Origin of the sequence: Streptomyces spinoverrucosus, from assembly GCF_015712165.1 — a bacterium.
Lineage (GTDB): Bacteria > Actinomycetota > Actinomycetes > Streptomycetales > Streptomycetaceae > Streptomyces > Streptomyces spinoverrucosus_A.
In genome coordinates this window covers 2,172,263-2,287,605 of sequence record NZ_JADPZX010000001.1, presented here as the reverse complement: position 1 = coordinate 2,287,605, position 115,343 = coordinate 2,172,263, and the positions used below count along the sequence as shown (strand labels likewise).

The following is a 115,343-nucleotide window of genomic DNA, read 5'->3' as shown; positions in this document are numbered from 1 at the left end:
CGATCGCCGTGCTGGTCGGCGGGCTCGCCGCGGTGGCGCTGACCCGGCGGGACGCGGGGCGGTTCGTGCGTGGGTTCGACGCGCTGCTGATGCTGCCGCTGGGCGTGTCCGCGGTGACGGTCGGGTTCGGGTTCCTGATCGCGCTCGACGAGCCGCCGCTGGATCTGCGTGCCTCGTGGATCCTGGTGCCGCTCGCGCAGGCGCTGGTCGGGGTGCCGTTCGTCGTACGGACCATGCTGCCGGTGCTGCGGGCGGTGGACGTACGGCTGCGTGAGGCGGCGGCGGTGCTCGGGGCGTCGCCGTGGCGGGCGTGGCGGGAGGTGGATCTGCCGATGGTGCGGCGGGCGCTGCTGGTCGCGGCCGGGTTCGCCTTCGCGGTGTCGCTGGGGGAGTTCGGGGCGACCGTGTTCATCGCGCGGCCGGACAGTCCGACGCTGCCGGTCGCCGTGGCGCGACTGCTGGGGCGGCCCGGCGATCTCAACTACGGGCAGGCGATGGCCCTTTCGACGATTCTGATGGTGGTGTGCGCGGCGGCGCTGCTGGTACTGGAGCGGCTGCGGACCGACCGGACGGGGGAGTTCTGATGCTGCTCGGCCTGGAGAACGCGACCGTACGGTTCGGTGGGCGCGCCGCGCTGGACGGGGTGGATCTGTCCGTCGCCGAGCACGAGGTGGTGTGTGTGCTCGGGCCGAGCGGCAGCGGCAAGTCGACGCTGCTGCGGGCGGTCGCCGGGCTGCAACCGCTGGACTCCGGGCGGGTGTTGCTCGACGGACGGGACCAGGCCGGGGTGCCCGCGCATCGGCGGGGGGTCGGGCTGATGTTCCAGGACCATCAGCTGTTCCCGCAGCGGGACGTCGGCGGCAATGTGGCGTTCGGGCTGCGCATGCGCGGTGCGTCCCGCAGCGAACAGCAGTCGCGGGTACGGGAGTTGCTGTACCTGGTCGGCCTGCCCGGTGCCGCGCGCCGGGCGGTCGCCGCGCTGTCCGGCGGTGAGCAGCAGCGGGTGGCGCTGGCCCGGGCGCTGGCGCCGCGGCCGCGGCTGCTGATGCTGGACGAGCCGCTCGGGCAGCTGGACCGGTCGCTCCGGGAACGGCTGGTCGTGGAACTGCGGGAGCTGTTCGGCCGGTTGGGGACGACCGTGCTCGCGGTGACGCACGACCAGGGGGAGGCCTTCGCGCTGGCCGACCGGGTCGTGGTGATGCGGGACGGGCGGATCGCGCAGTCCGGTACGCCGCTTCAGGTGTGGCAGCGGCCGGCGGACGAGTTCGTGGCGCGCTTCCTCGGCTTCGACAACGTGGTCGGCGCGACGGTGAGCGGGCAGGTCGCGGACACGGCGTGGGGGAAGCTGCCGGTGCCGGAAGGCGTGGCGCAGGGGCGGGGGACGGTGCTGGTACGGCCCGCCGGTGTGCGTCTCGTGGCCGCGGATGCCGGGCTGCGGTGCACGGTGGCCGCGCGGACGTTCAAGGGAACCCATGTCGCCGTACATCTGCAACCGGTGGACGGGGCGCCCCGGTTGGAGGCGGCGTGCGCGTTGCGGGAGGCGCCGGAGGTGGGGGAGACGGTGGGCGTCGAGTTCGACGGGGCCGAAATCGTGGTGCTCGGCTGAACGGGCGATCGTAGGGTGCGGGCATGACCCGACTCGCACATGACCGTTACTGCGACGAAATGGCCCATCAGGTGGGGCTGCTGAGGTCTGTCGTGACCTCGGGGGCCGATCTGTCGGCCACCGTGCCGACCTGCCCCGACTGGTCCCTGGAGCAGCTCGTGCGGCATGTGGGCGGCGCCCTGCGCTGGGTCGACCTGCTGGTGCGCACCCGGGCACAGGAGATGGTCCCGACGGACCAGGTGCCGGGCGGGAGCGGGCCGCAGGCCCGTGGGGACGCGGCGGCGCTGGACGCCTGGCTGGCCGACTCCGGTGACCTGGCCGTCAGCGCGCTGCGGGAGGCGGGACCGGCCGCCAGTGTGTGGAGCTGGGCCGGGGTGCCGGACTCCGGCTTCTGGGCGCGCCGGATGACTCACGAGATCACCGTTCACCGGGCCGACGCCGCGCTGGCCGCCGGACTGCCGTACGAGGTCGCGGGGGATGTGGCCGCGGACGCGGTCGACGAGTGGCTGGAGATCGTCCAGTTCATCCAGCGGGTGGCGCCGCACGAGGCGGCGAAGGAGTTGCGCGGGCCGGGCAAGAGCATCCATCTGCACGCCACCGACGCCGGGCCGGAGCTGAACGCCGAGTGGCTGGTCGAGCTGACCGACGAGGGCGTGATCTGGCGGCGCGGGCACGAGAAGGCGACGGTGGCGCTGCGCGGGCCGCTCACCTCGGTGCTGCTGGCGTTCTACCGGCGGCTGCCGCTGGACAGTGCGGAGGTGGAGGTGCTGGGGGAGCGGGAGTTGCTGGAGTTCTGGCTGGAGCGTGCGACGTTCGGCTGAGCGACCGGGAGGACGGCGACGGCCCTCCATACGGCGACGGCCCTCCAGGGCGACGGTTGCCGTGTGGCGAGCCGACGTACGGCGGTTGGCTGGCGTGCGGCGATGAGGCCGGGGTGCGGCGGTTGGCTGGCGTGCGGCGATGAGGCCGGGGTGCGGCGGTTGGCTGGCGTGCGGCGATGAGGCCGGGGTGCGGCGGTTGGCTGCGATGCGGCGGGTGGCTGTCGGATGGCGGTTGGCTGGCGTGCGGCGATGAGGCCGGGGTGCGGCGGTTGGCTGCGATGCGGCGGGTGGCTGTCGGATGGCGGATGGCTGGCGTGCGGCGATGAGGCCGGGGTGCGGCGGTTGGCTGCGATGCGGCGGGTGGCTGTCGGATGGCGGATGGCTGGCGTGCGGCGAAGAGCCACGTACGGCAGGTGGTTGACGTGCTGCGGGCGGGTGTCGTACGGCGGATGGCCCGCCCCCGGTGAGGGGACGGGCCATCGTTGTTCGTGCCGTGCGCCGGGAGTCAGCGGTTGTTGTTCGCGCCACGGCGGCGCATGCCGAAGAACACGGCGCCGCCACCCACGACGACCAGCGCCGCCGCGATGCCGGCGATCAGGCCGGTGTTGGAGCTCGCTCCGGTCTCGGCGAGGTTGGAGTCACCGGCCGCGGGCGACGGGGCGTTGCTCGCGGTGTCCGCGGGCGGGGTGCTGTCGTCCTCGGAGGGCGCCGGGGTCGGCGTACCGGACTCGGCCGGGGTCGAGGGGGTGACCGACGGTTCCGGCGTCGTCTCGGTCGGGGTGGGGGTCGGCGTCGGGGTGTCCTTGGCCGTGCAGGCGGTGGCCGGGGTGACCAGGTTGGGCTCGATGTCCGCGTCCACGTAGGGCGCGGCCTTGACGTGGATGCGGTACGTGGCCTCCGGCTTCCAGTCCTCGGCGAAGGTGATCGTGGTGCCCTCGCGCGAGCCCTTGACCTCCTGCTCGCCGACCTTCTTGATGTCGGCGTTGTTGTTCTGCAGATACACCGTGACGGTCGCCGGGACACCGGCCGGGTCGACGTCCGTGACAGTGATGACGCCCTTGTTGCCGTCGCACTTGGCTTCGGCCGAGAAATCACCGATGTTGCAGGCGAGCGCGTTGCCCGCGGCGCCGAGCGCGAGCGCGGCGGAGGCGGCGGTGACACCGAGGATACGCACGGAACGACGTGCGTTACGGCGAGTTATGGACACGTTTGTCCTTCATGAGTTGCGCAATTGCGGGGGGCTGAGGGGGAGATGAGACGACAGCGACGGCCGGGGCTCATCGCCCCCAGGAGGCTCACAGGTTTATAAGCGCTCCATAAGCAGTGTCAATCCATCTGCGCGTCCTGCGCATTGGCTTTGCCCGCTTATTAACCGCCGAGACGTTTCAACGCTGCCGGAGCGTCCTCGATCCGGTCGACCAGGGCGATCCGCGCCTCCATCGACCGCTCCCGGGCGAGGGACCGCAGCAACGGCCAGGTGGGCAGCCGGTCCGTCCAGTGCTCGCGGTTCACCAGGACCATGGGGGTGGGTTCGCCGCGCGACTCGTAGTAGTTCGGGGTCGCGTTGTCGAAGATCTCCTGTACGGTGCCGGCGGCGCCCGGCAGGAACACCACTCCGGAGGTGCAGCGGGCCAGCAGCCCGTCCTCGCGGGTGGCGTTGGCGAAGTACTTGGCGATGTGCGCGGCGAAGGCGTTCGGCGGCTCGTGGCCGTAGAACCAGGTCGGGATGCCCACCGACGGGCCGCCGTCCGGCCAGCGGTCGCGCACCTCGAAGGCGGTGCGGGCCCAGTCGGTGATGGACGGTACGAACGTCGGGGTCTTCGCCAGCAGCTGGAGCGCCTGGTCGAGCATGTCGTCGGTGTGCGGGGCCGCGTAGGCGCCGAGGTTCGCCGCCTCCATCGCGCCGGGGCCGCCGCCGGTCGCGACGGTGAACCCGGCGCGCGCCAGCTCACGGCCGAGGCGCGCGGCACCGGCGTACGCCTCCGTGCCGCGTGCCATCGCGTGCCCGCCCATGACGCCCACCACCCGGGCGCCGACGAGGAGTTCGTCCAGCGCGTCGGAGATGGCGTCGTCGTGGACGGCGCGCAGCATCGACGCGAAGACGTCGCCGTCGGCCTTGGTCTGCTGGAACCAGGCGTAGGACAGGGCGTCCGGTGTGCCCTCGTACCCCTTCTCCAGACCGTCGAACAGCTCGTCGGGGGTGTGGACGAAGCCGCGGTACGGGTCGAAGGGCAGGTCCGGTATGGGTGGGAAGACCAGGGCGCCGGCGGCGGCGACCCGGGTGGCGGCCGCGTCGGTCATGGGGCAGCCGAGGAAGACGGCGCCGGTGACGTCGACGGCGAGCAGGGCGTCCGTACGGGCCGTCAGGTCGACGGCCTGGACGCGGAATCGGGCGAGGGTGCCCTGGGCGGCGACGACCTCGTCGAACTCGGCGAGTGACTCGATCTCGCGGTCGTGGGAGGCGGTGTGGGTGGCGTGGGCGGGTGGTGTGGAGTGCACCCGCCCATGCTAGGCGCGCGCCTCGCTCAGCCCTCGACGGCCGCCGGGTCCATCCACACGACCTCCCAGGTGTGGCCGTCCAGGTCGTCGAAGGCGCGGCCGTACATGAACCCCTGGTCCTGCACCTTCTCCGACGCGGTGCCGCCGGCGGCGACCGCCTTCTCGACCAGTTCGTCGACCTTCTCGCGGCTCTCCGCGCTCAGGCACAGCAGTACCTCGCTGGTCTTCGTGGCGTCCGCGATCTCCTTCTGCGTGAACGTCGCGTAGAACGGCTTGGTGAGCAGCATCGCGACGATGGTGTCGCTGATCACGACGGACGCCGCGTTCTCGTCGCTGAACTGCTGGTTGATCGAGTAGCCGAGCTCCGTGAAGAACTTCTTCGCGGCGTCGAGATCGTTCACGGGCAGGTTCACGAAGATCATCTGCTGGTACATCTGCGGTCTCTCCCATCGGTGTGGTGCCGTTCGGTGGGGTAGACCCGGGAGCGGTGCGGAACTCATCGCCGGGCGGGCACTTTTTTCGTGCGGGCGTTCAGTGGCTCAGCGGCTGTGCGGCGAGGGCCGCGACGAGCAGGGTCAGCGGGGCGAACAGCGCGACCAGGGCGGCGGCGCGCAGGGTGGCGGCGGCGCGCAGCATGGTCGCGGGGGCGCCGAGGCGGAGCAGGGCGGCGGTGGTGTCGGCGCGGGCGTGCTTGGCCTCGACGGCGGCGGTGAGCAGGGTGGCGAGGGTGCAGCCGGCGACGAGGAGCGCGCCGAGGGTGGTGAGAGGGCCGAAGGTGGGGCCGTCGGGGTTCTGCAGGGCGGCCATGGCGTAGGCGGCGGACGCGACCGCGCAGACGATGCCGAGGGGGCGGCCGATGCGGGAGGACTCCTCCATCAGGACGCGGCCCGCCAGCAGGCGCAGGGCGCCGGGGCGGGCGGTCTGGAGGAGGCGGCCGCACAGGTGGGTGAGGCCGGGACCGGCGACGGCGAGACCGATGGCGGTGAGGAGCCAGCCGAGGAGGACGCCGACGGGGCCGCTGGTGAGGCCGCCGGGCATGTCGGTGGTGGCGGTGGTGTGGCCGGCGTAGGCCTCCACGGAGAGGCCGGCGGCGGCGATGGTGATGCCCCAAGGGAGGGCGGCCGTGGGGTTGGGGCGCTTGCCGGGGGTTTCGGGGGTGTCGGGTGTCGGGGCGTCCGCGGCAGGCCGGGCGGGGTCCTGCTCGGGGGCGGCCGCCGGGGTTGGCTGCGGGTCGTTCCTCACCCCCTGCCTCAGGTGCGCGCCGAAACGCCCGTACGCCCCGAACGTCTCCCGAGTCCCTGTGCGCCCCCGCGCCCCGAAACGGCCGAACGCCCGCCGCGCGCCGTGCGTGCGTGCCGGGCTCGTCTCGCGCGGGCGCAGCACGACGGCCACCGACAGGGACGCGGCTGCCGGGACCAGCGACAGCAGGGTCAGGGCTGCCGGAACCGGGAGGGGCTGTTCCGCCGCGAGGAACTGGGCCGCCGCCCTGTCGAAGGGCATGCCCGTGAGGTCCCCGCGCAGGTGGAGGAAGAAGAGGAGGGCCAGCATCGAGCCGAGGGTCGTCGACAGGGCTGTCGTCGTGGCCGAGACGGCCATGAGGCGGGCCGGACCCAGGCCGATCGCCGACAGGCCGGGGCGTGGGCTGGTGCCGGGGTCGGTGCGTGCGACGGCGACGGCGAAGTGGACCGTGGCGGCCAGGGGGACCGCGCACCAGGCGAGGCGCAGCACGGCGGCGGGGGGATCGTCCGGGTGGCCCAGCGCGTAGCCGAGGGTGCACAGCAGCAGGAAACCCGTGCCGGCCGAGGCCGCCGCGACGAGCAGGCGGCGCAGCTGGACGGCCGGGTGGGCGCCGCGGGTCAGACGGAGAGCGAGCACGCGGCCCGGCCTTCCGCCTCGGCGACCGGCGGCAGGTGCACGGTGGTGACGCACCGCCCGTCCAGGAGGGAGACCGTACGGTCGGCGAGAGCCGCGGTCTGCGGGTCGTGGGTGGCCAGGACCACCGTGAGCCGGTGCGAGCGGGCCGCCGTGGTGAGCGTGCGCAGCACGTGCCCTCGGTCGGCATGGTGCAGCGGGGCGGTGGGCTCGTCGGCGAAGAGGACCGTCGGCGCGGGGGCCAGCGCGCGGGCGATGCACACCCGCTGCCGCTCCGCCTGCCGCAGTTCGTTGGGGCGCCGGCCGGCGCAGTCGCCGACGTCGAGGCGGTCTAGCCACTCCAGGGCGACCTTCTTGGCGCGCCGCCGGCTGGTGCCGCGCAGCATCAGGGGGAGCGCGGCGTTCTCCCAGGCGTTCAGCTCCGGTACGAGGACGGGGGCGGGGTCGATCCAGCCGAACCGGTCGCGGCGCAGCCGCTCGCGGGCGACGGGGCCCATGGTGTGCACGGGGACGCTGTTGAACCAGACCTCGCCGTCGCGGGGGCGCAGCAGGCCGGACAGGCAGGCCAGCAGCGTGCTCTTGCCGCTGCCGCGCGGGCCGGTGACGGCGAGGATCTCGGCCTCCTGGACGGCCAGCGAGACGCCGCTGAGCGCCGGGGAGCCGTCGTGGTGCGCAAAGTGCAGGGCGCGTGCCCAGAGGACGTCGTTGTCCGGCGGAGCCACCATCGGCGTACACCTCAGTTCTGATCCGTATGTGCCGTGCCAGGTCCCTCGTGCGGGGGAACGAAGGCTGGGCCGATCGGTCACTGGGCACGCTAGGCAGCGGCCACCGGGCTCCCGGACAGCACACGGCCCCGGGCCGCCGTTCTCACTCGAACGGACGGCACCGGGGCCGGTGTTGATCATCCAGGACGACGATCAGAGCTTGGTCCACGCCTCCGTCAGGGTGGCCCGCAGGATCTGCTCGATCTCGTCGAACGTCTCCTGGTTGGAGATCAGCGGCGGCGCGAGCTGGACGACCGGGTCGCCGCGGTCGTCGGCACGGCAGTACAGGCCGTTGTCGTACAGCGCCTTGGACAGGAAGCCGTACAGGACGCGCTCGGTCTCCTCGTCGTTGAAGGTCTCCTTCGTGGCCTTGTCCTTGACCAGCTCGATTCCGTAGAAGAAGCCGTTGCCGCGGACGTCGCCGACGATCGGCAGGTCGTGCAGCTTCTGCAGGGTGGAGAGGAAGGCGCCCTCGTTGTCCAGCACGTGCTGGGTGAGGTTCTCGCGCTCGAACAGGTCGAGGTTGGCCAGGCCCACCGCGGCCGACACCGGGTGGCCGCCGAAGGTGTAGCCGTGCAGGAAGGTGTTGTCGCCCTTGTAGAACGGCTCCGCGATGCGGTCGGAGACGATGCACGCGCCGATCGGGGAGTAGCCCGAGGTCATGCCCTTGGCGCAGGTGATCATGTCCGGGACGTAGCCGAACTTGTCGCAGGCGAAGATCGTGCCGAGGCGGCCGAAGGCGCAGATGACCTCGTCCGACACGAGCAGCACGTCGTACTGGTCGCAGATCTCGCGCACCCGCTGGAAGTAGCCGGGCGGCGGCGGGAAGCAGCCGCCGGCGTTCTGCACCGGCTCCAGGAAGACGGCGGCGACGGTCTCCGGGCCCTCGAAGAGGATCTGCTGCTCGATCTGGTCGGCGGCCCAGCGGCCGAAGGCCTCGGGGTCGTCGCCGTGGATCGGGGCGCGGTAGATGTTGGTGTTCGGCACCTTGTGCGCGCCCGGGACCAGCGGCTCGAAGGGGGCCTTCAGGGCGGGCAGGCCGGTGATGGACAGGGCGCCCTGCGGGGTGCCGTGGTAGGCGACCGCGCGGGAGATGACCTTGTACTTGGTCGGCTGGCCCTTGAGCTTGTAGTACTGCTTGGCGAGCTTCCAGGCGGTCTCGACCGCCTCGCCGCCACCGGTGGTGAAGAAGACCTTGTTCAGGTCGCCGGGGGCGTGGTGCGCGAGGCGCTCGGCCAGCTCGACGGCCTTCGGGTGGGCGTAGGACCACACCGGGAAGAACGCCAGCTCCTGCGCCTGCTTGGCGGCGGCCTCGGCGAGTTCGACGCGGCCGTGACCGGCCTGGACCACGAACAGACCCGCCAGACCGTCGAGGTAGCGCTTGCCCTTGTCGTCGTAGATGTAGGTGCCCTCACCGCGCACGATCGTCGGCACGGGGGAGTTCTCGTACGAGGACATGCGGGTGAAGTGCATCCACAGGTGGTCGTACGCGGATTTGCTGAGGTCCTTGGTACTCACGGTTATCGGGTTCCCCACATGTAGGTCTGCTTCTTGAGCTTGAGGTAGACGAAGCTCTCGGTGGAGCGCACCCCGGGCAGGGCCCGGATGCGTTTGTTGATGACGTCCAGCAGGTGGTCGTCGTCCTCGCAGACGATCTCGGCGAGGATGTCGAACGAGCCCGCGGTCATCACCACGTACTCGACTTCCGACATGCCGGTCAGCGCGTCGGCCACGGACTCCGTGTCGCCCTCGACGTTGATACCGACCATCGCCTGACGGCGGAAACCCACGGTGAGCGGGTCAGTGACGGCGACGATCTGCATCACGCCCTGGTCGAGCAGCTTCTGCACGCGCTGGCGCACGGCCGCCTCGGACAGGCCCACGGCCTTGCCGATGGCGGCGTACGGCCGGCGGCCGTCCTCCTGGAGCTGCTCGATGATCGCGAGGGAGACGGCGTCCAGCTGGGGGCTGCCGTTCCTGGACTCGCGGGAGGACTCACGGAAGGACTCGCGGAGATCCCGCGAGTTCCTCTGCTCTGCGCTTCGACTGGCCACGGCCACACTGTGCACGACGTTCCGACAGTTTCGCAAGGCCGAAGCGATGAAATCCGTTGTTTACGAGTTCCTAGCTTGCGGATATCGCAGATCTGGCGCATCGGGGGGTGTTGAAATCGTGGGACTACCGATTAGGGTGGGTGTCTCAGTGATTGGACACCCGACTTTGGAGGGCCGGCAGTGAGCACCGAGCTGCGTCGTCTGCGCAACTACATCGACGGAGAGTTCCGGGACGCCGCCGACGGACGGACCACCGAGGTGGTGAACCCGGCCACCGGCGAGGCGTACGCCACCGCCCCGCTGTCCGGGCAGGCCGACGTCGACGCCGCGATGGCGGCCGCCGAGGCCGCGTTCCCGGCGTGGCGGGACACGACCCCGGCGGAGCGGCAGAAGGCCCTGCTGAAGATCGCGGACGCGTTCGAGGAGCGCGCCGAGGAGCTGATCGCGGCCGAGGTGGAGAACACGGGCAAGCCGGTCGGGCTGACCCGCTCCGAGGAGATCCCGCCGATGGTCGACCAGATCCGCTTCTTCGCGGGCGCGGCCCGGATGCTGGAGGGCCGCTCCGCCGGTGAGTACATGGACGGACTGACCTCGATCATCCGCCGTGAGCCGGTCGGCGTCTGCGCGCAGGTCGCGCCGTGGAACTACCCGATGATGATGGCCGTGTGGAAGTTCGCCCCGGCGATCGCCGCGGGCAACACGGTCGTGCTGAAGCCGTCGGACACGACCCCCGCCTCCACGGTCCTGATCGCCGACATCATCGGCTCCGTCCTGCCCAAGGGCGTCTTCAACGTCATCTGCGGTGACCGCGAGACCGGCCGCATGATGGTCGAGCACCCGACCCCGGCGATGGCATCCATCACCGGCTCGGTGCGCGCCGGCATGTCGGTCGCCGAGTCCGCGGCCAAGGACGTCAAGCGCGTCCACCTGGAGCTGGGCGGCAAGGCACCGGTCGTCGTCTTCGAGGACACCGACATCGCCAAGGCCGTCGAGGACATCTCCGTGGCGGGCTTCTTCAACGCCGGTCAGGACTGTACGGCGGCCTGCCGCGTCCTGGTGCACGAGGCCATCCACGACGAGTTCGTCGCCGCCCTCGCCAAGGCGGCGGCCGACACCAAGACCGGTCAGCCGGACGACGAGGACGTGCTGTACGGGCCGCTCAACAACCCCAACCAGCTCAAGCAGGTCGAGGGCTTCATCGAGCGGCTGCCCGCGCATGCGCGCGTGGAGGCCGGCGGCAAGCGCGTCGGCGACAAGGGCTACTTCTTCGCGCCCACCGTCGTCTCGGGCGTCAAGCAGGACGACGAGATCATCCAGAACGAGGTCTTCGGCCCGGTCATCACCGTCCAGTCCTTCCGGGACGAGGACCAGGCGGTCGAGTACGCCAACGGCGTCGAGTACGCCCTCGCGTCCTCCGTCTGGACCAAGGACCACGGCCGCGCCATGCGGATGTCGAAGAAGCTCGACTTCGGCTGCGTGTGGATCAACACCCACATCCCGCTGGTCGCCGAGATGCCGCACGGCGGCTTCAAGAAGTCCGGCTACGGCAAGGACCTGTCGGCGTACGGCTTCGACGACTACACGCGGATCAAGCACGTGATGACGTCGCTGGAGGCGTAGCGCTCTGCGCACAGGGCCCGCCCTGTCGAAAACTCGGCCCCGGACGGAGGACGGACCGTCCGGGGCCGTGGTGTGTCCGGGCGGTGTAGTCGAGGCATCGACAGGGTGTCTGCGCTGCGCGGGTGGGCTCGACGCAGCGTCCATTGTCCCTCCCCCGGCATCGGCGGCATGCTGCAAGAATGGCCCTCCCACCTCGGAACACACCCGCGCTGTCCCGCCGCACCCTGCTGCGCGCCCTCGGCGGCGGTGCCGCGCTCGGCGCGCTCGCCGGCTGCGGGGTGCCCGCCGCGTACGTGGCACCCGGCGACCGGGCGGCCGCCGACCTCTCCGCCCGCGACCGGCGGCTGACATGGGCCAACTGGCCGCTGTACATCGACACCGACGACTCCGGCCGCAAGCGGCCCACGCTGGAGGCCTTCGAGCGGCGCACCGGCATCGCCGTGGACTACGTCGAGGAGATCAACGACAACGACGAGTTCTTCGGCAAGATCAGCCCGGCACTGATGAACCACCAGTCCACCGACCGCGATCTGATCGTCATCAGCGACTGGATGTGCGCCCGGTTCGTCCGGCTGGGCTGGGTGCAGGAGATGGACCGCGCCCGCCAGCCGAACGTCACGCGGTACCTGGACCCGCTGCTGCGCTCACCGGCCTTCGACCCCGGCCGCAAGTTCACCGTGCCGTGGCAGTCCGGCATCACCGGCATCGCCTACAACCGCCGGGCGCTGGGCCGGGAGATCCGCCATGTCTCCGACCTGTGGGCGAACGACCTCAAGGGCCGGGTCACGCTGCTGTCCGGGCTGGACGAGGCGTTCGCGCTGCTGATGCAGGGCGACGGCGTCGACATCACGCGGTGGACGGCGGACGACTTCCACCGGATGTGCGACCAGGTCGAGAAACGGGTCAAGGGCGGTCACATCCGCCGCTTCACCGGCAACGACTACATCAAGGACCTGTCCAGCGGCGATGTCCTGGCCTGCCAGGCCTACTCCGGCGATGTGATCCAGCTCCAGGCGGACGATCCGGACATCGAGTTCGTCGTCCCGGAGGAAGGCGCCGAACTCTGGTCCGAGTCCCTGATGATCCCCAACCTCGCCGCCCACAAGACCAACGCCGAGCGGCTCGTCGACCACTACTACGATCCGGAGGTCGCGGCGGAGCTGGCGGCCTGGGTCAACTACGTCTGCCCCGTCCCGGCCGCCCAGGACGTCCTGGCCTCCGCCAAGGACGAGGAGACCGCCGCACTGGCCGAGGACCCCCTGATCTTCCCGGACACCGCGATGCGGGCACGCCTGGCGATCGCGCGGGACATCGAGGCGGAGGAGCGGGTGGAGTTCGCGCGGCGGTGGAACGGGATTGTGGGGTTGTGAGGGGGGCGCACAGGCCGCGTGACGAGGATTTCCCGCGGGCCGGCGCCTTCGGGGCTCAACTTCCCGGCTGACTTGTAACGTTCGGCGGGCCGGTCGCACTGAGGAGTATGAGCCATGACGACCTGCGTGCACTGTTCCTCAACTGCACGCTGAAGAAGAGCCCGGAGCGCAGCCACACGCAGGGCCTGATCGACCTCAGCTCGCGGATCATGGAGAAGCAGGGCGTGCGGGTCGAGCACCTGCGGCCGATCGACCATGAGATCGCCACCGGCGTCTGGCCGGACATGACCGAGCACGGCTGGGAACGCGACGCGTGGCCGTCGATCTACCAGCAGGTGATGGCCGCCGACATCCTCGTCGTCGCCGGGCCGATCTGGCTCGGCGACAACAGCTCGGTCGCCAAGCTGGTCATCGAGCGGCTCTACGCCTGCTCGGGCCTGCTCAACGACGCCGGTCAGTACGCCTACTACGGGCAGGTCGGCGGCTGTCTGATCACCGGCAACGAGGACGGCGCCAAGCACTGCGCCATGAACATCCTGTACAGCCTGCAGCACCTGGGGTACGTCATCCCGCCGCAGGCCGACGCGGGCTGGATCGGGGAGGCTGGGCCAGGACCCTCGTATCTCGATCCGGGCTCCGGCGGTCCCGCCAACGACTTCACCAACCGGAACACCACGTTCATGACGTGGAACCTGCTGCATCTGGCACGGCTGCTCAAGGACGCCGGGGGCATTCCGGCGCACGGGAACCAGCGGTCGCAGTGGGACGCGGGGTGCCGGTTCGACTTCGAGAACCCGGAATACCGCTGAGTCGGCGCCAGGTCGGCAACCAGTCAGCGTCCAAGTCATCGCCCAAGCCATCGCCCAAGCCATCGCCCAGTCAGCAACGAAAGGCCGAGAAATGACCGCCGAGAACACCGTCGAGACCGTTCCGACCTGCGCCTACCCGGGGTGCACCAATCCGCCCGAGCCCGCCGCCCCCGACGCGCAGGGGCCGGCGTCCCGCTACTGCGGGCACCCCGAGCACAACGCGCTCGGCGCGTTCCGCAAGTTCCGCGCCAAGCGGCAGCAGCGCAAGGAGGACAAGCGCGCGGCGGCCGAGGCCAAGAAGGCGGCCAAGGAGGAGGCGATGGCGGCCCAGGCGCCGGTCGACGGGCACGCCTGGCCCACCATCGAAGCCGTACCCCAGGCGTCCGGGCAGGTCCCCGGCGCCGAAGTGGTGCCGCACCAGCATGGGCAGGCCCCCGCCGACGGGGCGTCCGAGCCCGCGCCGATGGAAGCCGTGCACAGCGAGATGGAGGCGATGGCGGCCATGGCGGCGATGCCGGTGGTCGACAACGACCGTGCCGCCCAGTCACGCGACGACCTCGTCGCGCTCATCAAGCAGCTCGCCACCGAACTGCCCTCCTACATAGAGGAGTTGGCGATCATCACCGACTCCGCGGCGGCCGAGGCCCGGATCGAGACGGTCACCCGCGCCTCCGCGCAGCGCATCCTGGCCGCCGAGGAGCGTGCCACGCTCGCCGAGGAGGCGGCCGACCTGGCCATCGCCGAACTCGACGCCGGGCAGCAGAAGTTCGCCGAGGAGACCGCCGCGATCCGCGAGGAGACGGCCCGCCAGGTGGCGGACGCCGAATTCGTCCGGGCCGAGCTGGAGCGCTACCGCGAACGTGTCGGCATGCTCGAGGTCCGGCTCGACGCCGTCCGCGACGAGGCCGACGAGCTGCGCCGCGCGCGGGCCGCGCACGCCGTCGAGGCTGAGCGGCCGCGCCCCGCTGAGAACTGCTGACGAAGACGTCGCAGAGCGGCGGGCGTTCATCTGTAACGTTCGCCGCTCTTTCCGTCTCTGAATGCCAACACCCGAACGAGAAACGGAAACGGAAACCCTCATGCGCCGAAACAAGCGTCCCGTCCTCTGGATCACCACCGCCGTGGTCGTCGTCGCGGCAGCTGTCGGGCTCTACCTCTTCGAGCCCTGGCGGCTGTTCACCACCAACCGCGTGGATGAGGCGCCGCCCGCGGCCGCCGCCCAGCAGGGGGGCACGGCCAAGGAGTTGGCGAGCGGTACGTTCATCTCCCACGAGCACGAGACCAGCGGATCGGTGGAGATCCACAAGCTCGCGGACGGCAAGGCGACGCTGCGTCTGACGGACCTGCGCACGTCCGACGGCCCGGCCCTGCACGTGTGGCTCAGCGACCAGCCGGTCAGGCAGGACGGCGGCGGCAACCTCGACGACGGCCAGTACGTCGACCTCGGCGACCTCAAGGGCAACGAGGGCAACCAGAACTACGCCATCCCGGCCGGCACCGACCTGAACAAGTTCTCCACGGTGACGATCTGGTGTGAGCGCTTCAGCGTGTCGTTCGGCGCGGCCGAGCTGAAGCAGCCTGCCTGACGGACCAGTTCGCGCTGGAAAGCCGTGGGGCGGGTGGCATTGCCACCCGCCCCACGGCTTTCCAGGTTCTGTCTAGGAAACCAGGATGGGAATGAGCAGGGCCACGCACGTGATCAGGCTCCACAACGCCGGCGCCGCGCTCAGCGTCTGCTCGTGCCGCGCGGCCGCCCGGACCGCGGTCGCCTCACTGCGGGGCAGGTGCCACGGGCCGACCCGCTCCTCCAGCCGCTGGTACACCAGGCCCAGGACGGCGCCGTAGGCGAGGTGGCCGACGAGGGAGGGGAAGGACACGGCCAGCGCGGCGGCGCTCCACCGGGGCTCCGAGCCGAGCAGCAGGGGCAGCAGCGTCAGATTGCCCAGGACCCACCACAGGAAGCCGTACGACACACCCCAGCCGATCCCCGACGCCGGGTCGAAGCTGCGCCGGCGGAAGAAGACCGCGTACGTCACGCCGACGACCTGGGAGATCAGCAGGTGGATGACGAGGCCCACGAACGGCGACTGCGAGCCGACCAAGGCGGCGACGACCGGCAGATAGCCCACGGCGACCATGACACCGGTGAAGATCACCCCGCCCGCCAGTCCGGCGACGACCCCGTGCCAGATCGAGATGACCCGCCCACCGGCGAGGCGCCCCTCCAGGGAGTGCCGTACGTCGTCGGAGAACACCGCCCGCGACAGGCCGCCCAGCCAGCCGGTGAGCAGGGCCGTACCGGCACCGAGCAACACGTAGCCGGGCAGCGACTCGACGGCGGTGCGCACCGCGGCCGGCGTCCACTCCAGCCCCCGGCCGTCCAGCAGCGGCGAGACCGTCACCGCCCACAGCACCCACCACGCGAAGCCGAAGGCGGCACCGCGGATCAGGGCGGGGCCACCACCGTCGCCGGGGTCGCCGAAGACCACGGCGTAGGACGCGCCGACCAGCACGCCGACGAGCAGCCCCTGCCAGCCCGGCCCGAGCACCGGGGCGACCACCAGCCCGGACGCCGACGCCCGCACCAGGAGACCGGGACGGAACCGCCGTTCCCCGCGCGACAGCAGGGCGAGGACGGCGGCCGTGACCGCTCCGTAGGCCAGGTGGCCGAGCAGGCTGGGGATCAGCGCCTGCGCCGTCGCCACGTCCCAGGCCACCGACCTGCCCAGCAGGAACGGCAGCAGCGTCAACGGCCCCAGGAACCACCACAGCACGCCGTACGCGAGTCCCCAGAACAGCAGCTCGTGCCGACCCGACACGAGCGCGCCGAAGACGGCCCCGATGATCGCCGCGATCAGCAGGTGGACGGTGAAGCCCACGACGGGCGAGTCGGCTCTGACGATGGCCGCGACGGTGGGCAGGTACCCGATGAGCACCATCACCTCGCCGAAGACCAGTCCTCCCGCGAGCCCGGCGAAGGCTCCGAATCCGGCGTTACGCATGACGGTCATCCTTGCTGGAGAGGGCGATGTCCCTGGGGAACACCAGGTCGAGGGTCCAGTCGGCGAGTACGCGCAGCCGTTTCTCCGTGCTGGGCAGCTTGCTCAGGTAGACCGAGCGCCACAGGACCCAGGCGAGGAATCCGGAGACCCGCCGCCCGCCGATCTCGCCGGCCGCCGTGCGGTGCCCGAGCGAGACCAGTACGCCGAGCCCGCCGAAGCGGAACGGCTCGGGACGGCGACCGCGCAGGACCGCGGCGATGTTGCGCGCCACCGCCCTGCCCTCGCGGATCGCGTGCTGTGCGGTCGGTGGGTGGAACCCTCCCGCCGCGTCGGGGATCCGCGCGCAGTCGCCCAGCGCCCACAGGCCGGATGCGCCGGGAATCCGCATGGTCGGCTCCACCACGAGCGGTCCCCGCATCACCTGCTGGGCCAGCGGGTTGGGCCGGTTGCCGGCCGTCCAGGCCAGCGTGCGGGTGGGGATGCTCTCACCGGAGTCGAGCGTGATGTCCTCAGCGGTGGCCTTGCTCACGCGCGTGCCGAGGCGGAACTCGATGCCGCGGCCGCCGAGTTTGCGCTGCGCGTACAGGCCGAGCCGCGGCGACAGCTCCGGCAGCAGCCGCTCGCCCGAGTGCACGAGCACGAACCTGGGCCGCAGCCCGTGCAGCCGTGGATAGAAGTGGAGCACGTCGTGCACCAGGTCGAACAGTTCGGCCACCAGTTCCGTCCCGGCGAATCCGCCGCCGGCCACCACGAACGTCAGCAGCCTGGCCTGCTCGGCCGGGTCCGGCTCCAGGTCGGCCCGCTCCAGCGCGCTCAGCACCTGGTTGCGCAGCCTGGTGGCGTCCTCGACGGACTTCATCGGGAAGGCGTGCTCGCCCACGCCCGGCAGGTCGAAGAAGTGCGGCACCCCGCCGACCGCCAGGACCAGATGGTCGTACGGCACACGCAGCATGCCCTCCTTGCCGGCGGAGACGTACGCGTTGCGCGTCCGCGTGTCGATCCGGACCACCCGCCCGTGCAGGAAGGAGGCATGGTCGAGCCCGGCACGCACCGGCGCGCTCACGTGCCTGGCCTCCACCGTGCTGGAGGCGACGCCGACCAGCAGCGGCGTGAACAGCAGGAAGTTCGAGTCGCTGATCAGCGTCACATGAGCGTCGAGCCCGCGGCCGATCCGCCGGTCCAGTTCGCGCGCGGCCCCCACCCCGCCGAAACCGCCACCGGTGATCACCACGTGGGGTTTGGCCCGTTGGGGCGCGGGGCGAGGCGGGCGCCAGGTCGACAGGGCGTGGAAGGTGAGCCCGGCGGTCGCGCCGAACAGGGCGGCGCCGACGAGTTCGGGGAAGCGCGACACGGCCACCGCGATCGCCCATGACGGCCGCTGCCCCTCGAAAACGGGAACGAGGGTGAGGGTCCAGGTCACCCAGTCGAGCAGGCCGATGAGCAGGCCGACGGCGAACGCCGAGCCGTTGCTCTGCCGGTGCGCGCCGAAGAGGAGGCCGAGCACGGCGCCCAGTACCACCGCGTGCGCGGCCCAGGGAAGCCACGGCGGGTTGGTGACGAGCGCGACGATCGCGCCGCCGGGCAGTCCGGCGACGACGCCGAACAACAGTCTTCTGAGCAGAGTCATGGACGTTCAGAGCGGGCGCGCCGCACGAGCGTTACAAGACCCCTGCCGGAGCTACTCGCGCTGCCAGTCCCGGAACGCGCTGAGCAACTGCTGCCTGGCGTCCGCCGAGATGCCGTCCGGGGTCAGCTCGCCCGTCGTGGCGATCGTCTGACGGAACTGGTCGAGGTACGTCTCGCACCCGGAGCACTCCGCCAAGTGCTCGATGAAGCGCCGCTCGTCGTCCTCGGGCAGGGCGCCGTCGAGGAACTCGGTCACCAGCTCCACGAACTCGTTGCAGTTCACGCTCGTCCCCTCCCACCAGCGACGTCATGAGCACCGGACAAGTACTTCTCCAGTTTACGGCGCAACAAAGCCCTCGCCCGATGCAGGAGGACGCGCTGGTTTCCCGGCGAGATCTCCAGCAGGTCGCACACCTCCTCCGAGCCGTACCCCGCGACATCGCGCAGTGTGATCACCGTGCGGAGGCGGGGCGGGAGTTCGTCGATCGCCTCCGCGATCACCTCGCGGACCTCGCCGCGCAGCACGTGGTCCTCGGGAATGTGCCAGGGCTGCGGTTTCTGCCCGACGGCCCAGTGCCCGGCGTAGGGCTCGCCGGGGGCGCGGAACCGGTCGGCGTCCACCGTCGGCCCTTCCTCCTCCGGGAGCAGGCTGGTGAAGGGAACCGTCCTGCTCTCCTTGGTGCCGCGCGCCTTGGCCGTGTTGACCAGGATCCGGTACACCCAGGTCTTCAGGGACGAACGGCCCTCGAAGTCGCCGATCCCCTTGATGACCGCCAGCCAGGTGTCCTGGACGGCCTCCTGGGCGGAGTCCCTGGTGGACACGAACGACATGGCCAGCCGGAGCATGCTGCCCGACCAGGTGTCCAGCACGAGGGCGAACGTCTCCTCGTCGCCGTCACGCAGCCGCTGGACCAGCACCTCGTCCGGGGGCAGTTCGCGTGCGCCCGCCATGCGTCTCTCTCCTTGCCGGCTGTCAACTGGGAGCGTCAGCCTAGGGCAGCTCAGGGGGTGCGATCGTATAGCGGCCGGTTTGTTCATGTCCCGGTAAGGACATCGGGGGTCATGAAGGTCCGTCAGTCGCGCCACAAGGCCCGGAAGGCGCCCCGCAGTTGGTCGCGCGCTTCGGTGGGCAGGCTCTGAGCGGGCTGCTCGCCCAGGACCGCGACGGTCTGCCGGAACTGGTCGAGATAGGTCTCGCAGCCGTCGCACTCCGCCAGGTGCGTGAGGCAACGCAGCTCGGTCGGCTCGTCCATGGCGCCGTCGAGAAAGGCCGTCACCAGCTCTACGAACTCACCGCAGTTCATGGCACCTGCCTGATCTCGCTCAGTGGACGATCGACTCTCCGGCCAGGCATCCCACCGAGCGGCCGGGCGGAACGGTCCTGAAACCGCTTCCAGGCTACGCCCCCCGCCTGCGCCGGCTCAGGTGAAGGTGTCCTCAGCCCGGCTGGACGAGCCGGAACATCAGGTCGGCGGCACCCCGCTCCCTCGCCCACCGGGAGGAGACCGTGCCCGCGCTCAGCGGCTTCGGGGTCCCGGACGACTGACGTCGCCCACCAGGTCCAGGGCGATGTCGGTGATCATGTCCTCCTGGCCGCCGACCATGCCCCGCCGTCCGGCCTCGACCAGGATGCCGCGGGTGTCCAGGCCGTACCGGGCGGCGGCGGCCTCGGCGTGCCGCAGGAAGCTGGAGTACACGCCCGCGTAGCCGAGGCTCAGCGTCTCGCGGTCCACCCGCACCTCGCGGTCCTGCAGCGGTCGTACGAGATCGTCGGCGGCGTCCATCAGCGGGAACAGGTCGCAGCCGTGCTCCCAGCCCATGAGGTCGGCGACCGCGACGAACGCCTCCAGCGGACAGTTGCCCGCGCCCGCGCCCTGTCCGGCGAGTGAGGCGTCGACGCGTACGGCGCCGCTCTCGACGGCGACGACGGTGTTGGCGACACCGAGGGCGAGGTTGTGGTGGGCGTGGATGCCGAGCTCGGTGGCCGCGTCGAGGACGTCGCGGTAGGCGCGGAAGCGGTCGCGGACGCCGTCCATGGTGAGCCGGCCGCCGGAGTCGGTGACGTACACGCAGTGGGCGCCGTACGACTCCATCAGCTTGGCCTGGCGGGCGAGTTCGGCGGGCTCGGCCATGTGCGACATCATCAGGAACCCGGCGACGTCCATGCCCAGCTCGCGGGCGGCGGCGATGTGCTGGGCGGAGATGTCGGCCTCGGTGCAGTGGGTGGCGACGCGCACCGAGCGGACGCCCAGGGAGTGCGCCTGCTTGAGATCGTGGACCGTTCCGATGCCGGGCAGCAGCAGGGTCGTGGGGATCGCGTGGCGTACGACGCCGGTGACGGCCTCGATCCATTCCCAGTCGGTGTGGGCGCCGACGCCGTAGTTGACGCTGGATCCGGCCAGGCCGATCGCCTTGCCCTTGGCGGCGCCGCCCACCCGCTGGACGGCGGAGGCGGTCGTCTCGGTGAACTCGTCGATGTTCGCCCGGGTGCCGGGACCGGCGGAGCGGGAGGCGATGGAGGCGACGATCTCGCCGTAGTGGACCGGGGTGACGGCAGATATCGCGGCCACGATGGGGATGGTGGCCTGGCCGCCGCAGGTGACCATGTTGACGTTCGGGGCGTCGAGATGGGCGTCGCCGTTGACCGGTGGGACGACGTACGGGCCGAGGGCGGCCGGGGTGAGGTCGACGAGGGTGCGGCCGAGGGGGCGCAGTACCGCCTCGTGGTGGCGGTGGGCTCCGGCCGAGGTCGCGTCGAAGACGATCTCGACGTCGGCGAACTCGTCCAGCGCCACGAGGCCCTCGATGCCCCGGTGGGTGGTGGCGACCTTCAGGCGGCGGGCGCGGGCCAGGCCGTCGGAGTCCGGGTCGATCCCGGCCATGGCGGCGACTTCGAGGCGCTCCGACAGCCGCAGCACCTTGATCATCAGGTCGGTGCCGATGTTGCCGGAGCCGATGACGGCGATCTTCGTGCTCAACGGTGGTCTCCTTCCGGCGCTTGTGATGAGAACGCGACTCCCACGGAGCCGAGATCCGAGATGTGGGCCTCGAACACGTCACCGGGTGCGACGGGCGCCATCGGGCCCAGCGCCCCGGTGAGCACGAGGTCGCCGGCGCGCAGCGGCTCGCCCCGCTCGGCGAGCGCCGACGCCAGCAGACGGCGGCGTTGAGGGGGCTGCCGAGGCAGTCGGCGCCGGTGCCCTCGGAGACGGTCCGGCCGACCCGGGTCATGGTCATCGTCACGGCGCGCAGGTCGACGCCGGTGAGCGGGACGGGCCTGCCGCCCAGGACGTACGGGCCGCAGGAGGCGTTGTCCGCGACCGTGTCGACCAGGGAGATGTCCCAGTCGGAGACGCGGCTGTCGACGATCTCCAGCGCGGGCAGCGCGAAGTCGACCGCCCGCGGCACGTCCACGACCGTGCACTCCCGGTGCGGCAGATCCCGGCCGAGCACGAGCGCGACCTCGGCCTCCACCCGGGGCTGGAGCAGCCGCCCGGCGGGCACCTCACCGCCGTCGGGCACGGTCATGTCCGCGAACAGCGCCCCGAAGTCGGGACGGTCCACGCCGAGTTGCCGCTGTACGGCCACGGAGGTCAGGCCGATCTTGCGGCCGACGATCCGGCGGCCGGCGTCCTGGCCGCGCCGGACGTTCAGCTGCTGCACGGCGTAGGCGGTCTCCAGATCGCCGCCGGCGTCGAACAGCGTCCGCACCGGCGGGCAGGGGGTCCCGGCGCGGGCGGCCCCCGTCTTCGCCGGCGACACCACGGTGGCCGCCCTCTCGGTCGCCGTACCCCGAAGCCGCTTCCGCCCGGCCCAACTGGCCCCCGCGGTGCGCACGGCGGCCCTGGGGCTGTCCCGCGTGCTGCGCGGAGGCGGGTGACCACGAACCGGGCCTGCCTTGAAGCACGCCTATGTGGAAGCACGCCTATGTGACGGCCGCCTGCACGATCCGCGCGGTGACCGGATTCATCGACTCGTCTTTGGCGTCGGTGGCGTTCACCGAGTAGACGAGGGTCCGGTTCAGCTCGCGGTCGGCGGCTATCGCCGTGCTGTAGCCGTACCGCGCGCCGGACTTGAACCAGAACTCACGGCCTCCGACCTCGTGCAGTTGCAGGCCGGCGCTGTACGAGGCCTTGGTGAGGCCCGCCGGGAGGGTGAACATCTCCTCCAGTTGCGGCCGCGGCAGAATCCGGCCCCCGAAGAGCGCGGTGATCAGCCGCTCCAGGTCCGCCGTCGTGGAGATCATGTCGCCGGCCGCCCAGCGGTCCGCCTGGTTCCACTCCGTCACATCGACGAGCCGCGTCGAGCCGTCCGCCTGCGCGAACGCCTGGTAACCCCGGTTGTGGGGGCCGTGGATGCGCGGATCGGTGCCGGGGAAGTACGTGTCCCGCATCCCGGCGGGGCGCAGCACGCGCCGGGTGGCCTCCAGGGCGTACGACCGCCCGGTCACCTGCTCGATCAGCATGCCGAGGATCGTGTAGTTGATGTTGAGGTAGTGCTGCCGGTCGCCCGGATCGAACTCCGGCCCCTTCGCCGCCGCCGAGGCCACCAGCCGCTCCGGCGGCAGGGTGTCGAAGCGGTGGGCGTACGGGTCGGCGAAGCCGTCGCCCGCCGGGATGCCGCTGGTGTGGTTCAGCAACTGCCGTACCGCGATCGGCAGCTTGAACCGCTCGCCGAGCAGCCCGGGAAGGCAGTGCTGCACCGGCTCGTCCAGGTCGACCCGCCCTTCGGCCGCGAGGTGCAGCACGGCCGCCGCCGTCACCACCTTCGTCGTCGAACCCGCCCGGAACCGGCCGTCCGGATCCGCCGCCCGGCCACCGACCAGGTCCCGCACGCCCGAACTGCCGTGCCAGCGGCCCTCCCTGCCGCCGATCCGCACCAGCGCGGCGGTCGCGTCCGCGTCGGGCAGTCCCTGGATCGCGGCCCGCAGGGCCTTCCGGTCCGGTCCGGGAGCGGGAGGCGGCGACGGTGCCGCCGACGCGGACGGGGCAAGGGGTCCCGCCGCGAGGGCGAGCGCGCCGGAGGCGGCGAGGACGGTTCTGCGGGAGAGCGGGCGCATCAGCGACTCCTGCTGTGATGGGCGAGGCGGTCTTGATCATCCTCATGCGGTACGACCACCCCCGGATCGTCGGCGAGGAGGACCCCGGGCCCTGGTGCGACCCCGGCACAACTGCCCGTCCGGGCAGGGGCGTTGTCCGGGATCGGCCCTAGGGGAACGCGTCGGGCGGAAGCGTCGCCGAAAAACTGTTATCCGCGCGCCCCCGCCCCGTCTCCGAGCGGGGTGTGACCCCTGGCATAGCCAGAAGCACAGGTCGGACTGAGAAGGTGCGTGCGGGCGTCGGATGAGAGTGGAGAGGACTGAGGTGGACGGGCGGCAGTGGCGGTCGACCATCGCGGCGGCGCAGGCCGGGGACCGGCGGGCGCTGGACGAGCTGGTCGCGGGCTGGCTGCCGCTGGTCTACAACATCGTCGGCCGCGCGCTGAACGGTCACGCCGACGTCGACGACGTCGTCCAGGAGACGATGCTGCGCGCCGTCGACAACCTGGGCTCGCTGCGCGACCCGGACAGCTTCCGGTCCTGGCTGGTGGCGATCGCCATGCGGCAGATACGGGACCGGGCCCGGCGCAGCCGCCCCACCGCGCCCGCCGACGAAGTGCCCTCCGACGCCGCCGACTTCGCCGAACTCACCGTGCTGCGGCTCCAGTTGGAGGGGCAGCGGCGTGAGGTCGCCGAGGCCGTGCGGTGGCTCGACGCCGACGACCGGCAGCTGCTGTCGCTGTGGTGGCTGGAGGTCGCCGGCGAGCTCACCCGGCGCGAACTGGCCGCCGCCGTCGGCATCACCCGCCGGCACGCCGCCGTCCGCGTCCAGCGGATGAAGGAACGGCTGGAGACCGCCCGGGGCATCGTCCGCGCCCTGGACGGCGCCTGCCCGGCCCTGCGGGAGCTGACCGCCCGCTGGCCCGGGCGGCCCGACTCCGTGTGGCGCAAGCGGCTCGCCCGGCACATCCGGGGCTGCGGCTACTGCTCGGACGCCCGCGAATCCGTCGTACCGGCGGAACGGCTGCTCGTCGGTATCGCGCTCGTCCCGCTCCCGGCCGGGTTCACGCTGTCGCTGGCGTTCGGCGGCAAGACCGCCGTGGCCGCGACCTCCGTCGGCTGGTCCGCCAAGGTCATGACCGCGCTCACCAAACCGGCCGTCGCCGTGACGGCCGGGGCGACGATCGCCGCGGGCGGCGCCTACGTCGTCACGCAGACGCCGCAGGACACCCCACGCCCTCCGCGTGCGGCCACCCCCGTCGTCCCGACCGCGACCGGCACGCCCACCCCACCGAGCCCGTCGGCCCCGTCAACCCCACCGCCACCCCCCGTCACGAAGGCCGACCTGTACGGCACGGTCGTCGACGCCGTCGACCGGGCGCCGGACCCCGACGCGCGCCCCGCCGCCCTTCCGCGCCGCCCCGAGACCGGGCTCACCAGCACCGGCGGCGCGCACGCCGTGATGAACCACCGCGGCGACAGCGTCACCCTCACCGGCCGGGGCTATGTCCTGGTCCGCTGGCAGATCTCCCCGCACTACCGGGCCGGCGCCCTCGTCATGCCGACCTGGACCGGCCTCAAGGGCAAGCTCTTCCACGTCGCCTCGGGCGGCGGGCGCCGCATGGACGACCGCGTCAGCGACACCGACAGCTCCGCCACCGGCATGGGCAGCACGGCCACCGGCTACGCCGCACCGCCGCCCGGCACCCAGCAGATGTGGCAGAACGAATTTTTCTACGTCGACGGCGCGGTCACCCTCACCGTGAACGAACGCGGCGCCGACTACGGCCTCAGCGTCTTCCCCTCGACCTGGGACGACGTGAACGAGGACGTCAACTACGGGCCGCCCGACGGCGCGATCCGCTACGGCCTCGTCCGCGACACCGGCGAGGACGACGCACCCGTGCCGCAGTACGTCACCCGTGACCGCCCGGCCGACCCGGCGACCGTGCCTCAACGCTCCCGCGTGTAGCGGTCCCGCACGGCCATCACCTCGTCGCCGCGCGCGAACGCCCAGGCGATCGCCCCGTCCCTGGCCTACGCGACGGGCGGCTGGGCGGTGCGCAAGGCGCACAGGGCGTCGACGCGGTTGGTGGTGATCGAGTCGACGCCGAGGCCGAGCAGGCGGCGCATGGTGCGGCGGGTGTCGGGTGTCCACACGGACAGCAGGTAGCCGTCCTTGTGGACGCGGGCGGACAGGGCGCGGCTCACCAGGCCGAAGCGGTAGTTGAGCCAGCGCGGGCGCACCGCGTCCAGCAGGGCCGGGCGCGGTGGGGCCAGGGTCGTCCAGGTGAGGGCGATCTCGGCGGCCGGGTCGGCGGCGCGTACCGCGAGCATCGCGGTGGCGCCCGCGCAGTAGTACACGCGGTCCGCCGCCCCGCACTCCCGTACGACGTCCACGACCCGGCGTGCCGCGCGGACGTCGGGCGGGCCCGGCAGGTCGAGCATCACCCGGTGTCCGTCGGTCGCCGTGAGCGCCTCCGCGAGCGTCGGCACCCGGCCCGCGGTCAGCCCCCGCACCTCGTCCGCCGACAGCGACAGCAGCGGCCGGTCGTGCTCCCACAACCGCTTCAGCGTCTCGTCGTGCAGCAGCACGGGCACACCGTCCCGGGTCAGCCGCACGTCGACCTCGACCGCGTCCGCGCCCAGTCGGAGCGCGGAACGCAGCGAGTCGATCGTGTTCTCGCGGGAGTGGTAGGGGGCACCGCGGTGGGCCACGGCGGTCACGTTCGGCATGGGCCCATTGTGAGGGCGGCTCAACGCGCGAGCCACGCCGAGGTGTAGGAGTCGATCTCGCCCCTGATACGACCCTTGCCGGCGGCGTCGAGGAAGGACGCCTCGACCGCGTTCTTCGCGAGGTCCGCCAGGCCCCGCTCGTCGAGTTCGAGCAGCCGGGCGGCGACGGCGTACTCGCTGTTGAGGTCGGTGCCGAACATCGGCGGGTCGTCGGAGTTGATGGTGACGAGGACGCCGGCCCGGGTGAAATCCTTGATGGGGTGCTCGTCGAGGGTGCGGACCGCGCGGGTGGCGATGTTGGAGGTCGGGCACACCTCCAGCGGGATCCGGTGCTCGGCGAGGTGCGCCAGCAGCTTCGGGTCCTGCGCGGAGCTGGTGCCGTGCCCGATGCGTTCGGCGCCCAGATGGTTCAGCGCGTCCCACACGGTCTCCGGGCCGGTGGTCTCACCGGCGTGCGGCACCGAGCGCAGTCCGGCGGCTATGGCGCGGTCGAAGTACGGCTTGAACTGCGGCCTCGGCACGCCGATCTCCGGCCCGCCGAGCCCGAAGGAGACCAGTCCCTCGGGGCGCAGCTTGTCGTCGGTGGCGAGCCGCGTGGTCTCCTCGGCGGCCTCCAGGCCCGCCTCGCCGGGAATGTCGAAGCACCAGCGCAGTACGGTCCCGAAGTCGGCCTCGGCCGCCTTGCGGGCGTCCTCGATCGCTCCCATGAACGCCTGCTCGTCGATCCCGCGCCGGGTGGAGGAGAACGGGGTGATCGTCAGCTCGGCGTACCGCACCTGCTGGCGCGCCATGTCCCGGGCCACCTCGTACGTCAGCAGCCGGACGTCCTCCGGGGTGCGGATCAGGTCGACGACGGACAGGTACACCTCGATGAAGTGGGCGAAGTCCGTGAAGGTGAAGTAGTCGACCAGGGCCTCGGGGTCGGTGGGGACCTTGGAGTCGGGGTGGCGGGCGGCGAGCTCGGCGACGATCCGGGGGGAGGCGGAGCCGACGTGGTGCACATGCAGTTCGGCCTTGGGCAGTCCGGCGATGAAGGCGTGCAGGTCGCGGGCGCCGGCGACGGCGGACTCGGTGGGGCCGGCGGGCACGGGCGCGGTGGCGTGGTCGGTCAAGGTTCCTCCCCGGAACGGCGTCCGGGCCGGGTGTGACGGCGGGGACGCGGGTGATCGGCTGATCGGTGACTCGGGGATCATCGTAGGCCGCGGTTTGTGGGGGAGTGGAGCGGGTTTCGGGAACCGGGAGGGCGGCACCCGGGCGGTCATGCTCGGGCCGTAGCATGACGGAACGTTCGACAGAGGGGGTCCCGCGCATGACCGACGACGCGCAGCCGCCGGCCGCGCCGGAGCAGAACGCCGCACCTGGTGCCGACGCCGACGGGTCGGGTGCCGCACCTGGGTCCGGTGGTGCGGCGGCCGGTGGCGCCTGGGCGCCGCCGCAGTGGCCGGCGCAGGCCACTCCCGAGGTCTCGCAGGCCCCGCTGGACGCCGGCGCGATCCCCGAGGTCGGTCAGGACGGCGCCGACGCGCCTCGGATCCCGCTGGACAAGCGGTCGGACGCCGATCCCCGCAGCGCCGACCCCGACCCCTGGGCGCCCCCTGCCCACCGCACCCCCGTGGGACCCGGCGACACCATCGCGGCATCCGGCGGCCCGGCCACTCCGGCACCCCCCTCCGTGCACGACCAGCAGACGGTGACGTCCCTGCCCGCCGCGGACCCCTCTCCGCCGTGGGCCGCCCCGACCGCGCCGCCCGGCCCCAGCACGCCCTCGACCGGCACCCCGGCGGCCTTCCCACCGCCGAACCCCGCCACCGGCACCCCCGCGTCCTTCCCGCCCCCGAACCCCACCACCGGCACCCCCTTCGCCCCGCCGACTCCGGTGGCACCGGGCCCCCAGGACGTGCCGCCGCCGAACCCCGCCACCGGCACCCCCGCGTCCTTCCCGCCCCCGAACCCCACCACCGGCACCCCCTTCGCCCCGCCGACTCCGGTGGCACCGGGCCCCCAGGACCTGCCGCCGCCGAACCCCACCACCGGCAACCCCTTCGCCCCGCCCGCCCCCGCTGCCCCGGGCCCCCACGACGTCCCGCCCCCGCCCATCGCCCCCGACGGCCCCGGTCAGGTCCCGTACGGCTACCCGGCGGCCGGCTACGGATACCCGGCGCCCCAGCCGACGTACGGCGGCCAGTACACGCACGGCGCCCCGGGCTACTACGGCTGGCCGGGCGGCGGTCAGGCCGAACCCAGCAACGGCCTGGGCACCGCCGGCATGGTGGTCGGCATCATCGCGGTCGCCGGCTTCTGTCTCTGGCCGTTGGCGATCCTCCTGGGCATCCTCGGCGTGATCTTCGGCGGTATCGGCCGGGCCAAGGCGAACCGGGGCGAGGCCACCAACCCGGGTCAGGCCCTGGCCGGCATCATCTGCGGCGTCGTGGGGCTGGTGCTGGGCGCCGGGTTCGGCGTGCTGGTGCTCATGACGCCGTAGGAGGAGACGGGCCCCGGGAGGGGCCGCCGCCTACCCGACGAGCCCGTGGTCGCAGAAGGGCACGTGGACCTGTGGACCCGACCGCCATGCCGCACCCGGCCGGAAGCGCCCCCTCAGCCCCACTCCGGTTACCCCGCCCGCAACCTCTCCCGCGCCCCCATCAACGCGAACCCCAGCAGATTCAGCCCCCGCCACCGCTCCGGATCCCCCGCGGCCTCGTCGTCCGCCGCCAGCCCGATCCCCCACACCGGGTCCACCGGGCTCGCCTCCACCAGCACCCGCTCCTCGGTGTCCAGCAAAAACTCCCGCAGATCGGCATGCGCGGCGAACTTGTGGAAGCTCCCCTCGGCCACGATCCCGAACCGCTCGCGCTCCCACACGGCCTGGTCGAATCCCCGCACCAACCGCCCCGCCTTCTTCGCCTGGGCGGGATGCTCGGCCGCCAGCGCACGCCGCTCCGCCTCCGCGTCGTCGAAGAGACGTGCCTTGCCGGCCATCATCCAGTGCTCCGCCGTCGCGTATTCCACCCCGTCCACCGTGAACGGCGACGGCCACCACTGACTCAGACAGCTCGCGCCGATCCGCCCGTCCGGTCGTGGCCGGTGCCCCCAGAAGTGCAGATACTTGATTCGGGCACCCGCCCGAACCTCCCTGACCAGCGCATCCCGGGAGTCGATCACTCCCCTGATCCTCTCCATGCATGCGAGTCTGGCAGGCACCACTGACACTCCGTCCCCCCTTTTGGACGCCGACTCGACACCTGGTCGACAGATTCCGTCGCTTAACCAAAAGGCAACAACGGAATCACTTGTTGGACGACCACCCCTCTGTCAGGATCGGCACTCAAATCGAGCTGGAGCTACGCCACCCGCCCCGAGGGACAGCGGGGCGACGGCGGAGGAGAGCGACATGCACAACCCGGGAAAGACCACCCCGGAACGATTTCCCGCCCAGGACCGTTTCGCGGACGGCGCCCAGTACATCGCGGGCCGCCTCACCAAGGGCACCTCGGGCCGGACCCACGCGGTCGTCGACCCGGCCACCGGCGAGGAGGTCCTCACCTACGACCTGGCCGGCCCGGACGACGTGGACGCGGCCGTCGCCGCCGCCCGCGAGGCCTTCCCTGCGTGGGCCGGCGCCACCCCCGGTGAGCGTTCCGACGCGCTGCACCGCTTCGCCGCCGTGCTCGCCGAGCGCGCGGAGGACTTCGCCCGCGCCGAGTCCCTGCAGTGCGGCAAGCCGCTGAAGCTGACCCGCGAGTTCGACGTGCCCGGCACGATCGACAACACCGCGTTCTTCGCGGGCGCCGCCCGGCACCTCCAGGGCCAGTCCGCGGGCGAGTACTCCGGCGACCACACCTCGTACGTACGGCGCGAACCCATCGGCGTCGTCGGCTCCATCGCGCCCTGGAACTACCCCCTCCAGATGGCCGCGTGGAAGATCCTCCCGGCGATCGCCGCGGGCAACACGATCGTGCTGAAGCCCGCCGAACTGACCCCGCTGACCTCGCTGCTGTTCGCGCAGGCCGCCACCGACGCCGGGATCCCGGACGGCGTGATCAACATCGTCACCGGCACCGGCAAGGAGGCCGGCGAGCACCTCGTGGGCCACCCGGACGTGGTCATGACGTCCTTCACCGGCTCCACCGCCGTCGGCAAGCGCGTCGCCGAGATCGCCACAGCCACCGTCAAGCGGCTCCACCTGGAGCTGGGCGGCAAGGCGCCCTTCCTGGTGTTCGACGACGCCGAGCTGGACGCCGCCGTCAACGGCGCGGTCGCGGGCGCACTCATCAACACCGGCCAGGACTGCACGGCCGCCACGCGCGCGTACGTGCAGCGGCCGCTCTACGAGGCCTTCGTGGAGCGGACCGCCGCCCTCATGGACGGCGTCCGCCTCGGCGACCCGTTCGCGGCGGGCACCGATCTCGGGCCGCTGATCTCGCACGTCCAGCGGGACCGCGTCGCCGGTTTCGTCGACCGGGCCCGTGCCTACGCGCGCGTGGTCACCGGTGGGGAGGCCCCCCAGGGCGAGCTCAAGGACGGCGCCTACTACCGGCCCACGCTCGTCGCGGACGCGCCGCAGGACAGCGAGATCGTCCAGTCCGAGATCTTCGGACCGGTCCTCGTCGTGCTGCCCTTCGACACCGACGACGAAGGCATCCGGCTCGCCAACGACACCCCGTACGGCCTCGCGGCCTCCGCCTGGAGCCGTGACGTCTACCGTGCGAACCGCGCCACCCGCGAGATCAAGGCGGGCTGCGTGTGGGTGAACGACCACATCCCGATCATCAGCGAGATGCCGCACGGCGGATACAAGCAGTCCGGCTTCGGCAAGGACATGTCCGTCTACTCGTTCGACGAGTACACGCAGCTCAAGCACGTTATGTTCGATAATACGGCGGTCGCTCGGAAGGACTGGCACCGCACGATCTTCGGGGACCGATAACCACTTCAGGCCGCCCGAACCGCGGCCGCCCATCCCGAAAGGGCACCACGCGCATGGAGCAGTACGAGCCCGACCGCCCGTCCGCGGCCCAAGTGGCCGCCATGCGGCGCAGCCTCCGCAACGGCAGGGCCTCCCTCACCCGCCGTTCGCTGCTGCGCGCCTCCGCCGGTGGCGCGCTCGCGGTCGGCGGCCTGGGGGCGCTGAGCGCCTGCGGCATTCCCCCGGCGGCGCAGACGTCCGGAGTGTCGTCCGAGGACCACTCGGCGAAGGAGAAGACCGTCAACTTCTCCAACTGGACCGAGTACATGGACGTCGACGACAGCGGCAAGCGTCATCCGACGCTCGACGAGTTCAAGAAGCGCACCGGCGTCACCGTCAAGTACACCGAGGACATCAACGACAACGTCGAGTTCTTCGGCAAGATCAAGCCGCAGCTCGCGGCCGGCCAGGACACCGGCCGCGACCTGATCTGCGTGACGGACTGGCTCGCCGCGCGCCTCATCCGCTTCGGCTGGGTCCAGAAACTGGACGCGTCCAACCTGCCCACCGCGTACGCGAACCTCTCCCAGCAGTTCCGCAGTCCCGACTGGGACCCGGGACGGGCGTACTCCTACCCCTGGACCGGCATCTCCACGGTCATCGCCTACAACAAGAAGGCGCTGGACGGCGTCGAGGTCACGTCCGTCTCCGACCTGCTCGACAACCCCAAGCTCAAGGGCCGCGTCGGCTTCCTGTCCGAGATGCGCGACAGCGTCGGCATGACGCTGCTGGACATGGGCAAGGACCCGGCCAAGTTCACCGACGACGACTTCGACGCGGCGATCGCCCGCATGCAGAAGGCCGTCGACCAGGGGCAGATCCGCCGCTTCACCGGCAACGACTACACCTCGGACCTGTCCAAGGGCGACTTCGCGGCCTGCATCGCCTGGGCCGGGGACGTCGTCCAGCTCAAGGCGGACAGCCCGGACGTCGACTTCGTCATCCCCGACAGCGGTTACATGACGTCGACGGACAACCTCCTGGTGCCCAACAAGGCCCGCCACAAGACCAACGCCGAGCGGCTCATCGACTTCTACTACGAGCCGGGTCCGGCCGCGCAGCTCGCCGCGTACATCAACTACGTGTGCCCCGTCGACGGGGTGAAGGCCGAGCTCGCCAAGATCGACGAGTCCGCGGCGAACAACCCGCTGATCATTCCCGACCAGGAAATGGCCGCCAAGTCTCACGCCTTCCGCTCGCTGAGCTCGAAGGAAGAGACGGCCTACGAAGAGAAGTTCGCGAAGCTCACAGGGGCGTGACGACGACGATGACGACGAAGGACAGCAGCGGCGACGTCCGCCTCTCCGGAATCAGCAAGACCTACGGCTCCTTCACCGCCGTACATCCGCTGGACCTGACCGTCCCGCAGGGCTCCTTCTTCGCCCTGCTCGGCGCCTCGGGCTGCGGCAAGACCACCACCCTGCGCATGATCGCGGGACTCGAGGAGCCGACGAGCGGCACCGTCTCGCTCGGCGACCAGGACGTGACCGCGCTGCCGCCGTACAAGCGGCCGGTGAACACGGTCTTCCAGTCCTACGCGCTCTTCCCGCACCTCGACATCTTCGAGAACGTCGCCTTCGGGCTGCGCCGGCGCGGCATGAAGAGCGTGAAGAAGCAGGTCGAGGAGATGCTGGAGCTGGTCCAGCTCGGCGAGCAGGCCCGCAAGAAGCCGCACCAGCTCTCCGGCGGCCAGCAGCAGCGCGTCGCCGTCGCCCGCGCGCTGATCAACCACCCCAAGGTGCTGCTCCTCGACGAGCCGCTCGGCGCCCTCGACCTGAAGCTGCGCCGCCAGATGCAGCTGGAGCTCAAGCGCATCCAGACCGAGGTCGGCATCACCTTCGTGCACGTCACGCACGACCAGGAGGAGGCCATGACGATGGCCGACACGGTCGCCGTGATGAACGCGGGCCGGGTCGAGCAACTCGGCGCGCCCGCCGACCTGTACGAGAACCCGCGCACCACCTTCGTCGCCAACTTCCTCGGCACCTCCAACCTGATCGAGGCCGAGGTCGACACCAAGGCGGGCGACGACATCGTCCTCAAGGCGGGCGGCGGCAAGCTCACCCTTCCCGCCGGGCGCTGTTCCGCGTCCACGGCGACCGGCGGCAAGGTGCTGGTCGGTGTGCGCCCGGAGAAGATCTCCCTGGTCCACGCGGACGACGCCGGTGAGATCCCGGAGGGCCGCAACCGGATCACCGGCACGATCGCCGACGCCAGCTTCATCGGCGTCTCCACGCAGTACGTCATCGACAGCCCCGTCTGTCCCGAGCTCGCCGTCTACGTGCAGAACGTCGAGCGCGACGGCCGCCTCGCCCCCGGCGCCGACGTCGTCCTGCACTGGAGCCCGGCCCACACCTTCGGCCTGGACGCCACGCAGGACATCGACGCGGGCATCGAGGAAGAGGCCGCCTGATGTCGACGCTCACCGAGGCGCCACCGCCCCTCGCGCCCGCACCGGAGAAGAAGCCACCGCGCCGGCGCGGCCGCCTGACGCCGTACTGGCTGCTGCTGCCCGGCATTCTCTGGCTGCTGATCTTCTTCGCGCTGCCGATGGTCTACCAGGCCTCCACGTCCGTGCAGACGGGCTCCCTGGAGGAGGGCTACGAGGTCACCTGGCACTTCGCCACGTACTGGAACGCCCTGACCGAGTACTGGCCGCAGTTCCTGCGCTCGGTGCTGTACGCCGGTTCCGCGACGATCCTGTGTCTGCTGCTGGGCTATCCGCTGGCGTATCTGATCGCGTTCCGCGCGGGCCGCTGGCGGAACCTGATCATGATCCTGGTGATCGCGCCGTTCTTCACCAGCTTCCTGATCCGCACCCTCGCCTGGAAGACGATCCTCGCGGACGGCAGCCCGCTCGTCGGCGCCCTCAACACCCTGCACATCCTGGACGTCACCAGCTGGCTCGGCATCACCGCCGGGGACCGGGTGCTGGCCACCCCGCTCGCGGTCGTGTGCGGTCTGACGTACAACTTCCTGCCGTTCATGATCCTGCCGCTGTACACCTCGCTGGAGCGCATCAACCCGAGCCTGCACGAGGCGGCGGGCGACCTGTACGCCAGGCCCTGGACGACCTTCCGCAAGGTCACCTTCCCGCTGTCGATGCCCGGTGTCGTCTCCGGCACGCTGCTGACCTTCATCCCGGCCGCCGGTGACTACGTGAACGCCGACCTGCTCGGCTCCACCGACACCCGCATGATCGGCAACGTCATCCAGTCGCAGTTCCTGCGGATTCTGGACTATCCGACGGCCGCCGCCCTTTCCTTCATCCTGATGTTCGCGATCCTCATCATGGTGACGCTCTACATCCGCAAGTCCGGCACGGAGGATCTGGTTTAAATGGCCTTCGTCAACTGGCTCAAGCGCCATCTCGTCGTCATCGCGGGACTGTTCACGCTCGGATTCCTGCTGCTGCCGAACGTCATCGTGACGGTCTTCTCCTTCAACAAACCGAAGGGCCGTTTCAACTACGAGTGGCAGGAGTTCTCCACGGACGCCTGGCGGGATCCGTGCGGTGTCGCCGACCTGTGCGGCTCGCTCTCCCTCAGCCTCCAGATCGCGCTGTGGGCGACGCTGGGCGCGACGGTCCTCGGCGCGATGATCGCCTTCGCGCTGGTGCGGTACCGCTTCCGCGCGCGGGGGGCCGTCAACTCGCTGATCTTCCTGCCCATGGCGATGCCCGAGGTCGTCATGGCGGCCTCACTGCTGACGCTCTTCCTCAACATGGGTGTGCAGTTGGGATTCTGGACGATCCTGATCGCGCACATCATGTTCTGCCTCAGCTTCGTCGTGACGGCCGTCAAGGCGCGCGTGATGTCGATGGACCCGAGGCTGGAGGAGGCCGCGCGCGATCTGTACGCCGGCCCGTTCCAGACCTTCGTGCGGGTCACCCTGCCGATCGCCGCCCCCGGAATCGCCGCGGGCGCGCTGCTCGCCTTCGCGCTCTCCTTCGACGATTTCATCATCACCAATTTCAACGCGGGTTCGACCGTCACCTTCCCCATGTTCGTCTGGGGCTCGGCGCAGCGCGGCACGCCCGTTCAGATCAATGTCATCGGTACGGCCATGTTCGTCGTCGCCGTACTGTTCGTCCTGGCCTCCATGGCCATCGGCAGCCGCCGAAAGCGCCAGAAGGCGTAATGCACTCGTAGGGAGTTGAAATCATGGCCCCGAGCGCCATGAGCCGTGGCAATAACGACAACTGGACGAAGTCCCTTTCCGACGCCCAGCCGGTCGCGTACTGGCTGGACGACCCCGGCAGGCCGCACCCCGAGCCCGCGCTGACCGGCGCCGAGACCTGCGACCTGCTGGTCGTCGGCGGCGGCTACAGCGGACTGTGGACCGCGCTGAACGCCAAGGAGCGCGACCCCGGGCGCGATGTCGTCCTGCTGGAGGGCCGCGAGGTGGGCTGGGCCGCCTCCGGCCGCAACGGCGGCTTCTGCGCCGCCTCCCTCACCCATGGCCTGCCCAACGGCCTGACCCGCTGGCCCGACGAGATCCACAAGCTCCAGGAGCTGGGCGCCCGCAACCTCGACGGCATCGAGGCGGCGGTCGCCCGCCACTCCATCGACTGCGACTTCGAGCGCACCGGCGAGATCGACGTCGCCACCGAGACGTACCAGGCGTGGGAACTGCGCGACTGGTACGAGGAGATGGAGCGCGAAGGCCTCGCGGACGGCGTGGAGTTCCTGGATGCCGAGGCGGTAAGGGCACAGGTCGACTCACCGACTTTCCAGGCCGGCCTCTGGGACCACCGGGGCGTCGCCATGCTCAACCCGGCCAAGCTCGCCTGGGGGCTGAAGCGCGCCTGCCTCGACCTCGGCGTGCGCGTCTACGAGCACACCCCCGCCCTCACCCTGAAGCCGTACGGCCCCGGAATGGCCGTACGCACGCCTTACGGCCAGGTCCGCGCCCGCAAGGTCGCGCTCGGCACAAACATCTTCCCCAGCCTGATCAGACGCGTCCGCGCGTACACCGTCCCGGTCTACGACTACGCCCTGATGACCGAACCGCTCACCGCCGAGCAGCTCGGGGCGATCGGCTGGAAGAACCGGCAGGGCCTCGGGGACAGCGCCAACCAGTTCCACTACTTCCGGCTGTCCGCCGATAACCGCGTCCTGTGGGGCGGCTACGACGCGATCTACCCGTACGGCGGCCGGGTGCGCGCCGAGTACGACGACCGCCCCGAGACGTACGCCAAGCTCGCCGGGCACTTCTTCACCTGCTTCCCGCAGCTGGAGGGCGTCCGCTTCACCCACGCCTGGGGCGGCGCGATCGACACCTGCTCGCGCTTCTCGGCGTTCTTCGGCACGGCACACGCCGGGAAGGTCGCCTACGCGGCGGGCTACACGGGCCTCGGCGTTGGCGCCACCCGCTTCGGCGCCGACGTGATGCTGGATCTGCTGGCGGGGGAGCGGACCGAGCGCACGGAGCTGGAGATGGTGCGCAGGAAGCCGCTGCCGTTCCCGCCTGAGCCGTTCGCGTGGACCGGTATCGCCCTCACCAAGTGGTCGCTGGCCAGGGCTGACGCCCACGGCGGGCGGCGCAACCTGTGGCTGCGGACCATGGACCGGCTGGGGCTCGGCTTCGACAGCTGAGTGTGACTCAGCTCACCCGCATGGGGTGCGGAAACCCGCGTAATGCCCGGCAGGAGACCTCCCTCTCCCTCGTGACGCGACCAGCGTCCACGAGTGCTCTCGATCGAGCAGAGAGGGAGGTTTCCTCATGACAGGCGTGAAGACGGCGGTCGAGTGGCTGGCATCCGTCGCACCGGACCCCGAGGCCTGCCGCTGGGAATGGGAGCGCAACCCGTTGGGGGTCGCGCTGCTGCCCGCCGGCCGGGCCTGGGACGTACTGATCCTGCCGGGCGAGCTCGGCTGTCCCACGCTCGATGTCCTCACCCGCGTCCTCGACCGGCCCGGCCCGGTGCTCGTCGACTTCGGCGACGCCCGGACGGGGTTCTTCGTACCGCCGGGCACGGCGTCCCGGTGGGTCGGCACGGGCATCCGCACCGCCGGAGCGGGCGTCTGGATCGTCGTGCCGTACCCGGGCCGCGCCACCGGCAAGATGCGCTGGCTGGTCCCACCGGACGGCTCGGGCACCCTGACGGACCCGACGCTGCTGGAACTGGCAATGCACGAGGCGGCGGCAAGCCTGGCGACCCGGGAGGAGGACTAGCCGACGAGAACCCTTGACAAGGGCAATTGGTCTGGACCAAGTTGTGGGCGCTCCACCCTCCAATTCCCCCATGCCCGGAGGTACTTGTGGACCGCTTCAGACCCCTCGCCCTCCTCGCCGCCGCGGCAGTGATGCTGTCCGGCGTCACCGCGCTCTCGTCGGCCGCCCGTGCGGCCGACGCGGACCTCGCCCGCAACGGCGGCTTCGAGTCCGGCCTCGACGGCTGGACCTGCACCTCCGGTACGACGGTCGGCTCACCCGTGCGCAGCGGCGGTTCCGCGCTGAAGGCGACCCCGGCCGGCAGCGACAACGCCCGGTGCGCACAGACGGTGACGGTCAAGCCCGACTCCCCGTACACGCTCAGCGGTTACGTCCGCGGCTCCTACGCCTACCTCGGCGCCTCCGGCACCGGCACCACCGACGTCTCCACCTGGACCCAGTCCGCCCCCGACTGGCAGAAGCTGACGACGACCTTCCGCACGGGCCCGTCCACCACCAAGGTCACCATCTACACGCACGGCTGGTACGGCACCGGCGCCTACCACGCCGACGACATCACGCTGATCGGACCGGGCGTGGACGTCGGACAGCCGCCCGCCGTGCCGACCGGGCTCAGGGCCGGCACGGTCACCTCGTCCTCCGTCGCGCTGTCCTGGTCCGCGGTCTCCGGCGCGACCGGCTACGCCGTCTACCGCGACGGGGCCAGGGTCCAGACGGTCACCGGGACTTCGGCCACGGTCACCGGGCTCGCGCCCGAGACGGCGTACGGCTTCCAGGTCTCGGCCGTCAACGACGCGGGCGAGTCGGCGCGTTCGGCGACCGTCACCGCCACCACCACGGCCGGAGGCGGCGGCAACCCGGTGGAACTCCCGCCGCACGCCCTCGTCGGCTACCTCCACGCCAGCTTCGCCAACGGCTCCGGCTACACCCGCCTCGCCGACGTCCCCGACAGCTGGGACGTCATCGACCTGGCCTTCGGCGAGCCGACCTCGGTCACCTCCGGCGACATCCGCTTCGACCGCTGCCCGGCGAGCGAGTGCCCGGGCGTGGAGAGCGACGCCGAGTTCAAGGCGGCGATCCGCGCCAAGCAGGCGGCGGGCAAGAAGGTGCTGATCTCGATCGGCGGCCAGAACGGTCAGGTGCAGCTCACCACCACGGCCGCCCGCGACACCTTCGTCTCCTCCGTCTCGAAGATCATCGACGAGTACGGCCTCGACGGCCTCGACATCGACTTCGAGGGCCACTCACTGTCCCTGAACGCCGACGACACCGACTTCAAGAACCCCAAGACACCGGTCATCGTGAACCTGATCTCGGCGCTGAAGACCCTGAAGGCCAGGTACGGCGACGACTTCGTGCTGACCATGGCGCCGGAGACGTTCTTCGTCCAGCTCGGCTACCAGTACTACGGCACCGGCCAGTGGGGCGGCCAGGACCCGAGGGCGGGCGCCTACCTCCCGGTGATCCACGCCATGCGCGACGACCTCACCCTGCTGCACGTCCAGGACTACAACTCGGGCCCGATCATGGGCCTGGACAACCAGTACCACTCCATGGGCGGCGCCGACTTCCACATCGCCATGACCGACATGCTGCTCACCGGCTTCCCGGTCGCCGGCAACCAGAACAACGTCTTCCCGCCGCTGCGCCCGGACCAGGTCGCGATCGGCATGCCGGCGTCCACGAACGCGGGCAACGGTCACGTCCCCCCGGCCGAGGTCGTGAAGACCCTCGACTGCCTGACCAAGAAGACCAACTGCGGCTCGTACGCCACGCATGGCGTCTGGCCGGGGTTGCGCGGCCTGATGACGTGGTCGATCAACTGGGATCGGTACTCGAACTGGGAGTTCCAGCGGACGTTCGACGGCTACTTCGGCTGAGGACGGCTACTCCGGTTGAGTATCCGCACGTAGCACGTCAGCAGCGCCGCGCAGAGGCACCAACTGGCCACGACGTCCAGTGGCCAGTGGTAGCCGCGGCGGACCAGACCGTAGGAGACGCCGAGCACCGCGGCCGCGCAGCCGGCGACCAGCGCGCGGCGGGCGGTCGCGGAGCGCAGCCAGGGCAGGAGGAGCAGGGCCGTGCAGCCGTAGGCGACGGCGGCGGTCGCGGTGTGGCCGGACGGGTAGTAGCCGGTGGCCGGCGGGACCACCGGCGTGCCGGGGCGGTCGGTCAGTTCCTTGAGCGGCACGACGAGGGCCGGGACCAGCGCCATCAGCACGGCGGCCGCCGTCGCCGGAAGCCACCAGCGGTGCGTTCCCGTCGCCCGTGCCCGCCAGGCCGCGAGGCCCGCGGCGAGCGCCAGCACGGGGACGGCCACCTGGACGTTGCCGAGGTCGGAGAGAAGTTCCACGAACCGGTCGGGCCGGACGAGCGTGCGGCTGAGTCCCTCGTCCAGCCGCACCAGCGGCCCGTCGGCGACGACCTGCCAGGTGATCAGGGCGAAGAGGACGACGGGCAGGGCGAGCAGCAGAGGAAACACGGGGAACAGCTTCGCAGGGGTCGGGAGGGTGCGGTCACAGGTGTGGACCATTGGCGCCGGAACGCGCCGAAGGGCCGACGCAAGGGGGGGTGTGCGCCGGCCCTTCAGGGGCGTACCGCACCCAGGCGGCCGTCCTGATCGGAACGTCGCACGCCCCGGGGGGTCTGGGGCGAGCGACCGTCCGATCGGTGAGGAGACCCGGAGCTGAGGGCCCCGGTTGTGTGCGCGAGGGCACGACCAGGTCGAAGCTGGGGAGGCCCCGGCCTGATGTCACCCACAGTTCCCTGCGGGCGGGGTGTATCTCTCATCTGCGTCAGAACCTACGGCAGGCGCCGCGGGCGCGACAGACGGAATCCCGACCCGCCATCCACCTCCCACACGTTCTTCACACGCCCTGCCGTGGGCCCCGTGATGAACGGGGCGGTGGACAGGGCGACGAAGGGCGGTGCTCAGATGCGCGCGAAGGCCTGCTCGATGATGTCGAGGCCCTCGTTCAGCAGGTCCTCGCCGATGACCAGCGGCGGCAGGAAGCGCAGCACGTTGCCGTAGGTGCCACAGGTCAGGACCAGCAGGCCCTCGGCGTGGCAGGCCTTGGCGAGCGCGCCGGTGGCCTCCGGGTTGGGCTCCTTGGTGGCGCGGTCCTTGACCAGCTCGATGGCGATCATCGCGCCGCGGCCGCGGACGTCGCCGATGATGTCGAACTTCTCGGCCATGGCGGTGAGGCGGGCCTTCATGATCGCCTCGATGTTCTTCGCCTTGGCGTTGAGGTCCAGCTCCTTCATCGTCTCGATGGAGCCGAGCGCACCGGCGCAGGCGACCGGGTTGCCGCCGTAGGTGCCGCCCAGGCCACCGGCGTGCGCGGCGTCCATGATCTCGGCGCGACCGGTGACGGCGGCGAGCGGCAGACCGCCCGCGATGCCCTTGGCGGTGGTGATCAGGTCCGGGACGATGCCCTCGTCCTCGCAGGCGAACCACTGGCCGGTGCGGCAGAAGCCGGACTGGATCTCGTCGGCGACGAACACGATGCCGTTGTCGTTGGCGAACTTCACGATCTCCGGCAGGAAGCCCTTCGCCGGCTCGATGAAGCCTCCCTCGCCCAGCACCGGCTCGATGATGATCGCGGCGATGTTCTCGGCGCCGACCTGCTTGGACATCTGGTCGATGGCCATCTTGGCGGCCTCCGGGCCCGCGTTCTCCGGGCCGGTCGGCCAGCGGTAGCCGTACGCCACCGGCACCCGGTAGACCTCGGGCGCGAACGGGCCGAAGCCGTGCTTGTACGGCATGTTCTTGGCGGTCAGCGCCATGGTGAGGTTCGTACGGCCGTGGTAGCCGTGGTCGAAGACGACGACGGCCTGGCGCTTGGTGTACGCGCGGGCGATCTTGACGGCGTTCTCGACGGCCTCGGCGCCGGAGTTGAACAGCGCGGACTTCTTGGCGTGGTCACCCGGCGTCAGCTCGGCCAGCGCCTCGGCGACCTCGACGTACCCCTCGTACGGAGTGACCATGAAACAGGTGTGCGTGAAGTCGGCGAGTTGGGCGCCGGCACGGCGTACGACGGCCTCGGCGGACGCGCCGACGGATGTCACGGCGATACCGGAACCGAAGTCGATCAGCCGGTTGCCGTCGACGTCCTCGATGATCCCGCCGCCCGCACGCGCGGTGAACACCGGCAGCACGGAGCCCACACCCTGGGCGACCGCGGCGGTACGACGGGCCTGCAGTTCCTGCGACTTCGGGCCGGGGATGGCGGTGACGACGCGGCGCTCCTGCGGGATTGCGGTCATGAGGGGCTCCTGGGGTTTTGCGGACGCTTGCGTTCTTTCCTTTTCTCGCAGGTTAGGACCGGGACGGGAGGGTGGGCATGCTCCATGTGGGCGTTGTCAGGGGGGTGGGGTTGTCCGTGTTGGACATAGAAACGCGCCGGTCCGCTCCGCGTGCCGGGCGCCGCAAGCCGTGAACTCCCCTTCCGGGGGCATTAGATTGACTCGCTGATGGTGGACGGAACGGCTGCTCAGGGGGCAAGCGCGATGGACAGCGACGGGACGCAGGACGCGCGGGGTACGCATGCGAATCCTGTACCTCGTCCGGCGGGGCCGCCGCCCCCTTCGCTGCCGCCCCGGCCGGCGCAGGCGCCCGGTGCGCCCCCGCGGCCGGACGGTTCGGCGTTCCTGGCGTGGCTGCGCACGCCCCGGCCGGAGGCGGCGCCCGGCGTGTGGCGGTTCGGACACCGGCCGCGGCCCGCGGAGCAGCCGGAAATCATCCCTGGCCGCCAGCTGATCAGCGGTGCGCTGATCGCCTTCCTCGTCGGCTGGCTGATCTGGTCGCTGCTGCAGAACGGCTACCTCGGCACCTGGTGGTGGATTCCGTTCGACCTGATCGTCCCCGACTCCTGGCGCGGCGGCGACAGCGACATCGGCGAGGTCGGAACCGTTCTCGTGTACCGGGGCTACGAGGTGCTCGTCGCCCTGACCATCATGGTCGCGGCGGGCCGTCTCGGACGGTGGGGCGAGGTGTGGCGCCGCTTCGCCGCCCCCCGCTTCCGGCGCCCGCAACCGCAGGAACCGGCCCCCGCCCCGAGGACGACCCCGCCGGGTGGAACCAGCTCCGGGCCGCCGGCGCGGCCGAGGCCGCCGAGCGGCTGGCGAGTGACGCGCGGGCCGGGCTCATGCGGGACGTCGACCACGCGCGTATCACGCGCGCCTGGCAGGGCGTGCGCAGCGGCCGGCACAGCCTCGCCACCTTCACCGGCGCGGTCCTCAAGGACGGCGCCACCGCCTGTCTGCACCCCTCCGGGGAGCGGGACCTGCCCGGTCGGCTGGCCGAGCACGACCTGGTCACCGGGCAGGTGCGGATGGGCGTCACCGTCGACGACCCCCGCAACCCCTACGCCTACCGCGGCACCGGCCTCGCCCTCGGCCCCGAGCTGCTCGGCACCTCGCTGCTCGCCGTCGGACCCGCCGGTTCCGGCAAGACGGGCCTCGTCGTCTGGCCCGTCGCCGAGGCGCTGTGCCTGCAGGCGCTCGCCGGACGGGCCGCCGTGGTGGTCGTCGGAGCGGCGGGCGCGAGGCTCGGACCCGCCGACGCGTACGACGTCGTCGTACGGATCGGGAACCCCGACTCCATGTACGACCTCGACCTGTACGGCGCCACCACCGACCCCGACGAGGCCGCCGCCATACTGGCCGAGGCCCTGGTCGGGGACCTCGCCGACCCGCACCCCGGCAGCGACAGCCGCCGCTCCACCACGGTGCTGGCCCAGCTCCTCGGCCCGTTCCACGCGGTCCACGGCCGCTTCCCCGCCATTCCGGAACTGCGTGGGCTCCTCGACGGCGCCCCCGGCCCGATGAACGAGCTGCGCACGGCGCTGCAGGACGCCGGGCAGGACTCCCTGCTGCGTGAACTCGACGCCCGCGAGCGGCAGATGGGCCATCCGGGAGACGTGGGCGGCGTGCTCGCCGACCGGGTGGCGCTGCTGGACCGCCCCGCCTTCGCGGGATTCTTCGACACCTCCGGACAGTCCCGGCCGTTCTCGCTGAGGGCCCTCGACCACCCCGTCCGGGTCCGCATCGACCTGCCCGAACGCGGCCACGCGGACGCCTCCCGGATCCTGGCGCGGCTGGTGCTCGCCCAGTTCACGGCGAGCGTGGCGGTACGGGAGGACCGCTCGCTGTTCGCCTGCCTGATCCTCGACGACGCGACCGGCGTCGTCACCGCGGAGGCCGTCCGGGGCATCCAGCGGCTGCGGTCGGCGCACGCCGGGGCCGTGCTGACGCTGCGCACCCTGGACGACGTACCGCGCCCGCTGCGTGGCCCGCTGCTCGGCGCCACCGGATGCCGGGTCGCGCTGTCCGGGCTCACCCCCTGGGACGGGCAGGACTTCGCCGAGGTGTGGGGCAAGGAGTGGACCGAGACGACAGACGTCACCGACCGGCAGATCATCGCCGAGACCCCGGCGGGCAAGGCCGTGCACATGCTGCGCCGGGTGATCACCGGGAAGGCGCCGACCGCGCGGGCGGTCACCGTGCGGCAGGTCGAGCGGGAGCGGTGGTCCGCGTCCGAGCTGGCGCACGCCGTGCCGCCCGGACATGCCGTGCTGTCGCTCACGAACGTGCAGGGTGAGCACGCGCCGCCGCTGCTGGTGGATCTGCGCGACTGAGGAATTCGGCGTGCCGGGACTCGTGCGGGCCGAGGATTGCGGGGTTCGGGAACCCGGGCGGTGGGATTTCGGGGGTGCCGGGACCGTACGGTGAGGCAGAATCGACACAGGTCGTTCATACGTGGCGGCCAAAAGATCACAATGATCATCCCGCCCCCGCAGACCTGAAGGCCCGATGCCCCCCACGCTCGCCTCCCTCGTCCACCACTCCGCGCTCAAACTCACCGTGCGGGCGGGAGAGGACCGCCTCGACGTGCCCGTCCGCTGGGCACACGTCAGCGAGCTCGCCGACCCCGTGCCGTACATGGAGGGCGGGGAACTGCTGCTGATCACCGCGCTCAAGCTGGACGCGGAGGATCCGGAGGCCATGCGGCGCTATGTGAAGCGGCTGGTCGGGGCGGGCGTCGTCGGGCTGGGCTTCGCGGTCGGGGTGAACTACGACGAGATCCCCAAGGCGCTCGTCGACGCGGCCGAGAACGAGGGCCTGCCCCTGCTGGAGGTCCCCCGCCGCACCCCCTTCCTCGCCATCACCAAGGCCGTGTCGGCCGCCATCGCCGCCGACCAGTACCGGGCGGTGACGGCCGGCTTCGCGGCACAGCGGGAACTGACCAAGCAGGCGCTGAGCGAGGGCCCCGAGGGGCTGCTCGCCGTGCTCGCCGCCCAGATCGACGGGTGGGCGGCGCTCTACGACGCCTCGGGCGCCGTCGTCGCCGCCGCGCCGGAGTGGGCCGGCCGCCGGGCCGCGCGGCTCACGGCGGACGTGGAGCGGCTGCGGGACCGGCCGGCGCCGGCCAGCTCCGTGGTCGGCGGACCCGAGCACGAGGACCGCGTCGAACTGCACACCATCGGCACCGGCCGCCGCCCCCGCGCCGCCCTCGCCGTCGGCACGGCCGCCGCCCCCGGCACCGCCGAGCGGTACGCCCTCCACTCGGCCATCGCCCTGCTCACCCTCACCACCGAACGCTCCCGCTCCCTACAGGCCGCCGAGCAGCGCATCGGGGCGGCCGTACTGCGGATGCTGCTCGCCGGTCAGCCGGACCACGCCCGCGCCGTCGCCGGTGACCTGTACGGCGACCTCCTCGACGCGCCCTACCGGATCGTCCTCGCCGAGTGCCCCTCGGGGAACGCGGGCATCGCCGAGGCGGTGGAGGCCGCCGCGGCCCGGTCGGGGGAGTCGGTGCTGGCCGTGCCCGAGGGGGACGGGGAGCGGCTGGTGGTGCTGGCCGCGGACGGGGGCGCGGTGGTCGCCGCGTGCGGGGAGTACGCGGCGGCGCGGCAGGCCGCCCTGGCCGGGCAGGAGCCGTCGGCGGGGGAGGAGGACGACCTGGTCGTCGGCCTGTCGGCACCGGCCGGGCCGATCGCGGCGGCCGCCGCGTACAAGCAGGCCGAGCAGGCACTGTCCGTGGCCCGGCGCCGGGGGCGGGTGCTGGTCGAGCACGAGCAACTGGCGGCGGGGTCGGTGCTGCCGCTGCTCGCCGACGACGCGGTCCGCGCCTTCGCGGACGGCCTGCTGCGCGCGCTGCACGAGCACGACGCCACCGGCCGGGGAGACCTGGTCGCCTCCCTGCGGGCCTGGCTGTCCCGGCACGGCCAGTGGGACGCGGCCGCCGCCGACCTCGGCGTCCACCGGCACACCCTGCGCTACCGGATGCGGCGCGTGGAGGAGATCCTCGGGCGGTCGCTGGACGATCCGGACGTGCGGATGGAGCTGTGGCTGGCGCTGAAGGCGACGTCGCCGGAGTAGACGGGGTTTTCCTGGACCGCCGGGAGGCCAAAGCGGCGTACCTCCGCCGATGAGTGCTACTAATCGGACAACCGCAACAGCCGCCCCGCACCCCTACCGTGGACCGGGAACTCCAAGCACACCTCAACGCGGAAGGGGCCGGGACTCATGACCTCCACCCACGCCTTCTGGCTCGCCGGCCGTCAGGCCACCGGCCAGGACACCTTCGACGTCACCTCCCCGTGGGACGGCCGGCTCGTCGGCAAGGTCAGCGTGCCCACCGACGCCCAGGTCGAGGAAGCCGTGGCCGCCGCGTACGCCGTACGGGACGAGTTCGCCGCCACCCCGGCCCACGTCCGTGCCGCCGCCCTCGACCACGTCAGCAGGCGGCTGGTCGAGCGCACCGAGGAGATCGCCCAGCTGATCTCCGCCGAGAACGGCAAGCCGATCAAGTGGGCGCGCGGCGAGGTCGGCCGCGCGGTGTCCGTCTTCCGGTTCGCCGCCGAGGAGGCCCGCCGCTTCAACGGCGGCGAGGCCCAGCGCCTCGACACCGACGCCGGCGGCCAGGGCCGGCTCGCGCTGACCCGGCGCTTCCCGAAGGGCGTCGTCCTCGGCATCGCGCCCTTCAACTTCCCGCTCAACCTGTGCGCCCACAAGGTCGCCCCGGCCATCGCCGCCGGCGCCCCGATCATCCTCAAGCCGGCGCCGGCCACGCCCCTGTCCGGCCTGATCATCGGCGACCTGCTCGCCGAGACCGACCTGCCGGCCGGCTCCTGGAGCATCCTGCCGGTGCCCAACGAGGCCATGCCCGCCCTCGTCCAGGACGAGCGGCTGCCGGTCATCTCCTTCACCGGTTCCGAGAAGGTCGGCTACGCGATCATGGACTCGGTCCCGCGCAAGCACTGCACCCTGGAGCTGGGCGGCAACGGCGCGGCGGTCGTCCTCGCCGACTACGCGAGCGACGAGGACCTGGACTGGGCGGCGAACCGCATCGCCACCTTCTCCAACTACCAGGGCGGCCAGTCCTGCATCTCGGTGCAGCGCGTGATCGCCGACGCGTCCGTGTACGACCGTCTCCTCCCGCGCGTCGTCGCCGCCGTCGAGGCCCAGGTCACCGGCGACCCTTCCGACCCGAAGACCGACGTCGGTCCGCTGGTCAGCGAGGACGCCGCCAAGCGCGTCGAGTCCTGGGTCGACGAGGCGGTCGCGGCGGGCGCCAAGCTGCTCGCCGGCGGCAAGCGGGACGGCGCCTCCTACGCGCCGACGGTCCTCACCGACGTACCGGCCGATGCCACCATCGCCTGCGAGGAGGTCTTCGGCCCGGTCCTGACCGTGCAGAAGGTGGACGGCGAGGCCGAGGCCTTCGCCGCCGTCAACGACTCCAAGTACGGCCTCCAGGCGGGCGTCTTCACCCACGACGTCCAGGTCGCCTTCCGCGCCCACCGGGCCCTTGAGGTCGGCGGCGTGGTCGTCGGCGACGTCCCCTCCTACCGCGCCGACCAGATGCCGTACGGCGGCGCCAAGCAGTCGGGCGTGGGCCGCGAGGGCGTCCGCTTCGCGATGGACGACTACACCTACGAGCGCGTCCTGGTCCTCACCGGCCTGGCGCTCTGACCCGTCCCGCAGCCCAACGGCCGGAGCCCACTGTGCGGGGGCTCCGGCCGTTGTCGTGTGCCTCCGGCGCCGGGTGAGCGGCTCAGCCCTTCGCCGGGACGCTGATGATCGTCCGGTAGGTGGCGGTGTCCGGCGGCTCGCCCACCCGCCGCCCCTCGGCCTCCACCCAGGCGTGCGCGGCGAACGGCGGCATCCGCACCCCCGAGCACCACGTCGGCCAACTGCCGCGCATACGGCACAACAGGGCCGTCGCCAGTGACCGTGGCAGGCAGAAACGGCCGGCGCACAGGGTGCTGACCGCCGTGACGTCCTCCCGCGCCCGCAGGGCCTGCGCGTAGTCGGCGGGCCGGGCGCCGCGGCGCAGGGCGCCCAGCACGGCGCGGATACGGCGGGGCGGGAGCCGGGCGACGACAAGCGCGGCGGCGACCGCCGTGCGGGCGGCCAGGCGGCGGCCCAGCGGGGGCCGGACCGGGCCGGTGTCCAGGACCTGGCTCATGACGTCGTCACCAGCTTGGCACGGGTGAGTTGGCCGACCAGCGCCGTGACGTCCGCGACCGCGCGTTCCCGGCTCACCGGCCGGGTGGCGGCGAGCCGCTCGGCGATCTGCTCGGGTGTGGCGCCGTCGAGCAGGGCCGACAGGACCAGGGCACCGGTGCCGTTGAGCTGCCAGTAGCGTCCGCTGCGCTCGTCCAGCAGGATCATGCCGTCGTCGGTCGGGCAGGTGGTGACGTCGCTGCGAAGACGGCTCATGGCGTCGTTCCTTCGTACGCGGGTGTGCGGGCGGGCGGGGCAGCCAGGTAGGTCGGCACCGGGTGGGCCGCCAGGTCGCGCAGCCAGGCCTCCGCGCCCAGGGTGGCTTCCAGCTCTCCGGCTCCGCCACGGAGCAGGCCCGGCGACGTCAGGGCCCGCCGCAGCAGCTCCTCGTCAGCCACTCCCGCCGCCACAAGGTGGGAGTCCTCGGCCCAGGCGAGCAGTTCGCGCCGGTGTTGTCGTAGGCCGTCCTGCCAGGCCACGCCGGTGTGGTCCTTGGTCGTGCGGCCCAGCACCCGGGCGGGCACCAGGCCCTCCATCGCGGCTTTCAGCAGCGGCTTGAACGACCAGGGATCGGCGGCCTCGTGCGGGAGCGCCGCCAGGCAGGCGCTGATCACGGCGTCGTCGCAGTACGGGCTGTGGGCGGGCAGCCCGGCGGCCGCGGACTCGTCGGCGAGGTGGGTGGCGATACGGCCGGCCTCCTGCGCCTGGTGCAGCCAGGCGTGCCGAGCGCGGTCGGCGAACAGCGGTACGGCGTCCCTGGCCGCCGCGCGCAGCAGCTCACCGAACAGGTCGGCGGCCGCGTCGCTCGCCCACGGCGGGAGCAACGGCCGTAGCCCCCACGGCTCCTGGACGCAGGCGGCACCGAGGGCCGGGCGGTCGCGCAGCCGTCCGGCGGTGCCGGCCAGCCAGGCGCCGTACGACCGCTGGTCGAGCACCATCCGTACGGTCGCTCCCAGCGGCCAGCGTCCGCGCGCCCGCAGCCCGGCCAGGTGCCGCGTTCCTGTCAGCACGGAGCGGTGCAGCAGCCGGTGCACGTAGGCGTCCGGCGCCTGCACCACGGCGTCACCGCCGTGCCCCGTCAGACGGAGCTCCGCTCCACAGGCCCGCAGCGCCCCGGCGAGTTGTCGCTGCTGCGCCCGGTCACGCAGCAGGCCCGACGGCTCGTCGCCCGGGTCGCGGCGTTCGCCGAGCCCGGTGAAGTGCGCGGGCAGCTCGGAGTACGGGAACTCCAGGCGCTCGGCGATCGGCAGGTGCTCCGCCGCGTGCCGCGCGTACACGTGGTCCTCGGCGCCCGGCGTGCTCTGGTGCACGGTGGCCGTGACCAGGCGCGCGCCCGCCTCGGCGGCCAGGAAGCACAGCGAGGTGGAGTCCATACCGCCGGACAGGTCGGCGCCCAGCACCTCGCCGGGACGCACTCGCAGTGCCACGGCTTCGCGCAGTGCCCGCCGCAGTCCGGACGCGGCCTCGGTGAGCGGCAGTTCGGCCGGGGGCGCCTGCCACCAGGAAGTCGTACGGCACTGCCCGCCCGGCTCCAGCAACAGCGCCTGACCGGGCGTCACGCCGCGAATCCCGCGCCACAGTGCCTCGCCCGCGAGCGGATACGGCACGGTGAAACCCGCCAGGCGTGTCGCCAGCCGCGCGGCGTCCAACTCGGCGCCCGTGAGCCAGGCCAGCGTCCGGGCCCGGTCCGCGCACACGGTGCCGCCCTCGACCTCGACCCAGTACACCCGCCGCTCCTGGGACAGACTGCCTCGCGCATACGTACGGCCGCCGACGGAGGCCAGCACGTGAAAGCTGCCGTGCGCACCCTCCAACGCGCCCTCGACATCCGCCGGTTCCCGCACCCGCCGCACCCGCACGGCCAGGTCCCCGGCCGTCAGCGAGCACGTCCCGGCAACCGCCAGCCGCACCTCACCGACGCGGGCGACCAGCACCTCGCCCGGGGACGGCCAGGTGCCGACCAGCCAGGGCCGCCCGGAGGCGTGGGTGACGACGTGGGCGGCACGCTGCCGTAACCGCCCCAGGAGGCCGGGGCCCGGCTCACGGTCGGGAAGAACGACGAACCAGCAGGCGGGCATGGAGCCTCCGGGAACGGGGACGGACACCGGTCGAAGGGAAGTCACCGACTGGTGTGGGTGGCGCCCCGGACGGGCACCACCCACACCGCGAGCCACTCAGCCGAGCAGCACGAACCCGCCACCGAAGAAGTCGGGATAGTCCCCGACGATGCCCTGGGTCAGCTCGGCGTAGTCGCCGGCCTCGGCCAGCAGCGGGGTCTCGTAGACTTCGGCCGGTTCGATGTGCAGCGTCTCGCTCATCGCGATCACCTCCGATACACGGCGGGCGGCACGTCCGCCCCGACCTCAGTGAGACACGCGCGAGCCGACGCCAGCCACCGCGACCGTCGTGCACCATCCCTTCGAGGGACGGCACACCGACTAAACGTAGTGACCGCAGGTCAGAGGGCTCTCCCGCCGAGTCGACGCGCGCGCCTCCACCTCCGCTCGCACCGGCACGCGCCCCTGCGCCGTACGAGCCCCGCCGCGGGAGGGCACAGCCACTGGCTAATGGGAACCATTTTCAGGTAACCTCGGCGGTGACGCGAGCTCGTCGTCCCGAAGGGGCCCGGCACCGATGCCTTCCGGTGCCGGGCCCCTTCCTCGCGTCGGCCTGGTCCGGACCCTCAACCGGAGAAGCCGACGTGCGCCAGCCGCAACGGGCCGCGCAGGCGGAGGTGGACGTCGTGCACGCCGGCGGCGGTGATGCCGGCGGACACCGTGGTGTAGTCGTACGGTCCCGGGGTCGGCGTACCCGACGTGACGGTCGCCGGCGTCGGGTCGCCGTCGAGGGAGAGTTCCACCGTGCCCTCGCCCGCGACCCGCACGGTCACCTCCGTGACGCCGGCGCCGAAGTCGCAGGCCCGGTAGACCAGTTCCCCGGTACCGCCTCCCACCGGCGTCACCGCGTCGCCCGAGGTCTTCGTGCGGTCGACGATCTCCGTGCCGCTCTGCTCGTCGTAGTCCGCCGCCTCCAGGCCGCGCCGGACCACGGCACGCGGCGTCGCGGGCTCGCCGTCCAGTGTCACGGTCGTCCGAAGGCGGATGTCCTCGCTGGAGGCGCCGATCAGGAGGTCGTACGGGCCCGGGTCCAGGCGCCATCCGCCGTGGGCGACGTCCCAGAACGAGAAGGAAGCCGGCGGGAGCTCGAAGACGAGCTCCTCCGTCGCGCCGGGGGCCAATGTGACCCGCCGGTGGCCGAGCAGTTCGCGGCGTGGGCGGGTCACCGACGGCTCGGCGGCGTGGCCGTACACCTGGGCCACCTCGTCGGCCGTCATGTCGCCGGTGTTGGTGACCGTGAACGACAGCCGCACCGCCTCTCCCTCCACGCGGGCCGCGACATCGGCGTAGGAGAAGGACGTGTACGACAGGCCGTGCCCGAAGGGGAACAGCGGTGCTCCCTCGAAGTAGAGGTATGTCTGCCGGCCGCCGATCACGTCGTAGTCGAGCAGGTCGGGCAGGTCGGCGTCGTCGGCGTACCAGGTCTGGGGGAGGCGGCCGGCGGGGGAGACGTCGCCGGCCAGGACGCCGGCCAGCGCGGTGCCGGCCGCCTGGCCGCCGTGCGCGGTCCACAGGACGGCGGGCAGCGGGGCCGCGTCGATCGCGTACGGGTAGGCGGAGACCAGGGCCAGTACCGTGCGCGGGTTGGCGGCCCCGGCGGCGCGCAGCAGGCGTTCCTGGTGCTCGGGCAGGCGCAGGGTCGTACGGTCCTCGGTCTCGCGGCCGTTGATGTGCGGGTCGTTGCCCGCGACGACCACCACGACGTCCGCCCCGGCCGCGGCCCGCGCCACCGCGTCCTCGCCGCGTTCGACGTGGACGACCTCGAAGATCTCCGGGTTCTCCTCGGCAACCTTCACCCCGTCGGCGGCGACACAGACATGGCGACCCGTGCCCAGATGCCGCAGGAGGTGACCGTTCTCATGGGGTTCGAGGTGGAAGGTCTCCTGGACCACCCAGCCGCCGGGCCGGTCGGCCGACGCGCGTACGTAACCGTCCTCGGCGACGGACAGGTAGCGGCCGTCGGGAGCGCGCAGGGTCAGGACGCCCTCGCCCCAGTCGATCAGGGCGAGTTCGGTGCCGGTGGCGTCGGCGGTCAGCGGCGGCAGGTCCGTGCGGCCCGCGAGGAGGGCCGGGTCGAGGGCGCCCTCGGCGCCGCGCATCTCGTCGGCGGCGTCCGCCACCGGCACATGGAGAAACGTACCGGCGGATGTCCTCAGCCGGATCCGGTCCACGCCCTCGGCGAACTCCACCCGGTCGGCTCCGAACCGGTCGTACAGGCCCTCCAGAGGTGTGGACCGGTGCAGGAGCGTGCCGCTGTACCAGTCGAGCTTGCACTCGTCGGCGAGCAGACCGACGACCGCGACGCGGGTGTTCGGGGCGAGCGGCAGCAGACCGTCGTTCCGGAGCAGGACGATCGCCTGCTCGGCGGACTCCCGCGCGAGCGCGCGGTGCTCCGGTGTGTCGAAGGCGCCGTTCTCCTCGTACCCCGCCTCGTCGAAGTACCCCGCCTCGTCGAACTCGCCGAGGCGGAAGCGGACCGACAGCTGGCGGCGGACGGCCGCGTCGATGTCGGCCTCGGTCAGCAGACTCTGCTCGTAGGCCCGCTTGATCCGCCCGGTGATCTGCGAGCTGTCGGTGCCGTGGTCCGTGAAGCTGTCGACCCCGGCGAGCAGCGCGGCCGCCGTCGCCTCCTCGTGCGTGTCGAAGTAGTGCTCGGAGTCGACCAGGTTGGAGGGCGCCCCCGCGTCCGAGCAGACCAGCAGGTCCTCGTCGGTCCAGGTGCGCAACTGCTCGCGCAGATACGGCGAGAGGTGGTTCGGGCGGCCGTTGACCAGGTTGTACGCCGGCATCACCCCGGCCACCGCGCCCGCCTCGACGGTCGCGCGGAAGGCGCGCAGGTCGTACTCGTGCAGCACGCGCGGGCGGACCGAGCTCGACGAGGTGGAGCGGTCGGTCTCGTTGTTGTGCGCGAGCCAGTGCTTCAGGACGGGGGCCGTGCGCCAGTACGTCGGGTGGTCGCCGCGCAGGCCCCGGGTGTAGGCGGTGGCGATGGCCGAGGTCAGCCCGGGGTCCTCGGAGTAGCCCTCCTCGTTACGGCCCCACAGCGGGTGACGCAGCAGGTTCACCGTCGGCGACCAGACGTTGAGGCCGACCCGTTCGTCGCGGGTGCGCATCGCGCGCGCCTCGCGGGACACGGCCTCGCCGACCCGTCGTACGAGATCGGGATTCCAGGTCGCGCCGAGTCCGACCGCCTGCGGGAAGACCGTCGCCGGGCCCATCCACGCCACACCGTGCAGCGCCTCCTGGCCGGTGCGGAAGGCCTGGACGCCGAGCCGCTCGACCGCGGGCACGAACTGGTGCAGGAAGGCGACCTTCTCGTCCAGGGTGAGCCGCGACAGCAGGTCGTCGATGCGCTTCGCGAACGGCAGACGCGGATCGCGGAAAGGCGGCCTGGGCGGCGTTTGTGCGGTCACGTGGGGTTCCCCTTGCGATGGAGCGGCGAGGCGCTTTCGAAGCGCTTCGATGCTCAGTCGACGGACGGTCGGGTGTCAAGAGACCGGCACCGTCACTTCAGGCAGTGCATAAAGAATCGTCGCCTCTCACACCTCGGAGGAATCTTGGAAGCGACCCTTGTGCACCCCCGGGTGTTCACTTAACCTCGCAGCAACATCGAAGCGCTTCGACTCCAGGACCCCTCGGCAGAGGGGCGGAGGATCGCTTCAGCTCAGCCAGTTCCACTCGAGACACCGCAGCCGACGGCTCCACCGCCGGGTGTCCTGGTGCGCCACGAAGGGTTGACGCAATGACGCCGAACGCCGCTTCCGCCTCCGCCGCCCCGAGCCGGAGAAGTTTCCTCGCCTCCACGGCGGTCGCCGCCGTCGCGGTGGGCGGGGGATGCCGTTGCTCGCTGCCTGCGGCGGGGGCACGGAGGGCCGCAAGGACGGCACGACCTCCGGCAAGGACGCGCAGAAGATCCTGCCGGCCTACGTGGCGTCGAGCGTCGTGGCTCCGGACATCCCGGCGAAGAACGGCTCGGCAACCGGTTTCATCAAGCCGATCGACCTGAACAGCCTGAAGACCGCCGTGCCCGAGAAGCTCGGCAAGGGCAGCAGGCTCAGGATCATGGCCCCGTTCTGGGGGACCCCGCCGTCCAACGACAACCCGTACTACCGGGCCATGAACAAGGCCATCGGAGTCGAGACGAGCTGGCAGAACCAGGACGGCGTCACCTACGACGAGAAGCTCGGCGCCGTCCTCGCCTCCAGCGACATCCCGGACGTCGTCGTGGTCCCCGGCTGGAACCTCAACGGCAAGATACCCAGCGCCATCAACGCCAAGTTCGCCGACCTCGGGGAGTACCTCTCCGGCGACAAGGTCAAGGACTACCCGAACCTCGCCGCCGTCCCCACCGACGCCTGGCAGCGCTCCATCTTCGGCGGCCAACTGCGCGCGATCCCGATGCCGGCGGCGTCCGTCAGCGACATCGCTCCCATGTACCGCAAGGACGTCTTCGACAAGGAGGGCTACGAACCGCCCACGTCGGCGGCGGACTTCCTGGCCTGGGCCAAGGAGGCCACGAACGCCCGGGCCAGGGTGTGGGCCTGCGACGACATGAAGTGGACGGCGTTTCTCACCTTCGGCGTGCTGTCCGGCGGCGACAAGGCACTGTGGTGGAACCAGGCCGACGGCAAGCTGATCAACCGGATCGAGACGCAGGAGTACCTCGAAGCCCTGGAGTGGACCCGCAAGCTGTACGCGGCAGGGGTGGTCCACCCGGACGCCAGGGCGGGCGGGACGCAGGGCACCCCGGGCAACCGGTTCACCGCGGGCCAGATCCTCGTCTACAACCAGAACATCTCCGACCTGTGGGGCAAGACGGCCGAACAGCGCACCCAGAACAAGAACTTCGAGATGGGTGTGCTGGACATCTGGGGCCACGACGGGGGAGACCCCCGGCTGTGGGCGAGCCAGCCGGCGAACATCTTCACCTTCGTCAGCAAGAAGGCGTCCAAGGAGCAGATCCGGGACTTCCTCGCGATCGCCAACTTCTGCGCCTCGCCGTACGGCACCAAGGAGTACATGCTCACCGTCTTCGGTGTCGAGGGCACCGACTACACGGTGAAGGACGGCGTCCCCACCAAGACCTCGCAGGGCATCAACGAGGTCAACGGCGCCTTCGACTACACCGGCGACCCCGCCGCCTACATCGCCCACCCCGACCTGCCGGAGATCGCCCGGCAGCAGGTCGAGTGGCAGCAGCGCATGGGCGCCTTCACCCAGAAGTCCTCGTTCTACGGGCTGACCGTCACCGAGCCCAACCGCTGGGCCACGCTCGCCGACGACTTCGAGCAGCTCGAGGACGACGTCGTACGCGGCCGCAAGAAGATCAGCGACGTCCAGCAGGCCGTGTCCGACTGGAAGAAGCAGGGCGGCGACGATCTGCGGGCCTGGTACCAGAAGCTGCTCGACGACAACGGTTCGGCGAACTGATCCGGGGCTGAGGCAAGGAGAAGGCCGTGTCCCACAGCACGGTGCCTCGCAGCAGAGCCGAGGCGAACACACCGGTGAAGACTCCGGGGGCCTCCGGCGGTGCCGTCGGCGGCGGGAAGAAACGAGGAACCGGGAAGCTGAGCCTGCGGATCCGTTTCCGACGGGACCGGACGCTTCTCCTCATGACGGTCCCGGCCGTGCTGCTGGTGCTCGTCTTCAACTACGTGCCGATCCTCGGCAATGTCGTCGCCTTCCAGGACTACGACCCGTACGTCAGCGACAACGGCTTCGTCGCCATCTTCCACAGTCCCTGGGCGGGCCTGGCGCAGTTCGAGCGGGTCCTCGCCGACTCGGAGTTCTGGCACGCGGTGCAGAACACCTTCGTGCTGTTCTTCCTCCAGCTGGTGCTCTACTTCCCGGTCCCGATCCTGCTCGCGCTGCTCATCAACAGCCTGATCAGGCCCCGGGTCCGGGCGGTGGCCCAGGCGATCATGTACCTGCCGCACTTCTTCTCCTGGGTGCTGGTCATCACCGTCTTCCAGCAGATCTTCGGCGGCGCCGGCATCATCGCCCAGACCCTGCGCGAGCACGGGTACAGCGGCTTCGACATCATGACCGACCCGGAAGTCTTCAAGTACCTGGTCACCCTGGAGATGGTCTGGAAGGACGCCGGCTGGGGCATCATCGTCTTCCTCGCGGCCCTGTCCTCCGTCAGCACCGACCTGTACGAGGCGGCCGCCATGGACGGCGCCGGGCGCCGGCGGCGCATGTGGCACATCACCCTGCCCGCGCTGCGCCCGGTCATCGCCCTGCTGCTGGTGCTGCGCGTCGGCGACGCCCTCACCGTCGGCTTCGAGCAACTGCTGCTGCAACGCGACGCGGTGGGGCCGGAGGCCTCCGAGGTCCTCGACACCTACGTGTGGTGGAACGGCATCCGCAACCAGGACTTCAGCTACGCGGCGGCCGCGGGGCTGATCAAGGGCATCGTCGGACTGACCCTCGTCCTCGTGGCGAACAAGGTCGCTCATCTCATGGGCGAGCAGGGGGTGTACAAGAAGTGACCGCCGTCGTCGACCGACCGCCGGCGAACGAGCCGGTGCGCCGTCCGAGCCGCTGGGCCGCCCCGCCCCGGCCTGCCTGGGAGGAGGAGCCGGCCAAGGCCGGTCTCGCCGCCAAGGGCATCGTGCTCTTCTTCGCCTGCTTCGCGATCCTGTTCCCGCTGTGGATCGTCGTCGTCACCAGCCTGTCCTCGAAGCAGACCATCGACGAGACGGGCGGCCTGGTGGTGATCCCGAAGGACATCACCTTCATCGCCTACCAGGAGCTGCTCGGTGGCGGCCAGGTGCAGCGGGCCGCGCTGGTGAGTCTGGGCGTCACGCTCGTCGGCACGCTGTTCAGCATGGCGGTGTCCGTGCTGTGCGCCTACGGGTTGTCGCGGAGCGGGTCGCTCGGGCACCGCTGGATCCTGATGACGCTGCTCGCCACGATGTTCTTCGGCGCGGGGCTCATTCCGACGTATCTGCTCGTGCAGGCGCTCGGCCTCACGGACACCTATCTGGCGCTGATCCTGCCGAGCGCGGTGAGCGTGTTCAACATCCTCGTGCTGCGGGCGTTCTTCATGGGCATCTCGCCCGAACTGATCGACAGCGCGCGGATCGACGGTGCGGGGGAGTGGCGCATTCTGTGGCAGATCGTCATGCCGCTGTCCCGGGCGGTGCTCGCGGTGATCGCGCTGTTCTACGCGGTGGGTTACTGGAGCGCGTGGTTCAACGCGTCCATCTATCTGACCGATCAGGACATGATGCCGCTGCAGAACGTGATGATCCAGCTGGTGCAGAAGCAGCAGCGGCCGGTGGGGTTGAGCGCGCAGATCAACACGGGGCAGATTTCCGCGCTGGCGATTCAGATGGCCGTGATGGTGCTCGCGTTGGTTCCGGTCGCTGTGTTGTCGCCGTTCGTCCAGCGGCATTTCAAGAAGGGCATGCTCACGGGGGCCGTCAAGGGCTGAAGCCCGAGCTGGTGGGTTCGGGAGCTTCCGTTGTCTCTCGGTCGCGGGTTGTTCGTGGCTGGTCGCGCCCACGCGGCGGAGCCGCATGCCGACACAGCCCCGCGCCCCTGGTTTCTCACGTCCCCTCTCTCAAAAGTCGAGGTAAGCCATGCGCACGTTCCAGCCCGGTAGACGCGCCGTTCTTGCCGGAGTTGCCGTCACCGCTGCGGTCAGCGTCGTCCCCGCCCTCCGCAGCCCCGCCCACGCAGCCACCACGCCCCCCACCTACCGCTGGCGCAACGCCGTCATCGGCGGCACCGGATTCGTCACCGGCGTCCTCTTCCACCCCTCCGTGCGCGGCCTCGCCTACGCGCGCACGGACATCGGGGGTGCCTACCGGTGGGACGACCGCGTCGCGCGCTGGACGCCGCTCACCGATCACCTCGGCTGGGACGACTGGAACCTCCTCGGGGTGGAGGCGATGGCCGTCGACCCGGCGCATCGCGACCGCCTCTATCTCGCCCTCGGCACCTACTCCCAGCCCTGGGCCGGAAACGGCGCCGTCCTGCGTTCCGAGGATCGCGGCGCCACCTGGACCCGTACCGACCTCACCGTGAAGCTCGGCGCCAACGAGGACGGCCGGGGGACCGGCGAGCGGCTGCTCGTCGATCCCCGGGACAGTGACACCCTGTGGCTCGGCACCCGGCACGACGGACTGCTCAAGTCCACCGACCGGGGCGCCACCTGGGCACCGGCGACCGGCTTCCCGGCCACGCCGAGCGCCTCCGGGCAGGGCGTCACCTTCCTCGTCGCCGCCGGACGGGTCGTGTACGCCGGCTGGGGCGACGCCGACGGCGCCTCCGCCAACCTGTTCCGCACCACCGACGGCACCACCTGGACGGCCGTCCCCGGCCAACCCACGGGCCCCGCCGCCAGGGTCCCGATCCGCGCCGCCTACGACCGCCACACCCGCGCGCTGTACGTGACGTACGCCAACGCGTCCGGCCCCAACGGCCAGTCCGACGGCAGCGTGCACCGGCTCGCCACCGCGACCGGCACCTGGACCGACGTCACGCCGGTGAAGCCGGGCGGAACCGCCCCCGACGGCGCCACCGACACCTTCGGCTACGGCGGTGTCGCCGTCGACGCCCGCCGTCCCGGCACCGTCGTCGTGTCCACCAACAACCGGTGGGCCGCCGTCGACACGCTCTTCCGGTCCACCGACGGCGGGCGCGGCTGGACCTCCCTGAAGGACACCGCTGTGTTCGACGTGGCCGAGACTCCTTTCCTCAAGTGGGGTGGACAGCAGCCCAAGTTCGGCTGGTGGATCCAGGCGCTCGCCGTCGACCCGTACGACTCGCGGCACATCGTCTACGGCACCGGCGCGACGCTCTACGGAACGCGGGACCTGAAGCACTGGGCCCCGCAGATCCGTGGCCTGGAGGAGGCGTCCGTGGTCCAGCTGATCTCGCCCCCGGTCGGAGAGGCGCACCTGATCAGCGGGTCCAGGGACATCGGCGTGATGTACCACGAGCGGCTCACGGCGTCCCCGTCCCGCGGCATGGCGACGAACCCCGTGTTCGGGTCGGCGACGGGACTCGCGCAGGCCGCGGGCAGGCCGGCGTACGTCGTGCGCACCGGGTGGGGCGATCACGGCAACGGCGCTCACTCGAACGACGGCGGACGGACCTGGGCGCCCTTCGCGGCCCAGCCCGACATCGCCAAGAGCGCACCGGGCCCGATCGCCACCAACGCCGACGGCAGCGTGCTGCTGTGGTCCTTCGTGCACTGGGACGGCACGAAGTACGCAACCCACCGATCCGCCGACAACGGCGCGACCTGGTCCGAGGTCTCCTCCTTCCCGAAGGGCGCCACGCCGGTCGCCGACCCGGCCGACCCGACGCTCTTCTACGCGTACGACACCGACACAGGAACGCTATACGCCAGCACTGACAGTGGCCTCAGCTTCACCGAGCGTGCGGGCGGTCTGCCCTCCGGGGACAGCCAGTTCCGGCTGGCCGCGGCGCCGGGCCGGTCCGGCGACCTGTGGCTGAGCCTCAAGTGGAACGGCCTCTACCGGTCCACCGACGGCGGGGCGACCTTCGCCAAGATCACCAGCTGCTGGGCCTCGTACACCCTCGGCTTCGGCAAGGCCGCCGACGGCGCCGGCTACCCGGCGATCTACCTGGTCGGCTCCACCGACACCAGCACCGCCGTCCACCGCTCCGACGACGAGGCGAGGACGTGGGTCCGCATCAACGACGACGACCACCAGTGGGGCTGGACCGGCGAGGTGATCACCGGCGATCCACGCATCCACGGCCGCGTCTACCTCGCCACCAACGGGCGCGGCATCCAGTACGGGGAGCCCGTGTGATGCCCGACCTCGGCGACGTCACCCGCGACCGCCTCCTCTTCGGCGGCGACTACAACCCCGAGCAGTGGCCCGAGGAGACCTGGCCCGACGACGTACGCCTGATGAAGGCCGCCGGCGTCAACTCCGTCACCCTCGGCGTCTTCTCCTGGTCGCAGCTCGAACCGGCCCCGGGACAGCGCGACTTCGGCTGGCTGGACCGCCTGATGGACCTCATGCACGACAACGGCATCGGCGTCGTCCTCGCCACCCCCACCGCCTCCCCACCCCCCTGGCTGGGCCGGCTGCACCCCGACACCCTGCCCCGCGACGCCGACGGCCGCGTCGAACTGTGGGGCGGACGCCAGCACTTCTCCCACTCCAGTTCCACCTACCGCCGCCACGCCGCCGCCATCACCGAGGACCTGGCCGCCCGCTACGGCAGCCACCCCGCCCTCACCCTGTGGCACATCAACAACGAGTACTGCACCTTCGACTACGGCGACGAGGCCGCCGACCGCTTCAGAAACTGGCTGAAGGCCCGATACGGCACCCTCGACGCCCTCAACACCGCCTGGGGCACCGCCTTCTGGAGCCAGCGCTACGACACCTGGGCCGGCATCCTGCCGCCCCGCCACGCCCACTACATGAAGAACCCCACGCAGGTGCTCGACTTCCGGCGCTTCACCTCCGACATGCTCCTGGAGTGCTACGTCGCCGAGCGCGACATCGTCCGCCGTCACACCCCGCACATCCCCGTGACCAGCAACTTCATGCCGCTGTGGATCGGCCAGGACGCCTGGCGCTGGGCCGAGGAGGAGGACGTCGTCTCCGTCGACCTCTACCCGGACCCGCGCGACCCGCTCGGCGCCCAGAGCGGTGCTCTCGTCCAGGACATGACCCGTTCCCAGGCACGCGGCCCCTGGATGCTGATGGAGCAGGCCGCCGGCCCGGTCAACTGGCGCGGCGTGAACCACCCCAAGCCCCGCGGACTCAACCGCCTCTGGTCCCTGCAGGCCGTGGCCCGGGGCGCGGACGCCGTCTGCTACTTCCAGTGGCGGCAGTCCCGGCAGGGCGCGGAGAAGTTCCACTCCGGGATGGTCAGCCACGCGGGCGAGCGGGGCCGGACGTACCAGGAGGTCAAGCGGCTCGGCGCCGAGCTCGCGAAACTCGGCCCGCACGTCGCCGGCAGCCACAGCGACGCCGACATCGCCGTCCTGCACGACTGGCACGCCTGGTGGGCCGGCGTCCAGGACGGCCGCCTGTCCACCGAGGCCGACTACCCGGCCGTACTCCGTGCCTGGCACCGCGCCCTGTGGGAGGCCCACCTCGCCACCGACTTCGCGCACCCCGAGCACGACCTGACCGGCTACAACCTCGTGATCGTCCCCCAGCTCTACGTCCTCACGGACGCGGCGATCGAGAACCTCCTGTCGTACGTCCACCAGGGCGGCACCCTCGTCTGCGGCTTCCTCACCGGCGTCGCCGACGAGGACGACCGCGTCCGCCCCGGCGGCATGGACGCCCGGCTGCGCGAGCTGTTCGGCATCGGCACCCTGCACGAGTGGTGGCCGCTGGACGCGGGGGAGTCGGTCGCCTGCGACGGCTTCGACGGCACCCTGTGGTCGGAGGAGATCGAGGCGGAGCCGGGGGTCGGTGAGACGATCCCGTACAAGGGCGGCGAGCTGGACGGTCTCCCCGCCGTCCTCCGCAAGGACCGCGCCTGGTACGTCTCGACCCTTCCGGAGCCGGACGCCCTGCGCGAGCTGCTCACCCGTATCGCCGCCGACGCGCGGGTCCGCCCGGTGCTCGACGGGCTGCCCGTCACCGTCGAGGCCGTTCGACGGGGTGATCTGCTCTTCGTGCTCAACCACGGGCGCGAACCGGTCACCGTCCCCGTTCCCGGCGCGCACCACGACCTGCTCACCGACACGACTGTCCACGACGAGGTCCGCCTGGACCGCTACGGAGTGGCGGTGCTGAAGCCATGACGGGGTCGGGCCCTGTCCACGGCACCTGGGAGCCGCACCCGGCCGCCTGCTGGGAGGACGCCTTCGTGAGCGGCAACGGCCACCACGGCGTCCTCGTGTTCGGTGATCCGAACGACGACCGTGTCATCGTCACGCACCACACCCTCGTCCGCCCCAACGGCTCCGAGCACGCCCGCCCTCCCCGGCTGGCCGACCAGCTCCCCGCCCTCCAGGACCGCTTGCTCGCCGGTGACCTCAACGCGGCGGAGGGCTTCACGGACGGCCGCCCGACGCAGTGGGTGCAGCCCTTCCATCCGGCCTTCCAGCTACGGCTGCGACGCCAGGCCGGGGAGCCGACCGGCTACCGGAGACAAGTCGACTTCTCGACCGGCGAGGTGACCGCCCGCACCTCCGACTGGACCAGCCGCGTCTTCGTCTCCCGCGCCGACGACGTCATCGTCCAGGAGGTCGCCGGCCCCGGCCTGACCCTCGACATCCAGCAGGACCATCAACTACCCAACGCCCCCACCGGTCTGGCCCTCAGCCACGGCTCCCTCCTCACCCCCGAAGGCGCGGCCCTCACCCTCCGCGCCCGCTACCCCGACAGCGACCGCGCGTACACCGGCCTCACCCTCGTCGCGGTCACCGGTGGCAGCGCGACCCTCGCCCCACCCGGCGTCCACGTCGAGGGCGCCACCTCCGTCCTGCTCCTCACCCGCACCAGACGCCACACCGGCGAACTGGACGTCGTGGCGGAGACCCGGGCGCTGCGCGAGCTGCCGCGGCCGTACGACGACCTGCTCGCCCGGCACCTCGCGCACCACCGCACCGCCTACACCCGCGTCACCCTCGACCTCGCCGCCGACCCGGACGAACGCGCCCTCCCCGGCTCCGAACTGCTCAAGCACCCCAAGAGCCCCGCGCTCCTCGAACGCCTCTTCGCCGCCGGCCGCTACCACCTGCTCTCCTCCAGCGGCCTGAACCCGCCCCGGCTCACCGGGCTGTGGACCGGCGACTGGAACACCGCCTGGTCCGGCGCCTTCACCACCAACGCCAACCTCAACCTCCAGACGGCCGCCGCCCCGGCCGCCGCCCTCCCGGAAGTCATCGATGCGCACGCCGACTTGATCCACCGTCAGCTCCCCGACTGGCGCGACAACGCCCGCGCGATCTTCGGCGTCCGGGGTGTCGCCGCCCCCACGCACACCGACGGCGAGTCCGGGTCGGCGTACCACTTCTCGCGCGAATACCCCCTGCACCTGTGGACCGCCGGCGCCGACTGGCTGCTCAAACCCCTCGTCGACCACGACGAGACGCGTGGCGCACACGACCCCCGTACCGCCGCCGTGCTCGCCGAACTCGCCCAGTTCTACGAGGACTTCCTCACCCGCACCGACGCCGACGGCCACCTGGTCGTCGTCCCCTCCTACTCGCCCGAGAACCGCCCCGCCAATGCCGGTTGGGGTGCGATCAACGCGGCCATGGACCTCTCCGCAGCCCGGCACGCCCTGCGCACGGCAGCCGAGTACCACCCGGAAAAGGCCCCCCACTGGCGTGCCCTCGCCGACCGTCTTCCACCCCACCGGATCAACGCCGACGGCGCGCTCGCCGAATGGGCCTGGCCGGGGCTGGAGGACTCCTACGACCACCGGCACCTCAGCCACCTCTACGGCGTCTGGCCGCTGGACGAGATCAACCCGTACGACACCCCCGACCTCGCGGCCGCCGCCCACCGCGCCCTCGAACTGCGCGGCGCCGAGAACGACTCCGCGCACGGCCACCTGCACCACGCCCTGATCGCCGCCCGCCTCCGGGACGGCGAACGGGTCGCCGACGCGCTCGGCCAGGTGCTGCGGGGCGACTACTTCCACGCATCCCTGATGAGCGCGCACTACCCCCACCGGGACGTCTACAACGCGGACGCCGCGCACGCCCTCCCGGCCGTGCTGATCGAGATGCTGATCCAGTCGACCCCGGACCGTCTGGTCCTGCTCCCCGCGCTCCCGCCGGCCCTGCCGCAGGGCCACCTCCGGGGCATCCGCACCCGCTTCGGGGCCGAGGTCGACCTCACCTGGAGCCCGGACGGCGCCACAGCGCGGATCCGCCCCACCCGCGGCCACCGCGTCGACGTCAGGACTTCCTCCGGCGCGCAGCCGCTCGACCTCGTCGCCGGAGAGGCCTGCGTCCTCACCCTGGGGGGCGCAGGAGACCCCGTAATTTCCCCCCACCCATGGAAGGGACACCATGGCAACACGCACCCTCGGCAAGATCACCAAGGCCCTGCTGGCCCCGGCCCTGGCGCTCGGCGCGACGGTCGGCCTCGCCTCCGCCCCCGCCCACGCCGCCGTCTGGAACTCCTGCGACCAGTGGGGCAACACGAACCTGAACGGCTACACGCTCTACAACAACATCTGGGGCTCCGGCGCCGGCAGCCAGTGCATCTGGGCCAACTCCGGCACCAACTGGGGCGTCTGGGCCAACCACCCCAACACCGGTGGCATCAAGTCGTACCCCAACTCCAAGAAGGTGATCAACAAGACGATCACCTCTCTCGGCTCCCTCACCAGCAACTACAACGTCACGGTCCCGTCCTCGGGCGCGTACAACACGTCGTACGACATCTGGGACACCGACTACGACTACGAGATCATGCTCTGGGTCAACTACAACGGAGCCGTCGGCCCGCTCGGCACCTCCCAGGGCAGCGTCACCCTCGGCGGCCACACCTGGAACGTCTACAAGGGCAACAACGGCGCCAACGAGGTCTTCTCGTTCCTGCGGACCTCCGATTCCACCTCCGGCTCGGTCAACATCCTGCCGATCCTGAGGTGGATCAAGGACACCAAGGGCTGGATGGGCAACGAGACCATCGGTGACGTCCAGTTCGGCTACGAGATCACCTCGTCGTCCGGCGGCCTGGACTTCGCCACCAACAACCTGACCGTCAGCAGCAGTTGAGCACCCACCCGGGCCGGCCCCGGCGGGCCGGTCCGGGCCGCTCCGCGCGCCTTCACCAGCGAACCCAAGCAGCGGCCGCGATCACCGGGCCGTCCGGGAACACCGGATCAGCAGCGCCGAAGGCGTGCGCGGCAGCGTCACCAGAAGCCCGTCCGTGGCCGTCACGACCGCGCAGTCGGCTACGGCGGCGGACGGATGGAGGATGTCGGCGCGGATCCCCGGCCCCGCCAGGTGGCCCAGCGGCAACCGCAGTTCGGCGGTGGACCCGCCGCGCCGCCACACCGAGAGATACGTCGGCCCGTCCGGCACCCGCATCCCCAGCGCCACCCACTCGTCCGTCCACCCCGGCAGACCCAGCGGCCAGAACGGTACCGCCCGGGCGAGGTCCCCGCGGATCGCCTGGTACGTCGTCACCGCGTCCCGCACGAGCCCGAGCTGCCGCCGGGACATGCGGTCGAGGTGGCCGGAGAGATGGACCCGGCCCAGCAGCGCACCACCCAGCGTGAAGGCGATCAGGTCGTCGTCGAACTCCGGCTGCGGGTAGGCCCAGACGGCGCTCTGCTCGGGCGGGACGGCACTCGGCGCGGCGGCGGCGATGGGCGGGTAGCGCAGGGGGTCCTGCTGGTCGCTGGTGGACTGGAGCTGGGTGACGGCCAGGGTGGCCCCGTCCATCCGCATACCGCCCGAGGCGCAGTTCTCGATCACCAGGCCGGGGTGCCGGTCCTGCACCTCGGACAGCCAGTCCAGGTACGCCCGGGCGTGGCCGAGCAGCCCGGCCCCGGGCGCGAGGTCCCCCGGCGCCTGGGTGCCCGGGGCGACCACGATGTTGTAGTCCAGCTTGAGATAGCCCACCCCCCAGTCGCCGACGATCCGGTCCACCGTCTTGTCGAGGTGCGCGCGGGCGGCCGGATGCCGCAGGTCGAGCTGGTGCCGGCCCTGTTCGGTGAGGCGTACGCCGTCCCGCTGGAAGAAGGCCTCCGGCGGCAGCGCGGCCGCGACCGGGCTGCGCACCCCGACGACCTCCGGCTCCAGCCACAGCCCGGGCACCATGCCGCGCTCCCGGATCCGGTCCAGGACCGCGACGATCCCCCCGTCCGGGAAGCGCCGCGCCGACGGCAGCCACTCGCCGACGCTGTCCCACCAGCCCCGCGTGTCGTCGTCGTACCAGCCGGAGTCGATGCAGAAGTACTCGGCGCCGGCCTCGGCGGCCGCGTCGATCAGCGGCAGCAGCTTCTCCGTCGTCGGGTCGCCCATCAGCGTGTTCATGTAGTCGTTGAAGACGACGGGGAGCGCGCTGTGGTCCGGGTGCGGACGGCGTACGGCACGGCGGTACGAGGTCAGCGCGCCCAGCGCCGCGTCCAGGCCGGAGCCCAGCGCCAGCACCCCGGACACCGTCGTGAACTCCTCGCCCGGCGCCGGCCGCACCCGCCACTGGTGCTCGGCGTCCGTGGGACCGTTCAGCGCGAGATACGTGCCGTGCGCGCGTTCCCCCAGGTCCCAGCGCCAGCCCGCCGGGGACTCCACCTGCCACACCCAGGCCCGTCCCGACCCGCCCCGCTCGGTCAGCGCCCCCATCGGCAGATGGCCGTCGGTGGGCCAGCTGCCGCGCCCCACCAGGCAGAGCGCCGCCCGGCTGTCGTGCTGGTGGGCACCGGCGTTGATGTCGGCGACCGACGCCCGCAGCGGCTCGGCGTACCAACGGCACTCCGCCAGCCAGTCGTTGCGGGCCCGGTGGACGTCGAGCGTGTCGGGGGAGGGCAGGCCGCCGAGCAGCAGGCTGCTGACGGACTGGACGACGAGGGGTTCGGTGCCGTCGTTGCGCAGCCGGACCCGGGAGCGGAGCACCGGCACTCCGGTGGGGGAGGAGAGCTCGACCGATGCCGTCAACCCGGTCAGCGGGTCGTGGAGTTCGACCGTCAGCCACTCCCAGTCCCCCCGCCTCTCGGTGCTGTGCCCCCGGTACCGCAGGCGCGCGCCGAGGGCCGTGCCGGTGAAACGCGGGCCGGACCATCCGCTTCCATGACCGAAGGCGGTGACTTCGACGAGGGGGAGGGCGGACTCCGGGTCGGCGGAATCGGAATCGCCGAGCCGGACCAGTCGCAGCGTCCCGTCGGAGGCGACGACGAACTCGGTCTCCAGGGCTGTATGACCCCAAGTGATCGTGCTGTGCGGGCCGTTGAGATCCGTGTCCGTCCTACCGGTCAAGGTGCTCCCCCTCGTGAATCCCTCGTTACGGTCTCTTGACGACCCATATGTGACCGGTCACAATCCTGGCATGAATGTGACCGGTCACACAAGGCGCCCGGCGAGCATCAGGGACGTGGCGACCGCCGCCGGCGTCTCCTACCAGACCGTCTCCCGGGTGATCAACGGCCACCCCAGCGTCAGGCCGTCCACCCGGGAACGCGTGCTCGCCGCCATCGAGGAACTCGGCTTCCGCCGCAACGCCACCGCCCTCGCCCTGGCCAGCGGACGCACACGGGCCGTGACCGTGCTCACCGCCAACACCACCCACCACGGCTACGCCTCCATACTCCAGGGCATCGAGGAGGAGGCCCGCGCCGCTTCGTACACGATGGCGATCGGTGTCCTGGAGTCGGCGGAGGAGGCCGCCGTCGCCGCCGCCGTGCAGCGGGCGGCGGACGCGGGCGGCGGGCTGATCGTGATCGCCTACGACCCCGCCGGCGTCCGGGCCCTGAAAGCCGTCCCCGCCGAACTGCCCGTCGTCGGTGTCGTGGAGACCCCCACGGGGCGCCCCGGCGACGACCGGCCCTGGGTGTGGACCGACGACCGCGAGGCCGCCTACGAGGCGACCCGTCATCTGCTCTCCCTCGGCCACGAGACCGTGCACTACGTCGCCATCCCGTCCAGCACCCGCCGCACCAGCGCCCGCACGACGGGCTGGCGGCAGGCGCTGAAGGAGGCCGGAGCCCCAGAGCCCACTTCGCTGCAAGGCAGTTGGGGCCCGGCGGGCGGATACGCGGCCGGTCTCGAACTCGCGAAGTCCGCCGGCGTCACCGCCATCCTCTGCGGCAACGACGACCTCGCCCTCGGCGTCCTGCGCGCCCTGCACGAGACCGGCCGCTCCGTCCCCGGCGAGATCAGCGTGGCCGGTTTCGACGACGCCCCGCACTCCGCCTATCTGACCCCGTCCCTGACGACCGTACGCCTGGACTTCGCCGGCCTCGGACGGGCCGCGTTCGCCCTGCTGCACGGGGTGCTGGAGGAGTCCGCGCCGATCGCCCCGCACCCCGTCTCCGTACCGGAACTGGTGGTGCGGGAGAGCTCGGGCCGCCCGCCCGCGACTGAACGCCCCGGTACCGCCGTCCTGCACCCCTGTTCGTGAAAACACGTGAGGTACACGATGACGAGACGAGCCCTCTCCGCGCTGGCCCTGATATGCGTCTCCGCCCTGACCGCCACCGCGTGCAGCGACCCGACCGCGGGCGACGCCGGTACGGACGACCAGCAGGCGGCGGTCGATCCCACCGCCCGCCTGGACGGCGTACGGCTGACCATGTGGACGGCGCAGAACACCGTCAACGCGCCGAAACAGGTCATCGACGCCTTCGAGAAGGCCACCGGCGCGCAGGTGGAGACGCAGGCGATCCCGGACCTCTACGAGCAGAACGTGCCGACCAAGCTCGCCTCCGGCGACCGGCCCGACCTGATGTTCTGGCAGCCGTCCATCTCCACGTTGCCGTTCGTCCAGCCCCAGCGGAACCTCCTCACCCTCGACGGCGAGGAGTGGGTCTCGAAGCTCGGCGACACCGAGAGGTCCCTCGGCGTCATCGACGGCAAGCGGTACGCGGCGATCGTCACCAGCCCCGCCATGCTCGGCGTCTACTACAACAAGGACGTCTTCAAGCGGGCCGGCCTGAGTGAGAAGGACCTCCCGCAGTCCTACGACGAACTGCTCGCCCTCGGCCACAAGGTGGTCGACAGGACGGACGCGGCCGCCTTCTACGAGGCAGGTGGCGACAAGTGGCCCCTGCAGTGGCAGATGCAGGTCCAGCTCACCGACCTCGACCAGCAGTGGTGGGCGGACCTGAACCGCAACAAGGAGAAGTGGACCGACCCGGTCGTCGTCGGCGCGATCAAGAAGTACAAGGAGAAGCTGCTCGACGCCGGACCGCACCATCGCCGAGGACGGCTCCCTGCTCCCTCTTCCGGGCGGTCTTCTTCCTCCCGGTGCTCATCTCCGCGCTCGCGACCGGTTACGTCTTCCAGGCCCTCCTCGACCAGGACGGCGCCGTCAACTCCGTGCTGGGCACGGACATTCCGTGGCTGGGCTCGACGACCTGGACGCTCGTCCTGGTCACGGTCATCCACGGCTGGAAGTGGATGGGCCTGTCCATGCTGATCTATCTCGCCGGGTTGAAGGGCATACCCGGCGACCTGCTGGAGGCCGCGAAGTGCGACGGCGCCGGCCGCTGGCGGACGTTCCGGTCGGTGCGCTGGCCGATGCTCGCACCGGCGGTCACCTTCAACGTCACCACCGCGCTGATCGGCTCGATGAACACCTTCGACATCGTGCAGGCCACGACCGGCGGCGGCCCCGCCGCCTCCACCGAGGTCTTCAACATCTACATGTTCCGGATCTTCGGCCAGGGCCTGTACGCCCAGGCCTCCGCGATGAGCCTCGTGCTCTTCCTGGTCGTCGTCGCCATCGCCGTCCCGCTCGTCATCGGCCTGCGACGAAGGGAGCAGACGCTGTGACCCCGGTGGTGTGGCGGTACGGGCGCCCGGCCCTGGTCGTGCTGCTCGCCGGACTCGCCGTCGGCGTACCGCTGTGGCTGGTCGTCGTCACGTCCGCCAAGACCCAGGCCGAGGCCGTCAAGCCCAACCTGGACCTGCCCCGGCACTGGCAGCCGGGCGGCAACTACCAGGACGCCGTCAGTCAGGGCGAGATGCTGCGCGGCTTCCTCAACTCCCTGCTCGTGGTGGTGCCGTCGGTCGTCCTCGTGCTGATCCTCGGCGCGGGCGCCGCCTGGGTCTTCGCGCGCCGCAGGTCGAGGCTGGTCTCGGCGGCGTACGCGCTCTGCATCAGCGGACTGCTGCTGCCGCCCGCCGTCATCACCATCGTGATGGAGCTGCGCCAGCTCGGCCTGGCGGGCACCCGCCCCGGAATGATCGCCGTCTACACCGGCATGTACCTCTCGACCTCCATCTTCTTCATGACCGGCTTCATCCGGACGATCCCCACGGAGCTGGAGGAGGCCGCGCGGATGGACGGCGCCAGGCCGCTTCGGATCTTCCTGCGCATCATCCTGCCGCTGCTCAGGCCCGTCATCGCGACCGCGACGATCATGGTGATGCTCTACGCCTGGAGCGACATCTTCTACGCGTTCTTCGTCCTCGGCGGCGGAGAGCGGGCGACCCTCCCGCTCAACCTCTACAAGGTCGCCAGTGCCCAGCTCTATCTCAACAACTGGCATCTCGTCTTCGCCTACGTCGTGGTGATGAGCCTGCCGATGGTCGCCGTGTTCCTGGTGGCCCAGCGAAAGATCGTGTCCGGAATCACGAGTGGAGCCGTCAAGTGAGATCGCGTACCAGAACAGCCCTGGTCACAGCAGTACTTGGAGTCGCCACCATGGCAGGCACCCTCCCCTCGGCGGGCCCGGCGTCCGCATCCCCCACTCTCGGCTTCGCTCGAGCGGGAGGTGCCCCCATCCCGCAGCGCCTCACCGTCGACCTCGCCGCCTCCGAGGGCCCGGTCATGCTCGGCGCCAACGGCGCGCTCTACGGCCTCAGCGACGACGGCGTGCCCAGCGACGCGGCCCTGGAGCCCCTGAAGGTCACCAGCGTCTCGCAGAAGCCGGAGGGCGGCGCCCAGCACCCCAACGGCGACGCGCTCACCGTCTCGAAGTCCTTCTTCCGCAACGGCGGCGGCGAGATCAACGTCATGATGCAGGACATCTACGCCAAGTGGCCCTACGAGGACCTCGGCATCGACGACTACCTCCCCAAGGTCGACAAGATCGTCAAACAGGTCGCGGCCGACCCGAACAGCGACCGTTTCGTCTACATCCCGTTCAACGAGCCCGACCAGATCTGGTACCACCTCGGCGTCGCCGACCAGGCCACCTACGAGAAGAACCGCGACCGCTTCTTCCAGGACTGGAAGACCGTCTACCACCGCATCCGCGCCATCGACCCGGACGCGCGGATCGCCGGTCCCAACGAGGCCGCCTACCACACCCGGCTGCTCCGCGACTTCCTCGCCTTCGCCCAACGCGAGAACGTCCTCCCGCAGGTGATGACCTGGCACGAGCTGGGCTCCGGCTCGCTGCGCGACTTCCAGGCGCACTACGACGACTACCGCGCGCTGGAACGCGAGGCGGGCATCGCACCCCTGAAGATCAACATCGACGAGTACGCCAACCGCCGCGACCTGTCCGTGCCCGGGCAACTCGTCCAGTGGGTCTCGATGTTCGAGCGCAACAAGGTGTACGCCAACATGGCCTACTGGGACGCGGCGGGCAACCTCAGCGGCCATGTGGTGCGGTCGAACATGCCCAACGGCGGCTGGTGGTTCTTCCGCTGGTACGCCGGGCTCAGCGGCGACACCGTCAAGGTGACCCCGCCGCAGCCGAACACCATCGACACCCTCCAGGGCCTCGCCTCCCTCGACCGCTCCCGCCGCCAGGCCCAGGTCCTGCTCGGCGGCTTTGCCGGCGACTCCGACGTGGTCGTGCGGAACGTCTCCCGGTCCCTGTTCGGCCGTACGGTCACCGCGACCGTCGCCGAGGCCGCCTGGTCCGGGTACGAGGGGCAGCACGCGGCGCCGCGCGTCCTCGCCCGCACGAAGCTCACCGTCGCGGCCGACGGCACGGTGACCGTCCCGCTGCGCGGCATGCACAAGATGTCGGCGTACCGGATCGTCCTCGCCCCCGGCGGCTCCGGCACCCCGGCCACCCCCGCCGTCCCCTGGTCGGCCTCCTACGAGGCGGAGGACGCGGCCATCACCGGCGGCCGCGTCTACACCCAGGGCACCGTCAGCAACGCCAACGGCTACGCGGCCTCCGGCACCAAGGACGTCGGCTCGCTCAACACCCCCGCCAGCAAGGTCGACTTCACGGTGACGGTGCCCGAGACCGGCGCCTACGACCTCGCGATCCTGTACGGCAACCAGTCCGGCGCCCCCGCCACCCAGAAGCTGTCGATCGACGGCGGAGAACCGGTGACGGTCACCTACCCGTCCACCGAGAACTGGACCTACCGCGCCAAGCAGGACGTCACCGTCCGGCTTCCGGCCGGCACCCACGTCCTCACCCTGGCCAAGGGCGACGCCGAGGTCACCCTGGACCGCATCGACCTGACCGCCCACACGGGCGAGCCCTCGACGTCGTACGAAGCCACCCTCGCGGACATCAGCGGGCGGCCCTCGTACGACTACTCCTCCGCGACCGGCACCGGCACCGGCGCGCTCGTCCTGCGGGGCGGCGACAAGGCGGTCTTCGACGTCCACGCCCCGCGCGACGGCTACTACACGGTGGTGCCGAGGGCGTCGGCGGCGGTGCGGCTCGCGCTGCACGGGGAGACGGTGACGGCGGCACCCGGACGGCCCCTGCGCCTCTACCTCGTCGCGGGCAACAACCGCGTCGCGATGACCGCGGGCCACGCCGCCGTCCGCTCCCTCGACGTCTCGGGCAGCGGCTCCACCGACGGAACGCTCTCCTACGAGGGCGCCTCGGCCACCCTCGCGGGCGGCGCCCGGCTCGTGGAGTCGGGGTATGCCTCCGCCGGGTCGTACATCGGCTGGCTGGGCAACAGCGCCGACAGCACCGCCGAGTTCACGGTGGACGCGCCCAGGCCCGGCCGCTATCTGCTGGTCGTCCACTACGCCCACAACGACCGGCGCGACAACGGCCACGCCTACAACACGGACATCATGTCCCGCACGGCGGACCTCACCGTCGGGTCCGGCGCCCCCCGGAAGGTCACCTTCAAGAACACCTGGAGCTGGGACGACTACTGGACCATCGGCGTCCCCGTCGACCTGGAGCGGGGCTCCAACAAGGTGACGTTCGGCAACGCGACCGCGTGGGCGCCGAACATCGACCGGATCGAACTGGGCCGGGTCATCGGATAGGAGCCCGCTGCCGGGCCTTTGGCCGCCGGACCTCCCGGCGGCCAAAGGCCCCCGCTACCCGGCGACCGGCAGCGCGACCCCGTCCCGCAGGAACAGCGGGATCCGGTCCAGCGGCGCGTCGACCGTCACCCGCGTCCCGCCCTCGTACGACGCACCGGTCCACGCGTCCGTCCAGCGCGCGCCCGCCGGAAGATACGTCGTCCGGGCCGTCGCGCCCGCCGTCAGCACTGGCGCCACCAGCAGATCCCGGCCGAAGAGATACGCGTCGTCCACCGACCAGGCCGCCGGGTCCTGAGGGAACTCCAGGAACAGCGGCCGCATCACCGGCAGTCCCTCCTCGTGGGTCTCGCGCATGACATCGAGGACGTACGGCTTCAGGCGCTCACGCAGCCGCAGGTACTTCTCCAGGATCGCGCCGGCCTCCTCGCCGTACGACCACACCTCGTTGGGACCGCCGGTCATCTCCGGTCCGAGGGGCATGCCCGGGTCGCGGAAGCCGTGCAGGCGCATCAGCGGGGACAGCGCGCCGAACTGGAACCAGCGGATCATGACCTCGCGGTACGCCGGGTCGTCCGGGTCGCCGCCGTGGAAGCCGCCGATGTCCGTGTTCCACCAGGGGATGCCGGAGAGCGCGGTGTTGAGACCGGCGGCGATCTGGCGGCGCAGGGTGGGGAAGTCGGTGCCGATGTCGCCGGACCACAGGGCGGCTCCGTAGCGCTGACTGCCCGCCCAGGCCGAGCGGTTGAGGGTGATGATCTCGGACTCGCCCTCGGCGAGCAGGCCCTCGTAGAAGGCGCGGGCGTTCTCGGTCGGGTAGAGGTTGCCGACCTCCAGGCCGGGGCCCGCCCAGTAGCGCAGGTTCTCCTGGAAGCCCGGCTTCAGCTCGGGCTCGCAGGCGTCCAGCCAGAAGGCCTTGATGCCGTACGGTTCCAGGTAGTTCGCCTGCACCCGCGACCACAGGAACGCGCGGGCGTCCGGGTTGGTGGCGTCGTAGAAGGCGACCTGGACCGTGGAGGCCACCTCCTTGTCCGGCCAGTCGGCGTGGGCCATCGGGCCGTACTGGGTGCCGATGAAGTAGCCGCGCTGCTCCATGAGGGAGTGGTTCTCGGAGAGCGGCGAGACCGACGGCCACACGCTGACCACCAGCTTCACGCCCAGCTCGTCCAGCTCCCGGACCATCGCCGCCGGGTCGGGCCACTCCTTCGGGTCGAACTTCCATTCGCCCAGGTGCGTCCAGTGGAAGAAGTCGCAGACGATCACGTCGAGGGGGAGCCCTCGGCGCTTGTACTCCCGTGCCACGGCGAGGAGTTCGTCCTGGGTGCGGTAGCGCAGCTTGCACTGCCAGAAGCCCGCCGCCCACTCGGGCAGCATCGGCGTCCGGCCCGTGACCGCGCTGTAGCGGCGCTGGGCGTCGGCCGGGGTGCCGGCGGTGATCCAGTAGTCGATCTGGCGGGCGGAGTCGGCGACCCAGCGGGTGCCGTTGTGCGCCAGCTCCACGCGGCCGATCGCCGGGTTGTTCCACAGCAGCGTGTAGCCGCGGCTGGAGGTGAGCACCGGGATGCCGACCTCGGCGTTGCGCTGGACCAGGTCCAGGACCAGGCCCTTCTGGTCGAGGCGCCCGTGCTGGTGCTGGCCGAGCCCGTACAGCTGCTCGCCCTCGTAGGCGGCGAACCGCTGCTCCAGGCGGTGGTGGCCGTTGCCGACGGCGGTGTAGAGGCGGGGGCCGGGCCACCAGAAGTGGGCGCGCTCCTCGGCGAGGAGTTCCTCGGCTCCGTCGGTGCGCAGGAACCGGATGAGCCCCTCCGCGTCGACGTGCACGGTCAGCGCGCCGACCGTCAACAGCCCTTCTCCGTCCCCGATCTTGACCGTGCTCTCGGTGACCGGGGCCTCGGCCAGGAGTGCGCCGGGCAGTCCGTCGAGGACCGGACCGCCGAGCCGGGCCCGGACCCGGACCGCGTCCGGCCCCCACGGCTCGATCCGTACGGTCTCCTGGCGGCCGCTCCACTCCAGCCCACCGTCCCGCTCGCGGAACGTGCCGACGGTGGGGGAGGACTGCGCGAGGCTGACCGCGCCTGAAGGGGTCTGGTTTTCGGCAGGCTGATTCACGTGGGGTGCTCCTGGGAGGAGTGCAGACAGGGAGGTGCCCTCGAAGGGGCCCTTCAGGGGTCCGGGTCAGGACGCGGACGGCACCGGCCCCGTGCTCGCCCGGACCGTCAACTCGGGGGCGAGCAGCAGGACTTCGTCGCTGCCGCGCCCGTCCAGCTTGGCGACCAGGTGTTCCACCGCGTGCCGGCCCATCTCCTGCGCCGGGATGGCGACCGACGTCAGCCGCACCGACGCCTGGGTGGCGACCTGGTCCGGGCAGATCGCCACCACCGACACGTCCTCCGGCACGGCCCGGCCCTGCTGGCGCAGCAGCGCCAGCAGCGGTTCGACCGCCGACTCGTTCTGCACGACGAGGCCCGTGGTCGCCGGGCGCTCGTCGAAGACCCGGGCGAGCGTGACCGCCATCGCGTCGTAGCCGCCCTCGCACGGCCGGTGCAGCACCCGCAGGCCCAGCTCACGGGCGCGGGAGCGGAGTCCGTCGAGGGTGCGCTCGGCGAAACCGGTGTGCCGTTCGTACACCGCGGGCGCCTCGCCGATGACAGCGATGTCGCGGTGGCCCAGCATCGCGAGGTGCTCGACGCACAGCGCGCCGGTCGCCGCGAAGTCGAGGTCCACGCAGGTCAGGCCGGTGGTGTCGGCGGGCAGTCCGATCAGGACGGACGGCTGGTCGGTGCCGCGCAGCAACGGCAGCCGGTCGTCCTCCAGCTCCACGTCCATCAGGATCATCGCGTCGGCGAGGCCGCTGCCGGTGACCCGGCGCACCGCGTCGGGGCCCTCCTCGCCGGTGAGCAGCAGGACGTCGTAGCCGTGGGTGCGGGCGGTGGTGGCGACGGCGATGGCGATCTCCATCATCACCGGCACGTACATGTCCGTCCGCAGCGGGATCATCAACGCGATGATGTTCGACCGGCTGCTGGCCAGGGCGCGGGCGCCGGCGTTCGGGTGGTAGCCCAGCTCCCGGATGCTCTGCTCGACCCGCTGCCGGGTGGTCGTGGAGATGGACCGCTTGCCGCTGAGGACATAGCTCACCGTGCTCGCCGAGACTCCGGCGTGCTGGGCGACCTCGGCGAGGGTGACCATCCAGCTCTCCAAGCTTTGTGAAGCGCTTCGACAGTGCGCATTGCGAACAACGGCGGGTGAGGGTGGTTCGACAGTAGCTCCAGCGAAGGTGGGTGTCCATAGTCCGTCGAAGCGCTTCGACACCGATTTCCCGACCGGTGCGGCAACCTTCGCCGGGTCCGGCGGCCACTGAAGGGACGTACACGCACCGTCCCCGGGAAGGACCCCCCATGCAACACCGCAGACCCCGCCTGTCCGCGAAGGCGAAGGCGCTGGTCGCCGCCTCGGTCGCGCTCGCGGCCGCCGCCGGCGTCACCGTCGCTCAGGCGGGCGAGTCGAGCAAGAGGTGCACCGCCTTCGACACCATCACGCTCGGCAAGTACTACGTGAACAACAACCTCTGGGGCCAGGACAAGGGTGTCGGCAGCCAGTGCGTCTGGGACAACTCGGCGTCCGGGAACACGATCTCCTGGGGCACGGACTACAGCTGGGCCAACAGCGCCACCGGCAAGGACCACGACGTGAAGTCGTACGCCAGTACGGTCCTCGGCTGGCACTGGGGCTGGAAGACCGACCGGGCGGCCACCGAACTCCCCATCCGCGTCGGCGACCGCAAGCCCGTCCGCACCACCTGGGAGTTCTCGGTCGGCGCCGACCCGGGCACCATGAACGTCGCCTACGACCTGTGGCTGCACACCAAGAACACCGCGGACTGGCAGGACCAGCCCACCGACGAAATCATGATCTGGCTCAACCGCCAGGGCGGCGCGGGCCCCCTCGGCACCAAGTACGGCAGCGTGAGCCTCGGCGGCGCCATGTGGGACATCTACCAGGGCGACATCGGCTGGAAGGTCTTCTCGTTCGTCCGCCGCACCAACACCACCAAGGCCACCCTCAACCTCGACGACTTCACCCAGGCACTCGTCCGGCGCAAGCTCCTCGGCAACGACAAATTCGTCTCCGGGATCGAGGCCGGCACCGAGGTCTTCAAGGGCAAAGGACGCCTCGACACCCGGGCCTACTCCGTCGACATCGGCTGAAGGGCTGCGCGCGGGGTGGTGGCCGAGCCCGGGATCGGGTACATACGAACGGGTAGCACCCGTCGGTAACCAAAACGGACCTTGATCCCTATTCGCGGCGAGGTGAGCCTCATGTCCGCAGCTCCCACCACCCGACCCGTCGTCACCGAACGTGAGGCCCGCCAGGTGGCGGAGGCGGCCCGGGAACAGGATTGGCGCAAGCCCAGCTTCGCCAAGGAACTGTTCCTCGGGCGCTTCCGCCTCGACCTCATCCATCCCCACCCCCTGCCCCCCGACGAGGACGCCCAGCGCGGCGAGGAGTTCCTCACCAAGCTGCGCGACTTCTGCGAGACGAAGATCGACTCCGCCCGCATCGAGCGGGACGCGCGGATCCCCGACGAGGTGATCGACGGGCTGAAGGAGCTAGGCGCCTTCGGCATGAAGATCGACACGAAGTACGGCGGCCTGGGCCTGACGCAGGTGTACTACAACAAGGCCCTCGCCCTGGTCGGCTCCGCCAACCCGGCCATCGGCGCACTGCTGAGCGCCCATCAGTCGATCGGCGTACCGCAGCCGCTGAAGATCTTCGGCACCCAGGAGCAGAAGGACACCTTCCTGCCGCGCTGCGCCCGCACCGACATCTCCGCCTTCCTGCTGACCGAACCGGACGTCGGCTCCGACCCGGCCCGGCTCGCCACCACCGCCGTCCCGGACGGCGACGACTACGTCCTCGACGGCGTGAAGCTCTGGACGACCAACGGCGTCGTCGCCGACCTCCTGGTCGTGATGGCCCGCGTGCCGAAGTCCGAGGGCCACAAGGGCGGCATCACCGCGTTCGTCGTGGAGGCGACCTCGGAGGGCATCACCGTCGAGAACCGCAACGCCTTCATGGGCCTGCGCGGCCTGGAGAACGGCGTCACACGCTTCCACCAGGTCCGCGTCCCGGCCGCCAACCGGATCGGCCCCGAGGGCGCGGGCCTGAAGATCGCCCTCACCACCCTCAACACGGGCCGGCTGTCGCTGCCCGCGATGTGCGTGGGCGCCGGAAAGTGGTGTCTGAAGATCGCCCGGGAGTGGTCGGGCGCCCGGGAGCAGTGGGGCAAGCCGGTCGCGCTGCACGAGGCGGTCGGCTCGAAGATCGCGTTCATCGCGGCCACGACCTTCGCCCTGGAGGCCGTACTGGACCTGTCGTCCCAGATGGCCGACGAGGACCGCAACGACATCCGCATCGAGGCCGCCCTCGCCAAGCTGTACGGTTCCGAGATGGCCTGGCTGATGGCCGACGAACTGGTCCAGATCCGCGGCGGCCGCGGCTTCGAGACCGCCGAGTCGCTGCGCGAGCGCGGGGAGCGTGCGGTGCCCGCCGAGCAGATCCTGCGGGACCTGCGGATCAACCGCATCTTCGAGGGCTCGACCGAGATCATGCACCTGCTGATCGCCCGCGAGGCGGTCGACGCCCACCTGTCGGTCGCCGGTGATCTGATCGACCCCGACAAGTCCCTGCAGGACAAGGCGAAGGCGGGCGCGCAGGCCGGTGTCTTCTACGCCAAGTGGCTGCCCAAGCTGGTGGCCGGAGCGGGCCAGCTCCCGTCGTCGTACGGGGAGTTCAAGCACGGCATCGATCTCTCGCCGCATCTGCGGTACGTCGAGCGCACCTCCCGCAAGCTGGCCCGGTCCACGTTCTACGCCATGTCCCGCTGGCAGGGCCGGATGGAGACCAAGCAGGGCTTCCTGGGCCGGATCGTGGACATCGGGGCCGAACTGTTCGCAATGAGCGCGGCCTGCGTCCGCGCCGAACTCCTGCGCAGCCGGGGCGGGCACGGCCGCGAGGCCTACCAACTCGCCGACATCTTCTGCCGCCAGGCCCGCATCCGGGTCGACGAGCTCTTCGGCCGGCTGTGGACCAACACCGACGACCTCGACCGCAAGGTGGTCAAGAACGTTCTGGCCGGCAGCTACGAGTGGCTGGAGCAGGGGATCGTCGACCCCTCGGGCGACGGACCGTGGATCGCTGACGCAACTCCCGGCCCGTCGCTGAAGGAGAACGTGCACCGACCCATCAGGTGAGGGTCAGGCGCGCGTCAGCACCACTTGTCGCTCGGGTCCCGCGTCGTCCAGGAGCAGGAGTCGACCTTGGCCCCGTTGGCCTTGGTCAGCGTCGCCGTGTCGCTGGTGTTGTTCCAGACGTACCAGCCGCGGTCCTGGTACTTGTTCGACGCGGAGTCCCGTCCGGTGCCGGTGCGCACCTTCATGGTCTTGCCGGCCCCGATCTTCACGTTCGGGAAGACGTACTTGTGGTTCGCCTTGTCCTTGAGCACCCAGCCCTTCAGCGAGATCGCCGAGCGGCTGGTGTTCTTGATCTCCACCCACTCGGCGTTGAGGCTGGAGTTCGAGCCGTTGTCCGAGCCCGGGCTGTCGAACCAGACGTGCCGGATGACGACACCGCCGGCCGCCTGGGCCGGGGTGCTGAGAACGGTGCCGGTGAGAGCCACGGCGCCCGCGAGCGCGGGCAGGGCGAGAGCGGCGCGTATGCGCATGGAGAAATCCCCCCAGGATGTCGTCCAGTGACCGGTGACTTCCGGCCAGGCATGAAGTGTTATCACATGATCTTCACGCCAGCTTCACAGATGGGGAAACCGGGTCCATCCGGCCGCGAACGGACGTGTCGAACGGACGTGTAGAAACGAGCAGGCACCCGCGCGAGGGACACCCCGCTCCGGCCGGACATTCGTTGCGGCAACAATGGGGGCATGAGCGACAGCCCAGCCCCCCGAGGGCCCCGCGCCCTCGCCGACCCGCACCTCGTCTACGACCCGGTGCCGGGCAACGGTCCGAAGGACGTCGTGATCCTCGGCTCCACCGGGTCGATCGGCACGCAGGCCATCGACCTCGTCCTGCGCAACCCGGACCGCTTCCGCGTCACCGGCCTGTCCGCCAACGGCGGCCGGGTAGGCCTCCTCGCCGAGCAGGCCTACCGGCTCCGGGTCCCGACCGTCGCCGTGGCCCGCGAGGACGTCGTCCCGGCGCTGCGGGAGGCGCTGAGCGCGCAGTACGACGCGGGAGAGCCGCTCCCCGAGATCCTCGCCGGACCGGACGCGGCCACCCAGCTCGCCGCCTCCGACTGCCACACCGTGCTGAACGGCATCACGGGCTCCATCGGCCTCGCCCCGACCCTCGCCGCCCTGGAGGCGGGCCGCACCCTCGCGCTCGCCAACAAGGAGTCGCTCATCGTGGGCGGCCCGCTGGTCAAGGCGCTCGCCGAGCCCGGCCAGATCATCCCGGTCGACTCCGAGCATGCGGCGCTCTTCCAGTCGCTCGCCGCGGGCACCCGCGCGGACGTGCGCAAACTCGTCGTCACCGCGTCCGGCGGCCCCTTCCGCGGCCGGACGAAGGCGGAGCTGTCGAACGTCACCGTCGAGGACGCCCTCGCCCACCCCACCTGGGCCATGGGACCAGTGATCACGATCAACTCCGCGACCCTCGTCAACAAGGGCCTGGAGGTCATCGAGGCACACCTGCTGTACGACATTCCCTTCGAACGCATTGAGGTGGTCGTGCATCCGCAGTCGTATGTCCACTCGATGGTTGAGTTCACGGACGGATCCACGATCGCCCAGGCGACGCCCCCGGACATGCGCGGGCCCATCGCCATCGGCCTCGGCTGGCCCGAACGCGTCCCCGACGCGGCACCCGCCTTCGACTGGAGCACGGCGTCGACCTGGGAGTTCTTCCCCCTCGACACCGACGCCTTCCCGTCGGTCGGCCTCGCCCGGCACGTCGGAGAGCTCGCGGGCACCGCTCCGGCGGTGTTCAATGCCGCCAACGAGGAGTGCGTGGACGCGTTCCTCCAGGGCACGCTGCCGTTCAACGGGATCATGGAGACGGTCACCCGGGTCGTCGACGAACACGGCACTCCCGGCACGGGAACCTCACTCACCGTGTCGGACGTCCTCGAAGCGGAGACCTGGGCCCGCGCGCGGGCCCGTGAACTGACGGCACAGACCGGACATACGGCACAGACAGCCACCGCGGAGGCGCGTGCATGACGACCCTGATGATGATCCTCGGCATAGTCGTCTTCGCGGTCGGCCTGCTGATCTCGATCGCGTGGCACGAGCTGGGGCATCTGTCCACCGCCAAGCTCTTCGGCATCCGCGTCCCGCAGTACATGGTCGGCTTCGGCCCGACGCTGTTCTCGCGCACCAAGGGCGAGACCGAGTACGGCATCAAGGCCATCCCGCTCGGCGGCTACATCCGCATGATCGGCATGTTCCCGCCCGGCCCCGACGGCCGCGTGGAGGCCCGCTCGACCTCGCCCTGGCGCGGCATGATCGAGGACGCCCGCTCGGCCGCCTTCGAGGAGCTGCGCCCCGGCGACGAGACCCGCATGTTCTACACGCGCAAGCCGTGGAAGCGGGTCATCGTGATGTTCGCGGGCCCGTTCATGAACCTGATCCTGGCGGTCGCCCTCTTCCTCATCGTGCTGATGGGCTTCGGCATCTCCCAGCAGACCACCACGGTCAGCTCGGTCTCCCAGTGCGTGATCGCCCAGAGCGAGAACCGCGACAAGTGCACCTCGGCCGACCAGCCCTCCCCGGCCGCCGCGGCAGGCCTGAAGGCCGGCGACAGGATCGTCGCCTTCAACGGCGTCAGGACCGACGAGTGGAACGAACTCTCCGACCTGATCCGCGCCAACCCCGGCAAGGAGGTGCCGATCGTCGTCGACCGCAAGGGCGAGGAAGTCACCCTGCACGCGAAGATCGCCACCAACCAGGTCGCCAAGAAGGACTCCGGCGGCCAGATCGTCCAGGGCGAGTACGTCAACGCCGGCTTCCTCGGCTTCAGCGCCGCCACCGGCATCGTCCGGCAGGACTTCGACGAGTCCCTGGTGTGGATGGGCGACCGCGTCGGTGAGGCCGTCGACTCCCTCGCCGCACTGCCCGGCAAGATCCCGGCCCTGTGGAACGCCGCCTTCGACGGCGCCGAGCGCGAACCCGACTCCCCGATGGGCGTGGTCGGCGCGGCCCGCGTCGGCGGCGAGATCTTCACCCTCGACATCCCGCCCACCCAGCAGCTGGCGATGGCTCTGATGCTGGTGGCCGGTTTCAACCTCTCCCTGTTCCTGTTCAACATGCTCCCGCTGCTGCCGCTCGACGGCGGCCACATCGCGGGCGCGCTGTGGGAGTCGCTGCGGCGGAACGTGGCGAAGGTGCTGCGCCGGCCCGACCCGGGCCCCTTCGACGTGGCGAAGCTGATGCCCGTCGCCTACGTGGTGGCCGGGATCTTCATCTGCTTCACGATCCTGGTGCTCATCGCCGACGTGGTTAACCCGGTGAGAATCTCCTAGTCATACGGAGTTGGCGACGGCCCGGCATCGTGTATGCCGGGCCGTCTTCCATCGAGTGGGTTTACCGGGCGGGATGTGCTGACGCACAGGCCCGTGCCGTAATCTCGAAGCCTGGAGCCCGCTGCTGACGGGACCGGACCTTGATCCACGACTTGGGGTTGCACAGCAGATGACTGCGATTTCTCTCGGCATGCCGTCCGTTCCGACCAAGCTCGCCGAGCGCCGGAAGAGCCGGCAGATCCAGGTCGGCTCGGTGCCGGTGGGCGGGGACGCGCCGGTCTCGGTCCAGTCCATGACCACGACCCGTACGTCGGACGTCGGCGCCACCCTCCAGCAGATCGCCGAGCTGACCGCCTCCGGCTGCCAGATCGTCCGTGTGGCCTGCCCCACCCAGGACGACGCCGACGCCCTCGCGACCATCGCCCGCAAGTCGCAGATCCCCGTCATCGCCGACATCCACTTCCAGCCGAAGTACGTCTTCGCCGCGATCGAGGCGGGCTGCGCCGCGGTCCGGGTGAACCCCGGCAACATCAAGCAGTTCGACGACAAGGTCAAGGAGATCGCCAAGGCCGCCAAGGAGCACGGCACCCCGATCCGCATCGGCGTGAACGCCGGCTCCCTGGACCGGCGCCTGCTGCAGAAGTACGGCAAGGCGACGCCGGAGGCCCTGGTCGAGTCGGCCCTGTGGGAGGCCTCGCTCTTCGAGGAGCACGACTTCCGGGACATCAAGATCTCCGTCAAGCACAACGACCCGGTCGTGATGATCGAGGCGTACCGCCAGCTCGCCGCGCAGTGCGACTACCCGCTGCACCTCGGCGTCACCGAGGCCGGTCCCGCGTTCCAGGGCACGATCAAGTCGGCGGTCGCCTTCGGCGCCCTGCTCAGCGAGGGCATCGGCGACACCATCCGCGTCTCCCTGTCGGCGCCGCCCGTCGAGGAGGTCAAGGTCGGCATCCAGATCCTGGAGTCGCTGAACCTCCGGCAGCGCGGCCTGGAGATCGTCTCCTGCCCGTCCTGCGGCCGCGCCCAGGTCGACGTCTACAAGCTGGCCGAGGAGGTCACGGCCGGCCTCACCGGCATGGAGGTCCCGCTCCGCGTCGCCGTCATGGGCTGCGTCGTCAACGGCCCCGGCGAGGCCCGCGAGGCCGACCTCGGCGTCGCCTCCGGCAACGGCAAGGGCCAGATCTTCGTCAAGGGCGAGGTCATCAAGACCGTCCCGGAGTCCAAGATCGTCGAAACCCTCATCGAGGAGGCCATGAAGCTGGCCGAACAGATGGAGGCGGACGGGGCGGAGTCGGGCGAGCCGTCGGTTTCGGTGGCGGGCTGAACAACGCCCCAAAGGGGCGCGGGGCTGTACCAATGTGCGGCTCCGCCGCGTGGGCGCGACCAGCCACACGAAACCCGCACCCGCCCAGTCACAGGAACCACCCGAGTCAGTGGGCGCCCACCCAAAAACGGGCGGCACCTCACGCGGGGCGGCATGGCCAAGCTTCCGCAGGTACAGTGCGGAGATCAGCAGACCCCACCCGTGAGGCCCCGCCCGTGTTGACCCAGACCACCTCCCGGGTCCTCGAACCGAGCGACCTGGACGCCGCGCTCGCCGTCCTCGACCGCGAGCCGGTGGCCAACGCCTTCGTCACCTCACGGGTCCAGGTCGCCGGCCTCGACCCGTGGCGGCTCGGCGGCGAGATGTGGGGCTGGTACGAGGACGGCATGCTGACCTCCCTCTGCTACGCGGGCGCCAACCTCGTCCCCATCTGCGCCACGCCCCGCGCCATCCGCGCCTTCGCCGACCGCGCCCGCCGGGCCGGCCGCCGCTGCTCCTCCGTGGTCGGCCCCGCCGAGCCCACCGCCGAACTCTGGCGGCTCCTCGAACCCCACTGGGGCCCCGCCCGCGAGGTCCGCGCCCACCAGCCCCTCATGGTCACCGACCGCATGCCCGCCGACATCGCCCCGGACCCCTACGTCCGCCGCGTCCGCAAGGACGAGATGGAGACGATCATGCCGGCCTGCGTGGCGATGTTCACCGAGGAGGTCGGCGTCTCCCCCCTGGCCGGCGACGGCGGCCTCCTCTACCAGGCCCGCGTCGCCGAACTCGTCGGCTCCGGCCGCTCCTTCGCCCGCCTCGACGACCACGGCAAGGTCGTCTTCAAGGCGGAGATCGGCGCCGCGACGGACCGGGCCTGCCAGATCCAGGGCGTCTGGGTGGCCCCGGAGTACCGGGGGAAGGGCCTGGCGGCCCCGGGCATGGCAGCGGTCCTCCGCTACGCACTCGCGGACGTCGCCCCCGTCGTCAGCCTGTACGTCAACGACTTCAACACCGCGGCAAGGCGGACGTACCGACGAGTCGGCTTCCAGGAGGTCGGCGCGTTCATGAGCGTCCTTTTCTAGCGGGCGCCGGGGCCAACGCCGAGAAGGGGCGCGGGGAACCGCGTGACCAGCCAGATCCACCCGGCACCCGGCAAACAAGCGAAACCCCCCTGTAGGCTCCCCGTCATGCTTCGCGACATCGTGATCGGCCCCCTGGATCTCCCCTCTCACGTCGACGAAGCCCTCGCAGTCCAAGCCGCAGCCTTCGGCCTGGGCCCCGACGAAGTAGCCGTCCGCCGCCAGATCGTCCTGCGCCACATGAGCTACCCCGGCGCCAGAGCCCTCGGCGCGACGGCACAGGGCCACCTGGTCGGCTTCGTCTACGGCATGCCCAACGACCGCACCCACTGGTGGTCCACCGTCGTCGAGCCCTACCTCCGCGCCCAGGGCCACGACCACTGGCTCGACAACTCCTTCGTGATCACCGAGCTGCACGTCCACCCCCGCTACCAGAAACGCGGCATCGGCCGGGCCCTCATCACCGCGATCACCGACACGGCGACCGAACCCCGCTCCATCCTCTCGGCGATCGACACCGACAGCCCCGCCCGCGGCCTCTACCACTCCCTCGGCTACCAGGACCTCGCCCGCCAGGTCCACTTCCCCAGCGCCCCCAAGCCGTACGCCGTCATGGGCGCCCCGCTGCCCCTGCGCCGTTAACCGATTTCCACCGTCCCGTACCACCCGGCTAACCTCCTGCCATAACCCAAACCCGGCAGGAGTACGAGAACCATGGCGAACGCACCGGTCCAGCGCATGTCCCAGTTGATGGCGAAGACGCTGCGCGACGACCCGGCGGACGCCGAGGTCCTCAGCCACAAGCTGCTCGTCCGCGCCGGCTACGTCCGCCGCACCGCCGCCGGCATCTGGTCCTGGCTGCCGCTGGGCAAGCGGGTCCTCGCCAACGTGGAGCGCGTCGTCCGCGAGGAGATGGACGCGATCGGCGCCCAGGAAGTGCTGCTCCCCGCGCTGCTGCCGCGTGAGCCGTACGACGCGACCGGCCGCTGGGACGAGTACGGCCAGGAGCTGTTCCGGCTGAAGGACCGCAAGGGCGGCGACTACCTTCTCGGCCCGACCCACGAGGAGATCTTCACCCTGCTGGTGAAGGACCAGGCGTCCTCCTACAAGGACCTGCCGGTGATCCTCTACCAGATCCAGAGCAAGTTCCGGGACGAGGCCCGCCCGCGCGCGGGCATCCTGCGCGGCCGGGAGTTCCTGATGAAGGACTCCTACTCCTTCGACCTCGCCGACGAGGGCCTCGCCGAGTCGTACGCCCTGCACCGCAAGGCGTACCAGAGGATCTTCGAGCGCCTCGGCCTCGACTACCGCATCTGCGCCGCGACCGCCGGCGCGATGGGCGGCTCCAAGTCGGAGGAGTTCCTCGCCCCGGCCGAGGCCGGCGAGGACACCTTCGCCGACTGCCCGAACTGCGACTTCGCCGCCAACACCGAGGCGATCACCTACGAGCTGAAGCCGGTGGACGCCTCCGACGTACCCGCCGCCGAGGACATCCCGACCCCGGACACCCCGACCATCGAGACCCTCGCCGCCTCCCTCGGCGTCCCGGCCTCCGCCACCCTGAAGAACCTCCTCGTCAAGGTGGCCGGTGAGATCGTCGCCGTCGGCGTGCCCGGCGACCGCGAGGTCGACATGGACAAGGTCGAGGCGCACTTCGCCCCGGCCACCGTCGAGATGGTCACCGAGGCCGATTTCGCGGACCGCCCGGACCTGGTCCGTGGCTACGTCGGCCCGCAGGGCCTGGGTGAGAAGGTCAAGTACATCGCCGACCCGCGCGTGGCCCCCGGCACCGGCTGGATCACGGGCGCCAACAAGGAGCACACGCACGCGAAGAACGTCGTCGCGGGCCGTGACTTCGAGGTCGACGAGTACGTGGACGTCGTGGTGGTGCAGGAGGGCGACCCCTGCCCGAAGTGCGGCACCGGCCTCAAGCTGGACCGGGCCATCGAGATCGGCCACATCTTCCAGCTGGGCCGCAAGTACGCCGACGCCCTCAAGCTCGACGTCCTCGGCCAGAACGGCAAGCCGGTCCGCGTGACCATGGGCTCGTACGGCGTCGGCGTCTCCCGCGCGGTCGCCGCGCTCGCCGAGCAGACCGCCGACGACAAGGGCCTGTGCTGGCCCAAGGAGGTCGCCCCGGCCGACGTGCACGTCGTCGCGGCCGGCAAGGCCCTGCAGACCGAGCTGGCCCTGGAGGTCTCCGACAAGCTGGCGGCGGCCGGTGTGCGCGTCCTGGTGGACGACCGCGCGGGCGTCTCCCCGGGTGTGAAGTTCACCGACGCGGAGCTGATCGGCGTACCGCAGATCCTGGTGGCCGGGCGGCGCGCGGGCGAGGGCGTGGTCGAGCTCAAGGACCGTCGCACCGGTGAGCGCGAGGAGCTGCCGGTCGACGAGGCGATCGCCCGCCTGACGGCCACATCCTGACGGATCGTCGAGCCGACCGGCTCAACTCGTCCGGCGTTTGAGGACGAGGCCGTTCAGGCCGAAGCCGGGGTCCGGGGGCAGCAGCCCCCAGGGCCTCGGCCGCAGCGCCCTACAACCACGTGGCGAACTCCAGCAGCAGCTCCGCGTCCTTCAGTCGCCCCACCCGCCGTGCCCGGGCGCCCGACTCCACGGCCCGGAACAGCGTCCAGCCGCGCAGCCGCTCCTGGTCCACGTCCAGCGACTCCGCGAGGCGCCTCACCCGCCGCCGGGTCGTCGCGGCGCCCGACGGCGCGGCGATCAGGTCCTCCACCCGGTCCCGGACGAGGCGCGCCAGGTCGAAGGCGCACTCGCCGACCACCGGGTCGGGACCGACTGCCAGCCACGGCATCCGGTCCCCGGCGAGCACCTTGCTCTGCCGGAACGTGCCGTGCAGCAACCGATGTTCCGGCGGCGCCGCCAGCAGCTCCTCACGCGCGGTGAGCGCCGCGTCCACCAGCGGGACGAGGTCCGCGTCCGCGCTCGCCCGCATCGCCTCGGCCTGCCGCCCGGTCCGCCCGGCCACGGTCTCGATGGGATGCCCCTCCGGCGGCTCCACCCACAGCTTCCGCAGTGTGCCCGCCGCCTCCAGCAGCGCCTTCGCCTCCGGCAGCGACCGCACCGACACCTCCGGATGCAGCCGCTCCAGCAGCAGCGCACCGTCCTCGGCGGCAGGTTCGAGCAGCTGTACGGCGCCCAGGCCGTTCCAGTGCGCCAGCGCGGCCCGCTCGCTCTCCGGGCGGGCCCGGGGCGGGGCCAGCTTCAGCACCGCGGGCGTGCCGTCCGCCCGCCGCACCAGCAGCACCAGGCTGCTCCGCCCGCCCGGCACCTGTACCCGTTCCACGGTCAACTCGCGTAGAGCAACGGCCTGTTGCGCCGCCTCGGGCAGCTTCTCCAGCCAGTCGTCACCGTGCGGCGCCGTCTCACCGAGCGCCCTGACCAGACGCTGCGGCGGTTCGAAAGCCATACGCGAGGTGTCCCCTTCCAGTACGCGTTACGCCGAGGGTGTCGCCGACGCCGAGGCGGCGCCGGCCCGCTCGGCGAGCCCAGGGAAGGCTACGCTCCGGCCGCGCCAGCGCACCGCCCGCACCGCCGCTTCGCGCAGCGCGGCCGCAGCCAGGCCCCGCCGCTCGTCGCCGGCCGCCCGCACCAGGTCGGAGTACACCCCGGCCACGCGTTCCTCCAACTCGGCGGCGAGTCGTACGGCCGTCTCCGGGTCCGTCACCGGGAACGGCAGCGCGTACCCGGCGGCCGCGGCCACCGGCTCGGCGCCCAGCGCACGCACCTCGCGCCCCAGCGCGTCCCGCCGCGCCCGATGGGCGTCGTACGCCGCCCGCGCCTCCGTGCGCCGCTGCTCACCGATCCGCCCGCCGACCACGCCGTAGCCGTACACCGCGGCATGCTCGGCCGCCAGCGCCGCCTGCAGGGCCCGCAGCTCCTCGTGGTTCGCCTCGCTCATGCTGTGCCTTCACTCTCCGTGGACGCATGCGGATGCGCCGTTCTGGCGGCTGCCGACGCCGTCCGCAGGGCGTGCAGCTCCTCGTCCTTCGCCTCGCTCATGCCTTGCTCATGCCTTGCTCTCACCCTCCGTGAGCAGATACGCGTGCGCCGCCCCGGCGGCCGCCACCGACGCCAGCAGTCGCGCCAGCTCGCCCGGCACGTCGAGCAGGGCCTTGGCCCGCCGGTCTGCGAGCGTTCGCTCGGCGGCGGCCAGCTCGGCGAGGGCGGCCTGCTCGCCGGCGGGGACTTCTGGGGAGGCCTGCGCGGTGGCCGGGGCCGAGGCGGTGGGGTTGGCCTGCGCGGTGGCCGGAGCCGAGGCACTGGGGGAGGCCTGCGCGGTGGCCGGGGCCGAAGCGGTCGGCGAGGCCTTCGTCGGGACGCCCCCGAAGGCCTCCGCGTGCCGCACCGCCGCGTCCCGAAGCGGCCGCAACCGCTCCACGAGCCCCGGAAAAGCGACCATCACGGCGTCGTACCGTGCGATCAGCCCGTCGCTGTCCCGGGCCGCACGCGCGCGTGCCCGGTCGGCGGCCGACGGGCTGCCGCCCGTGGTGCCGGAGTCGTCGGGTCCGGCGGAGCAGCCCGCGAGCAGGGCGACGCCCGCGGCCGAGGCGAGCAGGGTCCTTCTGCGCGGCCCCGAGGGCACGCGCGGCGACAGGGAAAACGGCACGGCTGACGTCCTCGAAGACTCGTATGAAACGACTGGGCGGCACGCCCGTGATCACCGTACCCGCGCACGTGTCCGATACCACTCATCGGCACCGCTCCGACCCAGGTGGACGGCATCACCGCCCGGGACCGGATACCCTTTGACCAGACACGCGACCCATCCCACAACAGCACACGCGGCCGAGGAGTCACCCGGATGAGCACCACCCAGAGCGAGAGGCTGCGAGAACTCCTGGAACCGCTCGTCACCTCCCAGGGCCTGGATCTCGAAGAGATCGCGGTGGACTCGGTCGGACGCAAACGTGTGCTGCGCGTCGTCGTCGACTCCGACACCGGAGCGGACCTGGACCGGATCGCCGATGTGAGCCGTGCGCTCTCGGCGAGGCTCGACGAGACGGACGCGATGGGCGAGGGCGAGTACACCCTCGAGGTCGGAACCCCGGGCGCGGAACGCCTCCTCACACAGCACCGGCACTATGTGCGCGCCACCGGCCGGCTGGCCAGATTCCAGCTGGCGGAAGACGGAGAGCTGGTGGCCAGAATCCTCACGGTCGACGACGACGGCGTCGACGTCGAGGTACCCGGGGTCAAGGGGCGCAGGCCCACGGCGCGCAGGCTCACCTTCGACGACATCGCCAAGGCGCGCGTCCAGGTCGAGTTCGGCCGCAAGGAAAAGCAGGACCACAAGGACATGACGGAAGAGGAGGAGGCGTAGCCGTGGACATCGACATGAGCGCCCTGCGGGGCTTGGTGAGGGAGAAGGAGATCTCCTTCGACCTGCTCGTCGAGGCGATCGAGGCGGCCCTCCTCATCGCCTACCACCGCACCGAGGGAAGCCGCCGGCACGCGCGCGTGGAGCTCAACCGGGAGACCGGACATGTGACCGTGTGGGCGAAAGAGGACCCCGAGGACCTCGAAGAGGGCCAGGCGCCCCGCGAGTTCGACGACACACCGTCCGGTTTCGGCCGGATCGCCGCGACCACCGCCAAGCAGGTCATCCTGCAGCGGCTGCGCGACGCCGAGGACGACGCCACGCTCGGCGAGTACGCCGGCCGCGAGGGCGACATCGTCACCGGTGTGGTGCAGCAGGGCCGCGACCCGAAGAACGTGCTCGTCGACATCGGCAAGCTGGAGGCCATCCTGCCCGTGCAGGAGCAGGTGCCCGGCGAGACCTACCCGCACGGGATGCGGCTGCGGTCGTACGTCGTCCGGGTGGCCAAGGGCGTGCGTGGTCCGTCGGTGACCCTGTCCCGTACGCACCCCAATCTGGTGAAGAAGCTGTTCGCGCTGGAGGTGCCGGAGATCGCCGACGGGTCCGTCGAGATCGCCGCCATCGCCCGCGAGGCCGGCCACCGCACCAAGATCGCCGTCCGGTCCACCCGTACGGGCCTGAACGCCAAGGGCGCCTGCATCGGCCCGATGGGCGGGCGGGTGCGCAACGTCATGGCCGAGCTGAACGGTGAGAAGATCGACATCGTCGACTGGTCGGACGACCCGGCCGAGATGGTGGCGAACGCGCTGTCCCCCGCTCGGGTGTCCAAGGTCGAGGTCGTTGACATGACGGCCCGCTCGGCGCGCGTGACGGTGCCCGACTACCAGCTGTCCCTGGCGATCGGCAAGGAAGGGCAGAATGCCCGACTTGCGGCCCGGCTCACCGGCTGGCGGATCGACATCCGTCCGGACACCGAACAGCCGGGGGAATAGATCTCGGCCCCGGGTGGGTTGGATCACGACAGTTATACGCGCTGCAACTGTTCGATCTCTGCCCCAAAGGGGTGAGGTCGTTACGGGGAGGTAGACTTAGGAGTGTCTGGCCGGACGCATGCCCGCGCATGCCCGGAACGCACCTGTCTCGGGTGCCGGGAGCGAGCGGCCAAGACCGAGCTGCTGCGCATCGTGGCGATCAAGGACGCTTGCGTCCCCGATCCTCGCGGTACGCTGCCCGGCCGGGGTGCCTATGTACACCCCGCCTTGGTCTGTCTCGACCAGGCGATACGCCGCCGGGCGTTCACGCGGGCGCTGCGCGCCCCGGGAGCGCTCGACACAAAGGCGTTGCGCCAGTACGTCGAGCGGACAACAGTTGCCGATCAGGCAACACGGTAAGAAACATGCCGTACGGAACCCCCCGTGCGGCCTGGTACCTCGCGAGTCGAAAGCAGGTCGAGATTGCGATGAGCACTCGATGAGTACGCGATGAGTACGCCCATGAACTAGCGACGGTCCGGCCGCAACCCGGACCTCAAAGGAGCGAAGTGGCTAAGGTCCGGGTCTACGAACTCGCCAAGGAGTTCGGTGTCGAGAGCAAGGTCGTCATGGCCAAGCTCCAGGAACTCGGTGAATTCGTCCGATCGGCGTCTTCGACGATCGAGGCGCCCGTAGTACGCAAACTGACTGACGCCTTCCAGCAGGGCGGTGGCAACGGCAAGTCCGCCGCGAAGCCCGCCCCCCGGAAGGCTGCCCCCAAGCCCGCCGCGCCCTCTCCGGCGCAGGCGGCACGTCCGGCTGCCCCGAAGCCGGCCGCCCCCAAGCCCGCCGCTGCCCAGCAGCCCGCGGCCCCGGCGGCGCCCGCCGCTTCGGCGCCCGCGCCGACCCCCGGTCCGCGTCCGACGCCGGGCCCGAAGCCCGCGCCGCGTCCGGCCCCGGCCGCCCCGGAGTTCACCGCTCCGCCGTCGGCCCCGGCCCCGGCCGCCGCGTCCGGTCCCAAGCCGGGCGGCGCCCGTCCCGGTGCCCCCAAGCCCGGTGGCACCCGTCCCGGTGGCCAGGACCGTCAGGGCCAGCGCCCCGGCGGTCAGGGAGCCCGCCCTGCCGCAGGGGCTCCCGCGCCGCGTCCCGGTGCCCGTCCGGCCGGTCCGCGTCCGGGTAACAACCCCTTCACCTCCGGTGGCTCCACCGGCATGGCGCGCCCGCAGGCGCCCCGTCCGCAGGGTCAGCGTCCCGGTGGTGGCCCCGGTGGCCCCGGCGCCGGTCCCCGTCCGCAGGGCCCTGGTGGCCAGGGCGGCGGTCCGCGTCCGCAGGCTCCGGGCGGCTCCCGGCCGAGCCCCGGCTCGATGCCGCGTCCGCAGGGTGGCGCCCCGCGTCCCGGCGGCGGTCCCGCCGGTCCCCGTCCGAACCCCGGCATGATGCCGCAGCGTCCCGCTGCCGGCCCGCGTCCGGGCCCCGGCGGCGGTCGCGGCCCGGCCGGTGCCGGTCGTCCCGGTGGCGGCGGTCGTCCCGGTGGCGGCGGCGGCTTCGCCGGCCGTCCCGGCGGTGGCGGTGGCGCTCGTCCGGGTGGCGGTGGCGGTTTCGCCGGTCGTCCCGGTGGCGGCGGCCCCGGTGGTGGTGGCGGTGGCTTCGGTGGCGGCGGTGGCCGTCCCGGCTTCGGTGGCCGTCCCGGCGGTGGCCCCGGCGGCCGTGGTGGCACGCAGGGTGCCTTCGGGCGTCCCGGCGGCCCCGCGCGTCGTGGCCGCAAGTCGAAGCGGCAGCGCCGTCAGGAGTACGAGGCCATGCAGGCCCCGTCGGTCGGCGGTGTGATGCTGCCTCGCGGCAACGGCGAGACCATTCGCCTGTCGCGCGGTGCCTCGCTCACCGACTTCGCGGAGAAGATCAACGCCAACCCGGCGTCCCTCGTCGCGGTCATGATGAACCTCGGCGAGATGGTCACGGCCACGCAGTCCGTCTCCGACGAGACGCTCCAGCTCCTCGCCGACGAGATGAACTACACGGTTCAGATCGTCAGCCCGGAGGAGGAGGACCGCGAGCTCCTCGAGTCCTTCGACATCGAGTTCGGCGAGGACGAGGGCTCCGAGGAGGACCTGGTCGTCCGTCCGCCGGTCGTGACCGTCATGGGTCACGTCGACCACGGTAAGACCCGCCTGCTCGACGCCATCCGCAAGACCAACGTCATCGCGGGCGAGGCCGGTGGCATCACCCAGCACATCGGTGCCTACCAGGTCGCGACCCAGGTCAACGGCGAGGACCGCGCGATCACCTTCATCGACACCCCGGGTCACGAGGCGTTCACCGCCATGCGTGCCCGCGGTGCGAAGTCGACCGACATCGCGATCCTCGTGGTGGCGGCCAACGACGGTGTGATGCCCCAGACGGTCGAGGCCCTGAACCACGCCAAGGCGGCCGACGTGCCGATCGTGGTCGCGGTCAACAAGATCGACGTCGAGGGCGCGGACCCGACCAAGGTGCGCGGTCAGCTGACCGAGTACGGCCTGGTGGCCGAGGAGTACGGCGGCGAAACCATGTTCGTCGACATCTCCGCCAAGCAGGGCCTGCACATCGACAGCCTGCTGGAGGCGGTCGTGCTGACCGCCGACGCCGCCCTGGACCTGCGGGCCAACCCGAACCAGGACGCGCAGGGCATCGCCATCGAGTCCCGCCTCGACCGCGGCCGCGGTGCCGTGTCGACGGTCCTCGTCCAGCGAGGCACGCTGCGGGTCGGCGACACCATGGTGGTCGGCGACGCGTACGGCCGTGTCCGGGCGATGCTCGACGACACCGGCAGCAACGTCGCCGAGGCCGGCCCGTCCACGCCGGTCCAGGTCCTGGGTCTGACCAACGTCCCGGGTGCCGGCGACAACTTCCTCGTGGTCGAGGAGGACCGTACGGCCCGCCAGATCGCCGAGAAGCGCGCGGCGCGCGAGCGCAACGCGGCCTTCGCCAAGCGCACCCGCAGGGTCTCCCTGGAGGACCTGGACAAGGTGCTCAAGGCCGGCGAGGTCCAGCAGCTCAACCTCATCATCAAGGGTGACGCTTCTGGTTCCGTCGAGGCCCTGGAGTCCTCGCTGCTCCAGCTCGACGTCGGCGAAGAGGTCGACATCCGCGTCCTGCACCGCGGCGTCGGTGCGGTCACGGAGTCCGACATCGACCTGGCGATGGGCTCGGACGCCATCGTGATCGGCTTCAACGTGCGCGCCGCCGGGCGTGCCGCGCAGATGGCCGAGCGCGAGGGCGTGGACGTCCGCTACTACTCGGTCATCTACCAGGCGATCGAGGAGATCGAGGCGGCCCTCAAGGGCATGCTCAAGCCGGAGTTCGAAGAGGTCGAGCTCGGTACGGCGGAGATCCGCGAGGTCTTCCGCTCGTCCAAGCTGGGCAACATCGCGGGTGTGCTCATCCGCTCCGGCGAGGTCCGGCGCAACACCAAGGCGCGCCTCCTCCGCGACGGCAAGGTCATCGCGGAGAACCTCACCATCGAGGGCCTGCGTCGCTTCAAGGACGACGTCACCGAGATCCGCGAAGGGTTCGAGGGCGGTATCAACCTCGGCAACTTCAACGACATCAAGGTCGACGACGTCATCGCGACGTACGAGATGCGCGAGAAGCCGCGGGTGTAACAGCACGTGGTAGGCGGTGGCCGACGGGACATTGCTCCTGTCGGCCACTGCGGTTTGCCCCGGGCAAAACCCGGTCGAGCCCCCGGCAAGGGAGCGGTACGGTTCTTGAGGGCTCCATCGATCCCGTACCGGCGGGTGAACCGGTTACACACATGTATGTGGGGACGCTGTCCTTCGACCTGCTCCTCGGCGACGTACGGTCGCTGAAGGAGAAGCGCTCCGTCGTCCGCCCGATCGTCGCCGAACTCCAGCGGAAGTACGCGGTGAGCGCGGCCGAGGTGGATCACATGGACCTCTACCGCCGGGCCCAGATCGGCCTGGCGGTGGTGTCCGGCGACGCGGCGCACGTCAGCGACGTGCTGGACCGGTGCGAGCGGCTGGTAGCCGGACGCCCCGAGGTGGAACTGCTGTCGGTCAGGCGCCGCTTCCACGGCGACGACGACTGACCCAGAGAACGTAGATCAGGAAAGAACGGGAGACGGACCAGTGGCCGACAACGCGCGTGCCAAGAGGCTGGCGGACCTCATCCGAGAGGTGGTGGCCCAGAAGCTGCAGCGCGGGATCAAGGACCCGCGGCTCGGCTCGCACGTCACCATCACGGACACCCGGGTGACGGGCGACCTGCGGGAGGCGACCGTCTTCTACACCGTGTACGGGGACGAGGAGGAGCGGGCGGCCGCGGCCGCCGGTCTGGAGAGCGCCAAGGGCATCCTGCGCTCCGAGGTCGGCAAGGCGGCCGGTGTGAAGTTCACGCCGACGCTGACCTTCGTCGCCGACGCCCTCCCGGACACCGCCCGGACCATCGAGGACCTCCTCGACAAGGCCCGCCAGTCCGACGAGAAGGTCCGCGAGGCCTCGGCGGGCGCCACCTACGCCGGTGACGCCGACCCGTACAAGAAGCCGGGTGAGGACGAGGACGACACCACCGCATGACCCAGAAGCACACCACGCCCGACGGCCTCGTCATCGTCGACAAGCCGTCGGGCTTCACTTCGCACGACGTGGTCGCCAAGATGCGCGGCATCGCCAGGACGCGCCGCGTCGGCCACGCCGGCACCCTCGACCCGATGGCGACGGGCGTCCTCGTCCTCGGCGTCGAGAAGGCGACCAAGCTCCTCGGCCACCTCGCCCTGACCGAGAAGGAGTACCTGGGCACGATCCGCCTGGGCCAGACGACCGTCACCGACGACGCCGAGGGCGAGGTCACCGGGTCGGTCGACGCCTCGAAGATCACCCGGGACGCCATCGACGCCGGGATCGCCAAACTGACCGGCGACATCATGCAGGTGCCGTCCAAGGTCAGCGCCATCAAGATCAACGGGGTGCGCTCGTACAAGCGGGCCAGGGACGGCGAGGACTTCGACATCCCGGCCAGGCCCGTCACCATCTCGTCGTTCAGCGTGTACGACGTCCGGGACGCCGTCGCCGACGACGGCACCCCCGTGCTCGACCTGGTCGTGTCGGTCGTCTGCTCCTCCGGCACCTACATCCGCGCCCTCGCCCGTGACCTGGGCGCCGACCTGGGCGTCGGCGGCCACCTCACCGCGCTGCGCCGGACGCGCGTCGGGCCGTACAAGATCGACTCGGCCCGCACCCTGGACCAGCTCCAGCAGGAGCTGACCGTGATGCCGATCGCCGAGGCGGCCGCGGCCGCGTTCCCGCGCTGGGACGTGGACGGCAGGCGGGCCCGGCTGCTCACCAATGGCGTGCGGCTCGACATGCCCGACGAGTACACGGGCGCCGGGCCGGTGGCCGTCTTCGATCCCGAGGGCCGCTTCCTCGCGCTCGTGGAAGTCCAGCGGGGCAAGGCCAAGAGCCTCGCCGTCTTCGGCTGACCGCTGCTGAGGCCGACTGCTCCTGAGGCTGACTGCTCCTGAGGCCGACAGCTGCTGACGGCTCGTCATGGCTTGCCCGTGGAGCGGCGGTCACGGGGTCCTGCATTCCCGCCGCTCCACGGTCCCCCCATCGGTTCCCCCACCCCTAGGGTGTATCCAGCGACCCGGGCCCGTTCACCCGCCCAGGCAGGCGCTCGGAGTGAACCAGGGGAGTGCAGGGGGGCGCGTTCGTCACGCGTGCTGTTTCCCTGATCATCCCGCCCCTACCGTCGACGTCAGGGCACAGATGTACGGCGGTACGGCGGGGAGGTTCGACCATGGCGGTACAGGGCCGGGGGACCGCACCGCGGCACGGCGGGCGCGGCCCGGGTGACGCCGTCCTCGTCCGCATCCACGACCTCGCCGGACGTCCTCGCGGCACCGGCATCGTCGCCGACCATCACGGCACCGTCCTCACCAGCCACGAGGCCGTCGACGGACTGGCCCGGCTGGTCCTGCGCGCCGGGGACCGCAGCTGTGTCGTGCCCGCCGAGGCGGTCACACCGCTGCCGGAGCGGGATCTGGCTCTCGTACCCGCCGAGGGGCTGGGCGTGGAGCCGCTGCCGATCACCGTGCGGGACCGGGTCGAGACCGGCGCGTATGTGCGGATCGCCGCGGGCTGCTGGCGTGAGGCGCGGGTGCTGGGAGCGGCGACGGGCGTGACGTACACGGCCACGGACCGTTTCCGTCAGCTCGACCACGTGCTGGAGCTGGCGATCGGCACGGCTGGGCGGGACGCCCTGCGGCTGGGCGGTGGCGCGGCCGGGGGACCGGTCGTCGACGCCGGTACCGGCGCCGTGGTCGCGGTGCTCGGGACGGCGCTGCACACCGGCCACCGTGACTGCGGGTTCGCCGTGCCGCTGCGGCCCGCGCAGAGCGGTCCGCTGGCCGAGTTGCTCGCCCGCAACGCGGCGACGGTGCCCGCGTACGGGGCCGACCTCAACCTCGCCGGGGTGCTCGCACTCACGGCGGCCTCGGTACGGCAGGACGGACCGCAGGGTCACGTGGGGCGGGAGGGGGCCGTCGCGCCAGTCGAACGGGCGGCGGTCGTACGGGAGTTCGCCGCGTTCACCGAGGGTCCGGCCAACGTCCTCGGACTCGTCGGGCCGCCGGGCAGTGGTCGTACGACGGAACTCGCGGCGCTTGCCGCCCGGCGCGACCAGGGTGCGGAACCGACGCCGACCCTGTGGCTGCGGGGCGCCGATCTGCGGGACGAGGACGGGTCGGTGGCGGATGCGGCCCGGCGGGCGCTGAGCCGGGCGGCGCGGATCGTGGCGGCGGCAGGGGGTGGGGCCTTGCTTGAAGGGGCCTCCCCTGGTGGGGCCGGGACTCTTGTTGGGGTCGGGACTCTTGGTGGGGCCGGGACCGGCGACACCGGCCCGGAGCGTCTGGCCGGGCTCGCCCGTGCCGCCGGTCGTCCTCTGCTCCTGCTTCTCGACAACCCCGAGGAGATGCCCCCGGCCCTGGCTCGGCGTCTTTCCGAGTGGACGGACGGGACCGTGAGGTGGCTGCGGGAGACGGGGGCGCGGTTGGTCGTGGCGTGCCGGGCGGAGTACTGGGAACGCGCGGGGGCGGAGTACCCGGCGGAGTGCCTGTACCCGGGCGTGGGACAGCCCGGTGACCTGCCGCCCTGCGTCCCCTTGGGGGACCTGGACGAGGACGAGGCCCGACGCGCCCGCGCCCGTTACGATCTCCCCGAAGGCGTCCTCGCCGCCCCCGACGCCCGTCACCCCCTCACCCTCCGTCTCCTCTCCGAGGTCCTCGCCGCCGCCCCGGACGCCCGGCCGGTCGCCCCGCTCGACCGGCACGACGTCCTCGCCGCCCACCTGGACCTCATGTGCCTGCGCGTGGCCGTGCGGCTCGCCGCCGAGAACGGGCTGCGGGGCACCGCCGTACGGCGGCTGGCGGCGAAGGTGGCCGGGCAGGTGCACGAGGCCGCCCGGCGCAGCCTCGGGCCCGGGCAAGGCGAGCTGGACCGGGACGTGTTCAAGGCCCTGTTCCCGTGGGGCCCGGCCCCGGTCCGGCTCGGCGGCGGCACCGGCTGGGCGCCCGCCGTCCTCGCCGAGGGCCTCCTCGTCCCGGCCGGCACCGGCTACCGCTTCGCCCACGAGGAGCTCGCCGACTGGCTCCAGGGCACGCACCTCGACCTGGACGAGGCCCTGCGCGCCCTGGTCCACCACCGCCCCGCCCCCGACGCCGAACAGCCGGATCCCCTCCCGCACCACCGCATCGGCCCCGTCGTGCAGGCCCTGCTCCAGCTCGCCCGGCAGCACGGCACACACCGGCTCTCCGTCCGCCTGGAGGAGCTGGTGCACGCCCTGGACGCCGACCCGCACTCCTGGTGGGCGGCCCGGCTGCTCGGCGAGACGCTGCGCCGGGTGCCGGACGCCACGCCGTATCTCCGTGTGCTGCGGCTGCTCGCCGACGCGATCGTCGACCGGCGGCGGCAGGGGCTTGCGGTGCCGGGGGAGTTCGGGCCCGGCTTCTGGACGGAGCCGGCGCTGCCCGGCGCCGAGCGCCTCGACCTGCTGCGCCGCCTGGTCCTCGCCGACAGCGGCCCGGCCGACGGCGGCCGGTACCTCGACGCCGCCGCCCGGCTGCTCGCCGCCGACCCCACCGCCGTACAACCGCATCTCACCCGCTGGTTCGACGACGAGCGGCCGCTCCCCGCCGCGCCGCACGCGACCGTGGCGACGGCCGCGCAGGCGCTGCTGCACACGCATCGGCGGCGGGCGCTGGACGACCTCACGGAAGCGCTGGTCGACAGCGCGCACCGGCGGGGCGACGAGCTGCTCGGCGTACTCGCCGAGGAGGAGCCCTCCGCCGTGTGCCGGGCCGTGGACCGGTGGGCGCACGACGAGCGGTCGGCACGGCGGGCGGCGGCGGTGACGTACGGGCTGCGCGCCATGCCCCACGCCCGCAGTGAGGCCGACCGCGAGCTGCTGCGCTACGCGGCCCTCGCCCTGCTCGCCCGCCCCGCCGACGGCGGTCTGCACGGCGGGGCGCTCGGCCTCCTCGTCCGCGATCCGCGCACCCGGGCCCGGTACCTGCCCCGGGCGGTGGAGCACTTCGCGGCCGGTGATCCGCAGCTGCCCGCGAGCGCGCTGGTGACCGCCCTGGCGACCCACCCCGAGCCGGTGCTCGGCGCCTTCCGGGCCCGGCTGCACCGGCCGGACGCCGAGGAGGCGCTGTTCACCCTCGCCGACGCGGCGACCCCGGCGCTGGCGCGGCGCGTCGCCGATCTGGTCCGGGACGCCGTGACGCCGTGCCCGGAGCGGGCCGCGCCCGTGGCCGCGTACGTCGACCGGCGCCTCGACACCGGGCCCGCCGCCAGGACCGTGCTGTTTCCGCTGGTCACCGGCCTGCTGAACGGTGGGCCCGAGCAGCTGCGGGTGGCGCTGTCCACCGTCGTCGGCGCACCCGGCACCCCCGTCTCCCGCGCCCTGCGCCGCGAACTGTGCGACTTCCTGCTCGTCCACGAGCACGCCCCGCCCGTCCTGGAATCCCTGCTGCGGACGGCCGCCCGGCACGGCGGGGACGAGTTGCGCGCCCTGGTCCATCGCACCGGCATGCTCCTCGTCCGCACCCCGGCCGGCGCGACCCGCTTCGACCGCACCCTCCTCGACCTCGGCCGCGAGGTCCCCGGCTTCGCCGCCCGGGTCGCGCACTGGCTGAACGACGCCCCGCAGGACTGGGCCGCAGTGGTCGGCCCCAGCACTCGCCGGATGATCGAGAACCTGGTCGGGGCGAGGGTTCCCGCGTGACGGGGACCGTGGGTGCGGCCGGTTCAGGCGTGATCGCGGGCTGCACGTGCGTCCGGTCACAGCCCCCATGCCGGTGCGGGCCGGACCCTCGCGGCATGGCACCCTTAGACCTGCGTAAGAGGCATAGACGGACACGGGTTCGAGGAGCGGTCACAGTGCAGCGCTGGCGTGGCTTGGAGGACATCCCCGAGGACTGGGGACGCAGCGTCGTCACCATCGGCTCCTACGACGGTGTCCACCGCGGGCACCAGCTGATCATCCGGCACGCCGTGGACCGCGCCCGCGAGCTGGGCGTACCCGCCGTCGTCGTCACCTTCGACCCGCACCCCAGCGAGGTCGTCCGCCCCGGCAGCCACCCGCCACTGCTCGCCCCGCACCACCGCCGCGCCGAACTGATGGCCGAGCTGGGCGTGGACGCGGTGCTGATCCTCCCCTTCACGGCGGAGTTCTCGAAGCTCTCGCCGGCCGACTTCGTCGTCAAGGTCCTGGTCGACAAGCTGCACGCCAAGGCGGTCGTCGAGGGCCCCAACTTCCGCTTCGGCCACCGCGCCGCCGGAAACGTGGAGTTCCTCGCCGAGCAGGGCAAGGTCTACGACTTCGAGGTCGAGGTCGTCGACCTGTTCGTGTCGGGCGAGGCGGGCGGCGGCGAGCCGTTCTCGTCGACGCTGACGCGGCGGCTGGTGGCCGCCGGGGACGTGGCGGGGGCCGCGGAGATCCTCGGCCGCCCGCACCGGGTCGAGGGCGTCGTCGTACGCGGGGCCCAGCGCGGCCGCGAGCTGGGCTTCCCCACCGCCAACGTCGAGACGCTGCCGCACTCCGCGATCCCGGCCGACGGGGTGTACGCGGGGTGGCTGGTGGTGGCGGGCGAGGCCATGCCGGCCGCGATCTCCGTGGGCACCAACCCGCAGTTCGACGGCACCGAGCGCACGGTGGAGGCGTACGCCATCGACCGGGTGGGGCTGGATCTGTACGGGCTGCATGTCGCCGTCGACTTCCTGGCCTTCGTGCGCGGGCAGGCGAAGTTCGACACGCTCCAGGCTCTGCTGGAGCGGATGGCGGAGGACGTGAAGCAGTGCCGGGAGCTGATCGGGGCGGTGTCGTAGGCGGCCCATGGGCCTGTACGACGTGAAGGGCGGCCGGTGCCTGTGGGGCACCGGCCGCCCTTTGTTCACGTGTTCACGGCCCTTCGCTACTGCTGGGGCGGCCCGTCGGGCTGACCGGGCTGCGGGTAGCCGTAGCCGGGCTGCTGGGGGTAGGGGGCAGGCTGGCCCGGCTGCGGCGGGTAGGGCTGCTGGCCGGGGGCGTACTGCTGGCCGGGCATCGGCTGTCCCGGCACGGGCTGCCCAGGCATGGGCTGACCCGGCATCGGCTGCTGCCCCTGCATCGGCTGGCCGGGCATGGGTGGCTGGCCGGGGATGGGCTGGCCCGGCATGGGCGGGGCGGCGACCGGGGGCGGGTTGCCGTCGCTGGTCCACAGGCCGTGCATCTGCTGGTGGCGCACGAAGTCCTCGGCGACCATGGCCGCGAGGTTGAAGTACGCCTCCCGCACCTTCGGCCGCATCATGTCGAGGTCGACCTCGGCACCGGCGGCGAGATGCTCGTCGAACGGCACGACGATGACACCCCGGCACCGCGTCTCGAAGTGGGAGACGATGTCCTCGACCTTGATCATCTTGCCGGTCTCGCGGACGCCCGAGATGACGGTGATGGAACGCGAGACCAGGTCCGCGTACCCGTGCGCGGACAGCCAGTCCAGGGTCGTACTCGCGCTGCTCGCACCGTCCACGGACGGCGTCGAGATGATGATGAGCTGGTCGGCGAGGTCCAGCACACCGCGCATGGCGCTGTAGAGCAGTCCGGTGCCCGAGTCGGTGAGGATGACCGGGTACTGCTTGCCGAGCACGTCGATCGCGCGCCGGTAGTCCTCGTCGTTGAAGGTCGTCGAGACGGCCGGGTCGACGTCGTTGGCGATGATCTCCAGGCCGGAGGGAGCCTGGGAAGTGAACCGCCGGATGTCCATGTACGAGTTGAGGTACGGGATCGCCTGGACGAGGTCACGGATGGTGGCGCCGGTCTCGCGGCGCACGCGGCGGCCGAGCGTACCGGCGTCCGGGTTGGCGTCGATCGCGAGGATCTTGTCCTGACGCTCGCTGGCGAGGGTGGAGCCGAGGGCGGTGGTGGTCGTGGTCTTGCCGACGCCGCCCTTGAGGCTGATCACGGCGATGCGGTAGCAGGACAGCACCGGCGTCCGGATCAGCTGCAGCTTCTGCTGACGCTCGGCCTCCTCCTTCTTGGCGCCCAGCTTGAACCGGGAGACGGCGGCCGGACGCCCGCTCTTCGCCTTCTGCTTCTTGTTGATCAGCCGGTCGGAGGACAGCTCGACGGCCGCGGTGTAACCGAGCGGCGCCGCACCGGGGTTGGTGGGCTGACGCTGGTCGTGCTGGAGCGGCTGCGGCCAGGCGGTGCCGAGGCGGGGGTCGGCGGGTGGGGTGGGGGCTGGTGGGGGTGGGCCTGGGGGTGGGGCTGGGGCTGAGGCTGGTGTGGGGGTTGGGGGAATCCCTGCGGGGCCCCGGTGGGGGGCTGTTGCGGGTGCTGGGGGGTGTGGGGGTTCTGCGGGTTCTGGGGGTTGGGCTGCTGAGGGATGTCGGGGTGGGGGGTCTGCTGCGCAGCCGGGGGCGCGGGGGGCGCCGGGGGCTGGGGGAAGCCGTAGCCGCCCTGGGGGTTGGGCGTGCCGGGGTGGGGGAAGCCGTAGCCACCCTGGGCGTTGGGGGTGCCGGGGTGCGGGAAGCCGTAACCCTGCTGGGCGTCGGGGGCGCTCTGGGGCGGGAAGCCGTAACCCTGCGGGGTGTTGGGGTTGGGAGCCGGTGCCTGGGTCGGCGGCGTCCACGCGGCCGGTGCGGGCTGCGGCGGCTGCGGCTGGAAGGGCGGCTGCTGCGGAGGCAGGGGCGGCTGGCCCTGCGCGGCGGCGGTCGGCTGGGGGTGGGGCGCGCTCGGGTCCGGCTGGGGGTGGGGCTGGGGCACGCCCGGGTCCGGCTGGGGCTGGGGCGCGCTCGGGTCCGGCTGCGGCTGCTGCGGTTGGGCCTGGGGCTGTGCGGGCCACTGGGCGGCGGGGGCCGGGGCCGCGGGCTGGTACGACGGCGGCAGCGGCGGCACTCCGCTCTGCGGGGCGGGCGGGGGAGTCCAGGCCGAGGGCGCGTCGGGTGGGGCCGGTGCGTCGGTCTGGTGGGCGTTGTCCTGGGGAGCGTCGTTCTGCGGCGCCGCGTCGGAGGCGTCCGCCTTGGCCGGAACGGCGGCTTGGACCGACTCCGCGTCGGCGGGAGCGGTGTCGTCCGCCCCCTCGGTGCCCTCCGGCTCGGTCACGTCGGCCTCGGAGGCGGCGTCGGCGGCGGGGGCGTCGTTGTGGTCGTCCCTGTCTTCAGTGACGCCGGTCTCCTCCGACTCACCCTCCGGGCGCTCATCGGCCTCGGCCTCGGCAGCCGCGTCGGCCGCGGCCGCGAGGTCGGCGATCTCCCGCTTCAGAGAGGCCGCGGAGAACCGCATGGTGGCGCCGCTCTCCAGGTCCCCGTTCCCGGACTCGGCGCCCTCGGATGCCTGGGGAGCTTGGGGAGCTTGGGGAGCCTCAGGGGCAGGGGCAGGGGCAGGGGCAGGGGCAGGGGCAGGGGCAGGGGCAGGGGCGGGAGTGACCGGCGGCTGGGGCTCGAACCCGCTCCCCTCGGGAAGCTTCGGCACACCCCCGGACTCCCCGGTCGCCGACGCGGGCGGCGGGAACGGAATCCCCGGCTCGGGAGCGGGCGGAGGCGGCGTGAACGGCACTCCGGGCATCGGCACGGGCGGGGGCGGCGCAAAAGGCGCCGTCGGAGCGGGGTGAGCGGGCGGCCCGAAGTCCGCGTGCGGCGGCGGCACCGGCATGGAGGGGGAGGGGGAGGGGGCGGTGGGTGCCGAGGGAGCCGCAGAAGCGGGAACGGACCCAGAAGACCCTTCAGCTTCTGAAGCCCTAAAAGCCCCAGAAGTCCCAGAGTCGGACGAAACAGCCCCCGAATCCGCCGAGTGCCCCGAACCCCCCGACCCCCCGGCCGCGTTCTGCGTGTACCAGGCAGGCGGCGCGTAGTCGATGGTGAACTCGCCCGTCATCTCGACGGCCTCCGCGTCGGGCTGGTCTTCGTCGGGTGTGGCCCAGCCCCCGCGGATCCCGTCCCGATCGCTGCTCACAGTTCCTCCTGGTGTGGTCGACCACCGTCATGCCGTGCGGGGGCGACCATTACTTGTCGGGCTTGGTCGATTCGAGGTCGTCCGATCCACCGGCTCTCCCCCTGGGGCGCGGACGCCCGGTCCGTCGCTTTGGCGTCGCGCCCGGTACCAGCCTAATCACCACGCCGCCCATCTCGGCAGGCCCATCCGCTCCATCACGGCCGGTCCGCGGTGTCACATTCGGCCCGTGGGTGTCCGTAGGTCATCCCGCTGGTGAACAAACCGATGGATAACGGATGTTGGGACGGGAACAAAGGGACAAACGCCCACGAATATGCAATTCACGTCAGGCGGCAGCCGATTCAGTCCATCCTTCGCGGCATACCCAACAATCCGATCTCGGCGTCCGTGGGCTGAGTCATCACGTATTGCCTGTCACGGTCGGTGCACCAGAGCGTGAGGCCGTCGGGCAGGGTGGGCAGGGCGTCCACATCGGCCCGGGGCAGCGCCATCGTGCGCCCCAGCTCGGCGGCCTCGTCCGGGGAGACGCGCTGCACCCCGACGAGTCGTGCCTGCCGCACCAGCCGGGGAGCCACGGGGCTGAGGTACGGCAACACAGTCAGCACCGACTGCCAGGGCCCGGAGACGACCCGGCCGCGTGGTGGGCGCATACCGCAGTCCCGCACCACCAGCACAGGCGTGCCCGCCGACGTACCCTGCGGGGGCACTCGACCGACGTCGTACACCGCCAGACCGTTCTGCCCGCCGCCCATGGCATGCACCATCTGCATCCAGGCCTGCGGACGACCGGTCTCCACGGCGACGCGCGCGCCCGTCGCCGCCGCTCTCAGGGCGATGACCTGGGCGGTCCACAGGCCGCCGATGAGGACGACGTCGTAAGGGGTAGGCCGGTTGAGCCCCAGCACGGCCGGCCGGTTCTCCGCGTCCACCCCTATGACGACGCCGTCGTCGCCGATGGGCAGTGTGAGCGCGTCAAGCTGGTCGACGGACACGAAGTGCCGCGCATGTCGCGGACCGATCAGCCCGAAGCCGCTGCGCAGCAACTCCCGTGCCCGCCGGGGTGCGGTGGGTCGCTGCTCACCGCGGCCGGTGGCCTGTCCCGCTCGTGTGGTCATGGCCATCAGCGGGCACCTCCGAGGGGCAGAGTGGCGAGCATGCCTGGCACCTGCTCCCGGTCGAGGCGGGCGAGTCCAGTGCCGGTGTGTCGTGCCGCGGCCTGCAACGCCCGCCGGGCCGCGACGAGTTCGTCATCGCTGCGCCCGGTCACCCGCAGATGGCCGCACACGGACACCTCCTGCCGGTCGCCGCGCGTCAGGGTGAGGCTGAAGGTCGTGGCGAGCGCGGGGACGGCCGTGATAAGGGCGATGACCTGCGGCATAGAGGGTGCCCGGTGGCCTCCCGGGGAAGGCCACCGGCGGATCCAGTACGTGGTGTGCCTGCGGTTGTCGCAGCGCCAGCTCCGGCCGGACTCCTCGGTTCGCCGCTCGCGTGCTTCCGTACGGCCGGCCTCCGCCGTCACCAGCGGGTTGGCGCAGGACGAGGTGGCTATGGCGGCGGTCAGCTGCTCCTCGTCGAGGAGGGTGGCCCGGAACCCGGCTCCGGTCAGTCGGCTCGCGAGCTGATCGGCGGCACGCACGACGCACTTCTGTGCGCCCGGCAGACCACCACCGCGTGCCGCCACGGCCTCCGGGCACAGCTCCGGATCGAGCTTCAACGCGATCCATGTGATGCGCACGGCCGGCGCACCCGTCTGCTCCTGCAGAGGCGCGTAGTTGGCGACAGCCACGGACTGCTGCGGCAGATGGAGCGCGGGCGCGGGCTGGGTGTGCAGCACGACCTGCGCCGACTCCAGCCGGATCCCGTCCACCTCCAAGGCGTCGTACACCAGGCTCAGCGGCAGCGGCTGTCGGTTCCGGTCGGCTCGCAGCGCGGTGGCATCGGCCTCCACCTGCAAAACGGCGGTGACGAAGGTGCCGTCTCCGATGATGCCGACGGGGCGGCGGTCACGACCGGCGTACGTATACGTCCTCAGACTCGGGTCGCACTCCACTGCGGGCGCGAGTCCCGGCTCCGTGCCCGGCGGTATCGGCGTGCTCTCGGCCCGCCGCTGCCGTGCCCGCAACGCCCGTGCCGTGGCCAGCCATTCGGGCAGGGAACGGCCGCGACGGCGGACGAAGGAGACCAGCACCAAGCAGACGGCGACGACGGCCGCCACCACGAGGGCCACCGTGCCGATCACCCATCCGACGAGCAGCGCGGCGGCGGCGACCTCCAGCAGAACCACGCGTTGCAACCGGAATGCCCCGGCCTGCCCCGAACGCGCCCTGAGGTGGAGCGCCCCCGACGAGCCCGACCGCTGCGCAGGCTCCTGCCGAGGCGCTGCGGAGCCCTCCGCCCGCGACCGGCCGCCGGACCGGACGCGTGTCCCGGAAGCCATCACTCCATCCCCCCGCTTTGCTCACGACTCGCTGAATTTCAGCACCACACAGGGCCATTGAAGGCCCGGACACCCTACCCGCTCGCCAAGTCCCTTCGAATACCAGGCATAGTAGGGGGCCGGTCCGACAACGGAGGCGGGGGAGCGCGTCACCCGCCCTGGGCGGCCCACGCGAAACACGGGGAGAGACAGTCACAGATGGCATCTCGGCGGGACCAGCTCAATGCCTACACCTTCGCGAAGCGCCGCATGCTCGCGGCCTTCCTGCAGTCGTCGCCCGACGGCTCGGAGGAGGGAGCGCCGCGACCGCTGCGCGCGGTCCTGCCCGGCGTCATCGTCGGGGTGATCGTCATGGCGGTCTTCGGGGCGTGGGGCATGTTCAAGCCGACCGCGCCCAAGGGCTGGGACGAACCCAACGCCAAGGTGATCATCGCCAACAAGTCGACCACGCGCTACGTCGTACTGAAGACCGACGGCCAGGTACAGCTCCACCCGGTCCTCAACATGGCCTCCGCGAAGCTGCTTCTGGAGGCCGGGCGGGGCGACGTCGTGACCGTCGCCGAGTCCGTTCTCGACAATGGCAAGATCCCCCACGGCGTCACCATCGGCATCCCGTACGCGCCCGACCGCCTGCCCGCGGCGGACGAAGCGGGCACTGTGAAGCGCTGGGTGGTCTGCGAGCGGCCGAGCGCGGGCGGCGGCGACTCCGTGCAGAAGGCCGCCCTGGTGCTCTCCTCCCGCGACATGAAGGCGACCGACGGCAAGGGGCGCCTCAGCGGCGGTGAGCTGCTCTACGTCGCGGACCCCGACGGCAAGCGCTACGTCGTCGACGCGGGCGGCACGGCGTACCCCATCGACAAGAGCGACGAACTGCTGCTGCGCGCCGTGGTCGGCTCGGGCCGGCAGCCCCAGCGGGTGTCCGCCGAGTGGCTGGCGACCCTGCACCAGGGTGACCCGATCACCTTCCCGGACATCACCGCGCAGCCGGGGGACGCGGCCGGCGCACCAGGCCAGCTGGACGAGGCGACCAACAAGGTCGGCATGGTGCTCAAGGCGCCGGACAACAACGCGGACCAGTACTACGTGGTGCTGCCCGGCCGGGTGGCCCCCGTCTCCGCATTCGTCGCCCAGCTCCTGCTGTTCAGCGAGGAGCTCGCCCCCCTCGGCCAGGCCGGTCAGGCCGGCGAGGTCAGCCCCGGCGCGATCGTGCCGGGCAAGCCGTTCGGCACCGAGCACCACTGGCCGACCGGGGACCCGGCCCCCGTCAACGAGGCCTCGGCCGCGAAGGGCAGCCGCAGCACGATCTGCAACGTCCTGCGCGGAGTGAACGCCGGCACGGGCGCCACCACGCTGAGCACCTGGGCGGGCACGGACTTCCCCAAGAAGCTGCCCGCGGGTTCCTCCAGCGCCTACGTCACGCCGGGTTCCGGCCAGCTCTACCGCCAGTTCCAGGGCGAGGCGACGAAGACCGGCCCGGTGTTCCTGGTCACCGACACGGGCCTGCGCTACGTCCTGCAGTCCAACGGCGACAGCGCCACGGACGACGCGGGCATCGGCACCACCGCCGAGCAGCGCGAGCAGCAGCAGAAGGAGGCCATGCAGGCCCAGACCCTCCTCGGCTACAAGGACGTCGACCCGGCGCCGATCCCCGCCACCTGGTCGGAGTTCCTGCCCACCGGCCCACGTCTGTCGACGGCGGCGGCCCGCCAGCCGCAGGGCTCGTGAGGGGGACGGTGACAGTGTTTCGTACGACGCTGGTGGCGGCCGCGACCCTGCTGACGGCGACCACGCTGCTCGCACCTCCCGCGGCGGCCGCGGACAAGCTGCCGTACTCGGACCAGTGCACGTTCCCCAACGGCCAGTACCCGGGCCGCCCTTGGTCTTTGCAACGCGTCATGCTGGACGAACTGTGGAGCCAGTCCACCGGCAAGGGCGTGCGGGTGGCGGTCATCGACACGGGCGTCGACGTGAAGAACCCACAGCTCACGGACGCGGTCGACGTGAAGGCCGGCCGCAACCTCCTGCCCAGGAACCTCAAGGACGACAACGGCGACCCGATCGAGCGGGGCAACGAGAACGGCACGACGGACACCGTCGGCCACGGCACCAAGGTCGCCGGCATCATCGCGGCCCGCCCCGCGAGCGGCACCGGCTTCGTGGGCCTGGCGCCCGAGGCGACGATCATCCCGATCCAGCAGAACGACGCGGAGGGCCACGGCGACACGAAAGGTCTGACCGCCGCGATCCGCCACGCCATCGCGTCCAAGGCCGGGGTCATCAACATCTCCCAGGACACCTCGAACGCGGCGAAGCCCCACCCGGAACTGGAACAGGCGATCGCCGAAGCCCTCGCCCAGGAAATCGTCGTCGTGGCGTCGGCCGGCAACGACGGCGTCGGCGGGAACGTCAAGGAGACGTACCCGGCGTCCTACGACGGCGTCCTCGCGGTCGCCGCCTCCGACCGCAACAACGAACGCGCCTCCTTCTCCCAGTCCGGCGACTTCGTCGACGTGGCGGCCCCCGGCGTCGACATGATCTCCACGGTCCCGCAGGGCGGCCACTGCTCCGACAACGGTACGAGCTTCTCGGCGCCGTACGTGGCGGGCGTAGCGGCGCTGATCAAGGCCGAGCACCCCGACTGGACGGCCCGCCAGATCGTCGCCCAGATCGAACAGACGGCGGAGCGCACCATCGCCGGCCACGACCGCCTGGTCGGCTGGGGCGTGGTGGACCCCGTCCGCGCGCTGACGGAGGACGATCACCCGATCGAGTCCCCAAGCCCCCGGGAGGGCCTGACCCGGGCCGAGGCCCCCACGCCCGCGAAGTTCCAACTCGGCGAGACCCCCGACGAACGCAACGCCCGCCTGGCCACCTACGTGGCCGTGGCCGCGGCGGTCCTGGCCGCGGGCCTCACCGGCACAGCGGTGGCGATCCGCGACGCGCGGCGGCGGGCGCGGAGGGTCGCCGGGGCGGAGTAGCAACCCACCTCGTCGGCGGCCGACTTGGCGCAGGTGACGGCCTGTCGTGAAGAACCGGTGAAGCTCCGATCAGCGGTACTGGGGTTGTCGCATATGGCAGTTGGGGCTGTCAGTGGGAGTCATTAGAGTGGTCATGTTGCGGTCATGAACACTTGAGGGGCGTGGGCTGCTCAGGTCGGGCAACGGACAACGGGGAGGGATAGCTTCGTGCTTCCTGCAGACACGGGCGGGGGCGCCGACGTACGGCGTGGCCTGATGGCGCTTTCGAAGTTCAAGGAGCGCGTCGACGACCTGCTCAAGAACTTCGAGGACTCGGCGGGCGGCCCGTCGAAGGTAGCGGCTCACAGCCTGTCGCCGGCCGCTTTCGGCATGGGCGACTTCCCGGAAGCGAAGTCGCTCCACCTGGAGTACGAGCGCGTGCACGAGCGCATCACGTCCCTGTCCAAGTCGCTCGGCCTCCAGCTGGAGGCCATGTACATCGCCGTGCACGGTGTGGACGTCACCTTCGACAACCTCGAAGAGGAGGCCCGCCACCGGTTCCACGAGATCCGGGCCGAGGTCAACCAGCAACGCGACGAGATGCTGCACGAGCAGATCAGGCGCAAGAACAACGCCGATCACACTGACGCGGGGTACTGATGAGCGGCGACAAGGACAAGAAGCAGCCGAACCTCCACGAGGCGGAGCACCAGGAAGCCGCCCAGCAGAACGGCACCCTCGACGCGGTCATGAGCATGACCGACGTGGTCAACCTCAGCCCCTGGGGGCCGGTCAGGGGCTTCCACTTCGGCAAGACCAGCTTCGAGAACCACGACCTCAACCAGATGATCGACATCGTCGACTCCGCGAGCCCGGAGCTCCTGGAAGAGGCCGGGAACGCCCTCGTCAGCGCGCGCGACGCCATCAAGGCGGCCGCCGAGGAACTCAGCCTCAACCTGCAGGACGTCGACTGGGAGGGCGAGGCGCACAAGGCTTTCCGGACCTGGGGCAACGACCTGGTCACCACCGCCGAGGCACTCGCCGACTACGCCGATACGGTGGGCACCCAGGTCATGGCGGCGAGCTCCGGCCTCGCCTCGGTACGCAAGTCGATGCCACCGCGAGACACCCGCTCCGAACCCAAGACGGTCGACGACATCCCCGAGCCCAAGCGGGTCGAGAGCAACGACGAGTACACGGCGGCGGTGAGGGCGGAGAAGCACCGACAGGAAGCCATCAACCAGATGTACCGGTTGGCGTCGTTCTACACGGTGTCGAACGGGATGATGCAGAAGGCTGAGGAGCCGGTGTTTCCCACGATGCCGGATGTGGGGGTGCCGCAGCCGCCGCCGGGCTGGAAACATCCGATCCAGCGGTCGGGGCGCGAGTCGCTTTCCAGCGTGGCCGACTCAGGAACCACGCGCCACGACTCTGTTGACTCCGGAGCGACACTAGCGCGTGTCGAGGACTTGTCGACATCCCGCCAGAGCGTGGACGGGTCTGTCAGGTCTCCGGAACGGCACGTGGGAACAGAGATCGACTCCGTCGGTACCTTGCCGCCGCAGGAGACCTTGAAGCCTACGCCCGTTCCATCGCCTTCGACGCAGGGTCCTAGCGTTACTCCAGTGGGAACACCCCCTCCCGTTGTCACACCCCCGGTTTCACGCGGTCCGGTCGGGCGCACCTCAGGCACCAGCGGCGTCCCCGCGACCAAAACTCCTCCCTCGGCACAGGGACGAGTCGGTGGTACGCCGCCTGGAACCCCGGCAGGGCGTACGGGAACCGGGCCCATGGGCCCGGTGGGACGTACTGCCATGCCAGGGCAGGCAGGGGGCCGCACACCTGGCCCCATGGGGCGAGGCGTGATCGGCGGAATGCCAAGGCCTACCGGACCGGTGGTCGGGCAGGCCGGTGGCGTCCCGCGTGGCCCTGTCACCGGAATGGGAGCCACGAACCCCGGGCGTACCGTCGCCGGCCGAGCCGGCGTTGGGCGTCCCACTGATGGCGTCATCGGTGGTAGGCCTGTCGCTGGAGGCACCCCTGGCACCAGCGGTTCCAGGGTGCCGCGCGGCACAGTCATCGGTGATCAGAACGCACCCACCTCGCGCGGCTCGGGCGAGAGGCCGGGCCAGCGTGGGGTGATCGGAGCACCGGGGTCGAGGGCGGGCGCGGGACAAACGTCTCGCCGCTCTGGCGGCAGCCCTGACGGTGTGGTCGCAACGCCCAAGGGACGAGCTTCCGGGTCCAGGAGCGACGGACAAACACCCGGCGGTAACGGCGGAATGCGTGGCCCCGCAGGCAATCAGGGTTCCGGCGAGATGGCTTTGCGCCGTGACGAGCGGCGCGATAGGGCGTCGTCGACCGACTGACCGGACAAGAGCGAGGACAAAAGAGGCATGGTGGCAGGGATCAGCCGACGCGGTGGGTCGAGCGCGCCTTTCACTGGACGTAACGGGAGACGGGTTTCAGCCGTCTGCTCAGCGCTCGGCGCCTTGGCCGCTCTGTCGGCAGGCCTGGCTCCGAGCGTGGCAGCCGCAGACGTCCAGTCCCAGCAGTGGTACCTGTCGGCGATGAAGGCCGACGAGATGTGGAAGGTGAGTACTGGCAAGGGCGTCAAAGTGGCCGTTGTCGATACGGGAGTCAACCCTGACACTCCGTCACTCAAGGGGCAGGTGCTCGTCGACGAAACTCCGAAGGCGTTTGCATACAAGGCGACCGACGACTTCGACGGCCATGGGACAAGCATGGCGGAACTCATCGCCGGTACTGGGGCCGGAGATGGTCTGAAAGGGCTTGCCCCGGGTGCAAAAATAGTCCCTTATCGAATCGCCCTTAAAGGGCTGAACAAGTCAGAACTGGTGAAGGCTCCTAATGAGGCGGCAGTGATCAGGGCCATTGCTGACAGCGACGTCAAAATTATTAACATGTCCTATGGTGGCAACATCGACGAGCCCGATGTAAGGGCGGCCGTCAAGTATGCCCAGTCGAAGGGCAAGTTGATGATCGCGGGCACTGGCAACGACGCCCAAGAGAAAAACTTCATCGGATACCCAGCCGCCTACCCCTACGTAGTCGGCGTCGCCGCCTCGGACGAATCCGGAACAGTCGGAAAGTTCTCCGAGCACGGCAACTACGTCGACCTGGCCTCCCCTGGCCTGAATGTCCCCACCTGGTGCGACAACACCTTCCGTTCGTACTGCCCCAGCCAGGGCACCAGCCAAGCCACCGCCATCGCCTCCGCCTCCGCCGCCCTCATCTGGTCCGCCCACCCCGACTGGACGGCCAACCAGGTCCTCGCCAGCCTGATCGACACGGCCGGACGTGACTGGGCGAAGGACGACCCGAGCACGTACCTCGGATACGGCCTGATCCGCCCCCGCAAGGTGCTGGAGAACGCCGACTACAACCCCGTCCCGGCCAACACCGACCCGCTCGCCAAGGAAAACGCGACGGGCGTCACGGACGACAAGGGAGCCTCCCCCTCCGCCTCAACCTCGTCGCAAGCCGTCCCCAAGGACACCGCAGGCGGCCAGACTTCGGCGGCAGCATCGAGCCCGGAACCGTCCGACAACACCACGACGTGGGTGGCCCTCGGGGCCGCAGCGGCCGTCCTGGTGATCGGGGGCGGCGCCTTCGCGGTGATCCGCTCCCGGCGAGGAGCATGACGACTCACCGCACGACCCACGCACGACTGACCAGTCACACCACCGCCCTGACGCGGTGACGCGTGCAGAAATGAACCACAGCTCTCACGAAACGGAGTGCCGAAATGGTCGACCGCAAGCTCAATGAAGGCGACGTACAGCGGCTTCAAACGGAAGTCATCGATCGCTACGACAACATCCGCCAGTCGCTCGCGAAGCTGCAGGGCACGATCGACATGATCGAGAAGGCCTGGAGGGGCCAGGGCGCCAACGCGTTCAACACGAAGCAGACCGAGATCAACGGCCACATGGTCGCGATCGGCAAGATGCTCGACGACTTCCTCGAGGGCATCCAGATGAACAAGACCGACAAGCGCAATCTCGAAGGCCAGATCGAGGCCGACATGACCAAGATCTCGGTCGAGGACCTCGGCGGCAAGACGTCGGCGCTCAACAGCTACTGACGAACCACTCGCGGCACTGAGCCGCACCACCGCCCGGGCCGCGCAGCCCGACTGAAATCGTCACAGAAACGAGGGAAACATGTCCGGAGCGCACTACGACGAACTTGCCGTCACGTACGGCACCATGGACGCGCTCGCCACCGAGCTCGGCAACCAGGCCAAGAAGCTCGAGGAGGACCTCGAGGCCCTGAAGCAGGCCGTGCTCAACGTCTCGTCGGGCTGGGGCGGCGAAGCGTACAGCGAGTTCCAGAAGAAGTCCGCACAGTGGGACAAGCACGCCCGGGGCATCCACGCGGCGCTGGTCCAGATCTCGCAGCGCGTCCAGACCGCCGGCGGCGACTACAGGGGCGGCGACCTGAAGGGCGCAAGCTACTTCATGTAACAGCACGGCATTCCACAGCACCGGGGTGGGCGCGCACGGGAGGCGCCCACCCCGGTGCTGTGTCGCGCTACTCAGGGCAGCTCACGCATTTGGCAGCGTCGCTCGGCAGACTCATGCCCCAGCGAACGCCGCTTCGGTGCACGCCGGTACGAAGCGTGATCAAGCCGAAGGGGCATCAGCAGGGTTCCGGACTGTACTCACTGCACCTGGCCCGCGAGCGCTTCTGTGAGGTCGGCGACCTGGTTCCGGTTCAGGGAAGCGGTCCCAGCCTCCCCGGCACCGACCAGGAGGGCGGCGTCTCCGTCGCCGTCGAGCTTCAGGCGTACGGCGGCGACATTGCCGCTGTCGGTAATGACCACCTCACCGGTCTCGGCCTTCGCGACCTTGTCGACGTAACTGGTCAGGTCGTCGGAGGATACCGCAGCCAGAGAGGAGACCACCGGCGCCAGCGGGGCGATCCCGCTCTGCTCACGGGTGGCGAGGGTGTGCACCCGCACGTTCTCCTCACCGAGGTGGAACGTGCAACTCACCAGGGCGCCCGGGTTCTCGGCTAGGGGCTCCCCGGGCTTGGCGCGCTTTCCGCCCTCGGCCGTGGCGACGGGTTCGTCGCCGTCGCGCACAGGCCCAGGGCCGGTCTCCGCGTCCAGGCCCGCGGTCTTGGCGGCTGCGGCCATATCGTAGGGCAGCGGGCAGGCGTTCGCCCCGTCGTCCGGTACACCGTCGGCCGTTTCGGTCAGGCCGCTCAGACTCAGCGGTGCCGTACCGCTGCTGCTGTCGCTCTGGCAGCCGGTCATCAGGGCCGCAGTCAGAGCAGCCACGATCGCCAGCCGGTGTCGTGCGTGTGTCACGTGTGGTGTCCTCAGTGCTCTCTGGGTCAGTGCGCGTTACAGCCGAACCGTTTGCCGGCGACATCGATGAAATTGTCGAACAAGTTCCGAATACGTGGGGTGCCGGGCTTCCCGACGGCGGAGGCGTACTCCTGTCCGAATTCCATGGAGAAGTACGTCGGAGTGCCCGCGCAGTCGGCAACCACGTGCCTGGCATCGAAGCCAGAGACTTGGAGGCCGGCCACGCGTTTCTGTTTCGTGAACCCGGGCGAGGAGCGGATGCCCGCTATGATGTGCGGTTCGTGAGTCACGACATAGGTGGCGTACCCGGAAACCTCGCACGACCAGGTAGGGCTGGAGCGGTCCTGGACTGACTCCATCGCCTTCGCCTGGTCTCCTGGCGGCCCAGGGAACTCTAGGCCGGAGAGGTCACACACCACGCCATCTTTGACCTGGCGTGGTTCCGGGGCCGCGACGAGGGTGTCGGGGGCAGTGAGGGGCTGCTTGGTCGCGCAATCCGCCCTCTCGGCCGCGGTG

Annotated in this window: 86 protein-coding genes and 9 pseudogenes (2 of these 95 running past the window's edge); 58 read left to right on the top strand and 37 right to left on the bottom strand. The window is 71.3% G+C overall.

Annotated features, from left to right (window positions below):
• The 3 genes in view from I2W78_RS10135 to I2W78_RS10125 are tightly spaced (at most 23 nt apart) and all read left to right on the top strand, a layout consistent with a single transcriptional unit that may run on beyond the window.
• Positions 1–584, top strand: the 3' portion of a protein-coding gene (locus I2W78_RS10135) for an ABC transporter permease (protein WP_196458861.1). 1,081 nt of this gene lie to the left of the window's left edge; the window shows 584 of its 1,665 coding nt (coding positions 1,082–1,665); its start codon lies off the left edge, out of view; it ends in the stop codon at positions 582–584.
• Complete coding sequence (locus tag I2W78_RS10130; protein ID WP_196458859.1) at positions 584–1,606, top strand: ABC transporter ATP-binding protein; 1,023 nt, start codon at positions 584–586, stop codon at positions 1,604–1,606. The genes I2W78_RS10135 and I2W78_RS10130 overlap by 1 nt, the downstream gene beginning before the upstream one ends.
• A gap of 23 nt (positions 1,607–1,629) precedes the next feature.
• Positions 1,630–2,427 (top strand): maleylpyruvate isomerase family mycothiol-dependent enzyme, encoded by a 798-nt coding sequence (locus tag I2W78_RS10125; RefSeq protein ID WP_196458857.1) that lies wholly within the window; start codon positions 1,630–1,632, stop codon positions 2,425–2,427.
• Between the two features lie 505 nt (positions 2,428–2,932).
• On the opposite strand, the gene I2W78_RS10120 is transcribed toward I2W78_RS10125, so the two are convergent.
• The 7 genes from I2W78_RS10120 to I2W78_RS10090 all read right to left on the bottom strand — a co-directional run bounded on the left by I2W78_RS10120 (position 2,933) and on the right by I2W78_RS10090 (position 9,631).
• Entirely contained in the window at positions 2,933–3,634 is a 702-nt protein-coding gene (locus tag I2W78_RS10120) for an LAETG motif-containing sortase-dependent surface protein (protein ID WP_196458855.1), read from the bottom strand.
• Positions 3,635–3,795: 161 nt separating this feature from the next.
• Complete coding sequence (locus tag I2W78_RS10115) at positions 3,796–4,926, bottom strand: LOG family protein (RefSeq protein ID WP_196458853.1); 1,131 nt, start codon at positions 4,924–4,926, stop codon at positions 3,796–3,798.
• Between the two features lie 26 nt (positions 4,927–4,952).
• Positions 4,953–5,360, bottom strand: coding sequence for a VOC family protein (locus I2W78_RS10110; RefSeq protein ID WP_196458851.1), 408 nt, complete (start codon positions 5,358–5,360; stop codon positions 4,953–4,955).
• A 97-nt stretch (positions 5,361–5,457) separates the two neighbouring features.
• The gene (locus tag I2W78_RS10105; RefSeq protein ID WP_196458849.1) at positions 5,458–6,801 is read right to left on the bottom strand and encodes a hypothetical protein; all 1,344 of its coding nucleotides are present in this window, start codon (positions 6,799–6,801) and stop codon (positions 5,458–5,460) included.
• Positions 6,783–7,523 (bottom strand): ABC transporter ATP-binding protein, encoded by a 741-nt coding sequence (locus I2W78_RS10100; RefSeq protein ID WP_196458847.1) that lies wholly within the window; start codon positions 7,521–7,523, stop codon positions 6,783–6,785. Before I2W78_RS10100 ends, I2W78_RS10105 begins: the two co-directional genes overlap by 19 nt.
• Before the next feature lie 192 nt (positions 7,524–7,715).
• On the bottom strand, positions 7,716–9,098 hold the full coding sequence (locus I2W78_RS10095; RefSeq protein WP_196458845.1) for an aspartate aminotransferase family protein: 1,383 nt from the start codon (positions 9,096–9,098) through the stop codon (positions 7,716–7,718).
• Positions 9,083–9,631: an Lrp/AsnC family transcriptional regulator gene (locus I2W78_RS10090; RefSeq protein ID WP_196458843.1), complete on the bottom strand. Its 549-nt coding sequence runs from the start codon at positions 9,629–9,631 to the stop codon at positions 9,083–9,085. Before I2W78_RS10090 ends, I2W78_RS10095 begins: the two co-directional genes overlap by 16 nt.
• A gap of 165 nt (positions 9,632–9,796) precedes the next feature.
• On the opposite strand from I2W78_RS10090, the gene I2W78_RS10085 reads away from it, so the two are divergent.
• From I2W78_RS10085 to I2W78_RS10065, 5 genes are all read left to right on the top strand, one after another.
• Positions 9,797–11,236, top strand: a complete 1,440-nt coding sequence (locus I2W78_RS10085) for a gamma-aminobutyraldehyde dehydrogenase (RefSeq protein ID WP_196458842.1) — start codon at positions 9,797–9,799, stop codon at positions 11,234–11,236.
• 179 nt (positions 11,237–11,415) lie between these two features.
• Positions 11,416–12,606, top strand: a complete 1,191-nt coding sequence (locus tag I2W78_RS10080; protein ID WP_196458841.1) for a polyamine ABC transporter substrate-binding protein — start codon at positions 11,416–11,418, stop codon at positions 12,604–12,606.
• A 107-nt stretch (positions 12,607–12,713) separates the two neighbouring features.
• Positions 12,714–13,415: a flavodoxin family protein gene (locus I2W78_RS10075; protein WP_196458840.1), complete on the top strand. Its 702-nt coding sequence runs from the start codon at positions 12,714–12,716 to the stop codon at positions 13,413–13,415.
• Between the two features lie 91 nt (positions 13,416–13,506).
• Complete coding sequence (locus I2W78_RS10070; protein WP_196458839.1) at positions 13,507–14,394, top strand: hypothetical protein; 888 nt, start codon at positions 13,507–13,509, stop codon at positions 14,392–14,394.
• 100 nt (positions 14,395–14,494) lie between these two features.
• On the top strand, positions 14,495–15,001 hold the full coding sequence (locus I2W78_RS10065) for a DM13 domain-containing protein (RefSeq protein WP_196458838.1): 507 nt from the start codon (positions 14,495–14,497) through the stop codon (positions 14,999–15,001).
• Positions 15,002–15,073: 72 nt separating this feature from the next.
• Here the strand turns inward: I2W78_RS10065 and I2W78_RS10060 are convergent, their stop codons facing one another.
• The 7 genes and pseudogenes from I2W78_RS10060 to I2W78_RS40355 all read right to left on the bottom strand — a co-directional run bounded on the left by I2W78_RS10060 (position 15,074) and on the right by I2W78_RS40355 (position 21,808).
• Positions 15,074–16,417 carry a hypothetical protein gene (locus I2W78_RS10060; RefSeq protein ID WP_196458837.1) on the bottom strand — a complete coding sequence of 448 codons (1,344 nt, stop codon included), beginning with the start codon at positions 16,415–16,417 and terminating at the stop codon, positions 15,074–15,076.
• On the bottom strand, positions 16,410–18,044 hold the full coding sequence (locus I2W78_RS10055) for an NAD(P)/FAD-dependent oxidoreductase (RefSeq protein WP_196458835.1): 1,635 nt from the start codon (positions 18,042–18,044) through the stop codon (positions 16,410–16,412). The genes I2W78_RS10060 and I2W78_RS10055 overlap by 8 nt, the downstream gene beginning before the upstream one ends.
• A 51-nt stretch (positions 18,045–18,095) precedes the next feature.
• The gene (locus I2W78_RS10050) at positions 18,096–18,326 is read right to left on the bottom strand and encodes an anti-sigma factor family protein (RefSeq protein WP_196458833.1); all 231 of its coding nucleotides are present in this window, start codon (positions 18,324–18,326) and stop codon (positions 18,096–18,098) included.
• Positions 18,323–18,994, bottom strand: a complete 672-nt coding sequence (locus I2W78_RS10045; RefSeq protein ID WP_196458831.1) for an RNA polymerase sigma factor — start codon at positions 18,992–18,994, stop codon at positions 18,323–18,325. The genes I2W78_RS10050 and I2W78_RS10045 overlap by 4 nt, the downstream gene beginning before the upstream one ends.
• Before the next feature lie 122 nt (positions 18,995–19,116).
• Positions 19,117–19,347: an anti-sigma factor family protein gene (locus tag I2W78_RS10040; RefSeq protein ID WP_196458829.1), complete on the bottom strand. Its 231-nt coding sequence runs from the start codon at positions 19,345–19,347 to the stop codon at positions 19,117–19,119.
• Between the two features lie 213 nt (positions 19,348–19,560).
• A complete protein-coding gene (dmpG, locus tag I2W78_RS10035) occupies positions 19,561–21,021 on the bottom strand; it encodes a 4-hydroxy-2-oxovalerate aldolase (protein ID WP_196458827.1) in 1,461 nt (486 codons plus the stop codon).
• Positions 21,018–21,808: pseudogene (locus tag I2W78_RS40355) on the bottom strand (2-keto-4-pentenoate hydratase). The gene dmpG and the pseudogene I2W78_RS40355 overlap by 4 nt, the downstream one beginning before the upstream one ends.
• Here I2W78_RS40355 and I2W78_RS10025 point away from each other — a divergent pair.
• Positions 21,765–21,923, top strand: a pseudogene (locus tag I2W78_RS10025) (IclR family transcriptional regulator); the annotation flags it as partial. The pseudogenes I2W78_RS40355 and I2W78_RS10025 overlap by 44 nt on opposite strands.
• A gap of 45 nt (positions 21,924–21,968) precedes the next feature.
• On the opposite strand, the gene I2W78_RS10020 reads toward I2W78_RS10025, so the two are convergent.
• Positions 21,969–23,102 carry a serine hydrolase domain-containing protein gene (locus I2W78_RS10020; RefSeq protein WP_196458823.1) on the bottom strand — a complete coding sequence of 378 codons (1,134 nt, stop codon included), beginning with the start codon at positions 23,100–23,102 and terminating at the stop codon, positions 21,969–21,971.
• A gap of 283 nt (positions 23,103–23,385) precedes the next feature.
• Here I2W78_RS10020 and I2W78_RS10015 point away from each other — a divergent pair, with 283 nt between their 5' ends.
• A complete protein-coding gene (locus I2W78_RS10015) occupies positions 23,386–25,053 on the top strand; it encodes a sigma-70 family RNA polymerase sigma factor (RefSeq protein ID WP_196458821.1) in 1,668 nt (555 codons plus the stop codon).
• 65 nt (positions 25,054–25,118) lie between these two features.
• Here I2W78_RS10015 and I2W78_RS10010 read toward each other — a convergent pair whose 3' ends face one another.
• Together I2W78_RS10010 and I2W78_RS10005 are read right to left on the bottom strand one after the other, a co-directional pair.
• Positions 25,119–25,817, bottom strand: coding sequence for a glycerophosphodiester phosphodiesterase (locus I2W78_RS10010; protein ID WP_196458819.1), 699 nt, complete (start codon positions 25,815–25,817; stop codon positions 25,119–25,121).
• 20 nt (positions 25,818–25,837) lie between these two features.
• A pseudogene (locus tag I2W78_RS10005) lies at positions 25,838–26,984 on the bottom strand (adenosine deaminase).
• A 142-nt stretch (positions 26,985–27,126) separates the two neighbouring features.
• On the opposite strand from I2W78_RS10005, the gene I2W78_RS41090 reads away from it, so the two are divergent.
• Positions 27,127–28,299, top strand: a complete 1,173-nt coding sequence (locus I2W78_RS41090; RefSeq protein ID WP_269066430.1) for a DUF4190 domain-containing protein — start codon at positions 27,127–27,129, stop codon at positions 28,297–28,299.
• 128 nt (positions 28,300–28,427) lie between these two features.
• Here I2W78_RS41090 and I2W78_RS09995 read toward each other — a convergent pair whose 3' ends face one another.
• Positions 28,428–28,997: an NADAR family protein gene (locus I2W78_RS09995; RefSeq protein WP_196458817.1), complete on the bottom strand. Its 570-nt coding sequence runs from the start codon at positions 28,995–28,997 to the stop codon at positions 28,428–28,430.
• Positions 28,998–29,208: 211 nt separating this feature from the next.
• On the opposite strand from I2W78_RS09995, the gene I2W78_RS09990 reads away from it, so the two are divergent.
• The 8 genes from I2W78_RS09990 (at position 29,209) to I2W78_RS09955 (ending at position 38,840) form a co-directional block, all read left to right on the top strand.
• On the top strand, positions 29,209–30,744 hold the full coding sequence (locus I2W78_RS09990; RefSeq protein ID WP_196458815.1) for a gamma-aminobutyraldehyde dehydrogenase: 1,536 nt from the start codon (positions 29,209–29,211) through the stop codon (positions 30,742–30,744).
• 53 nt (positions 30,745–30,797) lie between these two features.
• Complete coding sequence (locus I2W78_RS09985; protein WP_196458813.1) at positions 30,798–32,042, top strand: ABC transporter substrate-binding protein; 1,245 nt, start codon at positions 30,798–30,800, stop codon at positions 32,040–32,042.
• An 8-nt stretch (positions 32,043–32,050) separates the two neighbouring features.
• The gene (locus tag I2W78_RS09980; protein WP_196464492.1) at positions 32,051–33,196 is read left to right on the top strand and encodes an ABC transporter ATP-binding protein; all 1,146 of its coding nucleotides are present in this window, start codon (positions 32,051–32,053) and stop codon (positions 33,194–33,196) included.
• Positions 33,196–34,122: an ABC transporter permease gene (locus I2W78_RS09975; protein WP_196458811.1), complete on the top strand. Its 927-nt coding sequence runs from the start codon at positions 33,196–33,198 to the stop codon at positions 34,120–34,122. The genes I2W78_RS09980 and I2W78_RS09975 overlap by 1 nt, the downstream gene beginning before the upstream one ends.
• Complete coding sequence (locus I2W78_RS09970) at positions 34,123–34,923, top strand: ABC transporter permease (protein ID WP_196458809.1); 801 nt, start codon at positions 34,123–34,125, stop codon at positions 34,921–34,923.
• Between the two features lie 23 nt (positions 34,924–34,946).
• Entirely contained in the window at positions 34,947–36,380 is a 1,434-nt protein-coding gene (locus tag I2W78_RS09965) for an NAD(P)/FAD-dependent oxidoreductase (RefSeq protein ID WP_196458807.1), read from the top strand.
• 127 nt (positions 36,381–36,507) lie between these two features.
• Positions 36,508–36,960 (top strand): hypothetical protein, encoded by a 453-nt coding sequence (locus tag I2W78_RS09960; RefSeq protein ID WP_196458806.1) that lies wholly within the window; start codon positions 36,508–36,510, stop codon positions 36,958–36,960.
• Between the two features lie 131 nt (positions 36,961–37,091).
• Entirely contained in the window at positions 37,092–38,840 is a 1,749-nt protein-coding gene (locus I2W78_RS09955) for a chitinase (protein ID WP_230886042.1), read from the top strand.
• Here the strand turns inward: I2W78_RS09955 and I2W78_RS09950 are convergent.
• Together I2W78_RS09950 and gabT are read right to left on the bottom strand one after the other, a co-directional pair.
• The gene (locus tag I2W78_RS09950; RefSeq protein ID WP_307783657.1) at positions 38,828–39,442 is read right to left on the bottom strand and encodes a phosphatase PAP2 family protein; all 615 of its coding nucleotides are present in this window, start codon (positions 39,440–39,442) and stop codon (positions 38,828–38,830) included. The genes I2W78_RS09955 and I2W78_RS09950 overlap by 13 nt on opposite strands.
• A 449-nt stretch (positions 39,443–39,891) precedes the next feature.
• On the bottom strand, positions 39,892–41,226 hold the full coding sequence (gabT, locus tag I2W78_RS09945; protein WP_196458800.1) for a 4-aminobutyrate--2-oxoglutarate transaminase: 1,335 nt from the start codon (positions 41,224–41,226) through the stop codon (positions 39,892–39,894).
• Positions 41,227–41,469: 243 nt separating this feature from the next.
• On the opposite strand from gabT, the pseudogene I2W78_RS09940 reads away from it, so the two are divergent.
• From I2W78_RS09940 to I2W78_RS09930, 3 genes and pseudogenes are all read left to right on the top strand, one after another.
• Positions 41,470–43,598, top strand: a pseudogene (locus tag I2W78_RS09940) (ATP-binding protein).
• 175 nt (positions 43,599–43,773) lie between these two features.
• Complete coding sequence (locus I2W78_RS09935) at positions 43,774–45,342, top strand: PucR family transcriptional regulator (protein ID WP_196458798.1); 1,569 nt, start codon at positions 43,774–43,776, stop codon at positions 45,340–45,342.
• Between the two features lie 147 nt (positions 45,343–45,489).
• Entirely contained in the window at positions 45,490–46,935 is a 1,446-nt protein-coding gene (locus I2W78_RS09930) for an aldehyde dehydrogenase family protein (protein WP_196458796.1), read from the top strand.
• 82 nt (positions 46,936–47,017) lie between these two features.
• On the opposite strand, the gene I2W78_RS09925 is transcribed toward I2W78_RS09930, so the two are convergent.
• From I2W78_RS09925 to I2W78_RS09905, 5 genes are all read right to left on the bottom strand, one after another.
• Positions 47,018–47,431 (bottom strand): lasso peptide biosynthesis B2 protein, encoded by a 414-nt coding sequence (locus tag I2W78_RS09925; RefSeq protein WP_196458794.1) that lies wholly within the window; start codon positions 47,429–47,431, stop codon positions 47,018–47,020.
• Positions 47,428–47,685, bottom strand: a complete 258-nt coding sequence (locus tag I2W78_RS09920; protein ID WP_196458792.1) for a lasso peptide biosynthesis PqqD family chaperone — start codon at positions 47,683–47,685, stop codon at positions 47,428–47,430. The genes I2W78_RS09925 and I2W78_RS09920 overlap by 4 nt, the downstream gene beginning before the upstream one ends.
• The gene (locus I2W78_RS09915) at positions 47,682–49,574 is read right to left on the bottom strand and encodes an asparagine synthase-related protein (protein ID WP_196458789.1); all 1,893 of its coding nucleotides are present in this window, start codon (positions 49,572–49,574) and stop codon (positions 47,682–47,684) included. The genes I2W78_RS09920 and I2W78_RS09915 overlap by 4 nt, the downstream gene beginning before the upstream one ends.
• Before the next feature lie 69 nt (positions 49,575–49,643).
• On the bottom strand, positions 49,644–49,787 hold the full coding sequence (locus I2W78_RS09910) for a lasso RiPP family leader peptide-containing protein (RefSeq protein ID WP_196458787.1): 144 nt from the start codon (positions 49,785–49,787) through the stop codon (positions 49,644–49,646).
• A gap of 365 nt (positions 49,788–50,152) precedes the next feature.
• Positions 50,153–52,999 (bottom strand): glycoside hydrolase family 3 C-terminal domain-containing protein, encoded by a 2,847-nt coding sequence (locus tag I2W78_RS09905; protein ID WP_196458785.1) that lies wholly within the window; start codon positions 52,997–52,999, stop codon positions 50,153–50,155.
• Between the two features lie 329 nt (positions 53,000–53,328).
• Here I2W78_RS09905 and I2W78_RS09900 point away from each other — a divergent pair.
• The 7 genes and pseudogenes from I2W78_RS09900 to I2W78_RS09870 all read left to right on the top strand — a co-directional run bounded on the left by I2W78_RS09900 (position 53,329) and on the right by I2W78_RS09870 (position 64,284).
• Positions 53,329–55,016, top strand: a pseudogene (locus I2W78_RS09900) (Tat pathway signal sequence domain protein).
• Positions 55,017–55,042: 26 nt separating this feature from the next.
• Positions 55,043–56,077, top strand: coding sequence for an ABC transporter permease (locus tag I2W78_RS09895; protein WP_196458783.1), 1,035 nt, complete (start codon positions 55,043–55,045; stop codon positions 56,075–56,077).
• Positions 56,074–57,024, top strand: coding sequence for a carbohydrate ABC transporter permease (locus I2W78_RS09890; RefSeq protein ID WP_196458781.1), 951 nt, complete (start codon positions 56,074–56,076; stop codon positions 57,022–57,024). Before I2W78_RS09895 ends, I2W78_RS09890 begins: the two co-directional genes overlap by 4 nt.
• A gap of 148 nt (positions 57,025–57,172) precedes the next feature.
• The gene (locus I2W78_RS09885; RefSeq protein WP_196458779.1) at positions 57,173–59,380 is read left to right on the top strand and encodes a sialidase family protein; all 2,208 of its coding nucleotides are present in this window, start codon (positions 57,173–57,175) and stop codon (positions 59,378–59,380) included.
• Entirely contained in the window at positions 59,380–61,347 is a 1,968-nt protein-coding gene (locus I2W78_RS09880) for a beta-galactosidase (protein ID WP_196458777.1), read from the top strand. The genes I2W78_RS09885 and I2W78_RS09880 overlap by 1 nt, the downstream gene beginning before the upstream one ends.
• Positions 61,344–63,524: pseudogene (locus tag I2W78_RS09875) on the top strand (glycosyl hydrolase family 95 catalytic domain-containing protein); the annotation flags it as partial. The gene I2W78_RS09880 and the pseudogene I2W78_RS09875, both read left to right, overlap by 4 nt.
• A 46-nt stretch (positions 63,525–63,570) precedes the next feature.
• On the top strand, positions 63,571–64,284 hold the full coding sequence (locus tag I2W78_RS09870) for a glycoside hydrolase family 12 protein (protein ID WP_196458775.1): 714 nt from the start codon (positions 63,571–63,573) through the stop codon (positions 64,282–64,284).
• An 81-nt stretch (positions 64,285–64,365) separates the two neighbouring features.
• Here I2W78_RS09870 and I2W78_RS09865 read toward each other — a convergent pair whose 3' ends face one another.
• Positions 64,366–66,489: an alpha-galactosidase gene (locus tag I2W78_RS09865; protein ID WP_196458773.1), complete on the bottom strand. Its 2,124-nt coding sequence runs from the start codon at positions 66,487–66,489 to the stop codon at positions 64,366–64,368.
• 49 nt (positions 66,490–66,538) lie between these two features.
• On the opposite strand from I2W78_RS09865, the gene I2W78_RS09860 reads away from it, so the two are divergent.
• From I2W78_RS09860 to I2W78_RS09840, 5 genes and pseudogenes are all read left to right on the top strand, one after another.
• Positions 66,539–67,630, top strand: a complete 1,092-nt coding sequence (locus tag I2W78_RS09860; protein ID WP_307783656.1) for a LacI family DNA-binding transcriptional regulator — start codon at positions 66,539–66,541, stop codon at positions 67,628–67,630.
• Between the two features lie 18 nt (positions 67,631–67,648).
• Positions 67,649–68,416: pseudogene (locus I2W78_RS09855) on the top strand (ABC transporter substrate-binding protein); the annotation flags it as partial.
• Between the two features lie 35 nt (positions 68,417–68,451).
• Positions 68,452–69,003, top strand: a pseudogene (locus tag I2W78_RS09850) (carbohydrate ABC transporter permease); the annotation flags it as partial.
• A complete protein-coding gene (locus tag I2W78_RS09845; RefSeq protein ID WP_196458769.1) occupies positions 69,000–69,827 on the top strand; it encodes a carbohydrate ABC transporter permease in 828 nt (275 codons plus the stop codon). The pseudogene I2W78_RS09850 and the gene I2W78_RS09845, both read left to right, overlap by 4 nt.
• 50 nt (positions 69,828–69,877) lie before the next feature.
• Positions 69,878–72,379, top strand: a complete 2,502-nt coding sequence (locus tag I2W78_RS09840) for a carbohydrate-binding protein (protein WP_196458767.1) — start codon at positions 69,878–69,880, stop codon at positions 72,377–72,379.
• A 54-nt stretch (positions 72,380–72,433) separates the two neighbouring features.
• On the opposite strand, the gene I2W78_RS09835 is transcribed toward I2W78_RS09840, so the two are convergent.
• The gene (locus I2W78_RS09835; protein WP_196458765.1) at positions 72,434–74,485 is read right to left on the bottom strand and encodes a glycoside hydrolase family 31 protein; all 2,052 of its coding nucleotides are present in this window, start codon (positions 74,483–74,485) and stop codon (positions 72,434–72,436) included.
• A 66-nt stretch (positions 74,486–74,551) separates the two neighbouring features.
• Positions 74,552–75,565 carry a LacI family DNA-binding transcriptional regulator gene (locus I2W78_RS09830; protein WP_196458763.1) on the bottom strand — a complete coding sequence of 338 codons (1,014 nt, stop codon included), beginning with the start codon at positions 75,563–75,565 and terminating at the stop codon, positions 74,552–74,554.
• Between the two features lie 209 nt (positions 75,566–75,774).
• On the opposite strand from I2W78_RS09830, the gene I2W78_RS09825 reads away from it, so the two are divergent.
• Positions 75,775–76,584, top strand: coding sequence for a GH12 family glycosyl hydrolase domain-containing protein (locus tag I2W78_RS09825; protein WP_196458761.1), 810 nt, complete (start codon positions 75,775–75,777; stop codon positions 76,582–76,584).
• Between the two features lie 111 nt (positions 76,585–76,695).
• Positions 76,696–78,630, top strand: coding sequence for an acyl-CoA dehydrogenase family protein (locus I2W78_RS09820; RefSeq protein WP_196458759.1), 1,935 nt, complete (start codon positions 76,696–76,698; stop codon positions 78,628–78,630).
• A 14-nt stretch (positions 78,631–78,644) separates the two neighbouring features.
• On the opposite strand, the gene I2W78_RS09815 is transcribed toward I2W78_RS09820, so the two are convergent.
• A complete protein-coding gene (locus tag I2W78_RS09815; RefSeq protein WP_196458758.1) occupies positions 78,645–79,100 on the bottom strand; it encodes a lamin tail domain-containing protein in 456 nt (151 codons plus the stop codon).
• A gap of 213 nt (positions 79,101–79,313) precedes the next feature.
• Here I2W78_RS09815 and dxr point away from each other — a divergent pair, with 213 nt between their 5' ends.
• From dxr to I2W78_RS09785, 6 genes are all read left to right on the top strand, one after another.
• Positions 79,314–80,609 carry a 1-deoxy-D-xylulose-5-phosphate reductoisomerase gene (dxr, locus tag I2W78_RS09810; RefSeq protein ID WP_196458756.1) on the top strand — a complete coding sequence of 432 codons (1,296 nt, stop codon included), beginning with the start codon at positions 79,314–79,316 and terminating at the stop codon, positions 80,607–80,609.
• A gap of 8 nt (positions 80,610–80,617) precedes the next feature.
• The gene (locus tag I2W78_RS09805) at positions 80,618–81,910 is read left to right on the top strand and encodes a M50 family metallopeptidase (RefSeq protein ID WP_196464491.1); all 1,293 of its coding nucleotides are present in this window, start codon (positions 80,618–80,620) and stop codon (positions 81,908–81,910) included.
• Between the two features lie 169 nt (positions 81,911–82,079).
• On the top strand, positions 82,080–83,237 hold the full coding sequence (ispG, locus tag I2W78_RS09800; protein ID WP_196458753.1) for a flavodoxin-dependent (E)-4-hydroxy-3-methylbut-2-enyl-diphosphate synthase: 1,158 nt from the start codon (positions 82,080–82,082) through the stop codon (positions 83,235–83,237).
• A gap of 215 nt (positions 83,238–83,452) precedes the next feature.
• Entirely contained in the window at positions 83,453–84,301 is an 849-nt protein-coding gene (locus tag I2W78_RS09795; protein ID WP_196458751.1) for a GNAT family N-acetyltransferase, read from the top strand.
• Between the two features lie 105 nt (positions 84,302–84,406).
• Positions 84,407–84,940, top strand: coding sequence for a GNAT family N-acetyltransferase (locus I2W78_RS09790; protein ID WP_196458749.1), 534 nt, complete (start codon positions 84,407–84,409; stop codon positions 84,938–84,940).
• 72 nt (positions 84,941–85,012) lie between these two features.
• Positions 85,013–86,722, top strand: coding sequence for a proline--tRNA ligase (locus I2W78_RS09785; protein ID WP_196458747.1), 1,710 nt, complete (start codon positions 85,013–85,015; stop codon positions 86,720–86,722).
• A 109-nt stretch (positions 86,723–86,831) separates the two neighbouring features.
• On the opposite strand, the gene I2W78_RS09780 is transcribed toward I2W78_RS09785, so the two are convergent.
• The 3 genes from I2W78_RS09780 to I2W78_RS09770 all read right to left on the bottom strand — a co-directional run bounded on the left by I2W78_RS09780 (position 86,832) and on the right by I2W78_RS09770 (position 88,925).
• Positions 86,832–87,725, bottom strand: coding sequence for an aminoglycoside phosphotransferase family protein (locus tag I2W78_RS09780; protein ID WP_196458745.1), 894 nt, complete (start codon positions 87,723–87,725; stop codon positions 86,832–86,834).
• Between the two features lie 27 nt (positions 87,726–87,752).
• The gene (locus I2W78_RS09775) at positions 87,753–88,217 is read right to left on the bottom strand and encodes a ferritin-like domain-containing protein (RefSeq protein WP_196458743.1); all 465 of its coding nucleotides are present in this window, start codon (positions 88,215–88,217) and stop codon (positions 87,753–87,755) included.
• Between the two features lie 108 nt (positions 88,218–88,325).
• A complete protein-coding gene (locus tag I2W78_RS09770; protein WP_196458741.1) occupies positions 88,326–88,925 on the bottom strand; it encodes a hypothetical protein in 600 nt (199 codons plus the stop codon).
• A gap of 195 nt (positions 88,926–89,120) precedes the next feature.
• Here I2W78_RS09770 and rimP point away from each other — a divergent pair, with 195 nt between their 5' ends.
• The 9 genes from rimP to I2W78_RS09725 all read left to right on the top strand — a co-directional run bounded on the left by rimP (position 89,121) and on the right by I2W78_RS09725 (position 100,989).
• A complete protein-coding gene (rimP, locus tag I2W78_RS09765; RefSeq protein WP_196458739.1) occupies positions 89,121–89,639 on the top strand; it encodes a ribosome maturation factor RimP in 519 nt (172 codons plus the stop codon).
• 2 nt (positions 89,640–89,641) lie between these two features.
• Entirely contained in the window at positions 89,642–90,628 is a 987-nt protein-coding gene (nusA, locus tag I2W78_RS09760; protein WP_196458737.1) for a transcription termination factor NusA, read from the top strand.
• A gap of 102 nt (positions 90,629–90,730) precedes the next feature.
• Positions 90,731–91,027, top strand: coding sequence for a YlxR family protein (locus I2W78_RS09755; RefSeq protein WP_196458735.1), 297 nt, complete (start codon positions 90,731–90,733; stop codon positions 91,025–91,027).
• A 149-nt stretch (positions 91,028–91,176) separates the two neighbouring features.
• The gene (gene infB / locus I2W78_RS09750) at positions 91,177–94,248 is read left to right on the top strand and encodes a translation initiation factor IF-2 (protein ID WP_196458733.1); all 3,072 of its coding nucleotides are present in this window, start codon (positions 91,177–91,179) and stop codon (positions 94,246–94,248) included.
• A gap of 152 nt (positions 94,249–94,400) precedes the next feature.
• A complete protein-coding gene (locus tag I2W78_RS09745) occupies positions 94,401–94,694 on the top strand; it encodes a DUF503 domain-containing protein (RefSeq protein ID WP_141311128.1) in 294 nt (97 codons plus the stop codon).
• 40 nt (positions 94,695–94,734) lie between these two features.
• Positions 94,735–95,181, top strand: a complete 447-nt coding sequence (gene rbfA / locus I2W78_RS09740) for a 30S ribosome-binding factor RbfA (RefSeq protein WP_196458731.1) — start codon at positions 94,735–94,737, stop codon at positions 95,179–95,181.
• The gene (truB, locus tag I2W78_RS09735; protein WP_196458729.1) at positions 95,178–96,083 is read left to right on the top strand and encodes a tRNA pseudouridine(55) synthase TruB; all 906 of its coding nucleotides are present in this window, start codon (positions 95,178–95,180) and stop codon (positions 96,081–96,083) included. The genes rbfA and truB overlap by 4 nt, the downstream gene beginning before the upstream one ends.
• Positions 96,084–96,400: 317 nt before the next feature.
• Positions 96,401–99,886, top strand: a complete 3,486-nt coding sequence (locus tag I2W78_RS09730) for a trypsin-like peptidase domain-containing protein (RefSeq protein ID WP_196458727.1) — start codon at positions 96,401–96,403, stop codon at positions 99,884–99,886.
• 155 nt (positions 99,887–100,041) lie between these two features.
• On the top strand, positions 100,042–100,989 hold the full coding sequence (locus I2W78_RS09725; RefSeq protein ID WP_196458725.1) for a bifunctional riboflavin kinase/FAD synthetase: 948 nt from the start codon (positions 100,042–100,044) through the stop codon (positions 100,987–100,989).
• A gap of 86 nt (positions 100,990–101,075) precedes the next feature.
• Here the strand turns inward: I2W78_RS09725 and I2W78_RS09720 are convergent.
• The 3 genes and pseudogenes from I2W78_RS09720 to eccE all read right to left on the bottom strand — a co-directional run bounded on the left by I2W78_RS09720 (position 101,076) and on the right by eccE (position 106,532).
• Positions 101,076–104,095 (bottom strand): annotated as a pseudogene (locus I2W78_RS09720) (SCO5717 family growth-regulating ATPase).
• A gap of 341 nt (positions 104,096–104,436) precedes the next feature.
• Positions 104,437–105,210: a hypothetical protein gene (locus I2W78_RS09715; protein WP_196458723.1), complete on the bottom strand. Its 774-nt coding sequence runs from the start codon at positions 105,208–105,210 to the stop codon at positions 104,437–104,439.
• 5 nt (positions 105,211–105,215) lie between these two features.
• Positions 105,216–106,532 carry a type VII secretion protein EccE gene (gene eccE, locus I2W78_RS09710; RefSeq protein WP_196458721.1) on the bottom strand — a complete coding sequence of 439 codons (1,317 nt, stop codon included), beginning with the start codon at positions 106,530–106,532 and terminating at the stop codon, positions 105,216–105,218.
• 198 nt (positions 106,533–106,730) lie between these two features.
• Between eccE and eccB the strand changes: the two genes are divergently transcribed.
• The 7 genes from eccB to I2W78_RS09675 all read left to right on the top strand — a co-directional run bounded on the left by eccB (position 106,731) and on the right by I2W78_RS09675 (position 113,979).
• Entirely contained in the window at positions 106,731–108,257 is a 1,527-nt protein-coding gene (gene eccB, locus I2W78_RS09705) for a type VII secretion protein EccB (RefSeq protein ID WP_196458719.1), read from the top strand.
• Positions 108,258–108,271: 14 nt separating this feature from the next.
• Positions 108,272–109,510, top strand: coding sequence for a type VII secretion-associated serine protease mycosin (gene mycP / locus I2W78_RS09700; protein WP_374222723.1), 1,239 nt, complete (start codon positions 108,272–108,274; stop codon positions 109,508–109,510).
• Between the two features lie 207 nt (positions 109,511–109,717).
• Positions 109,718–110,149, top strand: a complete 432-nt coding sequence (locus tag I2W78_RS09695; RefSeq protein ID WP_307783655.1) for a hypothetical protein — start codon at positions 109,718–109,720, stop codon at positions 110,147–110,149.
• Positions 110,149–111,858, top strand: coding sequence for a hypothetical protein (locus I2W78_RS09690; RefSeq protein ID WP_196458715.1), 1,710 nt, complete (start codon positions 110,149–110,151; stop codon positions 111,856–111,858). The genes I2W78_RS09695 and I2W78_RS09690 overlap by 1 nt, the downstream gene beginning before the upstream one ends.
• A gap of 156 nt (positions 111,859–112,014) precedes the next feature.
• On the top strand, positions 112,015–113,154 hold the full coding sequence (locus I2W78_RS09685) for a S8 family serine peptidase (RefSeq protein WP_307783654.1): 1,140 nt from the start codon (positions 112,015–112,017) through the stop codon (positions 113,152–113,154).
• Positions 113,155–113,258: 104 nt separating this feature from the next.
• Positions 113,259–113,597: a WXG100 family type VII secretion target gene (locus I2W78_RS09680; RefSeq protein WP_196458713.1), complete on the top strand. Its 339-nt coding sequence runs from the start codon at positions 113,259–113,261 to the stop codon at positions 113,595–113,597.
• A gap of 79 nt (positions 113,598–113,676) precedes the next feature.
• The gene (locus I2W78_RS09675) at positions 113,677–113,979 is read left to right on the top strand and encodes a WXG100 family type VII secretion target (protein ID WP_196458712.1); all 303 of its coding nucleotides are present in this window, start codon (positions 113,677–113,679) and stop codon (positions 113,977–113,979) included.
• A gap of 197 nt (positions 113,980–114,176) precedes the next feature.
• Here I2W78_RS09675 and I2W78_RS09670 read toward each other — a convergent pair whose 3' ends face one another.
• Positions 114,177–114,827, bottom strand: coding sequence for a hypothetical protein (locus I2W78_RS09670; RefSeq protein WP_196458711.1), 651 nt, complete (start codon positions 114,825–114,827; stop codon positions 114,177–114,179).
• A 26-nt stretch (positions 114,828–114,853) separates the two neighbouring features.
• Positions 114,854–115,343: the 3' end of a hypothetical protein gene (locus tag I2W78_RS09665; RefSeq protein ID WP_196458710.1), read on the bottom strand. It continues 527 nt past the right edge of the window; only the last 490 of its 1,017 coding nucleotides appear in the window; its start codon lies off the right edge, out of view — the gene reads right to left on this strand; its stop codon occupies positions 114,854–114,856.

Excerpts from the sequence above, each read along its gene's own strand:
- I2W78_RS10130 (WP_196458859.1), top strand. The coding sequence starts at position 584 with ATGCTGCTCGGCCTGGAGAACGCGACCGTACGGTTCGGTGGGCGCGCC.
- I2W78_RS10125 (WP_196458857.1), top strand. The coding sequence starts at position 1,630 with ATGACCCGACTCGCACATGACCGTTACTGCGACGAAATGGCCCATCAG.
- I2W78_RS10110 (WP_196458851.1), bottom strand. The coding sequence starts at position 5,360 with ATGTACCAGCAGATGATCTTCGTGAACCTGCCCGTGAACGATCTCGAC.
- I2W78_RS10100 (WP_196458847.1), bottom strand. The coding sequence starts at position 7,523 with ATGGTGGCTCCGCCGGACAACGACGTCCTCTGGGCACGCGCCCTGCAC.
- I2W78_RS10080 (WP_196458841.1), top strand. The coding sequence starts at position 11,416 with ATGGCCCTCCCACCTCGGAACACACCCGCGCTGTCCCGCCGCACCCTG.
- I2W78_RS10075 (WP_196458840.1), top strand. The coding sequence starts at position 12,714 with ATGAGCCATGACGACCTGCGTGCACTGTTCCTCAACTGCACGCTGAAG.
- I2W78_RS10070 (WP_196458839.1), top strand. The coding sequence starts at position 13,507 with ATGACCGCCGAGAACACCGTCGAGACCGTTCCGACCTGCGCCTACCCG.
- I2W78_RS10065 (WP_196458838.1), top strand. The coding sequence starts at position 14,495 with ATGCGCCGAAACAAGCGTCCCGTCCTCTGGATCACCACCGCCGTGGTC.
- I2W78_RS10060 (WP_196458837.1), bottom strand. The coding sequence starts at position 16,417 with ATGCGTAACGCCGGATTCGGAGCCTTCGCCGGGCTCGCGGGAGGACTG.
- I2W78_RS10055 (WP_196458835.1), bottom strand. The coding sequence starts at position 18,044 with ATGACTCTGCTCAGAAGACTGTTGTTCGGCGTCGTCGCCGGACTGCCC.
- I2W78_RS10045 (WP_196458831.1), bottom strand. The coding sequence starts at position 18,994 with ATGGCGGGCGCACGCGAACTGCCCCCGGACGAGGTGCTGGTCCAGCGG.
- I2W78_RS10040 (WP_196458829.1), bottom strand. The coding sequence starts at position 19,347 with ATGAACTGCGGTGAGTTCGTAGAGCTGGTGACGGCCTTTCTCGACGGC.
- I2W78_RS10020 (WP_196458823.1), bottom strand. The coding sequence starts at position 23,102 with ATGCGCCCGCTCTCCCGCAGAACCGTCCTCGCCGCCTCCGGCGCGCTC.
- I2W78_RS10015 (WP_196458821.1), top strand. The coding sequence starts at position 23,386 with ATGAGAGTGGAGAGGACTGAGGTGGACGGGCGGCAGTGGCGGTCGACC.
- I2W78_RS10010 (WP_196458819.1), bottom strand. The coding sequence starts at position 25,817 with ATGCCGAACGTGACCGCCGTGGCCCACCGCGGTGCCCCCTACCACTCC.
- I2W78_RS41090 (WP_269066430.1), top strand. The coding sequence starts at position 27,127 with ATGACCGACGACGCGCAGCCGCCGGCCGCGCCGGAGCAGAACGCCGCA.
- I2W78_RS09995 (WP_196458817.1), bottom strand. The coding sequence starts at position 28,997 with ATGGAGAGGATCAGGGGAGTGATCGACTCCCGGGATGCGCTGGTCAGG.
- I2W78_RS09990 (WP_196458815.1), top strand. The coding sequence starts at position 29,209 with ATGCACAACCCGGGAAAGACCACCCCGGAACGATTTCCCGCCCAGGAC.
- I2W78_RS09985 (WP_196458813.1), top strand. The coding sequence starts at position 30,798 with ATGGAGCAGTACGAGCCCGACCGCCCGTCCGCGGCCCAAGTGGCCGCC.
- I2W78_RS09980 (WP_196464492.1), top strand. The coding sequence starts at position 32,051 with ATGACGACGAAGGACAGCAGCGGCGACGTCCGCCTCTCCGGAATCAGC.
- I2W78_RS09975 (WP_196458811.1), top strand. The coding sequence starts at position 33,196 with ATGTCGACGCTCACCGAGGCGCCACCGCCCCTCGCGCCCGCACCGGAG.
- I2W78_RS09970 (WP_196458809.1), top strand. The coding sequence starts at position 34,123 with ATGGCCTTCGTCAACTGGCTCAAGCGCCATCTCGTCGTCATCGCGGGA.
- I2W78_RS09965 (WP_196458807.1), top strand. The coding sequence starts at position 34,947 with ATGGCCCCGAGCGCCATGAGCCGTGGCAATAACGACAACTGGACGAAG.
- I2W78_RS09960 (WP_196458806.1), top strand. The coding sequence starts at position 36,508 with ATGACAGGCGTGAAGACGGCGGTCGAGTGGCTGGCATCCGTCGCACCG.
- I2W78_RS09955 (WP_230886042.1), top strand. The coding sequence starts at position 37,092 with ATGCTGTCCGGCGTCACCGCGCTCTCGTCGGCCGCCCGTGCGGCCGAC.
- gabT (WP_196458800.1), bottom strand. The coding sequence starts at position 41,226 with ATGACCGCAATCCCGCAGGAGCGCCGCGTCGTCACCGCCATCCCCGGC.
- I2W78_RS09935 (WP_196458798.1), top strand. The coding sequence starts at position 43,774 with ATGCCCCCCACGCTCGCCTCCCTCGTCCACCACTCCGCGCTCAAACTC.
- I2W78_RS09930 (WP_196458796.1), top strand. The coding sequence starts at position 45,490 with ATGACCTCCACCCACGCCTTCTGGCTCGCCGGCCGTCAGGCCACCGGC.
- I2W78_RS09925 (WP_196458794.1), bottom strand. The coding sequence starts at position 47,431 with ATGAGCCAGGTCCTGGACACCGGCCCGGTCCGGCCCCCGCTGGGCCGC.
- I2W78_RS09920 (WP_196458792.1), bottom strand. The coding sequence starts at position 47,685 with ATGAGCCGTCTTCGCAGCGACGTCACCACCTGCCCGACCGACGACGGC.
- I2W78_RS09910 (WP_196458787.1), bottom strand. The coding sequence starts at position 49,787 with ATGAGCGAGACGCTGCACATCGAACCGGCCGAAGTCTACGAGACCCCG.
- I2W78_RS09885 (WP_196458779.1), top strand. The coding sequence starts at position 57,173 with ATGCGCACGTTCCAGCCCGGTAGACGCGCCGTTCTTGCCGGAGTTGCC.
- I2W78_RS09880 (WP_196458777.1), top strand. The coding sequence starts at position 59,380 with ATGCCCGACCTCGGCGACGTCACCCGCGACCGCCTCCTCTTCGGCGGC.
- I2W78_RS09870 (WP_196458775.1), top strand. The coding sequence starts at position 63,571 with ATGGCAACACGCACCCTCGGCAAGATCACCAAGGCCCTGCTGGCCCCG.
- I2W78_RS09840 (WP_196458767.1), top strand. The coding sequence starts at position 69,878 with ATGGCAGGCACCCTCCCCTCGGCGGGCCCGGCGTCCGCATCCCCCACT.
- I2W78_RS09830 (WP_196458763.1), bottom strand. The coding sequence starts at position 75,565 with ATGGTCACCCTCGCCGAGGTCGCCCAGCACGCCGGAGTCTCGGCGAGC.
- I2W78_RS09825 (WP_196458761.1), top strand. The coding sequence starts at position 75,775 with ATGCAACACCGCAGACCCCGCCTGTCCGCGAAGGCGAAGGCGCTGGTC.
- I2W78_RS09820 (WP_196458759.1), top strand. The coding sequence starts at position 76,696 with ATGTCCGCAGCTCCCACCACCCGACCCGTCGTCACCGAACGTGAGGCC.
- I2W78_RS09815 (WP_196458758.1), bottom strand. The coding sequence starts at position 79,100 with ATGCGCATACGCGCCGCTCTCGCCCTGCCCGCGCTCGCGGGCGCCGTG.
- dxr (WP_196458756.1), top strand. The coding sequence starts at position 79,314 with ATGAGCGACAGCCCAGCCCCCCGAGGGCCCCGCGCCCTCGCCGACCCG.
- I2W78_RS09805 (WP_196464491.1), top strand. The coding sequence starts at position 80,618 with ATGATGATCCTCGGCATAGTCGTCTTCGCGGTCGGCCTGCTGATCTCG.
- ispG (WP_196458753.1), top strand. The coding sequence starts at position 82,080 with ATGACTGCGATTTCTCTCGGCATGCCGTCCGTTCCGACCAAGCTCGCC.
- I2W78_RS09790 (WP_196458749.1), top strand. The coding sequence starts at position 84,407 with ATGCTTCGCGACATCGTGATCGGCCCCCTGGATCTCCCCTCTCACGTC.
- I2W78_RS09785 (WP_196458747.1), top strand. The coding sequence starts at position 85,013 with ATGGCGAACGCACCGGTCCAGCGCATGTCCCAGTTGATGGCGAAGACG.
- I2W78_RS09780 (WP_196458745.1), bottom strand. The coding sequence starts at position 87,725 with ATGGCTTTCGAACCGCCGCAGCGTCTGGTCAGGGCGCTCGGTGAGACG.
- I2W78_RS09775 (WP_196458743.1), bottom strand. The coding sequence starts at position 88,217 with ATGAGCGAGGCGAACCACGAGGAGCTGCGGGCCCTGCAGGCGGCGCTG.
- rimP (WP_196458739.1), top strand. The coding sequence starts at position 89,121 with ATGAGCACCACCCAGAGCGAGAGGCTGCGAGAACTCCTGGAACCGCTC.
- I2W78_RS09745 (WP_141311128.1), top strand. The coding sequence starts at position 94,401 with ATGTATGTGGGGACGCTGTCCTTCGACCTGCTCCTCGGCGACGTACGG.
- truB (WP_196458729.1), top strand. The coding sequence starts at position 95,178 with ATGACCCAGAAGCACACCACGCCCGACGGCCTCGTCATCGTCGACAAG.
- I2W78_RS09730 (WP_196458727.1), top strand. The coding sequence starts at position 96,401 with ATGGCGGTACAGGGCCGGGGGACCGCACCGCGGCACGGCGGGCGCGGC.
- I2W78_RS09715 (WP_196458723.1), bottom strand. The coding sequence starts at position 105,210 with ATGACCACACGAGCGGGACAGGCCACCGGCCGCGGTGAGCAGCGACCC.
- eccE (WP_196458721.1), bottom strand. The coding sequence starts at position 106,532 with ATGGCTTCCGGGACACGCGTCCGGTCCGGCGGCCGGTCGCGGGCGGAG.
- eccB (WP_196458719.1), top strand. The coding sequence starts at position 106,731 with ATGGCATCTCGGCGGGACCAGCTCAATGCCTACACCTTCGCGAAGCGC.
- I2W78_RS09690 (WP_196458715.1), top strand. The coding sequence starts at position 110,149 with ATGAGCGGCGACAAGGACAAGAAGCAGCCGAACCTCCACGAGGCGGAG.
- I2W78_RS09680 (WP_196458713.1), top strand. The coding sequence starts at position 113,259 with ATGGTCGACCGCAAGCTCAATGAAGGCGACGTACAGCGGCTTCAAACG.
- I2W78_RS09675 (WP_196458712.1), top strand. The coding sequence starts at position 113,677 with ATGTCCGGAGCGCACTACGACGAACTTGCCGTCACGTACGGCACCATG.